104 protein-coding genes and 2 pseudogenes (1 of these 106 running past the window's edge) are annotated in these 115,343 nt (G+C 59.8%); 51 read left to right on the top strand and 55 right to left on the bottom strand.

The genetic code is table 11. The features are described 5' to 3' along the window. Both QPL96_RS11800 and QPL96_RS11795 read right to left on the bottom strand, forming a co-directional pair. On the bottom strand, positions 1-39 hold the 5' portion of the coding sequence (locus QPL96_RS11800; RefSeq protein WP_303287566.1) for an OmpW family protein. The gene continues 609 nt to the left of window position 1, outside the view; 39 of the gene's 648 nt are visible here — the first part of the coding sequence; the start codon lies at positions 37-39; the stop codon falls past the left edge of the window. 163 nt (positions 40-202) lie between these two features. Continuing rightward, positions 203-673, bottom strand: coding sequence for a helix-turn-helix domain-containing protein (locus QPL96_RS11795; RefSeq protein WP_303287565.1), 471 nt, complete (start codon positions 671-673; stop codon positions 203-205). An 89-nt stretch (positions 674-762) separates the two neighbouring features. On the opposite strand from QPL96_RS11795, the gene QPL96_RS11790 reads away from it, so the two are divergent. Further along, entirely contained in the window at positions 763-1,875 is a 1,113-nt protein-coding gene (locus QPL96_RS11790) for an NADH:flavin oxidoreductase (protein ID WP_303287564.1), read from the top strand. A gap of 149 nt (positions 1,876-2,024) precedes the next feature. Continuing rightward, positions 2,025-2,330, top strand: a complete 306-nt coding sequence (gene bamE / locus QPL96_RS11785; protein ID WP_303287604.1) for an outer membrane protein assembly factor BamE — start codon at positions 2,025-2,027, stop codon at positions 2,328-2,330. Between the two features lie 77 nt (positions 2,331-2,407). Here bamE and pntB read toward each other — a convergent pair whose 3' ends face one another. Together pntB and QPL96_RS11775 are read right to left on the bottom strand one after the other, a co-directional pair. Continuing rightward, complete coding sequence (gene pntB, locus QPL96_RS11780) at positions 2,408-3,802, bottom strand: Re/Si-specific NAD(P)(+) transhydrogenase subunit beta (protein ID WP_303287563.1); 1,395 nt, start codon at positions 3,800-3,802, stop codon at positions 2,408-2,410. Between the two features lie 12 nt (positions 3,803-3,814). Then, positions 3,815-5,392, bottom strand: coding sequence for a Re/Si-specific NAD(P)(+) transhydrogenase subunit alpha (locus tag QPL96_RS11775; RefSeq protein WP_303287562.1), 1,578 nt, complete (start codon positions 5,390-5,392; stop codon positions 3,815-3,817). 279 nt (positions 5,393-5,671) lie between these two features. Between QPL96_RS11775 and QPL96_RS11770 the strand changes: the two genes are divergently transcribed. Further along, entirely contained in the window at positions 5,672-6,295 is a 624-nt protein-coding gene (locus tag QPL96_RS11770) for a MarC family protein (RefSeq protein ID WP_303287561.1), read from the top strand. Here QPL96_RS11770 and QPL96_RS11765 read toward each other — a convergent pair. Then, on the bottom strand, positions 6,292-7,239 hold the full coding sequence (locus tag QPL96_RS11765; RefSeq protein ID WP_303287560.1) for a DMT family transporter: 948 nt from the start codon (positions 7,237-7,239) through the stop codon (positions 6,292-6,294). The two genes, QPL96_RS11770 and QPL96_RS11765, sit on opposite strands and share 4 nt — an antisense overlap. Positions 7,240-7,467: 228 nt before the next feature. Between QPL96_RS11765 and QPL96_RS11760 the strand changes: the two genes are divergently transcribed. After that, positions 7,468-8,415, top strand: a complete 948-nt coding sequence (locus QPL96_RS11760; protein WP_303287559.1) for a LysR family transcriptional regulator — start codon at positions 7,468-7,470, stop codon at positions 8,413-8,415. Here the strand turns inward: QPL96_RS11760 and QPL96_RS11755 are convergent. From QPL96_RS11755 to QPL96_RS11700, 12 genes are all read right to left on the bottom strand, one after another. Continuing rightward, the gene (locus tag QPL96_RS11755) at positions 8,412-9,350 is read right to left on the bottom strand and encodes an ornithine cyclodeaminase family protein (RefSeq protein ID WP_303287558.1); all 939 of its coding nucleotides are present in this window, start codon (positions 9,348-9,350) and stop codon (positions 8,412-8,414) included. The two genes, QPL96_RS11760 and QPL96_RS11755, sit on opposite strands and share 4 nt — an antisense overlap. A gap of 5 nt (positions 9,351-9,355) precedes the next feature. Further along, positions 9,356-10,276: a branched-chain amino acid ABC transporter permease gene (locus QPL96_RS11750; RefSeq protein ID WP_303287557.1), complete on the bottom strand. Its 921-nt coding sequence runs from the start codon at positions 10,274-10,276 to the stop codon at positions 9,356-9,358. 5 nt (positions 10,277-10,281) lie between these two features. Next, a complete protein-coding gene (locus QPL96_RS11745) occupies positions 10,282-11,172 on the bottom strand; it encodes a branched-chain amino acid ABC transporter permease (RefSeq protein ID WP_303287603.1) in 891 nt (296 codons plus the stop codon). Positions 11,173-11,206: 34 nt separating this feature from the next. Further along, positions 11,207-12,424 carry an ABC transporter substrate-binding protein gene (locus tag QPL96_RS11740; protein WP_303287556.1) on the bottom strand — a complete coding sequence of 406 codons (1,218 nt, stop codon included), beginning with the start codon at positions 12,422-12,424 and terminating at the stop codon, positions 11,207-11,209. A 64-nt stretch (positions 12,425-12,488) separates the two neighbouring features. Beyond that, on the bottom strand, positions 12,489-13,208 hold the full coding sequence (locus QPL96_RS11735; protein WP_303287555.1) for an ABC transporter ATP-binding protein: 720 nt from the start codon (positions 13,206-13,208) through the stop codon (positions 12,489-12,491). After that, entirely contained in the window at positions 13,198-13,986 is a 789-nt protein-coding gene (locus QPL96_RS11730) for an ABC transporter ATP-binding protein (RefSeq protein WP_303287554.1), read from the bottom strand. Before QPL96_RS11730 ends, QPL96_RS11735 begins: the two co-directional genes overlap by 11 nt. 191 nt (positions 13,987-14,177) lie before the next feature. Next, entirely contained in the window at positions 14,178-14,948 is a 771-nt protein-coding gene (locus QPL96_RS11725; RefSeq protein WP_303287553.1) for an ABC transporter permease, read from the bottom strand. 2 nt (positions 14,949-14,950) lie between these two features. Further along, positions 14,951-15,934 carry an ABC transporter substrate-binding protein gene (locus QPL96_RS11720; RefSeq protein ID WP_303287552.1) on the bottom strand — a complete coding sequence of 328 codons (984 nt, stop codon included), beginning with the start codon at positions 15,932-15,934 and terminating at the stop codon, positions 14,951-14,953. Next, a complete protein-coding gene (locus tag QPL96_RS11715) occupies positions 15,931-16,701 on the bottom strand; it encodes an ABC transporter ATP-binding protein (protein ID WP_303287551.1) in 771 nt (256 codons plus the stop codon). Before QPL96_RS11715 ends, QPL96_RS11720 begins: the two co-directional genes overlap by 4 nt. 199 nt (positions 16,702-16,900) lie before the next feature. Further along, positions 16,901-19,402, bottom strand: coding sequence for an acyl-CoA dehydrogenase (locus QPL96_RS11710; protein WP_303287550.1), 2,502 nt, complete (start codon positions 19,400-19,402; stop codon positions 16,901-16,903). Positions 19,403-19,521: 119 nt separating this feature from the next. After that, on the bottom strand, positions 19,522-20,412 hold the full coding sequence (locus tag QPL96_RS11705) for a prenyltransferase (RefSeq protein WP_303287549.1): 891 nt from the start codon (positions 20,410-20,412) through the stop codon (positions 19,522-19,524). Between the two features lie 42 nt (positions 20,413-20,454). After that, positions 20,455-21,342: an AEC family transporter gene (locus tag QPL96_RS11700; protein ID WP_303287548.1), complete on the bottom strand. Its 888-nt coding sequence runs from the start codon at positions 21,340-21,342 to the stop codon at positions 20,455-20,457. Between the two features lie 202 nt (positions 21,343-21,544). On the opposite strand from QPL96_RS11700, the gene QPL96_RS11695 reads away from it, so the two are divergent. After that, positions 21,545-22,756, top strand: a complete 1,212-nt coding sequence (locus QPL96_RS11695; protein ID WP_303287547.1) for a MalY/PatB family protein — start codon at positions 21,545-21,547, stop codon at positions 22,754-22,756. Positions 22,757-22,827: 71 nt separating this feature from the next. On the opposite strand, the gene QPL96_RS11690 is transcribed toward QPL96_RS11695, so the two are convergent. After that, entirely contained in the window at positions 22,828-23,796 is a 969-nt protein-coding gene (locus QPL96_RS11690; RefSeq protein WP_303287546.1) for a DMT family transporter, read from the bottom strand. A gap of 185 nt (positions 23,797-23,981) precedes the next feature. Here QPL96_RS11690 and QPL96_RS11685 point away from each other — a divergent pair. After that, positions 23,982-24,056: pseudogene (locus QPL96_RS11685) on the top strand (YqaE/Pmp3 family membrane protein); the annotation flags it as partial. A gap of 11 nt (positions 24,057-24,067) precedes the next feature. On the opposite strand, the gene QPL96_RS11680 reads toward QPL96_RS11685, so the two are convergent. Further along, positions 24,068-25,705, bottom strand: coding sequence for an MBL fold metallo-hydrolase (locus tag QPL96_RS11680; RefSeq protein ID WP_303287545.1), 1,638 nt, complete (start codon positions 25,703-25,705; stop codon positions 24,068-24,070). A 293-nt stretch (positions 25,706-25,998) separates the two neighbouring features. Here QPL96_RS11680 and QPL96_RS11675 point away from each other — a divergent pair, with 293 nt between their 5' ends. Continuing rightward, on the top strand, positions 25,999-26,424 hold the full coding sequence (locus tag QPL96_RS11675; protein ID WP_303287544.1) for a thioesterase family protein: 426 nt from the start codon (positions 25,999-26,001) through the stop codon (positions 26,422-26,424). Positions 26,425-26,463: 39 nt separating this feature from the next. Here QPL96_RS11675 and QPL96_RS11670 read toward each other — a convergent pair whose 3' ends face one another. From QPL96_RS11670 to QPL96_RS11660, 3 genes are all read right to left on the bottom strand, one after another. Next, the gene (locus tag QPL96_RS11670; protein ID WP_303287602.1) at positions 26,464-27,756 is read right to left on the bottom strand and encodes an MATE family efflux transporter; all 1,293 of its coding nucleotides are present in this window, start codon (positions 27,754-27,756) and stop codon (positions 26,464-26,466) included. 276 nt (positions 27,757-28,032) lie between these two features. Next, on the bottom strand, positions 28,033-28,530 hold the full coding sequence (gene tpx, locus QPL96_RS11665; RefSeq protein ID WP_303287543.1) for a thiol peroxidase: 498 nt from the start codon (positions 28,528-28,530) through the stop codon (positions 28,033-28,035). A 124-nt stretch (positions 28,531-28,654) separates the two neighbouring features. Next, positions 28,655-28,813 (bottom strand): hypothetical protein, encoded by a 159-nt coding sequence (locus QPL96_RS11660; RefSeq protein WP_303287542.1) that lies wholly within the window; start codon positions 28,811-28,813, stop codon positions 28,655-28,657. Between the two features lie 31 nt (positions 28,814-28,844). On the opposite strand from QPL96_RS11660, the gene QPL96_RS11655 reads away from it, so the two are divergent. Both QPL96_RS11655 and QPL96_RS11650 read left to right on the top strand, forming a co-directional pair. After that, positions 28,845-29,516, top strand: a complete 672-nt coding sequence (locus tag QPL96_RS11655; protein ID WP_303287541.1) for a haloacid dehalogenase type II — start codon at positions 28,845-28,847, stop codon at positions 29,514-29,516. 443 nt (positions 29,517-29,959) lie between these two features. Beyond that, the gene (locus QPL96_RS11650; protein ID WP_303287540.1) at positions 29,960-30,853 is read left to right on the top strand and encodes an acyltransferase; all 894 of its coding nucleotides are present in this window, start codon (positions 29,960-29,962) and stop codon (positions 30,851-30,853) included. Between the two features lie 9 nt (positions 30,854-30,862). Here the strand turns inward: QPL96_RS11650 and QPL96_RS11645 are convergent, their stop codons facing one another. From QPL96_RS11645 to QPL96_RS11635, 3 genes are all read right to left on the bottom strand, one after another. Continuing rightward, positions 30,863-31,066 (bottom strand): hypothetical protein, encoded by a 204-nt coding sequence (locus QPL96_RS11645; RefSeq protein WP_303287539.1) that lies wholly within the window; start codon positions 31,064-31,066, stop codon positions 30,863-30,865. Positions 31,067-31,127: 61 nt separating this feature from the next. Continuing rightward, positions 31,128-33,113 (bottom strand): ribonuclease R family protein, encoded by a 1,986-nt coding sequence (locus QPL96_RS11640; protein ID WP_303287538.1) that lies wholly within the window; start codon positions 33,111-33,113, stop codon positions 31,128-31,130. Between the two features lie 84 nt (positions 33,114-33,197). Beyond that, positions 33,198-33,872, bottom strand: a complete 675-nt coding sequence (locus QPL96_RS11635) for a Fe2+-dependent dioxygenase (protein ID WP_303287537.1) — start codon at positions 33,870-33,872, stop codon at positions 33,198-33,200. A 133-nt stretch (positions 33,873-34,005) separates the two neighbouring features. Here QPL96_RS11635 and QPL96_RS11630 point away from each other — a divergent pair, with 133 nt between their 5' ends. After that, a complete protein-coding gene (locus QPL96_RS11630) occupies positions 34,006-34,863 on the top strand; it encodes a hypothetical protein (RefSeq protein ID WP_303287536.1) in 858 nt (285 codons plus the stop codon). A 63-nt stretch (positions 34,864-34,926) separates the two neighbouring features. Here the strand turns inward: QPL96_RS11630 and QPL96_RS11625 are convergent, their stop codons facing one another. From QPL96_RS11625 to folE, 8 genes are all read right to left on the bottom strand, one after another. Then, a complete protein-coding gene (locus QPL96_RS11625) occupies positions 34,927-35,376 on the bottom strand; it encodes a DUF411 domain-containing protein (RefSeq protein ID WP_303287535.1) in 450 nt (149 codons plus the stop codon). A gap of 158 nt (positions 35,377-35,534) precedes the next feature. After that, a complete protein-coding gene (locus QPL96_RS11620; RefSeq protein ID WP_303287534.1) occupies positions 35,535-35,981 on the bottom strand; it encodes a MerR family DNA-binding protein in 447 nt (148 codons plus the stop codon). 125 nt (positions 35,982-36,106) lie between these two features. Then, positions 36,107-36,421, bottom strand: a complete 315-nt coding sequence (locus QPL96_RS11615) for a hypothetical protein (RefSeq protein ID WP_303287533.1) — start codon at positions 36,419-36,421, stop codon at positions 36,107-36,109. A gap of 51 nt (positions 36,422-36,472) precedes the next feature. Continuing rightward, positions 36,473-38,740, bottom strand: coding sequence for a bifunctional diguanylate cyclase/phosphodiesterase (locus QPL96_RS11610; protein WP_303287532.1), 2,268 nt, complete (start codon positions 38,738-38,740; stop codon positions 36,473-36,475). A 43-nt stretch (positions 38,741-38,783) separates the two neighbouring features. Then, complete coding sequence (locus QPL96_RS11605; protein WP_303287531.1) at positions 38,784-40,100, bottom strand: HD-GYP domain-containing protein; 1,317 nt, start codon at positions 40,098-40,100, stop codon at positions 38,784-38,786. A gap of 105 nt (positions 40,101-40,205) precedes the next feature. Beyond that, on the bottom strand, positions 40,206-40,643 hold the full coding sequence (locus QPL96_RS11600; protein WP_303287530.1) for a CoA-binding protein: 438 nt from the start codon (positions 40,641-40,643) through the stop codon (positions 40,206-40,208). A 23-nt stretch (positions 40,644-40,666) separates the two neighbouring features. Further along, positions 40,667-41,041, bottom strand: a complete 375-nt coding sequence (gene folX / locus QPL96_RS11595) for a dihydroneopterin triphosphate 2'-epimerase (protein WP_303287529.1) — start codon at positions 41,039-41,041, stop codon at positions 40,667-40,669. Between the two features lie 25 nt (positions 41,042-41,066). Continuing rightward, on the bottom strand, positions 41,067-41,636 hold the full coding sequence (gene folE, locus QPL96_RS11590) for a GTP cyclohydrolase I FolE (RefSeq protein WP_303287528.1): 570 nt from the start codon (positions 41,634-41,636) through the stop codon (positions 41,067-41,069). Between the two features lie 201 nt (positions 41,637-41,837). Between folE and QPL96_RS11585 the strand changes: the two genes are divergently transcribed. After that, complete coding sequence (locus tag QPL96_RS11585; RefSeq protein WP_303287527.1) at positions 41,838-42,758, top strand: alpha/beta fold hydrolase; 921 nt, start codon at positions 41,838-41,840, stop codon at positions 42,756-42,758. Between the two features lie 190 nt (positions 42,759-42,948). Continuing rightward, positions 42,949-43,197: a CDGSH iron-sulfur domain-containing protein gene (locus tag QPL96_RS11580; protein ID WP_303287526.1), complete on the top strand. Its 249-nt coding sequence runs from the start codon at positions 42,949-42,951 to the stop codon at positions 43,195-43,197. Positions 43,198-43,216: 19 nt separating this feature from the next. Here QPL96_RS11580 and QPL96_RS11575 read toward each other — a convergent pair whose 3' ends face one another. From QPL96_RS11575 to pilG, 11 genes are all read right to left on the bottom strand, one after another. Further along, positions 43,217-44,029: an iron chelate uptake ABC transporter family permease subunit gene (locus QPL96_RS11575; RefSeq protein ID WP_303287525.1), complete on the bottom strand. Its 813-nt coding sequence runs from the start codon at positions 44,027-44,029 to the stop codon at positions 43,217-43,219. Beyond that, positions 44,016-44,804, bottom strand: a complete 789-nt coding sequence (znuC, locus tag QPL96_RS11570; RefSeq protein WP_303287524.1) for a zinc ABC transporter ATP-binding protein ZnuC — start codon at positions 44,802-44,804, stop codon at positions 44,016-44,018. Before znuC ends, QPL96_RS11575 begins: the two co-directional genes overlap by 14 nt. Beyond that, positions 44,797-45,288, bottom strand: a complete 492-nt coding sequence (locus QPL96_RS11565) for a Fur family transcriptional regulator (RefSeq protein ID WP_303287523.1) — start codon at positions 45,286-45,288, stop codon at positions 44,797-44,799. The genes znuC and QPL96_RS11565 overlap by 8 nt, the downstream gene beginning before the upstream one ends. A gap of 82 nt (positions 45,289-45,370) precedes the next feature. Continuing rightward, a complete protein-coding gene (locus QPL96_RS11560; protein WP_303287522.1) occupies positions 45,371-45,832 on the bottom strand; it encodes a chemotaxis protein CheW in 462 nt (153 codons plus the stop codon). An 11-nt stretch (positions 45,833-45,843) separates the two neighbouring features. Beyond that, entirely contained in the window at positions 45,844-46,896 is a 1,053-nt protein-coding gene (locus tag QPL96_RS11555) for a chemotaxis protein CheB (RefSeq protein WP_303287521.1), read from the bottom strand. After that, on the bottom strand, positions 46,896-54,461 hold the full coding sequence (locus QPL96_RS11550) for an Hpt domain-containing protein (protein WP_303287520.1): 7,566 nt from the start codon (positions 54,459-54,461) through the stop codon (positions 46,896-46,898). The genes QPL96_RS11555 and QPL96_RS11550 overlap by 1 nt, the downstream gene beginning before the upstream one ends. Before the next feature lie 11 nt (positions 54,462-54,472). Beyond that, positions 54,473-55,372 carry a protein-glutamate O-methyltransferase CheR gene (locus QPL96_RS11545; protein WP_303287519.1) on the bottom strand — a complete coding sequence of 300 codons (900 nt, stop codon included), beginning with the start codon at positions 55,370-55,372 and terminating at the stop codon, positions 54,473-54,475. Between the two features lie 27 nt (positions 55,373-55,399). Further along, positions 55,400-57,475 carry a methyl-accepting chemotaxis protein gene (locus tag QPL96_RS11540; protein WP_303287518.1) on the bottom strand — a complete coding sequence of 692 codons (2,076 nt, stop codon included), beginning with the start codon at positions 57,473-57,475 and terminating at the stop codon, positions 55,400-55,402. Positions 57,476-57,566: 91 nt separating this feature from the next. Further along, positions 57,567-58,112, bottom strand: a complete 546-nt coding sequence (locus QPL96_RS11535; protein ID WP_303287517.1) for a chemotaxis protein CheW — start codon at positions 58,110-58,112, stop codon at positions 57,567-57,569. Between the two features lie 20 nt (positions 58,113-58,132). Continuing rightward, positions 58,133-58,495, bottom strand: a complete 363-nt coding sequence (gene pilH, locus QPL96_RS11530) for a twitching motility response regulator PilH (protein WP_011787171.1) — start codon at positions 58,493-58,495, stop codon at positions 58,133-58,135. A gap of 32 nt (positions 58,496-58,527) precedes the next feature. Beyond that, positions 58,528-58,920, bottom strand: a complete 393-nt coding sequence (gene pilG, locus QPL96_RS11525; RefSeq protein ID WP_008175635.1) for a twitching motility response regulator PilG — start codon at positions 58,918-58,920, stop codon at positions 58,528-58,530. 297 nt (positions 58,921-59,217) lie between these two features. Between pilG and gshB the strand changes: the two genes are divergently transcribed. The 8 genes from gshB (at position 59,218) to QPL96_RS11485 (ending at position 66,218) form a co-directional block, all read left to right on the top strand. Then, positions 59,218-60,171 carry a glutathione synthase gene (gene gshB / locus QPL96_RS11520; RefSeq protein WP_303287516.1) on the top strand — a complete coding sequence of 318 codons (954 nt, stop codon included), beginning with the start codon at positions 59,218-59,220 and terminating at the stop codon, positions 60,169-60,171. Between the two features lie 48 nt (positions 60,172-60,219). Further along, positions 60,220-61,086 (top strand): energy transducer TonB, encoded by an 867-nt coding sequence (locus tag QPL96_RS11515; RefSeq protein WP_303287515.1) that lies wholly within the window; start codon positions 60,220-60,222, stop codon positions 61,084-61,086. Next, positions 61,083-61,649, top strand: coding sequence for a YqgE/AlgH family protein (locus tag QPL96_RS11510; protein ID WP_303287514.1), 567 nt, complete (start codon positions 61,083-61,085; stop codon positions 61,647-61,649). The genes QPL96_RS11515 and QPL96_RS11510 overlap by 4 nt, the downstream gene beginning before the upstream one ends. Further along, the gene (gene ruvX / locus QPL96_RS11505; protein ID WP_303287513.1) at positions 61,642-62,085 is read left to right on the top strand and encodes a Holliday junction resolvase RuvX; all 444 of its coding nucleotides are present in this window, start codon (positions 61,642-61,644) and stop codon (positions 62,083-62,085) included. The genes QPL96_RS11510 and ruvX overlap by 8 nt, the downstream gene beginning before the upstream one ends. A 42-nt stretch (positions 62,086-62,127) precedes the next feature. After that, complete coding sequence (gene pyrR / locus QPL96_RS11500; RefSeq protein WP_303287512.1) at positions 62,128-62,637, top strand: bifunctional pyr operon transcriptional regulator/uracil phosphoribosyltransferase PyrR; 510 nt, start codon at positions 62,128-62,130, stop codon at positions 62,635-62,637. Positions 62,638-62,665: 28 nt separating this feature from the next. Continuing rightward, entirely contained in the window at positions 62,666-63,679 is a 1,014-nt protein-coding gene (locus QPL96_RS11495; protein ID WP_303287511.1) for an aspartate carbamoyltransferase catalytic subunit, read from the top strand. Continuing rightward, positions 63,676-64,983 carry a dihydroorotase family protein gene (locus tag QPL96_RS11490; protein WP_303287510.1) on the top strand — a complete coding sequence of 436 codons (1,308 nt, stop codon included), beginning with the start codon at positions 63,676-63,678 and terminating at the stop codon, positions 64,981-64,983. The genes QPL96_RS11495 and QPL96_RS11490 overlap by 4 nt, the downstream gene beginning before the upstream one ends. Before the next feature lie 230 nt (positions 64,984-65,213). Continuing rightward, positions 65,214-66,218, top strand: a complete 1,005-nt coding sequence (locus QPL96_RS11485) for a putative solute-binding protein (RefSeq protein WP_303287601.1) — start codon at positions 65,214-65,216, stop codon at positions 66,216-66,218. Between the two features lie 48 nt (positions 66,219-66,266). Here QPL96_RS11485 and QPL96_RS11480 read toward each other — a convergent pair whose 3' ends face one another. Then, positions 66,267-66,539: an HU family DNA-binding protein gene (locus QPL96_RS11480; RefSeq protein ID WP_303287509.1), complete on the bottom strand. Its 273-nt coding sequence runs from the start codon at positions 66,537-66,539 to the stop codon at positions 66,267-66,269. Between the two features lie 293 nt (positions 66,540-66,832). On the opposite strand from QPL96_RS11480, the gene QPL96_RS11475 reads away from it, so the two are divergent. After that, on the top strand, positions 66,833-67,900 hold the full coding sequence (locus tag QPL96_RS11475; RefSeq protein WP_303287508.1) for a hypothetical protein: 1,068 nt from the start codon (positions 66,833-66,835) through the stop codon (positions 67,898-67,900). 26 nt (positions 67,901-67,926) lie between these two features. Next, positions 67,927-69,993: a TRAP transporter large permease subunit gene (locus QPL96_RS11470; protein WP_303287507.1), complete on the top strand. Its 2,067-nt coding sequence runs from the start codon at positions 67,927-67,929 to the stop codon at positions 69,991-69,993. Positions 69,994-70,106: 113 nt separating this feature from the next. Here the strand turns inward: QPL96_RS11470 and QPL96_RS11465 are convergent, their stop codons facing one another. The 6 genes from QPL96_RS11465 to mutM form a co-directional block, all read right to left on the bottom strand. Next, on the bottom strand, positions 70,107-71,642 hold the full coding sequence (locus tag QPL96_RS11465) for a phosphoenolpyruvate carboxykinase (RefSeq protein ID WP_303287506.1): 1,536 nt from the start codon (positions 71,640-71,642) through the stop codon (positions 70,107-70,109). Between the two features lie 173 nt (positions 71,643-71,815). After that, a complete protein-coding gene (hslO, locus tag QPL96_RS11460) occupies positions 71,816-72,688 on the bottom strand; it encodes an Hsp33 family molecular chaperone HslO (RefSeq protein WP_303287505.1) in 873 nt (290 codons plus the stop codon). Between the two features lie 76 nt (positions 72,689-72,764). Beyond that, a complete protein-coding gene (hslR, locus tag QPL96_RS11455) occupies positions 72,765-73,172 on the bottom strand; it encodes a ribosome-associated heat shock protein Hsp15 (protein WP_303287504.1) in 408 nt (135 codons plus the stop codon). A gap of 41 nt (positions 73,173-73,213) precedes the next feature. After that, positions 73,214-73,903: a GMP/IMP nucleotidase gene (yrfG, locus tag QPL96_RS11450; RefSeq protein WP_303287503.1), complete on the bottom strand. Its 690-nt coding sequence runs from the start codon at positions 73,901-73,903 to the stop codon at positions 73,214-73,216. Positions 73,904-73,999: 96 nt separating this feature from the next. After that, positions 74,000-74,332 (bottom strand): hypothetical protein, encoded by a 333-nt coding sequence (locus QPL96_RS11445; RefSeq protein WP_303287502.1) that lies wholly within the window; start codon positions 74,330-74,332, stop codon positions 74,000-74,002. 186 nt (positions 74,333-74,518) lie between these two features. Continuing rightward, positions 74,519-75,331, bottom strand: a complete 813-nt coding sequence (gene mutM, locus QPL96_RS11440; protein WP_303287501.1) for a bifunctional DNA-formamidopyrimidine glycosylase/DNA-(apurinic or apyrimidinic site) lyase — start codon at positions 75,329-75,331, stop codon at positions 74,519-74,521. A gap of 138 nt (positions 75,332-75,469) precedes the next feature. Between mutM and QPL96_RS11435 the strand changes: the two genes are divergently transcribed. Then, complete coding sequence (locus QPL96_RS11435) at positions 75,470-76,648, top strand: fatty acid desaturase (RefSeq protein WP_303287500.1); 1,179 nt, start codon at positions 75,470-75,472, stop codon at positions 76,646-76,648. A gap of 68 nt (positions 76,649-76,716) precedes the next feature. On the opposite strand, the gene rsmD is transcribed toward QPL96_RS11435, so the two are convergent. Beyond that, positions 76,717-77,367, bottom strand: coding sequence for a 16S rRNA (guanine(966)-N(2))-methyltransferase RsmD (rsmD, locus tag QPL96_RS11430; protein WP_303287499.1), 651 nt, complete (start codon positions 77,365-77,367; stop codon positions 76,717-76,719). A 162-nt stretch (positions 77,368-77,529) separates the two neighbouring features. Between rsmD and ftsY the strand changes: the two genes are divergently transcribed. From ftsY to QPL96_RS11395, 7 genes are all read left to right on the top strand, one after another. After that, positions 77,530-78,657: a signal recognition particle-docking protein FtsY gene (gene ftsY, locus QPL96_RS11425; RefSeq protein WP_303287498.1), complete on the top strand. Its 1,128-nt coding sequence runs from the start codon at positions 77,530-77,532 to the stop codon at positions 78,655-78,657. A 29-nt stretch (positions 78,658-78,686) separates the two neighbouring features. Beyond that, positions 78,687-79,370 (top strand): cell division ATP-binding protein FtsE, encoded by a 684-nt coding sequence (gene ftsE / locus QPL96_RS11420; protein WP_303287497.1) that lies wholly within the window; start codon positions 78,687-78,689, stop codon positions 79,368-79,370. After that, positions 79,367-80,377, top strand: a complete 1,011-nt coding sequence (gene ftsX / locus QPL96_RS11415) for a permease-like cell division protein FtsX (protein WP_303287496.1) — start codon at positions 79,367-79,369, stop codon at positions 80,375-80,377. Before ftsE ends, ftsX begins: the two co-directional genes overlap by 4 nt. Before the next feature lie 195 nt (positions 80,378-80,572). After that, positions 80,573-81,433 (top strand): RNA polymerase sigma factor RpoH, encoded by an 861-nt coding sequence (gene rpoH, locus QPL96_RS11410; RefSeq protein WP_303287495.1) that lies wholly within the window; start codon positions 80,573-80,575, stop codon positions 81,431-81,433. Positions 81,434-81,663: 230 nt separating this feature from the next. Then, positions 81,664-82,575, top strand: a complete 912-nt coding sequence (locus QPL96_RS11405; RefSeq protein ID WP_303287494.1) for an NAD(P)-dependent oxidoreductase — start codon at positions 81,664-81,666, stop codon at positions 82,573-82,575. A gap of 302 nt (positions 82,576-82,877) precedes the next feature. Then, positions 82,878-83,558 carry a response regulator transcription factor gene (locus tag QPL96_RS11400; RefSeq protein WP_117619081.1) on the top strand — a complete coding sequence of 227 codons (681 nt, stop codon included), beginning with the start codon at positions 82,878-82,880 and terminating at the stop codon, positions 83,556-83,558. Continuing rightward, a complete protein-coding gene (locus tag QPL96_RS11395; RefSeq protein WP_303287493.1) occupies positions 83,545-85,035 on the top strand; it encodes a HAMP domain-containing sensor histidine kinase in 1,491 nt (496 codons plus the stop codon). The genes QPL96_RS11400 and QPL96_RS11395 overlap by 14 nt, the downstream gene beginning before the upstream one ends. Here QPL96_RS11395 and QPL96_RS11390 read toward each other — a convergent pair. Continuing rightward, positions 85,029-85,310: a hypothetical protein gene (locus QPL96_RS11390; RefSeq protein WP_303287492.1), complete on the bottom strand. Its 282-nt coding sequence runs from the start codon at positions 85,308-85,310 to the stop codon at positions 85,029-85,031. The two genes, QPL96_RS11395 and QPL96_RS11390, sit on opposite strands and share 7 nt — an antisense overlap. A 298-nt stretch (positions 85,311-85,608) precedes the next feature. Here QPL96_RS11390 and greB point away from each other — a divergent pair, with 298 nt between their 5' ends. Both greB and QPL96_RS11380 read left to right on the top strand, forming a co-directional pair. After that, the gene (greB, locus tag QPL96_RS11385; RefSeq protein WP_303287491.1) at positions 85,609-86,124 is read left to right on the top strand and encodes a transcription elongation factor GreB; all 516 of its coding nucleotides are present in this window, start codon (positions 85,609-85,611) and stop codon (positions 86,122-86,124) included. A 114-nt stretch (positions 86,125-86,238) separates the two neighbouring features. Beyond that, positions 86,239-86,712, top strand: coding sequence for a hypothetical protein (locus tag QPL96_RS11380; RefSeq protein ID WP_339752058.1), 474 nt, complete (start codon positions 86,239-86,241; stop codon positions 86,710-86,712). 8 nt (positions 86,713-86,720) lie between these two features. On the opposite strand, the gene QPL96_RS11375 is transcribed toward QPL96_RS11380, so the two are convergent. Both QPL96_RS11375 and QPL96_RS11370 read right to left on the bottom strand, forming a co-directional pair. Next, the gene (locus QPL96_RS11375; RefSeq protein WP_303287490.1) at positions 86,721-87,038 is read right to left on the bottom strand and encodes a site-specific integrase; all 318 of its coding nucleotides are present in this window, start codon (positions 87,036-87,038) and stop codon (positions 86,721-86,723) included. Positions 87,039-87,171: 133 nt separating this feature from the next. Next, positions 87,172-87,432, bottom strand: coding sequence for an acyl-CoA-binding protein (locus QPL96_RS11370; protein WP_303287489.1), 261 nt, complete (start codon positions 87,430-87,432; stop codon positions 87,172-87,174). A 270-nt stretch (positions 87,433-87,702) separates the two neighbouring features. On the opposite strand from QPL96_RS11370, the gene tssB reads away from it, so the two are divergent. The 19 genes and pseudogenes from tssB to QPL96_RS11275 form a co-directional block, all read left to right on the top strand. Then, positions 87,703-88,200 carry a type VI secretion system contractile sheath small subunit gene (gene tssB, locus QPL96_RS11365; RefSeq protein ID WP_303287488.1) on the top strand — a complete coding sequence of 166 codons (498 nt, stop codon included), beginning with the start codon at positions 87,703-87,705 and terminating at the stop codon, positions 88,198-88,200. Positions 88,201-88,255: 55 nt separating this feature from the next. Next, complete coding sequence (gene tssC, locus QPL96_RS11360) at positions 88,256-89,758, top strand: type VI secretion system contractile sheath large subunit (RefSeq protein WP_303287487.1); 1,503 nt, start codon at positions 88,256-88,258, stop codon at positions 89,756-89,758. Positions 89,759-89,761: 3 nt separating this feature from the next. After that, entirely contained in the window at positions 89,762-90,202 is a 441-nt protein-coding gene (gene tssE / locus QPL96_RS11355; RefSeq protein WP_303287486.1) for a type VI secretion system baseplate subunit TssE, read from the top strand. Between the two features lie 251 nt (positions 90,203-90,453). Further along, a complete protein-coding gene (tssF, locus tag QPL96_RS11350; RefSeq protein WP_303287485.1) occupies positions 90,454-92,226 on the top strand; it encodes a type VI secretion system baseplate subunit TssF in 1,773 nt (590 codons plus the stop codon). Then, a complete protein-coding gene (gene tssG / locus QPL96_RS11345; protein ID WP_303287484.1) occupies positions 92,190-93,206 on the top strand; it encodes a type VI secretion system baseplate subunit TssG in 1,017 nt (338 codons plus the stop codon). The genes tssF and tssG overlap by 37 nt, the downstream gene beginning before the upstream one ends. A gap of 20 nt (positions 93,207-93,226) precedes the next feature. Further along, the gene (gene tagH, locus QPL96_RS11340; RefSeq protein ID WP_303287483.1) at positions 93,227-94,564 is read left to right on the top strand and encodes a type VI secretion system-associated FHA domain protein TagH; all 1,338 of its coding nucleotides are present in this window, start codon (positions 93,227-93,229) and stop codon (positions 94,562-94,564) included. Next, positions 94,561-95,094: a type VI secretion system lipoprotein TssJ gene (gene tssJ, locus QPL96_RS11335; RefSeq protein ID WP_064229634.1), complete on the top strand. Its 534-nt coding sequence runs from the start codon at positions 94,561-94,563 to the stop codon at positions 95,092-95,094. The genes tagH and tssJ overlap by 4 nt, the downstream gene beginning before the upstream one ends. Then, positions 95,094-96,428 carry a type VI secretion system baseplate subunit TssK gene (gene tssK / locus QPL96_RS11330; protein WP_303287482.1) on the top strand — a complete coding sequence of 445 codons (1,335 nt, stop codon included), beginning with the start codon at positions 95,094-95,096 and terminating at the stop codon, positions 96,426-96,428. The genes tssJ and tssK overlap by 1 nt, the downstream gene beginning before the upstream one ends. Before the next feature lie 3 nt (positions 96,429-96,431). Further along, on the top strand, positions 96,432-97,259 hold the full coding sequence (gene icmH / locus QPL96_RS11325; RefSeq protein ID WP_303287481.1) for a type IVB secretion system protein IcmH/DotU: 828 nt from the start codon (positions 96,432-96,434) through the stop codon (positions 97,257-97,259). A 10-nt stretch (positions 97,260-97,269) separates the two neighbouring features. Next, positions 97,270-99,903 (top strand): type VI secretion system ATPase TssH, encoded by a 2,634-nt coding sequence (gene tssH, locus QPL96_RS11320; RefSeq protein ID WP_303287599.1) that lies wholly within the window; start codon positions 97,270-97,272, stop codon positions 99,901-99,903. A gap of 178 nt (positions 99,904-100,081) precedes the next feature. Further along, entirely contained in the window at positions 100,082-101,653 is a 1,572-nt protein-coding gene (locus tag QPL96_RS11315) for a sigma-54-dependent Fis family transcriptional regulator (protein WP_303287598.1), read from the top strand. Next, complete coding sequence (vasI, locus tag QPL96_RS11310) at positions 101,650-102,297, top strand: type VI secretion system-associated protein VasI (RefSeq protein ID WP_303287480.1); 648 nt, start codon at positions 101,650-101,652, stop codon at positions 102,295-102,297. The genes QPL96_RS11315 and vasI overlap by 4 nt, the downstream gene beginning before the upstream one ends. 34 nt (positions 102,298-102,331) lie before the next feature. Next, complete coding sequence (gene tssA, locus QPL96_RS11305) at positions 102,332-103,768, top strand: type VI secretion system protein TssA (protein WP_303287479.1); 1,437 nt, start codon at positions 102,332-102,334, stop codon at positions 103,766-103,768. Between the two features lie 32 nt (positions 103,769-103,800). Then, positions 103,801-107,394, top strand: a complete 3,594-nt coding sequence (tssM, locus tag QPL96_RS11300) for a type VI secretion system membrane subunit TssM (protein WP_303287478.1) — start codon at positions 103,801-103,803, stop codon at positions 107,392-107,394. Between the two features lie 107 nt (positions 107,395-107,501). Next, on the top strand, positions 107,502-109,616 hold the full coding sequence (locus QPL96_RS11295; RefSeq protein WP_303287477.1) for a type VI secretion system Vgr family protein: 2,115 nt from the start codon (positions 107,502-107,504) through the stop codon (positions 109,614-109,616). After that, positions 109,616-110,230, top strand: coding sequence for a DUF4123 domain-containing protein (locus QPL96_RS11290; protein WP_303287476.1), 615 nt, complete (start codon positions 109,616-109,618; stop codon positions 110,228-110,230). Before QPL96_RS11295 ends, QPL96_RS11290 begins: the two co-directional genes overlap by 1 nt. After that, entirely contained in the window at positions 110,227-113,916 is a 3,690-nt protein-coding gene (locus tag QPL96_RS11285; RefSeq protein WP_303287475.1) for a hypothetical protein, read from the top strand. The genes QPL96_RS11290 and QPL96_RS11285 overlap by 4 nt, the downstream gene beginning before the upstream one ends. 6 nt (positions 113,917-113,922) lie before the next feature. Then, on the top strand, positions 113,923-114,891 hold the full coding sequence (locus QPL96_RS11280) for a hypothetical protein (RefSeq protein WP_303287474.1): 969 nt from the start codon (positions 113,923-113,925) through the stop codon (positions 114,889-114,891). Positions 114,892-114,952: 61 nt separating this feature from the next. Continuing rightward, positions 114,953-115,343: pseudogene (locus QPL96_RS11275) on the top strand (DNA ligase); the annotation flags it as partial.

Here is a 115,343-nt window from a genome sequence, read left to right as displayed (position 1 = left end):
CGCTGCAGCCAGAACACCAAGTTTGAATGTGCGGGACATATCCATCTCCTTAACCTGAATCGTTGATGGCTTCAGGTTAGTGGCAGCGGAGAAAGGAAACTTGACTTAGCGCAAGATTGGTCGGGTAGGGGGTCCGGTTTGATCGCCAGATTGACGTAGCTCAAGAAATCGGGCGGCGCTGCGCTGCGACTACTGCGGAGACTCAGGCGGAGTTCTTTTTGCCTTCGGGCAGACTCTCGTCCGGTACGAACACATCACGGATAGTCAGGGGATTGCCATCGGCACTCTGGACTTCAACCGGGTGAATCGGGCGGCCAGTGGCACGGTCGCGCAGGTCCAGGGGTGTCTGGTCCGGGGCGGGATTCCACTTGTCGCCCCACTGGCGCAGGGCAATTACCACCGGGAACAGGTCCCGGCCTTTTTCGGTCAGGCGGTATTCATAGCGGGAGCCGTGTTCGCCGACATCCACCTTGCGCAGTACCTGGTTGTCCACCAGCCGGGCCAGGCGATCACAGAGGATGTTCTTGGCAATGCCCAGTTCCTGCTGAAAGTCCACGAACCGGCGAGTGCCATACATGGCGTGCAGCACAATCAGCAGGGACCACCAGTCACCCACTTCATTGAGGGCACGGGCGACGGAGCAACTGGAGTCATCAAAACGTTTTCTGGCCATGGTGGGAGTGTACTGAATAGGGTTGCATTTTAAAACCAGATTTAATAGGGTTGCTTAACGAAACCAAACTAGTGAGGTTGCACATTACCATGAACATGAATCTTGGCCCGCTGTTCGAACCCTTTGAACTTCACAACCTCAAGCTGCGGAACCGGGTGGCGATGGCACCGATGACCCGCAACTTCTCGCCTGATGGTGTGCCGGGTGAGGATGTTGTGGCCTATTATCAGCGCCGCGCCGAAGCAGGCGTTGGTCTGATCATTACCGAAGGCACTACGGTAAATCACCCCGCCGCCAATGGTTATCCCAATGTGCCGGCATTTCATGGTTCCGATACCCTTCAAGGCTGGAAAAACGTTGTAGATGCCGTACACGAAGCTGGTGGAGCCATTTTCCCGCAACTTTGGCACGTTGGCGCCGTACGCAAGGAAGGCACACCTCCGGATCCTTCGGTGCCTGGCTACAGCCCGTCCGGTCTGTTCGCTCCGGGCAAGCCCAACGGGAAAGTCATGACCAGAGAGGACATTGATGATGTGATCACCGCCTTCGCCGATGCGGCTCAGGATGCGAAAGCCCTTGGTTTTGACGGCGTAGAGATCCACGGCGCCCATGGCTACCTGCTGGATCAGTTCCTCTGGGAAGGCACCAACCAGCGTGACGACGAATACGGCGGCAGCATGGAGAACCGCCTGCGTTTCGTGGTCGAGATTGTTGAGGCGGTTCGTCATCGGGTGGGCCCGGACTTCCCGATCATGCTACGTTTTTCCCAGTGGAAGCAGCAGGATTATGAGGCGAAACTGGTGAACAGCCCGGAGCAACTGGAGCAGTTCCTAAAGCCCCTGGTGGAAGCCGGTGTCGATATTTTCCACGCCTCCACGCGCCGGTTCTGGGAGCCTGAGTTTGAAGGTTCGAGCCTGAATCTCGCGGGCTGGACCCAGAAGCTGTCCGGCAAGCCGACCATGTCCGTGGGCAGCGTGGGGCTGACGGAAGACTTTATCAGCGGCACCTTTGCCAGCGAGCAGGAAGCCGTTGAGAAGGCCGGCATTGATGAGCTGGTGGAGCGTATGAACAACCGCGAGTTCGAGCTGATTGCCGTGGGCCGAGCCCTCCTGCAGGACCCGGAGTGGCTGATCAAAATGAAGGAGGGGCGCCTGAACGAGGTGGAATCCTTTGCCAGGAAGTCCCTCGCCAAGCTTTACTGATCGCCCCTTCGATCAGAACTTGCCGCAGCGCTTTCGGGCCTGCGGCTTTTTTGTGGTTCCCGGCGAACCTGTCGTCTTCGTAATCGCGTCTGGAGTGAGACAGGTTATGATTGATGAAATTAACCCGAAAGTGAGGAGTCCGTATGTCGATGATTGGTTCGGTTAAAACACTGCTTGTGGCATTGATACTGGCGGCGATGGTGGGCTGTGCCACTGTTGGCAAGGATTTCGCCGCCCATAATGTGGACCAGATACAGATTGGTGAAACCACGCGGGCAGACATTCAGGAGATGTTCGGCGAGCCCTGGCGCACCGGGATCGAGGACGGCAAACGTACCTGGACCTATGGCAAGTACAAGTGGTCGGCCTTCGGTGACGCTGAAACCACCGATCTTGTGGTGCGATTCAACCAGGACGGAACCGTGTCGTCCTACGTGTACAACACTACCGAATAAATCCCGGAGAATGCAGGTGCGGGGCTGGAGCCATCAGTCTTACAACAGCCTTCAGCCCCGCAACCCCCCTACAGCCTTCAGCCCCGCAACCCCCCTACCAGTTTATCGATGCTTTCCTTGGCGTCGCCGAACAGCATGCGGGTGTTGTCCCTGAAGAACAGCGGGTTCTCGACACCGGAATAACCAGTGGCCATGCCCCGCTTGAGAACAACCACCTGCCGGGCTTTCCACACTTCCAGCACCGGCATCCCGGCAATCGGGCTGCCCGGGTCTTCGGCGGCGGCCGGGTTCACCGTGTCGTTGGCGCCAATTACCAGCACCACATCGGTTTCCGGAAAATCGGCGTTGATCTCGTCCATTTCCAGCACGATGTCGTAGGGCACGTGGGCTTCAGCCAGCAGCACGTTCATGTGCCCGGGTAGCCGGCCGGCTACCGGGTGGATGCCGAAACGCACGTTCACGCCCCGCGCCCGCAGTATCTTCGTCACCTCGCTGACACCGTTCTGGGCCTGGGCCACCGCCATGCCATAACCGGGCACAATAATTACCGAATCGGCGTTGCGCAGTTCCTCGCAGACATCATCCACGCTGGATTCATGGACTGTCTGATCTGAATCCGCTGCCGCCGAGCTGCTGGTGGTCTGGCCGAAGCCGCCAAGGATTACGCTGATGAACGAGCGGTTCATGGCCTTGCACATGATGTAACTGAGGATGGCGCCGCTGCTGCCCACCAGTGCACCGGTCACGATCAGCAGATCATTGCCCAGCATGAAGCCGATGGACGCGGCTGCCCACCCGGAGTAGCTGTTGAGCATGGACACCACCACGGGCATGTCGGCACCGCCAATGGCCATGATCAGGTGAATACCGAGTACCGACGCAATGGCGGTCATCAGCACCAGGGCAACGATGCCCAGCGCCATGCTGTCGGTGCCCAGGAACCAGGCTCCCAGCAATACGCAGGCGATGATCGCCACCAGGTTCATCAGGTGCCGGCCGGGCAGGGTCAGGGCCTTGCTGTCGATGCGGCCATCGAGCTTGCCGCACGCCACCAGCGACCCGGTGAAGGTCACGGCACCGATAAAGATGCCCACAAACACTTCCACCAGTTTGATGGTGTGCTCGGCTCCGGATGTTGCGACCAGCGGTTCGATATAGCCGGAGAAGCCCACCAGCACCGCCGCCAGGCCCACAAAACTGTGCAGCAGGGCCACCAGCTGCGGCATCTGGGTCATTTCCACCTTGTTGGCGATAGGGATGCCGATGCCGGTGCCCAGCAGTACGGCAATCACAATGGCGATGATGCCGCCGTCACCCACGCTGGCGAGGGTAGCCCCCACCGCGATGATGATACCGGCGACGCCGTAGAGATTACCCCGCCGGGCCGATTCCTGGTGGCTGAGGCCGCCCAGGCTGAGGATAAAGCAGATACTTGCGACCACGTAGGCCACGCTCACCAGTCCTGTGCTCATATCGTGCGTCTCCTACCTGCGGAACATTTTGAGCATGCGATGGGTGACCCGGAAGCCGCCCCCCACGTTGATGCTGGCAATCAGCACCGCAAAAAAGGCCATGATGCCGACGGCAAGGTTCTCCGCCTGGGCCAGATGCAGAATGGCACCGATCACGATGATGCCGCTGATGGCGTTGGTCACGCTCATCAGGGGGGTGTGCAGGGAGGGTGTCACGTTCCAGATCACCTGCCAGCCGATAAAGCAGGCCAGCACAAACACGGTGAAGTGTTGCAGGAAGCTTTCCGGCGCGTAGGCGCCAACCCCATAGAGGGCCAGCACTGTTGCCACCAGGAGCGTGCTCTTGCCAATCAGGCTGCGACGGTCGGCGTCCTTCTTTGCCGCGGCTTTGTCGGCGGCCGACGGTTCCTCTGTTCCCGGCGGCGGTGCGGAGCTGACGGGCGCCTCCGGCTGGGGTGGCGGCCAGGTAATGTTGCCCTCCCGAACCACAGTCAGGCCCCGGATGACATCGTCTTCCATATTGACCGTGGGTTTGCCGTCTTTCTCCGGGGTCAGTTCGGTGAGCAGGTGCATCAGGTTGGTGGCGTAGAGATCGCTGGCCACCTTGGCCATGCGGCTGGGCAGGTCGGTATAGCCGATCAGCGTCACGCCATGATGATGGGCCACCTTGCCGGGTTCGGTGAGTTCGCAGTTGCCGCCGCGCTCGGATGCCAGGTCGACAATCACGGAGCCGGGTTTCATGGATCTGACCATGTCCGCGGTGATCAGTTTCGGTGCCGGCTTGCCGGGAATCAGCGCGGTGGTGATGATGATGTCCACCTCCTCGGCCTGCTCCGCAAACAACGCCATCTCCGCCTTGATGAATTCGTCGCTCATCTGCTTGGCGTAGCCGCCGGAACCGCTGCCGTCCTCATTGTCGAAATCCAGCATCAGGAACTCGGCACCCATGCTCTCGACCTGTTCCTTCACCTCCAGCCGGGTATCAAAGGCCCGCACGATGGCGCCCATGCTGTTGGCGGCACCAATGGCGGCAAGTCCCGCCACGCCGGCACCAATCACCATGACCTTCGCCGGCGGCACTTTGCCAGCCGCCGTCACCTGGCCGGTAAAAAACCGCCCGAAGTTGTTGGCCGCCTCGATCACCGCCCGATAGCCGGCAATGTTCGCCATGGCGCTGAGTGCGTCCATCTTCTGGGCCCGGCTGATGCGGGGCAGGCTGTCAATGGCAAACGCGGTGACCTGCCTGGCCGCCAGCTTCTCCAGCAGTTCCGGATTCTGCGCCGGCCAGATATAGCTGACCAGAAACGCCCCTTCCTTCATCAGGTCCACTTCGTGACTGCCCAGTACCGGGTTCGCCATTGGCGCCCGGACTTTCAGGATAAAATCCGCTTCCTGCCACAGCGACGCGGTATCAGCCGCTATGGCTGCGCCCACTTTCTCGTAGGCCTCATCGGAGTAGTTCGCGGCCTCGCCGGCACCGCCTTCAACGACCACCTCGTAGCCAAGCCCGATAAGTTTGTGAACGGAAGGTGGTGTGGCCGCCACCCGCCGCTCATCCCTGAAGATTTCCCTGGGGATACCGATTTTCATTGTTGGAATGTCCTCCGGATTGTCCGATGACCCAGTAGCCAGAATAGCTACATACTAGTGCAGGTTGCCAGATCTGCCCAAAACTGCCGGTTGATGAAGTGCCCAGCTTCCCGCTGGATGGTCTCGCGCTGTGCCGGTTCTTATCTTGGTTGTTCAGACGAACCGTGGGTTGCGCCATGGAACAGTATCACAAGCGCTTCATACGTTCACTTCCTTACGGCAGAAAACGTTGTCGCAAGCTATGCTTACCGGCTTTCTTTGAACCCTGGAATGCCCCGAATGCTTGAGACGTTTTTCTCCACCTTTATCAGCAGTACGGTTCGCTTTCTGTTCCTGCTGGCGCCCTTTTTTGTAGTGACCATGTTCCTGGCCCTGACCCGGGGATTGCCGGCACCCGGGAAGTCGTCGATCATCCGCCGCGCCTGTGTCTCGGCGTTTGTTCTGGGCGTGATTCTGTTCTTTGCCGGTCCGCTGCTGTTCAGCGCCATTGGCATCACCCTCAACTCCTTCCGGATCGGCGCAGGCAGTTTGCTGTTTCTGACCGCCATCAGTCTGGTCACCAGTGGTACCCGCAATCACGCCACCGGCTTGCCGGATGAAGACCGTGACGACATTGCCGTGGTGCCCCTGGCGATTCCGGTGATGATTGGCCCGGCGACCATTGGTGCGATCCTGGTGTACGGGGCGGAGCTGAAAACCGTCGCCGAAGTGTCCGGCGGACTTCTCGGGCTGGTGTCGGGGTTGCTGATCCTCGGGGTTCTTTTGCACCTTTCCGGCTATCTGGAAAAGGTTCTGGGCAAGACCGGCCTCAACATTCTCTCGAAAATCAGTGGCCTGATTCTCTCCGCCATGGCCGCTGAAATTGTGCTGACGGGCATTGCGGGGTTCATCGCCTCCACTTAGAGTATCGCGGGTTTGTTTTTTCGCTGCGCGGTACGCCAGGGGCGCGGATTGGCCGGATCATTCCCGACACTCACGGGCTGATTGAATCTTCCCGCCGGCTCCTTGCGGCGATGTTGAAGGCCGGTCAGCAGCAGCGGCACCACGATCAGCAGGCTGCCAGCCAGGAACCAGAGGTCCGGCACTTCTCCGAACCAGATCCAGCCAATGCCCACGGCCCAGATCAGCCCGGTGTATTCGGCGCTGGTGACCTGGTTGGCATCCACCTGGCGGTAGGCCAGCAGTACGGTGATGTTGTAGCCCAGGATGAACAGGGCAGACCCCATGGCGCTGATGAGCATGCCGGAATCCCATGGGGCGCCTTCCCACCAGGCCAGGGCACCGGCCGCTGGCAGAATCAGCAGGTAGTTCAGGAACAGTTTGTGGACGGTGCTCTGCTGTTTCGGCAGCTGGCGAACCAATACGGCGTTGATGGCCAGGGCAAAGGCGGCTGCCAGCGCTGCGACGGCGGCCCAGTTGAATTCCACCGGCCGGAGGATCAATACGATGCCGGCAAAACCGCTGAATACGGCGGTGACACTCAGAGGGGTCAGTTTCTCCCGGAACAGGAAAACGGAGAGCGCCATGACGAGTATGGGGGCGGCGTAGAAGACGGCGTTGGCGGTGGCCAGGGGCAGGTTGCCCAGGGCGATGACCATGCACAGGATGCCCGCCAGGTGGATGTGGGCCCGGAAAGCGTGGATTTGCAGGCCAGCGAAGAGATTCTTCCGGTCCAGCTGGCCTGCCAGGGGCAGCAGGAATGCCAGTGTGATCAGACTGCGCAGGAAGGCAAACTGGAACACCGGAGCACCGGGTTCGAGCAGTTTTATGAATACGTCAGAGATCAACGCCATGGCATTGCCGATGATCAGCAGCAAAATGGCACTGTTTACGGTTTTTCCTGACATATCCTTTCTCTTCGCTCTCAAACTCTGGGTGCGTGAGGCCAGGCAGGAAATGGCTTCCGAAAACCGCTGCAAGTACATCCCTGTACGCTTGCTTTCCGCCATCCATGGCTCCAAGCATTTCCGGAAGCCATTTCCTGCCTGGTCTCCCGTAACTCGCAGTGAGAGTCTATTTGGGTTTTAATATCCGATAAAATGATCTTTATTTAACCGGCATTAGAAAAACAGATAATGAAACTGCCACCCCTGAAAGCCCTGCCCGTATTCGAAGCCGTTGCCCGCCTCAACAGCTTTTCACTCGCTGCCGATGAGCTGGCGGTGAGCCAGAGTGCGGTCAGTCACCAGATCAAACAGCTGGAAACCTACCTCGGGGAACAGTTGTTCTGGCGCAGTGGGCGAACGCTTTCGCTGACAGACGAGGGCCGGCAGTATCTGGATGCGGTCAGTTCGGCGCTGTTGCAGATTGAACGGGCCAGTGAGCAGTTGCTGGGGCATGAGGAGTCGCGGTTGCGGTTGTCGGTGTTCAGTTCGTTTGCAGTGCGCTGGCTGGTACCAAGGTTGCCGGATTTGCAGCGGTTGCATCCGCAACTGGATCTGGCGCTGGAGATGAGCAGTGAGAATCCGGTGTTGTCGGACCGGGTGGCGGACTGCTTCATAACCATCCACAAGGACTCGCCGGCCTACAGCTATGAGTCACTTTACGTGGAGCGTCTGTTTCCGGTGTGCAGTCAGGATTACTGGCAGAAAATCCGCCGGGAGCTGGGCCTGGAAGGAGTCGGTGGTGATGATATCTTCCTGGCGCCGGTGGATATTTCCCGTTTCCCGCTGTTATCGACCCACAGCATTTTCGACCGTGCCGCCGGTGACTGGGAGGTCTGGCACAAGGCCGTCGAACAGCCAATTCCTGTGCACGCCCGGGTCCAGCATTTCAGCCACATGTTGCTGGCGCTGGAGGCGGCACGGTTCCATCAGGGTATCGCGCTCACCAACGACTACATGCTGAGCACGCGCAAGGATTCGGAGGATTTTGTCCGCTTGCCCTGCCATCCGGTGATGACTGGGGATCAGTTCTACTTTGCCTGGAAAACCAGCCGGCGCCAGGAGCGGGGTATTCAGTTGTTTCGACGCTGGCTGGTGAGTCAGGCCATCGAGGGTGGGCTTCGGGGTGAGGCGGACTAGCCGCGTTCCAGGGTTTCCCAGACTTCGATGGCGGCGGCCAGGTCTTCCAGCGAGGCGCCCACGGATTTGAACAGGGTGATGGCGTCATCACTCGCGCGCCCCGGTTTGTCGCCCCGCAGCAGTTCCGCCAGTTCGGCCCGCAGGTCGGTCTTGCGGAACGCGCCTTCGTCGATGGCCTGGAGAATGTCGCCGGCCTCGCCCAGGGCACCGGCGTAGGTGTCGACAAAGACCTGGCTGTGGGCCAGGCACTGACTGTCGGTTTCCCGCATGGTCGGCCGGAAGGCGCCCACCAGATCCAGATGGCTGCCGGGCTGCAGCCATTCACCCCGGATCAGCGCTTCGGTGGACAGGGTCGCGGAGCTGATGATGTCCGCCTCGGCGGTGGCGGCTTCCAGGTCCGTCACCGCCTCACAGTCAAACCGGTTGCGGAAATGCTCGGCCAGCGCCGCCGCCTTGTCCGGATTGCGTCCCCAGATCCGCACCTTACGGATAGGCCGTACCGCGGCATGGGCTTCAATCAGCATCGGCGCCAGCTTGCCGGTGCCCACCACCAACAGCGCTGTGGCATCCTCGCGGGCCAGCTCCCGCGCCGCCAGGGCCGAGGCGGCCGCCGTCCGCCGGCTGGTCAGGGCGCTGCCGTCAATACAGGCGAGCGGAGTGCCATGCTCGCCCTCGCACAGGATATACAGACCCGAGATGGCGGGCAGGCCGGCACTGGCGTTCTGGGGAAACACGTTGACCATCTTCATGCCGATATAACCCGCCGGTTCCCAGGCCGGCATCAGCAGCATGGTGGCCTCACCGTCCGGGCGGTGCATGGTGTGATGATGTCGTGGCGGCGCTTCCACGCCCTCGCGAAACGCGGTGGCAAGACGTTCGATCAGTGCCGGCCATGCCAGTGCGCCGGCCACCTCCTGTGCAGAAATAACTCGCATAGGCCTCAACCCTGTTTACGACTGGCCAGCCGCTGGATTTCACCGATGATGCCGCGGCGGAATACCATGACACAGACCACGAATATGGTACCGAGTATGACCTGTACCCAGGAGCCAAAGGCGGACAGCTCGTGGCTGAGGGCTCCCACGGTGATGGCACCAACCACCGGGCCGAAGACTGTGCCCAGCCCGCCGACCAGAGTCATCAGAATGACTTCGCCGGAGGTTTGCCAATGGGCGTTGGTGAGAGCGGCGAACTGGAAAATGATCGCCTTGGTGGCACCGGCCAGCCCGGCCAGGGTGGCGGATATCACGAAGGCCAGCAGTTTGAAGTGATCCACGTCGTAGCCCAGGGACAGGGCCCGGGATTCGTTTTCCCGGATTGCCTGCAGCACTTCGCCGAACGGCGAATGGATGGTGCGGTAGATGATGCCGAAGCCAACGAGGAAGATGGCGAACACGAAGTAATACATGGCGAGGGAGTTGTTCAGGTCAATCAGGCCGAACAGGTGCCCCCGGGGAATGCCCTGCAGACCGTTCTCGCCACCGGTGAAGGGCATCTGCAGGGCCAGGAAGTAAATGATCTGGGCCAGTGCCAGGGTCACCATGGCGAAGTAAATGCCCTGGCGGCGTATGGCCAGGAACCCGAAGGCCGCGCCGAGCACCATGGCAAACCCCGCGCCGGCGAGTATGCCAAGCAGCGGGGTAAAGCCCCATTCCTTGGTGACGTAGCCGGTAATGTAGGCGGCGCCGCCAAAGAACGCGGCGTGGCCGAACGAGAGCAGGCCGGCGTACCCCAGCAACAGGTTGAAGGCACTGGCGAACAGGGCAAAGCACAGCAGGTCCATGACGAACACCGGATAGGCGAACAGGGGCGCTGTCAGGCCGGCCACCAGCATGAGGATAAAGAGGATGCGATTGGTCATGGCGCTTACTTCTCCTTACCAAACAGGCCGGCGGGGCGGAACAGCAGCACCAGCACCATGAGGAAGAAAATCACGGTACTGGCGGCGGGCGGGTAAAACACCTTGGTCAGCCCTTCAATCAGGCCCAGGGCCAGGCCGGAGAGGATGGCGCCCATGATCGAGCCCATGCCGCCGATAACCACCACGGCAAACACCACGATGATCAGGTCGGCCCCCATCAGCGGGCTGACGGAGTAGATGGGCGCGGCCAGAACTCCGGCCAGGCCAGCCAGGCCGGCACCGAAGGCGAAGGTCAGGGTGACCATGAGGGGAACATTCAGGCCGAAGGCCTGGGTCAGGTCGGGGTTTTCCACGCCGGCCCTCAGGCGGGAGCCCAGTTTGGTGTGTTCGATGACCCACCAGGTGGCGAAACAGACCACCAGGGAAAACACGATGGCAAACAGGCGGTAGGTGGGGAAGTACATAAATCCGAGGTTTACCACACCGCTGAGTGCTTCCGGCTGGCCCGGGTAGGGCGTGCCGGAAACATTAAAATAGTTGGCGAACAGGCCCTGAAGGATGAGCGTGATGCCGAAGGTGAGCAGCAATCCGTAGATGTGATCAAGGTCGTACAGCCGTTTGAGCAGCAGGCGTTCAATCAGCACACCGAGAATGCCGACGATTACGGGCGCCACCAGCAGCGACGCCCAGAAACCGACCTGAAGGCTGATTCCGAACCATTGCTCCAGGAGAGAGTAGCCGATCAGGGCAATGAACGCCCCCAGCATGTACATGGCGCCATGGGCAAAGTTGATGATATTCAGCAAGCCGAATATCACCGCCAGCCCCAGGCTCAATATGGCGTAAAACACACCCACATTCAGCCCAAGCAGCGCCTGGGCCAGTATGACCTGCATCGACACCTTGGCTCTCTCCCCTTTAAGTGGTGGTCTAGTTAACCAGCGAACATTTGGTGTCTGCCATCGAGATGTAGGCCTGGTCCGCGGGAATCTTTGAGATCACGTTCAGCAGGTCCCACTCGCTTTTCGATTCCGAGGGCTTTTTCACTTCCACCAGGTACATGTCGTGCAGCATGGAGCCGTTGGGGGCAATTTTTCCACCCTTGACGAACATGTCGTTAAGGGTCATTTCTCCCAGCTTGGCGCGAACCGTATCGCTGTCGTCGGTACCGGTCTCCTCGACCGCTTTCAGGTAGTTGGTCACTGCCGAATAGACACCCGCCTGGACCATCGTTGGCATGGCACCATGGCGCTCATTGAACCGATTGGACCAGGCTTTGGTTTCTTCATTCTGGTTCCAGACAAAGGCGGTGGTAAATTGCAGGCCCTGGGCAATGTCCAGACCCATACTGTGCACATCCGTTAGAAACACCAGCATGCCCGCCAGTTTCTGACCACTCTGGACGATACGGAACTGATTAGCCTGCTTGATGGCATTGACCGTATCCTGGCCGGCATTGGCCAGCCCGATCACGTCTGCGCCGGAGGATTGGGCCTGCAGCAGATAGGATGAGAAGTCATTGGTGGAGAGCGGCGCGTTGACGTTGCCAACTACCTCGCCACCCAGGCTCTTCACCACCGCGCCGGTGTTGTCCCGCAGGGAGTGGCCAAAGGCATAATCGGCGGTGATAAAGAACCAGCTCTTGCCGCCATTCTTGACCATCGCGGTGGCCGTGCCCACGGGCAATGCGTGGGTGTCGTAGACGTAGTGAATGCCATAGGGCGTGCACTGTTCCTCGGTGAGGGCGGTGGTGCCGGCCCCGGTGTTCATGGTGATGATTTTCTTGTCCTTGGCGAGGCCCTGCACCGAGAGCGCGACCGAGGAGTTATCCAGGGCGGTGATCATGTCCACGTCTTTGGCATCGATCCACTCCCGGGCAGTACTGGCGCCAATATCCGGTTTGTTCTGGTGATCCGCAGAGATGATTTCAATGGGTTTGCCCATAACCGAGCCACCGAAGTCTTCGATGGCCATTTGGGCCGCGATAACGGCACCGGGGCCCTCCAGGGACTTGTAGACCCCGGACATGTCACTGAGTACACCGATTTTGATCTTGTCGTCAGACAAAGCTCCGGCAGCGGTTAGCGGCAAAGTAAGTGTCGCTGTAGCCACAGCGCCGACCAGTCCTTGTTTCCAGTTCGTGAACATAGTGGGTTTCCTTTTGTTATTAGGTTCCGGGCCGGACCGGCGAAGGCGGTCCAGGCCCACGGGCTCAGACACTCAGGTGTCTGTTCAACTGCTCCTTTTTGGCCTCGAGATCGGCCGCATCAATCTGCTCTACCACCTGGCCATGCTCGATCACATAGTGGCGATCCGCCAGGGGCGCGGCAAAGCGGAAATTCTGCTCCACCAAAATGATCGTGAAGCCCTTTTCCCTCAGTTTGCGGATCACCTGATCCAGGGATTTCAGGATTACCGGGGCCAGCCCTTCAGTGATTTCGTCCAGCAACAGCAGGTTGGCACCGGTGCGCAGAATGCGGGCAATGGCCAGCATCTGCTGTTCACCGCCGGAGAGTTTGGAACCCTGGCTTTTCCGCCGTTCCCTGAGGTTCGGGAACATGGTGTAAATTTCGTCTGCTGACAGACCACCCTCGGCGACCATCGGGGGCAGTTCCAAGTTTTCATCGACATTGAGGGAGGCAAAGATGCCACGTTCTTCCGGGCAATAGCCGAGCTTGCCGACATGGGCAATCCGGTGTGTGGGCATGTCGATGATTTCGGTGCCGTGGACCCTGATAGAACCGGTGCGCCGGCCCACCAGGCCCAGAATGGCCTTCAGGGTGGTGGTGCGCCCGGAGCCGTTACGGCCCAGCAGTGTAATCACCTCGCCTTCGTGCAGCGCCAGGTTCATGCCATGGAGAATGTGAGACTCGCCGTACCAGGCGTGCAGGTTCTCGATCCGGAGCAACTCCGGGCGTTGATCAGGCGGCATCGGTGGTTCCCATGTAGGCTTCCATCACGGCGGGATTGGTGGATACGGTGTCGTAATCGCCCTCCGCCAGTACCTCGCCCCGGTTGAGCACGGTGATGGTGTCGGCCAGGCTGGCGACCACATTCAGGTTGTGCTCCACCATCACAATGGTCCGGCCCTCAACCACTCGTCTGATCAGATCGGTGACTGTACCCACATCCTCGGAACTCATGCCCTGGGTGGGTTCGTCCAGCAGCATCAGCCGGGGCTTCAGGGCGATGGTGGTGGCGATTTCCAGGGCCCGCTTCTGGCCGTAAGGCAGCTCGACCGCCTTGGTGTCGGCAAAGGCACCAAGCTCCACCAGTTCCAGGGTTGCCTGGGCTTCCTCATTCAGCTGGTCCAGCACCCGCTTGGAGCGCCAGAACTGGTAGGACACCCCCAGTGTGCGCTGCAGGGCAATGCGCACATTTTCCCGGGCGGACAGGTGCGGAAACACCGCCGAGATCTGGAACGAGCGAATCATGCCTTGCTGGGCAATGCCGGCGGGCCGGGAGTGGGTGATGTCTTTACCGTCGTAGATGATCTGGCCGGCGCTGGGCTTGAGAAACTGGGTCAGCAGGTTGAAAAAAGTGGTTTTGCCGGCACCATTGGGGCCAATGAGGGCATGGATGCTCCCCGTCTCCACTTTCACGCTGACGTTGTTAATAGCGGTAAAGCCCTTGAAATCCTTTTGCAGATTCCGGGTTTCGAGGATGATCGGGGGAGGCGTTGTCTGTTCGCCCGCAGCTTGGTCGTTCACGGAAATACACCCCTTTCGGTTCAAGTCGGCGACGGCTGCGCCGCAGGTTCGTTATTATTTGTTATTCAAAATTTTTCTGAAAAGGTTGCAGATACTGCCAATTGAACTGACATTCAGTAATAGTCGGGGAGTGTGGAGTCTGTCAAGAAAAGAGGGGAGGCAGGATGCCTCCCGGAAAGCGGAAACCGGCTTTACAGATACTGGTAACGCAGCAGCCGGTGCTTGATGCGTTCAAGGACCACCTGGTCGATCACCGCAGCCAGCACCGCGATTACCAGAATATTGGTCATTACACCGGTCATGTCGGCGATTTCACCGGAGTAGGCCAGGGATTTGCCCAGACCGGCACTGAAACCTACGATCATTTCGGCGGAAATCAATGCCCGCCAGGCGTTGCCGAAGGCCAGTTGAGCGCCGGTGATCAGTTCCGGCGTCACTGCCGGGAAATAGACCCGCTTGAGCATCTGCAGCTTCGAAGCGCCCATCACCCGGGCGGCGGCGATATGCACTTTTTCCACGCTCTCGGTGGCGTTCATCACGCTCAGGGCGGTGGGGAAAAAGGCACCAATGGCTACCACCACGATGATCGGCAGGTTGCCGAAGCCCATCAGGATCAGGAACAGCGGCACCCAGGCAATGGAGGGAATTGACTGCAGAATGATGATGGCGGCTTTCAGAGGGCTGCGAACCGCGTTCAGGGTGCCGCCCACCAGTCCGATCAGGATGCCGAGCACGATTGCGGAGCCGTAACCGGCACCCAGGCGGGTCATGCTGTTGCCCAGCCCTTCCCAGAAGGTCGGGCTGTTGAACTCTTCCCACAGACGGACAAAGGCGGCGGGAACGTCCGGCATCAGGAAGTCCGGCAGGAACCAGGCCGCCACCTGCCAGAAGAACAGAATGAAGGCGATGGCGACCACATAGGCCCGTTTGCTGGCGACGCCGGCGGTTTGATTAGTACTCATGCCTAGAGCTCACGGGCCTTCTGCCAGGACAGATCGAGCAGTGCGTCCACGTCGAAATCGCTCTCTGCCGAGAGAATACCCTGGGTCTGCATGATGCCGGCCAGTTCCTTCATCCGGTTGATGTCATCGTCCGTCAGTTTCGCGCTGAAATCATTGGTCTGGATGGCCTGGGTAATGACGTCCACCGCGGGAACCCTGCCCTGGTTACGTGATTCGACGAACTCACCCTTGATGAAATACTCGGTGATCAGCGGGGCCGCCTTCGCAGGTTCGCTTTCAAGCATGTCGATGGCCTCACGCTGGGCGTCCAGTGCTGCCCAGAGAACGTCTTTCCGGTTCTTCAGGGTGTCCGCGGAGGTGATGACCACCATGCACGGAAACGGCCAGACTTCGCCGATTTCATAGATCTGTCTGACCGGCGCCACCAGCCGGGCGATACGGTCGTAGGGTTCGAACAGGAAGGCCGCATCCATCCGGCCGCCGACCAGGGACTGAACGGCGACAGCCGGTGCCATACCCATGATGTTCAGATCGCCGGGCTGAAGGCCGGCGTTGTCGAGCATCACGCCTTTGAGCACGATGTCGGCAGTGCTGCCCTGCTTCTGGGAAGCCAGGCTTTTGCCTTTCAGGTCCGCCACCGACTCGATGCCGGAATCGTCACGCACCAGCAGGGAGTGATAACCGCGCTGGGCGCCGCCGACAATTTTCAGGTCCGCCCCGCGGGAGGCCCAGGTAAAGGCGTTGGAGAAGCCAAGCACGCCGATATCGAGCTGGCCGCCCACGATGCCCTTGATCAGGTCGGTGCCGGAGCTGAATTCGATCAGCCTGGCGTCCAGGCCGTATTTTTCATACAGCCCCGCCTCGTAGGCCAGCATGGCCTGGGCGTCGTCCATGACCCGGACGTAACCCACCCGGAATTCTTCTGCCGCGGTCACAGGATTGGTGATCACCAGGGCGAGCACCGCCATCAATATTGAGCGAATCATATAGCTTCTCCTTTCTCAACGCCGGTTGAGAGCGTGTCGGTGTCGATACCGAGCAGGTTCAGAACGTTGCGACGGATGTCAGCGAACGCCGACAGGTCGTGGGTTTTTGGAATATGCTCAAGGGCGATTTCCTTGAGTACAACGGCCGGGCGGTTGCTGAACACCAGCACCCGGTCCGCCAGGTACAGGGCTTCGTCGACATCGTGGGTGACGAGAACCACCGTTGGCCGCTCCTCTTCGATGAGATCTTTCAGAACGCTTTGCAGGGTCATCCGAGTGAGCGCATCCAGGGCGCCAAACGGCTCATCCAGCAACAGCACCTGGGGCCGGGCGATAAAGGCCCGGGCCAGGGCACAACGCTGGCGCATGCCGCCGGACACCTGGTGCGGGTAATACGCCTCAAAACCCGTAAGCTTTACCCGGCCCAGCCATTTGTGGGCTTCCTTGCGGGCGGCCTGCTTTGGCTGGTTCTGGAATTCCAGGGCCAGGGCCACATTCTCGATCAGTGTCATCCAGGGGTAAAGCGCATGCTCCTGAAACACCAGGGTTCGCTTTGGTGAGGGATTCGAGACGCTTTTGCCATCGGCCGTCAGCGTGCCGGAAGAGGCACTCTGCAAGCCAGCGACCATATGCAGCACCGTGGACTTGCCACAGCCGGAGGGGCCGACGAGGGCAACGATTTCTCCGGTTTTAATGGTGGTGTCGAACCGCTTGATGACATCCAGATCACCAAAGCTTTTGGTCACCTGGTTGAATTGGAGTTCCATATAGCCTGCCTGAATATGCTTATATTCTAAAAAAGAATAAACATTTACTATTTTATAACTACGAAGCGCCGTATAAAAGTGGATTATGCACTTGTACCTATTCGGAGACATTGGCGGAGAAGTGCACCAGCTCCACAAGGAGACAGGATCAGAGTGAAGTGGCCGTGCCGTGGGGGCGGCCCGGCCACACGGATTGATATCAGTCCCTGGCTGGCCTCTCAACGACCTTGCGTTTGCCCTTGGCGCAGCGGGACAGCGCCTTGAGGCCATCACCCTCGAAGGCATCCACACGGATAACGTCATAGAGTGCCGTCAACGCCTCCTGCAACTTGTCGCACTCGTCTGCCCTGACGACGCCCTCGGCGCAGGCCCAGTCCACCAGTTCCTTGCGTTCGTGGCCCATCAGCAGGGCAATGCCATCCAGTTCGTCTTCGTCCCGGTTGCGGATTGCTTCATGCAACCGGCTGCGCATTCCGGCCGTCTCGTTTGCCAGTTTGTACGCATTGAGTACCCGCCCCAGGGGATCTTCCGGGTCCATGGTGGTGTAGGCGCCACGGCTGATCCGCTGACGCACCGGGGTGTCCTTTACAATACTTTCAGCCACTCTGGCGCCGAGTTTGTCGTCCGGGCCATTGAGCCCGGTGGCGCCCAACGGGAATACCAGCAGGCGCAGTGGCCAGCGCAGGGCCGGAACCGGGAAGTTGATGATGGCGTCGCGCAGGGAACCCTGAAGGTCCCGCAGACAGGTTTTCAGGCACCATTCCACCAGTGGCCGCTGGTCATCCGGGTAGCCTTCCTCGTGCCACTGCTTGATCACGGCGGTGGCGTAGTACAACTGCACCAGGCAGTCCGCCATGCGGCCGGAGAGCCGCTGCCGGGCTTTGAGGCCACCACCGACCGTCAGCAGGGTCACGTCGGTCATCAGTGCGAACGCGGCCGAGAACCGGGCCAGTTGACGGTAGCAGGGCTTGATATCACCCTGGCGCGGCACCGATTCGATCCAGCCCCGGGTCAGGCCCAGCAGCAGGGCACGCAGGGCGTTGCGGGTGGTGTGAGCCAGATGGCGGTAGAAAATGCCATCGAATTTCTTCGCCGCCCTGTCTTCATCCTCCATGCCGGCCGCTTCGATTTCCTCCACGATAAAGGGGTGGCAGCGGATGGAGCCCTGGCCGAAGATCATCAGGCTGCGGGTGAGGATGTTGGCGCCCTCCACGGTGATGCCGATGGGCACCGCCTGGTAGGCCCGGGCGAGGAAGTTGCGGGGGCCGGTGATCACGCCCCGGCCGGCGACAACGTCCATGGCATGGTTGATCACCTCCCGCATCAGGTCGGTGTTGCGGTATTTCAGCACGGCGGACGGCACCGAAGGTCTTACTCCCCGGTCCAGCATGCCTGAGGTGAGCAACCGGGCCGCGTCCATCATGTAGGTGTAGCCGGCAATGGGTTCCAGGGCTTCCTGCACGCCCTCAAACTGGCTGATGGAATGGCCGAACTGCTCCCGGGTGTAGGCGTAGGAGCCGGTGGCAAGGCTGGCCACCTTGCCGGCGCCAGTACCCAGGGCGGGCAGGGAGATGGAACGGCCGATGGAGAGGCATTCCAGCAGCATGGTCCAGCCCTTGCCAAGCATGTCCTGGCCGCCGATGACCTGGTCCATGGGGATAAACACATCGTTGCCCCAGGTCGGCCCGTTCATGAACACGGTGTTCATGGGCAGGTGGCGGGCGCCGGCATTGACGCCCTCGGTCTCCCGCGGGACCAGGACGCAGGTCACGCCAATCTCGTCGTTATCGCCGAGCAGTTTGTCCGGGTCATAGACCTTGATGGCCAGGCCAATCAGTGTGGCCACCGGTGCCAGGGTGATGTAGCGCTTGTTCCAGGTCACCTTCAGGCCCAGTACTTCCTTGCCGTTCCATTCACCCTTGCCAACGATGCCCTTGTCCGGAATGGCACCGGCATCGGAGCCGGCCACCGGGGAGGTCAGGGCAAAGCACGGAATCTCGTCGCCGCCGGCCAGTCTCGGCAGGTAGTGCTTTTTCTGCTCATCGGTGCCGTAGTGCATCAGCAGCTCGCCGGGGCCGAGGGAGTTGGGCACCATGACGGTGACGGCGGCGGACACACTGCGGGTGGAGATTTTCATCACGATTTCCGAGTGGGCGGTGTTGGAGAACCCCAGGCCACCGTCCTCTTTCGGAATCACCAGGCCGAAAAAGCCCTTTTCCCGAATGAATTTCCAGACCTTGTCCGGCAGGTCGTACTGTTCGTGGGTGATCTTCCAGTCGTCCAGCATGGCGCAGAGTTTTTCCACCGGGCCATCCAGAAAGGCCTGCTCTTCGCTGGTGAGGTGTGCCGGTTTGGCGTCCAGCAGCTTGTTCCATTTGGGGTTGCCGGAGAAGAGTTCGCCGTCCCAGTCCACTGAGCCGGATTTCAGGGCTTCGGCTTCGGTATCCGAGAGCTTCGGCAGGCGGCTTCGAACCCAGCCAAGCAGCGGCCGGCTGAGTTTGTCCAGCCGTAAATCGCCGGGAACCGTCAGAATCAGGGCCAGGGCCAGTAAAACGCCGCCAAACAGAATGCTGACAAAATGCCAGTCGTCCTGAAACAGACCGATAACCGTGGCAATGGACATCACCAAAGCAGCTGTGGTGCCGCCGATACCCAGATAAATCAGTATCAGCGCACTGATCAGCAGGAAAAGAACACTCATGGGGCAGACCTCCGTATCGTGAATGTAATCAGCCGGATTGTGCTTCTAACCATCGGTCAAAGTTCCTGCGGTTGCAAGAGGAGCCGGCGGGTTGCGTGGCCTGGTTCCTAGGATCGGCCCTAAAGGCTGAGGCCAAAGATCAGTAACGCCAGTGTGGCCAGCAGCACCGCCACGTTTATTCCAAGCACAGAGTTAAGCCGCGGAGGGTCCGTCAGGGCTCCCGGCAGCCTGAGGCTGATCCACACAGCCGCCGGCGCCGGAGCAAGCGCGATGGAGGTCCATGCCGGCAACCAGCCTGCCAGTATGCCGGCCCCCAGGACACCGTAACTTCCCAGCAACAGACTGCCAGCGAGCCGGGCTGCCGCGGGTTGGCCCAGAGTTATTACCAGGTGTCGCCGCCCGACTTTCCGGTCTGCTTCGGCATCCGGTATCTGATTGATCAGCAGTAGCTCGCTGACCAGCAGCAGGCTTATTACCGAGACCGCGATAGCTGCAGCATCCAGCCGGGCGCCCAGGGCAATCAGGCTGCCCAGTATCATCACCGGCCCGAAGCCCAGCCCCGGGGCCAGCAGGCAGATGATGGGCGAACGGGTAATCCAGCGGGTGTAAGTCAGTACCAGCACCACGCCCGCCGCCCCGAGCACCAGCATGGGCACCCCACGGAGCCAGATAAAGTACAGGCCGATGGCCACCACCACGGCCAGCGTGCCGAGAGCCGCCAGCAACACGCCTTTTGCGGCAACGGGAACCTCCGGAAGCGCCCCGCTGCCGCCGGAAAAGGGCGTGCGCCGGGTGATCAGATCCAGCCCGGAAACAAAGTCCTCGTATTCATTGAGCAGGTTGACCGCCGCGTGGGCGAGCAGTGCGCCGACCAGAACCAGAAAGGTATCCAGTAACGCCGGTGGCTCCCCCTGTTGCCAGGCCAGTGCCACACCGAGGCCCGCACACAGGGGGGCGAGCACCAGAAAATTGGGGCGGGTGGCGCGCACGACCGCAGCGGTTTCAGACATGGGGTCCTTCCTCAACGAAACAGGGCTGACTTGATCCGGTGGTCAGATGTAACCGGCAGCGAATACCAGCCCGAGCACCACGGGCATCACAACAAGACTACCAAGATTGCTCAATAATACCAGTGAGGCCACCTTATGTGGCTCCTGGCAATACTGTTCAGCCACTATGTAGTTCAGTACCGCCGGCGGCAGGGCGGCGAATACCCACAGCGCCGCAACCTGCATCCCCGGCAGGTCGAGGATGGCGATCATGGGCCAGGCCAGCAGCAGGCCACTGGCCGGGCAGGCGATTGCACCGAGCATGCCCAGTTTCCAGTCGCTGAAGTCCACATCCAGCATGCGGACGCCCAGAGCAAACAGCATCAGCGGAATGCTGACACCACCCAGCATGTTCAGTGTCTCCAGCAGCCACTCCGGTAGAGGAACGCCGCCAAGGTTCACCGAAAGCCCGGCAACACTGGCGAGCACAATCGGCAGTTTCAGGCGTTTCACAATGGAGGCATGGTGGTCCAGTATGTACAGGCCGACAGAGAAGTGCAGCAGCATTTCCACGATAAACAGCACAATCGCCGCTGGCAGGGCCGCGTCACCGAAGGCCAGCACCAGTAGGGGAATACCCATGTTGCCGGAATTGTTGAACATCATGGGCGGCAGGAAGGTTTTCAGGTTCAGCTTCAGAATCCTGGCCAGCGGATACAGCACGATACCCGAACCAAGCACCACCACCGTGGCCGCCAGCGCCAACTGGGCATAGTCCTGCAGGGGGGCCTTCTGGTCCGCCAGCACCGCAAACACCAGCATGGGGACGAACAGTTCCATGTTGAGAACGTTGAGCCCCTGGATATCCGGGGTGCGGTAACGGCCATAAAGGGCACCGCAACCGGCGATCAGGAAAACCGGCAACAGGGTGGACAGAATCTGGCCGATCATTGAACAGGCTCCGACAGGCGTAAGAGAGATAGCGAATGAATAATCCGTTAGGTTCGCAAGTATCGAGCCGGTTGGGCAAGTATTATTCGCAAACGTTCGACCAAAGCCGGAGGCAACTGGGTGTGAACGGACCAGGTTGCGGTGGCCGGCCAGGCCCACCAAAATACTGGCCTGAGGTTTTAAATTGCTGCGGAGAGTCCCTGTGTCCAGTCCCTTTGATCAGCCTGTTTCCCGGGAAAACACCTGTTCGGTCAAGTTTGATGCCCGTAGGGCCGTGTTTGGCCGCGATGACGTTATTCCGGTGTGGGTTGCCGACATGGATTTTGCCGCCCCTGAGGCGGTTACCCGGGCGCTGAGCGAGCGGGCTGCACATCCGGTGTATGGCTACACCCTGTTTCCGGACAGTCTTTACCAGTCCATGATCGACTGGTTCGCCGACCGACATGGCTGGGAGATCCAGCGGCAATGGATCCTGATGGCACCCGGTGTGGTCCCGTCCCTGAACGCGGCCTGCATAGCCTATGCCGGGCCGGGCGAGGGTGTCATCATCCAGCCACCGGTGTATCCGCCGTTTTTCAGTTCGGTCCGGCACAGTGGCCGGAAGGTGATCGAGAACCCCCTGGTGCCGGAAGACCCTGACACCGGCGAGCCCGGCCACTACCGGATGGATCTGGATCACCTTGAGCAGTGCGCCGCTCGGCCGGATGCCCGTATCCTGTTGCTGTGCTCACCCCACAACCCGGTCGGGCGGGTATGGTCTGATGAAGAACTCAGGGCCGTGCTCGCCATTGCCCGCCGGCATCAACTGGTGGTGGTCTCGGATGAGATTCACTGCGACCTGACCTATCGGGACAAACCCCGCCACACCCTGTTGGCCAATCTGGCCGGGCCGGAGGATGCCCTGGTGATGGCCGTGGCACCCAGCAAGACTTTCAATATGCCCGGCCTGGGGCTATCCGCGCTGGTGATCCCCGATTCGGACCGGCGTAGGGCCATAAAAGCCGTGTTCGCGTCCATGCATCTGCCCCAGTGCAACCCGTTCAGCATCGCCGGCTTCGAAGCCGGTTACCGCCACGGCGGTCCCTGGCTGGATGATCTGATGGCCTACCTTCAGGCAAACCGGGATTATGTGGTGGAGGCAGTCAGCCAACGGCTGCCGGGCATTCGGGTATCGGCACCGGAAGGCACCTATCTGATGTGGCTGGATTGCCGCGGGCTGGACCTTGACGATGCCGGCCTGAAGCGGTTTTTTGTCCGGGACGCCGGTGTTGGCATGAATCCCGGGGTATCGTTTGGTGACCAGGGCAGCGGCTTCATGCGGCTGAACATCGGCTGCCCCAGAGCCGTGCTTGGAGAGGTTCTGGGCCGGATAGAAACCGCGCTTGGGAACTTCAGCCCGGATCATAGGGCTTAGCGGCGGCCGGAAGTGAGAGACCAGGTATCAGCAGCACCAGAAAGAGGAAGCTGCGAAAGCGTCGGATGAGTTCAGTCATGGCTGTCTCCCTTTGCTTGCTGTTCTTTGATCCGGTAGTGCGCACGTTTGCCGGTCTGGGTTGCCAGTAACAGTCCGGCGAGAATCAGCAGACCACCGATGATATGAAACACTCCAAGGGACTCCCCCAGAAAGACACCCGCCAGCACGGAGGCGAAGACCGGTGTCAGGTACATGAAGATGGCCGCCCGGGCCGGGCCGATTTTATGCACACCGTGATTCCAGAAAGCGTAGGCCAGAATGCCCGGGAAAATGGCGAAATACAGCAGGGGCAGAGCTGTGCTCCGCGACAGATCAAAACCACCTGCGAAGAAAAGCAGATCGGTGAGGTAAAAAGGCAGTATCACCAGGGTACCCAGAAGTATCTGGGTGGTCAGGAAGGTCAGGGCCGGCAGCGGCACCGCCTGGCGTCGCAGCAGGACCGAAAACAGCCCCCAGCTGAAGACCGCCGCCACCATGATCAGGTCCCCTGGCTGTGTCTGCAGGCCGGTGAGTACCGCAATGTCGCCCCGCGCCACGACGGTGACAATCCCGATGATGGCCAGGGCGATACCGAGGGCCTGGATGGGCCGGGTCCGGTCGCCGAGCAGAATCCAGGCCAGCAGTGCCACGAAGATCGGAATGGTGGCGTTGATCAGGGCGATGTTGGTGGCCGTGGTGGTGGTTGCCGCGAAGTAGAGTAACGAGTTGAAGGCTGCCACGCTGAAGGTCGCCAGGGTCAGCATGGACCGGAAATGCTGGCGAATAACCTGGCGGTGGCGCCAGACACCCGGAAGCCCGAAGGGCAAGAGGATGGCGAGTGCAATGATCCAGCGCCAGAAGGACATGGACAGGGGCGGGATATTCTCAACCGTGCCCCGGGCGACAACGGCATTGCCGGCCCAGAACAGGGGTGTCAGAACCAGGCCAGCGTAGGCCAGCCCGGGAGTTCGGGGCAAGATTCCGGCGTTTTCCGCAGACACGCGCGCTCCTGTTGGTTGGGGGGGTGGCCAATAAAACGCATAGGATACTACTCTCCCGGAACTTCTGCCTCCGTACCAATGTGGTAGGCCGCGAAACCAGCCATTCCGGCAGGTTGACGATGGGAATGCCTACGACCCGGCCAGAGAGTTTTTCCGGGTTCAGGTCATACACGGTCTGGCGAATAATCTCGATCCTGTTGACCCTCCTGGGATATATTCCGGGGATTGTGCATGCCGTGTACATCATTGCGAAAAAGTAGTGGCTTACCGGCTAGTTGTCTGGTCTGAGGTGCCAAAGATCGCCGTCTCTGAAGGCTCTGTGCTCGGCCTCCAGCTTCAGCAGGTGCGCCAGTGCTGACCGTTCGGCCACCCCGTGAATCGCCGCCGGTACATCATCGTATGCCTTTGCTGTCAGCGTTTTAAGATTCACCGGGGTCAGCGCTTTCAGAGTACGAGCGATCTTGTGCTCCCGTGACAGCCGGTGGGTAATCAGGAAATCAATGACCGCTTCCGGTTGCCCCATCAAGAATCCATGGGCCGGGGCAATGTGGCGGATGGACTCGGCCAACAGGTCGTACAGGGACTCAATATAGGCCTTCATGTCCCCGTCCGGCGGATTAATCACCACCGTGGACCCCTGCATGATGTGGTCACCGGAGAACAGCAGCTCCTGATCGGTCAGCAGATAACACAAATGATTCGAGGCATGGCCCGGGGTGTGCAGTACTTTCAGAATCCCGGCTTCGGTAACAATCAGATCACCGTGCCCGGGTTTGTCATCCGCCCGGAACGTCTGGTCCTGACTCGCGCCCTTGGGCGCCGGCCAGCCGTAAACACGGCAACCGGTTCGCTCCTTGAGAGCCGCAACCGCCGGCGAGTGATCCTTATGGGTGTGGGTAACCAACACCTGATCAATCACCCCACCGGTCACCTCCAGAATCCGCTCAATATGGTTGTCGCTCGCGGGGCCGGGGTCAATCACGGTAAACCGCTCATGACCCAGCAAATAGGTGTTGGTGCCCGGCCCGGTCATCATCCCGGGGTTGGGTGCCGTCAGCCGGATCACCCCGGCCGCCACTTCCACCGGCTCACCGGGAATAATCTCTGCCCGGGTTGATCCCTCCCCTTCCGGATCCAGCTTGACCGCCTCGTCATAGGCCGGCGCCCCCGGTTCCAGCGTCACCGGCTTGCCCTTCTTCAGTCCCGGCCAGGGTTGACTTGGGTGAGGCCCAGGTGGATTGGCGTGGGCATAGCGCATGAGCGCATCGGTGGTTTCGAAATCACTGAGCACCCGCAGCGTCCGGATTGTGGGAAGCCCTAGCAACCGCTGGCCATTCCGATGATCCTCAAGCGCCTGCTCCGGGCGAATCCAGACATGATCAATGGTCTCCACCCCATCATGGCTGGCCAGTTGCCCCTCTGGAGCGGTAGCCACAAAAAACCGCGTATCGAACCGCCGTGGCGGCCCCGGCGGCGTAACCCAGCGGCCCAGGTAGGCCAGCCTGTCCAGCGGAATCGACAACCCATGGTTATCGCACAGGCTGGCCAACGACAAGTCGCCCCTGAACAAAGCTTCCCGGTCGCCATGGGCCGGATGGTCCCCGGAAACCGGATGCCCCTGCGCATCCACCGCAACCAGAATCCCGGCTTCCTCAAAACACTCCCGAACCGCCGCCAGCATGTAATCCGCGCCACCCTCGTCGACACTCATGGTCTGACTGACCTCGGCATCTCCGGGACCGAGAGCGTGTTCCCGCCCGCCGGGCTCGTGCTCTTCGACTCTTCCTCCCGGGAACACAAAATACCCGGGCATGAACACCGCATCCCAGGTACGTTGCAGCAGCAGGACTTCAAGGCCTTCGGCAGTGTCGCGAATTAAAACCAATGTGGCGGCAGGGCGGATATCCATAAAACTCCAAATGCGATCTTTATTATTCGGTGCGCGAAGAGAGTACGAACGACATCAGGAAAGAGCCTTCCAAAACTGTGTGGAGCCAGGGATGGCGGAACTCAAGCGTCACAGGGACGTGCCGCAAGGAGCGTGTTTTGGAAGGCTCTTTCCTGATGTCGCTGCACCAAAGCTTACAGCGCAAAGGTCCAATAGCAAGATAACCGATTTAAAGCAGAACGTCTTGAGATGAACACTAAAGTCGAACAGCGTATGATTCGCCCCCAGAGACCCAGCGAGAACAGGAACCCCCCGTGGCCCGAATCAAACTCTCCTTCCCGGACGACGCCTTCCGCTTCGAAACCAGGATGCCCGTCAGGATCACCGACATCAACGGCGCCAACCACCTGGGCAATGACGCCCTCATCTCCATGCTCTCCGAGGCCAGGGCCCAGTTCCTGGTCAGTTATGGCCTCCAGGAAGCGGGTAAGGATAGCACCGGCATCATCGTCACCGACCTGGCCACCATGTACCAGTCCGAGTCCTTCTTCCCGGAAATGCTGCGCTTCGAAGTCGGCCTGATGGACTTCAACAAGTACGGTGGGGATTTTGTCTTCCGGGTCACCAAAGCCGAGAGTGGCCAGCCTGTGGCCCTGGCCAAGTACGGATTCGTGTTCTTCAACTACCAGCGCAAGGAAGTGGTGCCGGTACCGGAAAGCTTCCGCTCACGCTTTGCCTGACCCATCACTGGACATGAAGGCGGGGTCAGATGAACGCTTTCATCTGACCCCATTCTGGCTCGTGCTGCTCTGGAGCGGTTTCATGCCGGAGCGATAAAAACTGTAAGCCACAACGCCAGCAAAGAGATTGCCCACCAGCGCGCCACTCATGAGGCCAAAGATGCCATTGATCTGGCTGCCCAGCCAGAGTAACGGCAAGTAGCAAAGAAACAGTCGCAAAGTGGATACCAGCAACGCCCGCATGGCCAGTCCCAGGGCGTTGCATACCGACACCATCAGCATACACACGCCCAGACCGCTGTAACTGAGCGGGACCCGCACCAGATATGCAGCCAGTACCTCCTGGACATCGCTGTCGTTTGAGAACAATTCAGACACCAGCCCGGAGGCCACCACCCAGGTCAGACCAATGGCCAGCTGCCAGACCACCACGAACCGGACCGCGATGCGCACCAGTTTTCGGATCTGTTCAATATCCCCGGCACCCAGCAACTGGCCAATCATCGGTGGCATCGACATGGTCAGTGCCAGCACGACGATAAGGGAGAAAAACTCCAGGCGCGTGCCGAGGCCCCAGGCGGCCACGGCCCCGGAGCCGAAGCCGGCGACAAGGGCCGTTGCCAGCATCGCCGAGACGGCGGGCATCAGCTGGCTGACCATGGCCGGGGCCATGATGCCGTTGAGCTGCTTAAGGGCCTGCCAAAGGGCAAGCTGGCGCAGATCAAACCGGACCCAGTGACGCTTCAGAAGTTTCGGGTAGATCACCAGGCAACCGATACCGAACGAGGTGACGGTGGCCCAGGCGGCGCCGGGTAACCCCCAGCCAAAGGTGAAAATATAGAGCGGATCCAGGGCGATGTTGGTCAGGCTGGTGGCCACCATCATGTACCCTGGCAGTTTGGTGTCGCCATGGGAGCGGCACACACTGTAGCCGAAATACAGAACCGCGCCGGTCCAGGCGGCAATCAGCCAGGGAATCCAGTAGCGCCTGATCAGCGGCAGCAGTGTCTCTTCCGCGCCGAGTGCGGTCATGATGTGGCCCTGGAGAAGCCACAGGGCCGCGCAGATCAGGAAAACCAGTGTTCCACCTACGGTAATGATCAGGCCGCCAAGACGATTGGCACGGAGTTCGTCACCCGCACCCAGTGTGCGGGCAACGATGGCGGTGGTGGCAATGCCCAGGCCCACCTGAAGACCGATGATCAGTTGCTGCATTGGCAGGGTGAAGCCGAGCGCTGCCAGCGGATCTTTCCCCAGTTCCCCGATAAAGGCACTGTCGGCCAGTTGGAAGGTCATCAGGGAGAGTACCCCGAACAGCATGGGCCAGGTCATGCTGTAGAGCTGGCGGGCCAGGCCTGGGGTTTGGGCGGTGGTCTGCACGGGGCGTTGTGGGCCTTCGGTTGGGGTTCGGGCTTTGGGCGGGGATTCTAACAGGTTCTGTTTTTGGGGCACGCAGTCGGCTGGGGGCGGATTTCTGAAACACGCTGTGAATACTTCCCTGTACGCTCGGCTCCGCCATCCATGGCTCCGCACGGTTTCAGAAATCCGCCCCCATCCAACTGCCCCGGCAACCGGAGATATGTCCGGCGGCGAGGGCGATAAGAAGCTTTACAGCACCTTCAGCGCCGCATCGTAATCCGGCTCGCTCTTGATCTCGTCAACCAGCTCGCTGTGCAGAACCTTGTTGTTTTCGTCCAGCACCACCACCGCGCGAGCACAGAGGCCGGCCAGAGGGCCGTCCTGGATGGCGACGCCGTAGTCCTGCTGGAAGCTGTAGTTCCGGAAGGTGGAAAGGGTTTCGACGTTTTTCAGGCCTTCGGCACCGCAGAATCGGGCGGCGGCGAAGGGCAGGTCTGCGGAGATAACGAGTACCACGGTGTTGTCGAGGTTGCCGGCTTTTTCGTTGAATTTCCGGGTGGAGGCGGCGCAGACGCCGGTGTCGATGCTGGGGATGATGTTCAGGATTTTGCGCTTGCCGGCCCAGTTATCGAGCTTGACTTCTTCCAGGCCACTGTTGGTCAGGGTGAAGGGCGGTGCGTTGTCGCCTGTCTCGGGGAATTTGCCGCTCAGTTCAATGGGGTTGCCGTCCAGGGTAACGTTGTTCATGGGGATTGCTCCTTGTCGCTTGGTTTAGAGTCTTACGTACTCTGTGTAGACCACTTTGGATGATTTTGCCCGTCGGCTCGTGGGAGGACAGTGTGGGAGTGGCTTCGAACGCCAGAGCAAATATTCAGTTGCCTGTTGCCCCTTGTGGCTCGAAACCTTCGGCAGGATAACGCTGAACCATCAGCAGATAACAGCCCATGGCAATGGCGGTGCTCCGGCGCTCCTGTCTGTTGGCGTTGAGTGATTGTTCAAATTCCGATACCGTGGCTTCGGTACACGACACCAACACCCTTTCCGGACGAGGAGTGCCTTCGATGACCATGACTCTCGCTTTCGACGTTTACGGAACCCTGGTCGACCCCATGGGCATGTCCCGCCTGCTGGCGGAGGATGCGGGTAACAAAGCCGAAACCGTGGCCGCGCTCTGGCGCGAGAAACAGCTGGAGTTCTCGTTCCGCAAGGGCCTGATGAAAGTCTACGAAGACTTCGGTGTGTGTACCCGGCAAGCCCTGCGCTACGCTATGGCCGCCCACAAACTGACCCTGTCTGAAGAGCGCGAAAATGTCCTGATGGCGGCCTATTTGTCCCTGCCTGCGTTCGACGATGCGTTGCCGGCGTTAAAGAGCCTGAGAGGCGAGTATCCGGTTTTCGCATTCTCCAATGGCGGCTACCCGGCACTGGAGAAAGTGCTCGGGCACAACGACTTGCTTGACCAATTTGAAGGTCTGGTATCGGTAGACGATATCAAGAGCTTCAAACCGGACCCGGCTGTCTATGCCTACGCCCGACGTGCTACGGGTTCTTGGGAAAAGCCCTTGTGCCTTGTTTCCAGCAACGCCTGGGATGTCATTGGTGCAAGGGCAGCCGGGTTGTTGGCAGTCTGGGTCAAAAGAGATCCGGATAAAGTGTTCGAAGACTGGGGAATAGAACCCTCGGCAGTTATCAGCAGCCTTTCGGAGTTGCCTGAGATTTTGAAGGGCCTCTGACTCTGTGGAGGCGACCATCGGGGCGGCGCCTGGCCTTACCATGGTGTCTTCTCTGCCGGCAATAGTCAGTAAGTTGGCACTTGCATTTTCAAGTCTGGCGATATCTTCGCCGATCTGGATCTCGCCTCTGGACAGCTGGTTGTCGATCCAGACTCTCGCCACCGTGTCCTGAATAATGCCCCCGGGGTAAGCCACCATACGATCCAGAAACGCCGACGTGGTAGCGTGATTGGTGACAAATTCCCGGTCCCCCAGGCGGATGATCAACTCCCAATAGTTCATCACGCTTCTGATCGGATTGGTCAGAAGCGTGATGAACAAAGCACCATGGCATAACTGTCACATCCGGTGGGCAAACCGGTCACTTCGGGCCACTGCCCAATCCCGCCTGTGGTTGATATGATTGCACCCCACTGGACACAAAAACCAAAAACAGGACCGCCATGCTTAGCTTCCTCCCTGCTCCCGTTATCGGCATACTCAACTCCATCCTGCTGGGAATCAACACCCTGTTCTGGTGCATCCTGCTTTACATTCCGGCCATCCTGAAACTGATTATCCCCATCAAGGGTTTCCGGGTCCTGTGCACCAAAGCCATTATCTGGGTCGCCGAAGCCTGGGTCGCCTGCAACACGGGCTGGATGAAGCTGACCCACAAAACCAAATGGGAAGTGAAAGGCGCCGAAAACCTCAAACGGGAAAGCTGGTACCTGGTGCTGGCCAATCACCAGAGCTGGGTTGATATCTTCGCCATGCAGCGGGTCTTCAATCACCGGGCGCCGTTCCTGAAGTTTTTCCTCAAGCAGCAACTGATCTGGGTGCCGGTTATCGGTCTGGCCTGGTGGGGGCTCGACTTCCCGTTCATGAAGCGATACACCCGCGAGTATCTGATCAAACACCCTGAAAAACGGGGCGAAGATCTCAAGGCAACCCGCCGGGCCTGTGAGCAGTTCCGATATACCCCGGTCAGCGTCATGAACTTCGTGGAAGGCACCCGGTTTACCCAGGCCAAGCACGACAAGCAGAAGTCCCCCTACAGCCACCTGCTTACCCCCAAGGCCGGCGGCGCCGCCTTCGTGCTCGACGCCATGGGCGACTCGATCCAGACCCTGGTGGATGTCACTATCGCCTACCCGGGTGGCGCACCGACCTTCTGGGAGTTTATCTGCGGCCGGGTGAGCGAAGTTAAAATGGAAATTCACACCGTTGATATCCCGGAACACCTGAAAGGCCGGGACTATTCAACGGATGCCGAGCACCGCCGGAATGTCAAAAACTGGCTGGGGGATCAGTGGCGGGCGAAAGACGAACGGCTGGAGAGGATGCTGGCCCGATAAGTATCGGGATCAGCTCTCGGGATCGTCCTCCACGTCACCCGGATGCTCCCGCTTGTAGCGCTCCCACTCTGCCCAGTCGTGGGGCGTTCCGGCGCGGGGCCTGCGCAGGTGCCTGGCATGCTCCAGGGCATTGTGGCGAAGGCTGTGGTCCCGCTCGTCGTCTTCCCTGTCAAAGCCATATTTCTTCAGAAACTCGTCAGGGCGGATGGCCATGGCGCACCTCCATCAATAGCTCATGTTCCCAGTAATACGATGCGCCTGCCGCTGTGGTTTTTCAACCGCTGTCAGCTTTGTTCACGGCCGGGATCTCGTCGGCTTCCACCAGTTTGAAATTGATCTGCCTGCGTTCTTCGTCTACCCCGGCAAAGCTCACCGTTACCGGCTGTTCCAGTTGGAAGATACCGCCATTCTTGTTGTGGATCAGGCGCAGGGTGACTGGATCAAAGCTGAACTTGCCGTCAAGATCCTTGCAGCTGACAAAGCCTTCCAGCCCGTTGGCGTCCAGACGCACGAAGAAACCGGCCGGTACTGTGCGGCTGATCACGCCGGCCATGGGCGCTTCGCCGAGGGTTTTGGCAAAGTCGCTCTTGAGCCAGGCCTCCAGGCTGTTCGCCGCCTGACGGGCGCGGATCTGGGCAGCCTGCAGGGCCTCCAGTTGATCCCCTGTCAGGGCGTTCATGGGGGTGTCCCACAGGGCGGCCTTGATCAGCCGGTGTACGTAGAAATCGGAGAACTTGCGCAGCGGTGAGGTAAACGTGGTGTAGGCATCCAGGCCCATGCCCTGATGCGGGGCGGGTTTGAAGCTCAGCTCGGCACGAGCCAGCTGGCGGGAGAGGATGGCCTTGACAGGCACCTCTGCGTCCAGCGCTTCGGTTTCGTTCATCAGTTTCCTGAACCCGACGGCCTGGTGGGCATCTATTCCCGAAAGGTGCGGCGCATGGCTGTCGATCAGTGCCCGGATGTTGTCGGCACGATCATCCCGCAGCCCGGGATGCCGAATAAACAGGCCGGCGGTCTGGCTGGTGAGGAAGTCGGCGGCGCAGCGGTTGGCGGCGACCATGCATTCCTCCACCAGGCGATGGGCTTCATTCTGAAGCGACGGCTCAATCAGACGGATGCGTTTATTCTCGTCCAGCCGCAGCCGGAATTCCGGCCGGTCACCACTGAGCAGCGCATGTTCGCTGCGCCATTTTCTCAGGGCTGTGGCTGCCTGGTGCAACTGGTCCAGGCTGTTACCCACGGCGTCCGGCAGGGCCTTGATGTCGTCGTCTTCCCGGCCTTCGATCAGGTTGGAGACCAGCTCGTAACTGAGTTTGCCCTTGGACCGGATCACCGCCTGGTGAAAGCTGTAGTCGCCGAGGCTGCCGTCGTTGTTGACCTGCAGATCGCACACCAGTGCCAGCCGCTTTAGCTCTGGCATGAGCGAGCAAAGACGGGTGCTGATGCTGTCAGGCAGCATCGGCAGTGGCTCGCCGGGGAAGTAGATAGCGGTAGCCCGGTTGAACGCTTCCTGTTCCGCCGGGCTGTTGGTGTCGATCACGGCGGTCGGGTCGGCAATGGCGATCGAGAGCGTCCAGCCGGTGGCATTGGGTTCGGCCAGCAGGGCGTCATCCATGTCCTGGGTGCCCGGGCTGTCGATGGTGACATAGGGGCGGTCGGTGCGGTCTTCCCGGCCGGGTTCCCGGGATTCGATGTCGCTCTCACTCAGACTGTCGGCCTGTCTCTGCACCGTTTCCGGCCAGGTGTCCGCCAGGTCAAAGGTTGCCAGGGTGAAGGCGCGTTCGATGCCGGGTTCCCCGGCCTTGCCGATAACCCGCAGCACCCTGGCCTGGCCCTTGCCATCCTTGATCGGATGTTTGTGAATCTGGCAATAGATGTAGTCATCCGGCTGGGCATTCATCCGTTCTTTGGGCGGAATGAAGATCCAGCGGTTGATGCCCGGGGTCTCGGGTACCACAAAGTGACCCTTGCCCTTGACCAGGTAACGGCCAACAAAGGTGTTCAGGCGGGTTTCCAGCAGTTCGTCCACCACACCCTGGGTCTTGCCTTTCTCCACTTCCTGCTCGGTGACATTCACCCGGTCTCCCGGCAGGACTTTCTGCATTTCTTCCGGAGGCAGAAAAACATCGCGGCCCTCGTCAAGCGCAACGAACCCGAAGCGGCCATTGGTGGCTTTGACGATACCGGGGAAGACTACCTTGTTTTCCTCGATATCGGATTTCAGCTGGCGCAACTGGCTGAGAGCGTCGGCATTAAGCATGAAGTAACCTGGCTGGTAAATAATGAATGATGGGGCGGAGTATAACGGTTATGGCTTCATGCGTCAGATAGCAGAATACCCGAATCAGATCTCGGCCCAGAATCGCTGGAGATTGGCCAGGGACTTGGTGAGCAGATCGAACTCGGTCGTCTTGCCCTCACGTTCGAAAAGTTGCCGCCGGGCTGTGTCGAGGTCAAACAGCACTTCTCTGTGAGCCGGGTCCCGGATGGTACTCTGAATCCAGCCAATGGCGACACGGCGCTGGCCAAGGGTCACTGGCTCAACCCGGTGCAGGGTCGAGGAGGGATAGACCACGGCGGCGCCGGCGGGCAGTTTGTAGGACTGTTCACCGGCCGTGGTATCGGTTACCAGCTCACCGCCCTCGTAGCTGTCGGGGTCATCCAGGAACAGGGTAAAGGAAATGTCGGTCCGCAACCGGCCAGGCCCGCGGCCCATTACCGGGTCGTCCACGTGGTTACCGTAGGTCATGCCAGCCCGGTAGCGACTGAACAGGATCGGCGCCATTTTCGCGGGCCTGGCCGCCATCTGGAAGAGCGGGTGTCCGGTCAGTGCCTTCTCCACCTCGGTGCGAAGCGCGTTCGCGGTTTTGCCGGCCATCTGCAGCTGCTCATTGTTCTTGACCAGTCTGGCGTGCCAACCGGCGGTGTTGCGGCCATCTTCAAAGCTACCAGCGTCCATTGTGGTGCGTATACGGCTCAGTTGCCCGGTGGTCAGGATCTCGCTGATGCACAGAATCATGGTGTCTCCAATCCGCAATAGGAATAATTTGCAATTAAGCCCAGCATTAAAGCATCATGCCCGACCATGGCACAGCCATCAATCTTCCCGCCGTTGAGGGCGCTCAGCCTGCGGCCTGCTTGAGGAGAGCACGATGACAAATCAGAAACTGAAACTGTGGACCTGTGTCGGTGTGGCGACATTACTGACAGGCTCCGGCGCCCTGGCCGATGAGCAAAAAGACCGGCATAACGCAGATAGGATCACCTCTGGAGCCCATGGTGGAGAGGGCGGCGAAGGTGGTGCTGCGCTCAGCTATTTTGCTGCCGGTGGCGAAGGTGGCGAAGGTGGCGAAGCTGGAGGTTCCGTATCTGCCGTTGAGTCCGACGGAGCCTATGTTGCCATGCTCCGTATGATGCAGGGGCACCTGATGGCCGCCCGGGAGCTGATCAAATCGGGGAAAGTCGCCGACGGCCGGCCCCATCTGACCCATCCCTGGGTTGAGGTATATCCGGTGGCCGAGGCAGGCCTTGAGAGCCGGGGTCAGAAAGAGCTGCGCAACCATCTGAAGGCACTGGCTGAAAAGGCCGGACAGGTGGAAAACTGGGGGGATGTCAGCCAGGAATTCCAGGCGGCCTGGGGGGTTATCCAGAAGGCGGAAAAATCCGTTGAGGGCCAGAGTGCCGCCAGCGTGTCCGCAGTTGTGCTGTCGCTGACCAAGCAAGCGGTACTGGAGTACGATGACGCGTTGGAGAACGGGCGTTTCGTGGCAGAGCATGAATACCAGGACGGCCGTGGCTTCGTGATGTCGGCCCGCGATTATCTGGACAGCCACCAATCAATGCTGAAGCAACAGAACACGGAAGCCTGGCGGGATGCCGGCAAGGCTCTGGATGACATGCGGAAGGCCTGGCCAACGGCCGTGCCGCCGGAACAGCCTGTCATGCCCGTTGCCAATCTTTATGCCGCCCAGGCGCGTCTGGAGCTGGCACTGGCACCTTACCTGTATTGAGCCCGGCATCTTTCCGGGGCCGCAGTGGCCCCGGTTTTGGTGTCCCGGGCCTTAATGTCCGGGTTAATTGTACTGGGTAAATACCCGGGTCTGGCCGGCCTCGTTAAACAGGATGATCTTGTAATGGTCTTTCCGGCCACCCATTTCCATGCCTGGCGAGCCGATCGGCATGCCCGGAGCGCTCAGGCCGGTTGCCTGGGGTGCTTCGCTGAGCAGGCGTTTGATGTCATCCGCCGGAACATGGCCTTCAATCACATAGTCACCCACAAAGGCGGTGTGGCAGCTGCCAAGACCCGGAATCAGGCCGGCATCGGCCTTGATCTTGCCCATGTCATTGGAGTTGGTTGTCTCAACCTCAAAGCCGTTCTCTTTCAGGTGGTCGACCCAGTCGGTGCAGCAGCCGCAGGTCGGTGATTTGTAGACATGGATACTCTGGGCGGCACCCGCCGCCAGCGCGGTGGTGCTGAAGCCCAGGGTGGCCATCAGGCCGAGAGCCAGGGTGTGTTTTTTCATGGTGTTTTCCTCAGTGGTGAATGTTGGTGTTCGGTTGAGCCCTTTTCGCCGGTGCATGCCGGTGCGGGGCTCATCAGGATTCCCCAGACAGCATAGAGCAGGCTGGCGGTCACCGGAATACCCAGTGTGTTGTAGACGAAAGCGCCAACACTCCTTTGCTATTGTTCCTCAACACGATGATTTTGCCCCCAGGCGGGTACAGGGTCTTCCCAGTGTTCGATCAACCGGCAGATGGTATGGCCATCCGGCGTGCCATCCGGCATGGCCTGCCAGGCAGACATGGCCGCGGTCATCCGCTCGCGCAGCTGCTGCAACTCACGAATGTCCCGCTCGACCTCCGCAAGCCGCTGCTGAAACACATCCCGTACCATCGGGCATGGCGAGTGGTGACCGTCCGCCTGATCCAGAATCTGCCGGATCTCCGGCAATGAAAACCCCAGCTGCCGGGCCTTCCGGGCAAACCGGAGGCGCCGCAGATCGTCGGCATCAAACTGCTGGTAGTTGTTGTCCGGATTGCGAGCTGGCTTCAGCAGATTTTCCCGGGTGTAAAAGCGCACGGTATCCGGGTTCACCCCGGCGGCCACTGCAATGTCTTTGACTTTCATGACGGATCTTCCGATAAAGTTATTGATAATGCACCGGACCCGGCAACCACCGAAAACCGGAACTCACGGCAGTGTAAAACCTGTGAGTTACTCCCAGGTCAAAGGTTTTTGGGGGGGGAGGAAAACTACTGGCCCCTGGTGCGAAGAAACGTGCCGCAGGCCTTGCACTGGTCCGGTGCCATCAGTTTTGCCTGCCAGCCAATCCTGTGGCCACAGGCGGGGCACATCAGCCGCAACTGAAGCACAATGATCGGCGTGATCAGGGCTGCGATCAGAACCCCAAGGGGCCCCCAGCTCTCATCACTGGACAACCCAAGCTGACTGCTGAACACCAGAATGATGGTCAGCGCCACAAAGGCAAAAATAAAATAGTTCCGGTTCCAGCGCTCCCACCGGCGGATTTTCTTGTCCTGTTCCGGGGTCAGGTATTTTGCTGCCATAAAATCTCACCTGAAGTATCTGAGGGGTATCATGGCGATGGCCAGGGGCAATTACAAACCGGAATCGGCGGTAACGCCCGCCACCAGGATGCCGGAAGCCAGCGCCTGCTCAAGATCAGACACCGGAATCGGCCGGCTGATCAGATACCCCTGGGCAAAGTTGCACCGGTGATTCTTCAGGAAACTCAGTTGCTCCTCGGTTTCGACACCTTCCGCGACCACCTGGATGCCCAGATTGTGGGCCAGATTGATCACCGCCCGTGTGATTACCGCATCATCATGGCGCTCGGTGACATCCGTGATGAAGGAACGGTCAATTTTCAGCAGATCCACCGGGAAGTCGCGCAGATAGCCCAGAGAAGAATAGCCAACTCCGAAGTCATCAATGGCCAGGTGCACCCCGAGCTGATGCAGGCGGGAGAGCTGGTTCAGGTTGTGCTCGATGTTCTGGATGAAGATCTCCTCGGTGAGCTCCACCTCCAGGCGACCAGCGGGTACATTTTCCCTGGCCAGAGCGTCCCGGATATGATCCACCAGGTCTTCATCGTCCAGCTCCCGGCCGGAGAGATTCACCGCAATGCGGAGCTCCTCTTGCGGGGTTCCCTTCCACCTTGCCAACTGGCGACACGCCGCCATCACCACCCAGCGACCGATATCGCTAATCCGGCCGCTTTCCTCGGCCAGAGGAATGAACTCCACCGGCGGCAACAGCCCCCGCCGTGGGTGCTGCCAGCGAATCAGCGCTTCAACACTCAGGATTTCACCGTTGTCCAGGTTCAGTTGGGGCTGGTAATAGAGCACGAATTCATTGTTGGCCAGGGCCTGGTTCAGATCCTTGTCCAGTTCCAGCCTCATCACCTCGCGTTCCTGCATGCCTTCGGTGTAGAACTGATAGGTGTTCCGGCCCTGCTCCTTGGCCCGGTAAAGGGCGATGTCGGCATTGCGCAGCAGGGTGTCCGCATCCAGGCCACTCTGGGGATACACCGCCACGCCCAGGGTGGCGGTGATGCAGTGGGATTGTCCCTGGACGTCGAAGGGCTGGTCAAAGCACTGTTTGATCTGGCCCAGCAGGTGGATGATGTCGTCGATGTCGTCCACCTGTTGCTGGCAGAGCATGAACTCATCGCCACCGGAGTAGGCCACCAGAATCCGTTCGTCGCTGAGCCGGTTCAGTCGCTCGGACACCTTGATCAGCAGTTCATCACCGAACTGGTGGCCAAGGGAGTCGTTGAGGGTCTGGAAGCGGTCCAGGTCGAGCATGACCAGGGCGACCTGGCGCATCTGGCGATCAGCGATATTCAGTGTATGGGACAGATCTTCCATGAAGAAACGGCGATTTGCCAGGCCGGTGAGGGTATCCGTGGATTCCAGCCGGGCCAGGTCCTTCTGAATGGCGGCTCGTTGTTCGATTTCCTGGTCCAGCTCCCTGCGGGTCTTCAGCAGGGTCCGGTTCCGTTTCAGGATCAGTTGCACCAGCAATGCGGTCAGGCTGGTGAGCAGGCCCATCAGCAGGAGCGTTGTGAAGGTCATGGCCGGCCAGGAGCTGTAGCGGTTTTCCACCCATTCCTGGGAAGGGTAGAGGGTCAGCGTCCAGTCCAGTGTTGGCAGGTTAACCGGGTGGCTATGGGCGAAGTCAGGATTAACGGATTGCGAGTCGTTCAGCATGTAGCGCACGGTGCCGGCCTGGCGAATCTCGATCCGGACAAACTCCAGCACCCGGCTGGTCAGGAGCTGGCGGGCCAGCACGTCCATCCGGAACACGCCGGCAATGAAGCCGTTGTTGTCGGCGCCGGCGCCCACCGGCGCATAGATCACCATGCCCTTGCCGCCCTGGCGCAGATCAATGATGCCGGACAGGTCCCAGTTGCCGGTTTGCCTTGCCAGCTCAAGGGCCTGCCGGCGTTCATCGTTGAACGCCACGTTGTAGCCGATAACTCCTTCGTTGTCGGTTACCGGCTCCAGCCAGCGGATAACAAAGTTCCGGTCGATCCACTCGATAGCCTGGTAAACACCAAAGTCGTCCAGGTAATTGCGGGCATCTTGCCGCCACTCACGTTCGGTCATGGAGGGATCTGCCTGCAGGCGTTTCGCCATGCGCCGGATGGCCTCGGAATGGACCAGGAATTCCCGTTCCAGATGGTTGGCCAGGGCCCGGGCTTCGTTGGCCAGATTGGCTTCAATCAGGTTTCTGTCTTGTTGTACCAGTCCGTAACGCAGGCCTTCGGCCAGGCCCAGAAAAACCAGAAAGATCGCTACCGGAAACAACGGACTCAAAAGGCCCGATATGATAGCTCCAGGAGACGATGCAGGTTTTTCCACAGGTTACTCCGTAACTTTGAACGGGTTGGCAGAGTGAAATCGTTTATGAGGCATTTTGGTCGGGTGCCGCCATCAGTCGCTGGATTCGGTCGTGCAACGAGACCCCGAAGGCACCATCAGACAGGGGTCTTGCAATTTCCGGTGAGGTCTGGCCCTGGAAAGCGGTGTTGGCTGCAAGGTCAATCACCCTGGGCTCTACCGGCCTCTTGTCGGCATCCAGCATGATTTCCACCCTCGGCTTCAGCTTGCGCCCCGGGTGTGTTGCCACCACGATGGCAACCTCTCCGGTAGACAGTTCTACCAGACTGCCGGGCGGATATACACCAATCATCCGAATGAAGGCCTCCACCATACTGGCATCGAACTGCTGGCCCCGGTTCCGGTAGAGAATGCGAATGGCATCGGAAGTGGGGAGACCGTCCCGGTAGCAGCGGTCGCTGGTGATGGCATCAAAGGCATCAACGATGGAGACCAGCCGGGCAAACCGGCTGATCTGCCATTCCGCCAGTTGTTGCGGGTATCCCCGGCCATCCATTCTCTCATGATGGTGGCAGGTAACATCGCTGATGATGGGGTCAAGGCCTGAGTCGGCCCGGAGCAGTTCGTACCCCAGCGTGGTGTGCTGACGCATGATGCTGAACTCGTCCGGAGTCAGCGCTCCGGGCTTGTTGAGGATCTCATCAGGCACCTTGAGCTTGCCGAGATCGTGCAGAAGCCCACACATTCCCACTGTCTCCAGATCATCGTCCGGCAATCCCAGAAAGCGGGCAAAGGCCACGGAAAAAATGGCAACCCGAAGGCAGTGCTCAGCGGTGTAGGCGTCCCGGGATTTGATTCGGCTCATCCAGAACATGGCGCTGGCATTGGCTTTCACACTCTCAACACACTCCCGGATGACCGGGCGGGCACTCTGGAGGTTGAGGTCGTTGCCGGCCTCAATCCTTCGGGTAACCTCCTCCACAAACGCCTGAGTGCGGCTCCAGGCCTCTTGTGCGCGGGGGATTTCCTGGGCCAGGGTGCGGGTTTCCGATAACGGCTCAGTCGTGCGCCGCCTGAGCAGCGATACCTGGTCAAGCACCGGATTCAGCCGGTCTTCCTCATCTTCCACGAGGACCCATTCGCAGTACTGGCGGAGAATCCGCGCCTCGTTATCACGGGTGAGGGTAAAACCCTGGAACAGAACCGGAACCTGGGTCCAGGGCCGGTCCAGGCTGACAATTCGCATACCCGGTTTTAACAGATCGACAGGCAGCCTTGCCCGTCGAAGGTCCGAAACGGGAGAGCGGGCACTGTGAGGAATCGTGCCTGCTGAACCCGGTGATTTTACGGCCGGTTTGCTGGATTTACGTCGGAACCACATGGCTCTGCCAGACTTCTGATTATTTGTGCTGATTATGTCAGACCTGGCAGGTCTGTTACAGCGGGGTGCCAGAAGTGTGACGTGGTTCCTGATTCGGGTCGGGTTTCAGGGCCGTGAAGAAACCCTGGGAATACCCAGGCGGGGAATCTCCTGCTTCGGGCATCGATCCATTACCACTGTCAGTCCCGCGGCCTCGGCCCGGGCAGCGCCCTCGTGGTTAATGACACCGATCTGCAGCCAGACCACCGGAATCTTCAGTTCGATGGCCTGATCAATGATCGCGCCGGTGCGCTCCGGCGCCAGGAACAGGTCAACCATGTCTACCGGTTCCGGAAGGCTATCAATGTCGGCGTAAACGGTTTCGCCAAGCACTTTCCGCCCGGCCAGCCGGGGATTCACCGGAATGATCCGGTAGCCATGGGCCTGCAGGTATTCCATGACCTCGTGAGAGGGCCGGCTGGTCTTTTCACTGGCGCCCACAAGTGCAATGGTTGTTACGGTTTCCAGAATATGGCGCAACTGGTCGGGATGGTTGCTTGGCATAAAGAATGGGCGCCTTCGCTGATTTAACGGTGTGCCTCAAGGCAGACTGACACAGATTCGGCATAGCGTAGCGCGTGTGGCTTGTCGATTTCCACCTGGGCCCATTGGACCGCCTCGTGCTCCATCACGATGGTCAGCACTTCATGGCTCAGCCGTTCCAGCAGGGCAAAGCGGTTACCATCCACATGGTGAATGATCTGCTTGGTGATCGTGCGGTAGTTCAGGGCCGCCGAAATCTCATTGCAGTTGACCGCCTCGGTGGCATCGTAAGTCAGGCTTACGTTAATCAGCACGTCCTGTTGATTGCTGATCTCTTCGTCCTTGATGCCAATATAGGCTCTCAGTAAAAGGTCCTTGATACGGATCCTGGCCTGGTGATTCCCGATAACCCCTGTCATACCGTCGCCCTCCGGGTCACTGTTCTCAGCGGTTGGTGCCGATCAGGTTGAGAAACTCGGTACGTGTCGCCTGGGATTTTCGGAACTGCCCCAGCATCATGGAGGTTTTCATGCGGGAATTCTGTTTCTCCACGCCCCGCATCATCATGCACATGTGCTGAGCCTCGATCACTACCGCGACGCCCTTGGCGTTGGTGACGCTTTCAATGGCCTCGGCAATCTGCCGGGTCAGGTTTTCCTGGATCTGCAGGCGGCGGGCGTACATATCGACAATGCGGGCAAACTTTGACAGGCCAAGCACCTTGCCCTGGGGCAGGTAGGCGATGTGGCACTTGCCAATGAATGGCAGCAGATGATGCTCGCACATGCTGTAGAGCTCGATGTCCTGAACCACTACCATCTCATCCATGGCGGATTCGAACACGGCATTGTTGACCATGTCACCGAGTTCCTGTTGGTAGCCTCGGGTCAGGAACTGCATGGCTTTGGCGGCACGTATGGGGGTGTCCTGCAGACCTTCGCGGTTGGTGTCTTCGCCCAGCCCGTCAATAATGGCCCGGTAGTAGCCTGCGAGGTCGTCAAGAAGTTTGGTCATAGTCTCTTCCGGTTAGCTGTGTCTTACGAGCACAGAAGCTTAAGTCAAATTGCCGGTCAGCTCCATGGTTTACGGGAACACTCCGGAAAAAGACCACTACACTTCGCCAGAAACGCCGCCTGGCCTGTTGGGCAAGGCTATGGCAGCCTGCACAGGTTTGTTCTAAAGTTTGAGGCTGTAAACGTTCGCCGGGGACAGGGCATGGAACAGGTGTTAGCCAACGTCGGTGGTGCAACCGCCGCAAGGCTTGATTTAGCCACTCTTGAAGGCTGGCAACAGGGAGGTAAATGGTTCAGTTACGAGGGCCATGCCATTTTCAGCCGGATGGCGGGCTCGGGAGAACCGCTGGTTCTGATTCACGGATTCCCCACCGCCAGCTGGGACTGGAACCGTCTTTGGCCCATGCTGGTGCAGCAGCACAATGTTCTGACCCTGGACATGCTGGGTTTCGGTTTTTCCGACAAGCCTCTGAACTACGATTACAGTATTGAGGACCAGGCTGACCTGTTCCAGGGCTGGATCGAGGGCCTGGGGCTGCCTTCGGTACATCTGCTTGTCCATGATTACGGATGCAGCGTGGCACAGGAGCTGCTGGCCCGTGAGCAGGAAGGTGGTGTGCCGTTCCGGATTGCCAGTGTGTGCTTTCTGAATGGTGCCCTTTTTCCGGAAGTGCACAATCCCCTGCTGATCCAGAAGCTGTTGCGAAGCCCTTTTGGCGGGCTGATCAGCCGGGGCCTGACCCGGCGCACTTTCGAGCGCAATTTCCGCCGGCTGTTCGGCAGTCAGAACCCGCCGGACCGGCAGGATATGGAAGACTTCTGGCACCTGCTGATCTACAACAACGGCCGGGGCATACTGCACCGCCTGATCCAGTTCATGGAGGAGCGCCGGTGTCATCGAAACCGGTGGGTCGGCGCTTTGCAGAAGGCAAAACAGCCCATGCGACTGATTTCCGGCACCGCCGATCCGGTGTCCGGTGCCGCGATGGCCAGACGTTACCGGGAACTGATTCCAGATGCCGATGTGGTCTGCCTGAGGAATACCGGCCATTACCCCCATTTCGAGTGCCCGTGGGACGTCTTCAGCGCCTACCGGGATTTACGCAAACAGTGCGATCAGTGAGCAGGTTCAGGGCACGCCATATGACCGTCATGCACACCCGCGAACCGGCGCTGACGCGGGAAGATCTGGTGCCAGTGCTGCTGGCCTCGGCGTCCATTCCGCTGGTGATGTCCGCGGTTGCCAGACCCTTCTGAGTAGCAGAGGGTCTATACTGGTACGGAGTACAGACCGAACAGCCTGGGAGAGCACCATGTCAGATGAGAAACCGGTAGTGGCCAGTAAGACACCCTTTTCCGTGCTGGTGGAGGCCGGCAAGAACTACTTCTGGTGTGCCTGTGGCCGCAGTGGGAGCCAGCCATTCTGCGACGGGTCCCACAAGGGGACCGGCATAACGCCGGTCAAATACGAGTCGGAGAAGAAGGAGTGGCTCTGGTTTTGCGGCTGCAAGCAGACCGGTAATCCCCCGCTTTGCGACGGTACCCACAAGAATCTTGCCTGAACAGGATAGAGGGAAATACTCAGGCCCGGGCCTTGCCGGCTGCCCCGTACACCAGCAGAAACGTAGCAAAGGCCGTCACCACAACCGAAGGCCCCGCGGGCGTGTCCAGGTGCCAGGACAGGCTCAGGCCTCCGGTCACCGCAACAAATCCGAACACCACTGCCATGGCCACCATGATTTCCGGGTTATGGGCGAGTCGCCTGGCCGTCGCGGCGGGAATAATTAGCAAGGCGGTGATCAGCAGCACACCGACGATTTTCATGGCCACCGCGATCACCAGGGAGAACATCAACATCAGTACCAGCCGGAGACGTTCCACGGCAATGCCTTCTACCCGCGCCAGCTCCTCGTGGATGGTACTCATCAACAGCCCGCGCCAGAGCATGGCCAGAAGGATCAGGATGAGTGCGGCGCCCCCGTAGATCCATAACAGGTCGTTCCGGCTCATGGCGAGCAGGTCGCCGAACAGCAGGCCGGTGAGATCCATCCGGACATCCGGCATGAAGCTCAGGGTAACCAGGCCGATGGCCAGGGCGCTGTGGGCGAGAATGCCCAGCAGGGTATCGGTGGCCAGGGCCTGGGTGCGGGAAAACATCACCAGTGCCATGGCCAGAACCACACAGATGATGATCACACCGACGTTCAGTGGCACGCTGATCAGGAAACTCAGGGCAATGCCGAGCAGGGCAGAGTGTGCCAGGGTGTCGCCAAAATAGGCCATGCGACGCCAGACCACAAAGCAGCCCAGCGGTCCCGCCACCAGCGCCACGCCCAGGCCGCCGATCAGGGCACGCCAGAAGAAATCGTCCAGAACGGCATCAATGGTGGGCATGGTCGCACCCCTCATGGCCGGTATGGGCGCGCTGCGGTCCAGCGGCAACCACATCGCCGTGCAGATCATGGCGATGATTGTGGTGGTGGTGGTAAACCGCGAGGGATTCCGCCACCGGCTGGCCAAAGGTTTCGATAAAGGCCGGGTCGTGGGAAATGTCCGCCGGCGAGCCGCTGCAGCACACATGCTGATTCAGGCAGATGACCTTGTCGGTGGCGGCCATTACCAGGTGCAGATCGTGGGAGATCATGATCACGCCGCAGTTCAGGTCGTCCCGGAGCTGGCGAATCAGGTCATACAGCGATGCCTGGCCGTTGATATCCACGCCCTGGGCCGGTTCATCGAGGACCAGAAGGTCCGGCTTCCGGGCCAGGGCCCGTGCCAGCAGCAGCCGCTGTTTCTCGCCGCCGGACAGGTGGTGGACGGAAGCGTCCAGCAGCTGTCCCACCCCGGTGCGGGCCAGGGCTGACTCGCATTCCGTCGGTGGCATACCACTGAGCAACATGAACCGCTTCACGCTCAGGGGAAGCGTTGCTTCGAGTGTGAGATGTTGCGGAACGTAGCCGATCACCAGGTTCTTCCGGAGCGACACCTTGCCATCCGACACCTTCTGAATACCAAGAATAGCCTTGATCAGGGTGGTCTTGCCCGCCCCGTTGGGGCCGATAACGGTGATGATATCCCCGCGGTGTACGCTCAGATTGACCCGGTCCACCACCGGCCGTTCGTCAAACCGGACGGTGAGATTGTCGAGGGTTACCAATGGGTCAGTCATGGCCGGGCTCGGCCTGGCAAAGGGGGCATAGCCCGGCGATCTCGAGGGTGGTGTTTTCGGTTCTGAAACCCTCGTCCGCAGCCGCTTTACGTACCTCGGAAGATACATCCGGCGCAGTCAGCTCCAGGACGTTGCCACAGGCGCGGCAGATCAGAAACATACCGGCGTGGCTTTCCCCGGGGTAGGTACAGCCGATAAAGGCATTGAGGGAGGCAATGCGATGCACCAGGCCGTTTTGCTGCAGGAAATCCAGGGCCCGGTAAACCGTGGGAGGGGCCGCGTTATGACCATCAGAGGCCAGCTCGGCGAGCACATCGTAGGCCCCCAGGGGCTTGTGGGACCGCCAGATAAGTTCCAGAACGCGCTCCCGGATGGGCGTCAGGCGGGCATTTTGCTGCTGACAGATGATCCTGGCATCAGCAAGGGCCTGGCTGACACAGGCATCGTGATTGTGGGGCCGATAGGGAGTGGGTCGGGCGAGCATGACGGGCATCCTGCAAAATTTGCAACATTATAACATTCACAGGAATTCCTGCCATCCCGGTGCGGCGGTCCGGGAGAACAGCTCAGTGACGGGTCTGCCGGGCGAGGGACTCCAGGAACTCAAGGTTGGGAATCCAGGCGTTTTCCCCATCCACTTCCACCTGCATAAGGTCAGCGGGGCCAGGTTCGCCATCCAGCTTCCTGACCTGTTCCCCGGTCAGGCGGGCCTGGCTGGGAATACCCTGGGTAACCAGGGCCATGAACGGAACTTCCTTGTGGTGGTCTCCGATGCTGTTGAGAACCACAATCCGGCCACGGTTGTCGCCGGGCACGGTCAGGGCGCCGCCGTTGGCCGCGTCGTAGGAAATCACCGGAAGCTGCAGGCCACGCCAGTCCAGGTAGCCCACAAGCCACTGTGGCGTGTTGGCTACCGCTTCGGTGCTGGCGTAATCCACGACTTCCGCAATCGAGACGTTGGGCAGCAACAGTTGCCGACCGCTCATGGGAATCATGACGCAGGAGAGGGTTTGGCTGTTGTCATTCATTGCTTGTTTCCTCAGGCGGAATCCCGTTTCTGCCGGTTCTTGAGCAGGCAGGATTGTTCAATGATGTTTACCAGTTCCCGGGCCAGTTGTTCCGGGGAGCCGCAGAATCCGGTGCAGCCGGTGGCTGCCACGGAGTCCGGCATTGAGCTGTTACCGCAACTGGTGCCTTCCTGCACCCAGATCCGGCTGCCGTAGGCTTTCAGCAAAGGTGCTGCAATCGCGCCGTCGTTGCCCATGCCGGAAAAAAGAATCGCATGGCAGCGCTGGCCATAATGATCCGCAACATTCAGCAGCACCTGGTCGATGGAAGGGCCGTAGGGCCCCGGCCAGGTGTTGCTGGTTTCCGTCAGCGCACCCTGCTCATTCAGCGTCCATTCGTGTTCAACCGGCATCAGTACCACATCGCCGTTTTTCACCCGATAGCCTTCGTCTGCCCGTTTGAGCTGGTAATGGGCATGGCGCCCCAGCACCCGGATCAGCACATCGGTGAAATTGCCATCAATGTGCTGGGCGTAGATAAAACCCACAGGAAGGCCGGCTGGAAGGTGATCGAGGAATGTCTTGACCGCCGCCGGACCACCCAGCGAGGCGCCCAGAATCCAGACTTCCTCGGCCACCGATCCGGGAATTGCCGGCGGAATCCAATGTGGCAGGTCCGGCAAGGGGCGCGCGTCCGGCGCGTCCTCCTCCAGTTGCTCCAGCGCCGCCTCGGAATCCAGTTCCTCCAGATGCCCAAGCTGTTGCTCCAGCTTGCCCAGCAGTCGCCGTTCCCAGCGAAAATACTCGGTGCTGCCGGGCTTGGGCGCTTCGTCCAGACCGAACAGCACCGGCGCTTCGGTGCTCTCCAGAAGGTGATCGAACAGCACCGGGTGATCCGCCTCGTCTTTCAGGGTCACCAGCCAGAGGCTGGCATCCGGAAACTCCGGATAGCCCCTAAGCCGGTCCGGGTCCCCGGAAAAGCAGATGTCGAGACCGAACCTGGCCGTGGCGGCCTGCAAGCGATGACGCTGCAGGACCACATCCGAGACAATCCCGACCCTCGGCCTGGCAGACTGGCCGGCCATCACTGCCTTCCGGTCAGCCGCTCAATCGTCTTAAGCAGCTCGGTTTCCTGGAAGGGCTTACCGAGATACTCATTCACGCCGATGGCGAGCGCCCGCTCGCGGTGTTTCTCACCGGTACGGGAGGTGATCATGCAGATCGGAGTTTCCCGCAGGTTATCGTCGTGGCGCACGAAGCTGGCAACCTCGAAGCCATCCATACGCGGCATCTCGATATCCAGCAGAATAATGTCCGGTTTGTGGTCCTGAAGCTGGGCCACGGCATCCAGGCCGTCTTTCGCGGTGATGACTTCCATGCCGTTGCGCTCCAGCAGTCGCGAGGTCACCTTCCGTACCGTAACCGAATCGTCCACCACCATCACCACGGTGGCCTGTTCTTCATACCGCGCCGACTCGCGGGCTTTCTCGAGATTGGCCAGGCGCTGGCGTTCGGACAGGATGTCGGAACGGATCATCGCCGGCAGGTCGAGAATCACCACCACGTTGCCATCCCCCAGGATGGTGGCACCGGACACGCCCCGGACCGTGCTGAACTGCGGGCCAAGGGATTTAACAACAATTTCCCGGCTGCCCATCAGGTTATCCACTTGCAGGGCCATGGGCTGTTCGGCACCGCGAACCAGAATCACCGGTAGTGGCAGGGCCTGACCCTGCAGCTTGGGGTGGTGGTCGCTGTTCAGCAGGCTGCCGAGGTACTGGAGCCGGTATTGCTGGCCGGCATACTCGTACATCGGCGCGTCCGGCTTGTAGTACTCCTCGAGTTCGTAGGTGCTGACCCGGACAATCCCTTCAATGGTGTTCAGCGGAATGGCGTAGAAGTCTTCACCGGTGGAAACCATCAGGGCCCGGTTCACGGATACGGTAAACGGCAGGCGCACCGTGAAGGTCGTGCCACGACCGACCGCTGAGTCGATATCCAGGCTGCCACCGAGCTGCTTGATTTCACTGGCAACCACGTCCATGCCCACACCACGACCGGAAATCTGGGTTACCTGCTGGGCGGTCGAGAAGCCCGGCTGCAGGATGAACTGCAGGATTTCCCGTTCGGAGAGATCCTCATCTTCCCTCAGCAGGCCCTGGCGGATGGCCTTGTCGCGGATGACCGGGGAGGAAATGCCGGCGCCGTCGTCAATCATGCGCAACACCACATCACCACCTTCACGGGTCAGTGACAGGGTGACTTCGCCGGTTTCCGGCTTGCCGGATTTCCTGCGCTCGGCGGGGCTCTCGATACCATGGTCAAGCGCGTTCCGGAGCATGTGCTCCAGCGGCGCAATCATGCGCTCGAGGATGTTCCTGTCCATCTCGCCTTCGGCGTTGCGGACATCGAAGTCCACTTTCTTACCCAATTCGCCGCTGATCTGGCGGACGATCCGCCGCAGGCGCGGCACCATGGAGGCGAACGGAATCATCCGGGTCTTCATCAGACCTTCCTGGAGTTCCGTGTTGATCCGCGACTGCTGTACCAGCAGGGTTTCTGTGTCCCGAACCCGGTCAGACAGGGTTTCACGAAGGTCTGCCAGGTCAGAGGAGGACTCGGTCAGTGCCCGTGACAGCTGCTGAATGGATGAGTAACGGTCCATCTCCAGGGGATCGAAATCGTCGCCGTAGTCCGGCCCGTGTTCCTTTTCGGCACTGAACAGGATCTGGGCTTCGGTTTCGATTTCCATCCGGCGCAACTGCTCCCGCAGGCGCTCGATGGTGGCGGCCATTTCGTCCAGGGTGTGGCTGAAATCGCTGGTCTGTTGCTCCAGCCGGCCACGGGTGATACTGGTTTCACCCGCCAGGTTGACCAGCTCGTCCAGCAGCGGCGCGGATACCCGGATGGTTTCCTGGGCAGTGCGCTGTGCTTCCGCCGCCTGTTTGCGAACCTTGGCGGGAGCTTTCGCAGGTTTCGGTGCCGGTGCTGCCGGTTGTTCAGCGCTGCCTGGGTCTTCCGGTTTTTTCGGTTCCGGCGCGACGGGGGCCGGCCTGGGCTCTTCGGCCTGGACCCGTTCCGGCGCAGACGCACCGGATTCAAACCGTTTCCGGATATCGGAGACCAGGGCAATAATGGCGTCGTGGTCTTCGGCAATGGCCTGCCACTGTTGCTCGTCGGGGGCATTGCCGCCCAGATCAATCAGCCGGGTTTCAAAGGCGTGGGCCTTGTCGCCGAGCTGGGTAAGCTGGGACAGCCGGGCGCCACCCTTGAGGGTATGCACGGCCCGTTGGGCTTCCTGGTTGAGGTTGTGGTTTGCGGGCTCCTTGCGCCAGTCATCGAGCAGATGTTCCAGCTGATCCATGATGTCACCGGCTTCCTCGAGGAAGATTTCCAGAACTTCCGGATCAATGGCTTGCTGTCCCGTTTTTTCGGATTCTTCACGAGGTGAGGCAGTCTCTCCGGCAGCGATGTCGTGGGCTGACCGGAAGTCAGCGATGAGTCTGTCATCGGGTTCCGGCTTTTTGCCTTCTTCCAGGCTGTTGAGCATGGCCTTGAGGCTGGCCAGCGCGCGGTCACTGAGGCCCAGCAGGGTATTCTGGTTGTTGGCACCCGAAATCAGGGGGTCCAGGGCGTCGGACCAGGCTTCCGCCAGATCGGCAATCGGGTCAATGTCAGAGAGTCTTGCTCCGCCTTTGAGGGTATGCAGTTCCTGCTGCAACTGGGTCACGCCGGTCAGTTCTTCCGGTTCGTCGCGCCACTGGTGCAGACACTCACGGATGGCGCCGAGGATTTCCAGACCTTCGTCCAGGAAAATACCAATGAGGTCGTCATCACTGGCCTGTGCCAGGGTAGTGCCGAGACTGGCTGTTTCCGGCATTGCCTCGGCAGGCCCGGCTTCTGTCGGCTCACCGGACTCTTCCACGCCGGCCAGAGGCGGCATGGGTTCGCCATGAAGAAGAACCTGAATCTTCGCGACCAGTTCGTGCGCTGGCGGGCAGGGTTTCTGGGTGGCGACCTGTTCGACCATCTGGGCCAGCCGGTCATGGCAGGCGAACAGCAGGTCGTTCATGGTATCGCTGACGTCCAGCCGACCTTCGGCAACCTTTTCGAAAAGGTCTTCAAGAACGTGAGCCAGGTCGCCGATGGCTTCGACGCCGGCCATTCTGGCGCCACCCTTGAGGGTATGCACGTCCCTCTGGAGTTCCGCGGCAACCAGGCGATTCGAGGGATCCTCGGTCCAGCTGTGCAGGGCGCTGGCGGTGGAGTTGATCAGGTCATAGGCCTCTTCCAGAAAGATGCCCAGCAGTTCCGGATCCAGGTGGGAGAGGTCGGTTACGCCGTCCCCGGCATCAGGCTCCTGTCCGGAGGCACCCCCGGCCGGCCTGAACCTCTCCGGCTGGCCAAGCTCCGGAAGTGGAGCCTGCTCCCCGGAGCTGTCCTCCAGACCCGTGTGATCGTCCTGGTCTTTGACGTTAGTCACCGGTCGTGTCCCGGTGACGCTGTCCGTGTAAGCCTGGATCTCACCGATCAGGTCCGGTGCCGGGCGCGGTGTCTCCCCGGCTGCCAGGTTTGCTACCATGCCGGCCAGGCGATCATGGCAGCGGAACAGCAGATCTGACAGCTCATCGTTGACCGACAGCCGTTGTTCAGTCAGTCCTTCGAACAGGTTCTCCAGTTCGTGGGAGAGATCGCCAACGGCAGGAATATCCGCCAGGCGTGCACCGCCCTTGAGGGTATGCAGGTCCCGTTGCAGCAGGCGGAGGATATCGAGGTTGCCGATGTTTTCGCTCCAGCTCTGGAGGGCTTCCGCGGTACTGTCGATGAGGTCCCGGGCTTCTTCCAGGAAGATTTCCGCCAGCTCCTCGTCCATATCGTCGGCGGATTCTGACATGTCCGGCAGGGGCAGCTGTTCTTCGGCCGGGGATGTTTCTTCCGAAGGGGCCCCGGTATCATCCACGCCGAAGCTGAGATCGATCTCTTCCAGGTCGTCGGTGAACTCCCGTTCGAAGATATCCGGCTCGGCGTGTTCTTCCGTTGGGGCCTGTTTTAGGGCTTCGAGACTGGCAACCAGCTCGTCACTGGGCTCGGTGGCGAGTCCGGCGGCGACCTGATCCATCATGTTGATCAATTGTTCGTGGGCGGACCGAACGGTCTCAAAGAAATGGTGATCGGGCGCTTCATGGCTTCCGGCGGCGAAATCGTAGGTGTCTTTCAGGGCACCTGAAAGCGCAGCCACGTCGGTAAGACCGGCACCGGAGGACCCCTGGGCGAGCTGCCCAAGTCCGGAGCGAAGCTGGTCCAGTGAGCCAGTCTCCTGGGGGTTAGCGGCCCAGTGATCAAGAATCCGGTCGGCATCCAGAACGATATCCAGACCTTGGTTCAGGAACAGTTGAACCAGCAGAGAGGGGGCTTCCTGCTGATGCTGGTCGGTCTTGTCTTCGCTACGAGCGCGCAGGATCTCATCCGTGAGGTGATCCAGCTTTTCAAGGAAGGCTTCAGTGCCTGGCAGGGAGGTCTGCGGGTTTTCTCGAATCTGGGCCAGTCCCTGGGTCAGGAAATCGCAGGCAGACCCGATCAGCGAGAGAACCTCGCGGTTGGCCCGTTTGTTCTGGGCGCGGGATTCCTTGACGAACCGTTCCAGCGGCGTGATGACTGCCGCAATCGGTGCAATGCCGGCCGTATGGGCGCTGCCCTTGAGTGTGTGAAGGGCCCGGGAAAGATCGTCGGTATAGGTAACGGTCGTTTTGTCACCGGCTGTGGCCAGGAAGTCCTTCAGCGTTTGCAGGTGAGTCTCGGTTTCGCTCTCAAAGATATCGAGTAAAACTGGATCAACGGCGTCTTCCTCCGCTTCTCCAGCGTCAGTTCCAGTCTCTGTTTCCACCTCGTCCATGGATTCCGCGGCAGGCATTATGCTGGCGTCCGGAATTTCACCATTGGCCAGGGCGCTGGCCCGGGCTTCAAGATTGGAAATATCCAGTGAGGGCGGCCGGCGCTTTTCAAAATCCTCAACCAGTGCCGGCAGATTGGCGGTGACATCGTCCAGCAGGCTGGCAATGTCGTCATTCATGAAGATGCTGCCGTCGATGACCCGGTTCAGCATGTTTTCCACGGACCAGGCCAGTTCCCCGACAACCAGCGCGCCAACCATACGGCCACTGCCCTTCAGGGTATGGAACGCCCGGCGGACTTCCGATAGCGCGCTGCGGTCATCGTGCTGACGCAGGAGCATGGGCAGGTACTCGCGGATGGTCTCGAGGACCTCGCCGGCTTCCTCGATAAAGATTTCAAGGATCTCGTCGTCGATCAGGTTGTCGTCATCGGCGGGCTCTTCAACGGCGGCGGAGGTGTCCGCGGGCGTGAGTTCAGGTTCCTCGACAGGGGGCGCCTGCTCCATTGGCGCTCCAGCGGCTTTTCGAGTACCCGCTTCGGCCCGGGCCTCGCCGTCGGTTCGGCGTGTGGTAGCCATGGCTTCGGCGCGCTGAATCAGCTCACCGACATCACCGGCTATCTGGCCGGCCTTGAATTCCCGAATCAGAGATTGAATGCGGGCATTGACCTCATCCAGCAGAGTAAACATGCCGTCGGTCGGGCGGATGGTCTGGTCGATGACACGGTTGAGCAGATTTTCCGCCGACCAGGCCAATTCACCAATACTGGTTGCGCCGACGAGGCGACCACTGCCCTTGAGCGTATGGAAAGCGCGACGAACTTCGGTCAGGGCTTCACGATCATCATGATTCTGGTGCAGGCGCGGGTAGAACTCATGGATGGTTTCGAGAACTTCCTCGGCTTCCTCGACAAAAATACCGAGGATTTCATCGTCCAGAAGTTCCGAATCCGAGCCTTTGGATTCTTCGGCAGTGGCTGCATCGGATTCCGGAGGCTCTTCAGCCGGCTCAACCACGGGAATTTCTTCCGCATCGGATTCGGACCAGGTGGGCTCGGCACCAACCGGGAAGCCGAGGGAGGCCAGGCTGTCCTCGGCCACTCTGAGGATGGAGTCGTTCTCGCCGATCCCTTCGGCAAGGCGCTCCAGGTAATATTCGATACTGGTTACCGCATCGGCCAGGATGTCGAGCTGTTGCCAGTCCGGTACCTGCTTGCTGCCCAGCAGCACGTCGGTAATGTAGCGCTCGGCTGAGGCCAGCATGGTGGCGACGCGATCCAGCGGGATCAGGCTGAGACCACCGCGGATGCTGTGCAGCAGGCCGGGCACGTGCTCAATTTCCCGGGTATCCCACTGTGATGCAATGAAGTTCACAATGGCGGACTTGACCTGTTCCAGCGTGTTCCGGGATTCTCTCAGCAGGGCGCCACTGGCCTCTCCAAGCTCACGAGAGCCCAGGTTGACCGGAGTATCGGTAGCGTCATCGCCGGAGGTTCCCTGGCGGCCTTCTGCGTCCAGGCCGGCCAGGCTGGCTTCGATATAGAGCAGCGCACCGGCAATGTCCATCAGGGTGCCGTCATCCACCTGTTCGGTCTGGACGCTGAGTTTTTCGACCAGATCAATCTGCTCGGTAATGACTTTTCGTGGTATGCCAAGACCGAGTACCGCCAGGGTGTTGGCCACCTGGCGCAGTCCGGGCAGCAGGTCGTCAAGCTCGCTGTTCTGGCGCAGCTCTGAACGCACATACAGGTCGAGCTGATCTTTTAGCTTGGCCAGCTCTTCGTTAAGTGCGCCGACAACCGAGTGGATAGCATCCCGGCCAGGGCCGGAGACCCGGCTTCGGGCGGCATCCACGTCGTCTTCCGAGGGTAGGGCCTGACTGAGCTGGTACGCATCCCGAAGGGCACGGACCTGGGGTGAATCCAGGTCCCGCGCGAGGGCCACGTAATAAAGCAGGTGTTTGAGCAGCGCGTCCGGCGCCGGTTGCTGAAGAATATCCGCGTGCTCATCGGTCAGCCGGCGTACTTCGCTGTCCAGCTCCCGCAGCAGGGACTTCACCGCTGCGTTCACCGGATTGACGTTTGCCTGCAGCGTTTCAACGAAGGCGCTTGCGGCTTTCCAGAGTTCGCCCCTGGGGGTTTTCTGGCATAACCGGATGAGTCGTTGAATGACCTTCTGCATGTAATCGAAGTGGGCGCCGAGATCCGCCTCCCGGATGACGCCGGCCAGAGCGAACTGGTACATTTGCCGCAGTTTGCGGATGTGGCCGAGAACTGTCGGGTCCTGCAGGCGCTGTGAAACCTTCCCGGTGACCCGGATCTTCGAGGGGCTCAGGTCAGGTTTGAACAGTGACGTATCAGACAGCAGGGGTTCGCCCCGGGCAGCGCGGAGGTCATTGAGCAGCGGCAGCAGCACCATTGGAAAATCGTCCTGGCTGCTGGCCAGGTGCTCAAGGTACTGGGGCAACTGCAGGATCGCCTGCATCAGTACTTCGACCGCTTCATCCGTATGGGCAACGGTCTCGTTGAGTACCGCCTGGGTGAGCTTTTCCATTTCTTCGGTGAGCAGTGCCGCACCGTAGAGCTCGACCATTTGCAGGGTGCCGTGTACCTGATGGAGATAATTCAGGCAGAAGCGCAGGCGCGCAGTGTCGTCACGATTCTCGACATACGCTTCCAGTGCATGCTGACCCTGGGTCAGCGTGTCCTGTATTTCGCCCCGAACCCAGTCGAGGGCGATGCTGTCATGGTGATTGCCCATAACCACTCCGGTTATTCTTCGTCAGTCTGGCGTTTGATCCACGCCAGCACATGTTCCGAGGGAACCCTCTGTAACCCTGGAGGCTGCCAATCGGTCAGTTCCCCCTGGCCCAGAACCAGCAGCCCCCCGGGCGCCAGCCGCTCTGCAAGTCGCTTGACAATTTCCCGCCGGCGCCAGCGGCGAAAATAAATCAGCAGATTCTGGCAGAAGATAATGTTCATCCCGTGCATGGGTGCCTTGTCGAGATCCAGAACGTTCAGTCTGGTAAAGCACACCCTGTCGCGGATGCTTTTCACAATTTCTACGGTATTCCGCTCGGCCGGGCGGAAATACCGGGATTTCATGTCCTCGTCCACTCCCAGCAATTTGCGGGGGTTGAACTGGCCGTTCCTGGCCTTGTCGATCACAGGCTTGCTGATATCAGAGCCGGTGACACCAAACAGTGGCTGCAACGCCAGTTGGCTCATGCATTCGTTCAGCACCATGGCCAGTGTGTACGGCTCCTCTCCGGTGGAGCACCCGACACTCCAGGCTTCCAGGGAACGCTTCTTCAACGGTTCCCGGGGCCGTGTCAGAACATAGTCGGAAACCAGCCGGAAGGCGTCGGGATCCCGGAAGAACCGGGTTTCCTGAACCGTCAGCCTGTCTACCAGCGTTGACCATTCCCTGATCGCATCCGGTCCGGAGACGATTTTTTCGTAATAGGCCTGGTAGCTGCTGCAGCCGATTTCCCGCATCCGGATGCCAAGGTTGGTCTCCAGAAATGAACGGCGCCCGGCCGACAGGGTTATACCGGTGCGATGTTCCAGCAGGGTTTGCCACTGGCTGAACTGCGCCTCGTCCATATCGGGGAGTCGGCGCAGTGACCAGATGCCCTCGGCAGGTGACAGGTTGTTATGCATTTGCGCCATAAACTGTCAACAGCCCTGGATCCGAAATCAGCCCACCACCGGAACGTTGCTGTCTTCCTCTTCTTCCTGACCGGCCTCGTCTTCTTCTGGCAAGGTGAAGCCGGCAACGGAGGACCGCAGCTCGGACGCCATTTCCGCGAGGTTACCGATAGACTTCGCAGTGGCGTTGGTGCCGGAGGACGTCTGTGACGTGATTTCCTGGATAACGTTCATGGTGTTGGAAATGTGCGCCGCAGACGACGACTGCTGTCGTGCCGCGTTGGAGATGTTCTGGATCAGTTCCGCCAGAGACATGGATACGTTCTCGATTTCCTCGAGGGCGATACCCGCGTCCTGGGCGAGACGGGCACCACGGACCACTTCGGCGGTGGTGTGTTCCATGGAGATAACCGCTTCGTTGGTATCGGACTGGATCGTCTTGACCAGCGCTTCGATCTGCTTGGTTGCCGCAGAGGAACGCTCCGCCAGCCGCTGAACTTCGTCCGCAACCACCGCGAAGCCCCGGCCCGCGTCACCGGCCATGGAAGCCTGGATTGCGGCGTTCAGGGACAGAATGTTGGTCTGGTCGGCAATGTCGTTGATCAGGGATACGATGTCACCGATTTCCTGGGAAGATTCACCCAGGCGCTTGATCCGCTTGGAGGTTTCCTGAATCTGCTCACGGATGTTGTCCATGCCGCGGATGGTGTTCTGCACCACTTCCGCGCCTTTCTTGGCGATCGCAACCGACCGCTCCGCAACCGCAGAGGATTCCGCCGCGTTCGAGGATACCTGGTCGATGGATACCGCCATCTCGTTCACCGCGGCGGAGGCGCCGGCAATTTCCTGAGCCTGGTGCTCGGAGGCGTCGGCCAGGTGCATGGCCGTGGCCTGGGTTTCCTGGGCGGCCGACGCTACCCGCACGGCAGTACCACGAATCGCCTGCACCAGTCCGCGCATCTGGTCAATCGCGTAGTTGATGGAGTCCGCGATGGCACCGGTGAAGTCTTCGGTGACCGTGGCCTCGGTGGTCAGGTCACCATCGGCCAGGTCGGCCAGTTCGTCCAGCAGTCGCAGGATCGCGTTCTGGTTCTGTTCGTTCTGTTCCTGGGTGGCCGCCAGCCGGGCCTGGGCATCGCGGTACAGGGCGAGGCCGATGAACACAACAATCGCGACCATGGCGGCCAGGATGGCAAAGGCCAGGGTCGGGCTGATCAGTCGCGAGCCGGACTGATTACGGAAACTCTCCGCCAGTACAGAGAGTTCGGAAAGCAGGATTTCGGAATTCTGGAAGATGTCGCTGGCGGCGTTGCGCACCTTGAAGAGGTCGGGAGAGGCTTCAAGGATGGCGTCTACATTCTGGAAAACGAACTGGAACAACTCATCAACGGCCTCGAGGCCGTAAATGGCATCTTCATCGTTTACCCGGGAGATGCCCATGGCTTCGTTGCCATTGAGCTGGCCTTCAAGGACCCGGCCAAACAGGCTGGCGTCCCGGCCGAAACGGTCGGCGGCGATAACCGCATCCTCGTCACCGGAAAGTACGTTGTTCACCGAGCGGACAATCCGCTCCGCCAGCAGGGACTGGCGCTGCGCCAGTGCGATCTGTTCGGCGGGCGCGTTGTTGTCCAGCAGGATCTGCACGATGTCGTCGTACTCGACCTGAAGCTGTGGGATGGTTTCGTTGAGGGTCCGGGCTACTTCGTGCAGGCCAAGTACCGCATGCTGGGTCGAGAGGATGCTGTCGGCGTTTTCCCGGACGGTACTCCAGTGCTCCTGTACACCGCTTTGCCGGGCCAGCTCACTCGGTGGCAGGCCGGTTGCCGGATTGCCCTCGGTCACGTTGGTCCAGAGCTGCTGGAAATCATCACGGGAGCGGCGCAACTGGTTGAATGCTTCGGCGGTACCACCGGCCGCCTCAGTCGCATTCTTCGCGATCTGCTGCGAGAGCACTCTCAGCTCGGCGGTGTTGGCGATGTATTCCTGGTCGTTCTGGCTGTCTTTATTGATAATGAACAGCACCACAACGAGCAGGACGGTGAGTGCGATCAGTGCGGCGATCAGGCCGGCAACCAGCTTGTTGCCTCCCTGTCCCATACCGAGTCTTCCGGCTCTGTTCTTCATTTTCTGGCTCCCGGCCTCTTCAAGAAATTGGCAAGTTTGTTTTATCGGGTTTCAGGCGGTCAGGGTGATGTTCCTGCCATTGTCACCACCCTTACCACTGTGCGACGTCCAGGAAGCGTTCGTCTTCGAGCAGGTCGACGGCCGAAAACACTTTCCAGACTTCTTCGTTGCGCTCGTAACCGCCTGAGACAAACGGCCGAACGTTTTCAGGTACGCCTTCGGGCGCATCCTTGAAACTGTCTGTTGCGAAGTACTGCATGCCCAGTACGCTGTCGACCACGAGCCCGCTGAAAATGTCCCCCTGTTCAACCACCAGTACCCGGCGCTCACGCTGGCTTCGGGACGAGCGGGGGATATCAAAAAAGCCGGCGAGATCGACAAGAGGCAGGAGTCGGCCACGAACATTGGCAGCTCCGAGCAGAAACGGGCGAACCCCGGGAATGTGGGTGAACCGGGGGACGTGCAGGATTTCAGTGACTTCGCCCATTGGGGCAACGTAGCGTTCACCCGCAAGAACGAAACCAATGCCGTTCCACAGTTCAACGGCTTCCTGCTGCTCCGGCAGACCGGCGGCCAGGGACCGGCTGCGTTGGGCGATATCCGTCAGAACGGCAAAAGGGGCGGCCTGGGCGGACATGCATACTCCACGGTTGGGGATCAGGCAATCAGACTGTTGATTGTTTTGATCAGATCGTCTTCGTTAACCGGTTTGACCAGATAACCCTTGGCGCCCTGGCGCGTGCCCCATACACGATCAGTTTCCTGATCCTTGGTGGTCACGATAACCACGGGGATGGATGCGGTCTCCGGCGCGCGGGTCAGTTGACGGGTTGCCTGGAAGCCGTTCAGACCCGGCATAACCACGTCCATCAGAACCAGATCCGGGGTTTCGGCACGGGCCTTGGCAACGCCGTCCGCGCCATTATCGGCCGTCAGGACTTCGTGCTTGTGCTTTTCCAGAATGGTGGAAATTTTCTTAACCTCGGTAGGGGAATCGTCAACAATCAGAATGCGGGCCATGGTTTCCTCGATGGTTCTTGGGGTCAGCAGGTTTACTGTTCCGCCTGCGGAACGTACTGGCGGATGGTATTAAGAAGCTCATCCTTGCTGAACGGTTTGGTCAGGTACTGGTCCGAGCCGACGATCCGGCCTTTGGCTTTGTCGAACAGCCCGTCCTTGCTGGAGAGCATGATAACCGGCGTCTTTTTGAAGGAGGAATTGTTCTTGATGAGTGCGCAGGTCTGATAGCCGTCCAGGCGGGGCATCATGATATCGACAAAAATGATGTCCGGCTGGGAATCGGCAATCTTGGCGAGAGCGTCAAAGCCGTCCGTTGCGGTGATGACCTCGCAGCCGACCTTTTTCAGAAGGGTTTCCGCGGTGCGACGTATGGTTTTGCTGTCGTCGATCACCATGATCTTCAAGTTCTCGAAGTTGTCATCCATTGTCCAACTGCCTTGCGCTCAGCGACTGTCATTATTTTAGAACGGAGTTTTTAACACAAACCCCGGGGTTCTTCTATAAACCCCGCTCATTTATAGATTATCAATGGCCGGATAAAAAGTATTAGTTTGTGTCCAAATGTACTTCTGCCCGCAACGTCACGTAACTGACTGAGGATTTCTCCGGATGCATTCGCAGCTCGGGTACAATACCATCTGGTTTCACAGCATAGCACTGTTTGCCCGGTGCACTCTGCAGACCGGTTCGTGTTTTTAACCTTCAGGAGCGCAAGAGAGCCTATGACCGTCCGCCTCGGGATCGTGATGGATCCGATTGAAGATATCCACTTCCGGAAAGACAGTTCACTGGCCATGTTGCTGGCCGCCCAGAAACGGGGCTGGCAGATCGAGTACATGGAGTTGCCGGACCTGTATCTGGATGGCGGCAGGGCCATGGCCCGCACCCGGGATCTGACCGTGCACATGGATCCCGAGAACTGGTACAGCTTCGGCCCGGGCCAGGACCGGGCTCTGGGCGATCTGGATGTGATCCTGATGCGCAAGGACCCTCCGGTGGACCGGGAGTTCCTGATGGCCACCTATATTCTGGAGTCGGCCGAGCAACAGGGCGCGCTGGTGGTCAATCCTGCTTCGACACTGCGCGATTGCAATGAAAAGCTGTTTGCCACCCAGTTCGAGGATCTGACACCACCGCTGTTGGTCAGCCGGTCGGCGGCCCGTTTCCGGAAGTTCTATGCCGAGCACGGCGATGTCATCATGAAGCCGGTGGATGGCATGGGTGGTCACTCCATCTTCCGTATCCGGGAAAATGACTTTAATCTCGGGGTAATCATTGAAACCCTGACCAACTATGGCAGCCATCAGGCCATGGCCCAGAAATACATCCCGGAAATCAGTGAGGGCGACAAGCGCATTCTGCTGATTGACGGTGAGCCGGTGCCCTATGCCCTTGCGCGAATTCCATCCCAGGGAGAGAATCGCGGCAACCTGGCCGCTGGCGGGCGGGGCGAGGGCCGTGAGCTGACCCCCAGGGACCGTGAAATCTGTGATCGTGTGGCGCCGGTGATCCGGGAGAAAGGCCTGATTTTTGTAGGGCTGGACGTGATCGGTGATTATCTTACCGAGATCAACGTTACCAGCCCGACCTGCATCCGGGAGCTTGATACGGCCTTCGGGATCGATATTGGGGGCATGCTGATGGACGCCATTGCAAAGCGTCTGGGACAGGCGTAACCCGGCAACACGGGCGGGGCAGGTTTAACGACGGGACCAAGATCAGCAATGGCAGCTCAGGTAAGCGACTTTGACCGGTTTTCCTTCACCCTTTTTATGGCATTGGCGGTGCACGCCATTGTTGTACTGGGGGTCAGCTTTGCGCCTGAACCGCCCCGGTCGTCCGCTCAGGCCATGGAGATTACCCTCGCCCGGTCTGATGACGGGAAAGCACCGGAGAAAGCGGACTTTCTGGCCCAGGTCAGCCAGCAGGGCAGTGGTACTGAAGAAGAGGTCCGGGAAATGACCACGCCCCAGCCGGCCGATGCCAGCCAGCCGGAAGTGGCGCGGGTCCGGCCGGAGCCACCGGCACAGACCGAGCCGCAGCCGCGCCGGGAAAAAACGGTGGTGCAGACCGAAAGCCGGTCCAGTCAGAAAGTGCGGCAGCCGGAGGAGCGGGCGACACCGGAAGAAGAGCCACTGCCGGTGCGCAAGAAAAAGAGCCTGATGGAGCGCAGTCTTGAGATCGCCAGCCTGGAGGCCCGCTTCGACGCCCAGCAAAGGGCCTACGCCCGGAAGCCGAGGGTGATGCGCGTAACCGCAGCCTCCACACTCAAATCCACCAACGCCTGGTACGTACAGAATTGGGTGACCAAGGTGACCCGGGTTGGCAATATCAACTACCCCACCGAGGCGCGTCGTGCCGGAATCTATGGCACACTAAGGATGCTGGTGTCCCTGAAGAAAGACGGCACCCTCAAAGAAGTGGCGATTCTGCAGTCCTCCGGCAGCACCGTCCTGGACGATGCCGCCATCCGGATTGTCAGAATGTCCGCACCTTTTGCCCCCTTCCCCGAGGAAATGCGGCAAGAGGTGGACGAACTTGAAATCATACGTACCTGGTCGTTCCAGCGTCGGGGGCTGACATCCGGATGACAGCGTCAAAACATTCTCCCCACAGCCTGCGGCACCACTTTCTGGTGGCTTCGCCTTACCTGGCCGACCCGCGTTTCCATGGCGGCGTCATCTATCTCTGTGAGCATTCCGATGATGGTGCCCTGGGATTGATGATCAATCACCCGTTGGATATCCATCTGGGTGAGATTCTGGAGCAGTTGGACCTGCCTGGAGGTGAGCTGGACTTACCGGTATTCAGTGGTGGCCCGGTGCAGCCGGAGCGGGGCTTTGTCCTGCATCCTCCCGGGACCAACTGGCAGGGCACTGCAAAGGTGACCGAAGACGTTTTGCTGACCACGTCCCGTGATGTCCTGGCAGGCATTGGCCGCGGGGAAGGGCCGGAGGAATACCTGGTGGCGCTCGGGTACTCGGGCTGGGGCGAGGGCCAGCTGGAGGACGAGCTGGGCAGCAACGCCTGGCTCACGTGTCCAGCTACCACGGATATCCTGTTCCGGACTCCCTGGGCAGATCGTTACAGGGCCGTGCTTGAAGTCATTGGCATTGATCTTAACCAGCTCAGTGAATCGGTTGGCCATGCCTGAGACCGGTAACCGGCGCGTGATGGCGTTTGATTTCGGGACCCGCCGGATCGGGGTTGCCAGCGGTCAGGAAATGCTGGGAACCGGCCAGCCCGTGGCGCTGATAGCCGCCCGGGACGGCATTCCGGACTGGCAAAGGATTGAAATGCTGCTGCAGGAGTGGCGTCCGGATCTGGTGGTGGTTGGTCTGCCGCTGAATATGGACGACACCGAGAACGACATGTGTGCCCGGGCTCGCAAGTTCGGCAAGCGCCTCCACGGCCGTTACCATGTGCCGGTTGAAATGGTGGACGAGCGCCTGACCAGTTTTGAGGCCAAGGGCGATGTAATGGCAGCCGGTGGCAGTCGCGACTTTGGCCGCCATGGGGTGGATGACCGGGCGGCGGTTCTGATTCTGGAAACCTGGTTTGGCCTGCAGGGCGACCTTGCCGGTGAATGATTGTGTGGATAGCCACCGGCTTTTAATAACAGTGAGGCATGAATGACCGCATTGCTTGATATCGACCAGTTACTGGATCAAATGGAAACCGGATTGCGCCAGGTTCTTGAGCAACGGGGCGCTGAATCCCCGGTGCTCATTGGTATTCGTACCGGTGGGGTCTGGCTGGCCGATGTGCTTCGCAAGCGTCTTGGTATCGAGGAGCCGTTCGGGGAACTGGATATCTCCTTTTATCGTGATGATTTCAGCCGCATCGGGCTTAACCCCAGGGTTAAGCCTTCCAGTCTGCCCTTTGATACCGAAGGACGGGACATCATCCTGATTGACGATGTCATCATGAGTGGTCGCACCATTCGCGCGGCAATGAATGAAATTTTCGATTATGGCCGTCCAGCCAGTATCATACTGGCCACCCTGATCGACCTAGGAGCCCGGGAACTGCCGATCCAACCGGACGTGACTGGCAGGACAATGGCACTGGATTCCCATCAGCGCGTCAAGCTCCGTGGCCCCGACCCGCTTCGCATCGAGTTCCAGGAAGCCGGACAGTAAACCTCCGAATACAGATAACAGGCGACCCATGACCGCAAACGACGCTTCCCCGCACCCCTTGCAACTGACCCGGGATGGTCAGTTGCGGCACTTTCTCACGCTCGATGGCCTTGACTGCGCCTTGCTGACCGACATTCTCGATACCGCCGATTCGTTTATTGAAGTCGGCGAACGCACCATCAAGAAAGTGCCCCTGCTGCGCGGCCGGACTGTGGTGAACCTGTTCTTCGAATCCAGCACCCGGACCCGCAGCACCTTTGAGCTGGCCGCCAAGCGTCTGTCTGCCGATGTGCTTAACCTTGATATCAGCACCTCGGCTACCTCCAAGGGCGAATCCCTGTCCGACACGCTTCTGAACCTGGAGGCCATGGCCAGCGACATGTTCGTGGTGCGGCATTCCCAGAGTGGCGCACCGCACTTTATTGCCGAAAGCGTCACCCCGGGCGTGGCCATTATTAACGCCGGTGATGGCCGCCACGCGCATCCGACCCAGGCCATGCTCGACATGCTCACCATTCGCCAGCACAAGGGGCGTTTTGATGGCCTGAAGGTGGCCATTGTGGGTGACGTGCTTCATTCCCGGGTGGCCCGCTCCCAGATTCGTGCCCTGAATGTGCTTGGGGCGGAAGAGGTTCGGGTGATTGCCCCGGGGACCTTGCTGCCCAGGGAGGTGGAAAGTCTGGGGTGTACCGTTGAGTACGATATGACCCGAGGCATGAAGGATCTGGATGTGGTGATCATGTTGCGTCTCCAGAAAGAACGGATGGAAGGCGCCCTGCTGCCGAGCGAGCGTGAGTTTTATCGGCTCTATGGCCTGAACCAGGAAAAGCTGGCGCTGGCTCATCCGGAGTGTATTGTGATGCACCCGGGCCCGATCAACCGGGGCGTCGAAATTGAATCCGCGGTGGCGGATGGCCCGCAATCCGTGATTCTCAATCAGGTGACCAACGGTATCGCCATCCGGATGGCGGTCATGTCCATGGCCATGGGTGGCCAGGTGGCCGAGCGGCAGCAGAAACTGAGTGGTAGGGGGCAGACATGAGCAGTGTTGAAACATCCACCGGCAACAGCCTGAAAATCACTGGCGGACGTCTGCACGATGGCGAAGGAAATGAGTCTGAAAACATCGCCTTGCTGATTCGGGATGGCCGGATCGCCGCCATGGGTGAGGCGGCCACCAGGGCGCGGGCGGACGAAACCATCAGCGCTGAAGGCTGTGTGATTGCCCCGGGTTTTGTTGATCTTTGCTGCAACCTCCGTGAACCGGGCAATGGCCAGAAAGGCAATATTGCCTCGGAAACCCGGGCAGCGGCCCACGGTGGCTTTACCACCGTCTGTGCTTCTCCGGAAACTTCCCCGGTGAACGATTCCAGTGCGGTTACCCACTTGATTCGTGACGGTGCCGCCAGCCGCTCGCCTATCCGGGTACTGCCCGTAGGTGCGATTACCCGGGGCCTTGAAGGCGATCTGCTCAGCGACATGGCCGGGCTGGCCGCTGCCGGTTGCGTGGCGGTGGGTAATGGCTCCCGGGGTGTACGCAATGCCCGGATATTGCGCCGGTGCATGGCCTACGCCCAGACCTTCGGTCTGACGGTGATGTTCAGCCCCGAGAACCAGGCTCTGGCGGCGGACGGCTATGCCCACGACGGCCTGGTAACCTCCCGTCTGGGCTTGCTTGGTATTCCGGAAGTGGCGGAAACAGCGGCGGTGATGGAAATGCTGTTGCTGGCAGAGGAAACCGGTGTGCGGTTGCACCTGAGCCAGTTGTCCTGTGCCCGCAGTGTCGAGATGCTCGCGGATGCCCGCCGCCGGGGCATTGCCGTAACGGCGGACGTGGCCATGCACCAACTGGTGTTCACCGAAGACGCCCTGGCAGGATTCGACAGCCGGTTCCACGTGCGGCCTCCGTTGCGGGGTGAGAGTGACCGACAGGCTCTGACCGCCGGTGTCCGTGAGGGCGTGATCGACGCCATCGTAAGCCAGCATCAGCCCCATGACACGGCTGCCAAACAGGCGCCCATGGCGGCCACCGAGCACGGGCTGTCCAGCATCGAGAGTGTTTTGTCGCTGGGGCTGGAACTGGTGGAAATGAACGAGCTGGCTTTGACGGACCTGATCCGGGCGCTGACTACCGGCCCGGCCTCGGTGCTTGGACGAACGGCCCGTCTTGCGGAGGGTGAGCCTGCCGATCTGTGTCTGTTTGATCGGCAAGCCTTCTGGGTGCCGGGGGCTCAGACCCTCGTCTCGGCCGGTCGCCATGCACCGGTGACCGACCGGAAATTGCCGGGCGTGGTCCGGCTCACTCTCGCCGAGGGCCGAAAAGCCTGGCAACAGCCGGCGGCCTGATCCGCGCTCGCCGGCTTAAAGTGCGGCAGAGGTTACGGTACCTCTGTCGACACCATCACAGAATCTCCCCTTCTTGCTGAAAAGCCTTGATGGCAGGCACCTGTGCCAACGTATTCTTGTGGCTGTCGGCCCATGGCCGACCAAGGAACGTTCGGCCTGGCCGCCGGTGCCCGACAATAAAAATCAGGAGTCATCCCGTGACATCAGCAAATCTTGCCCACAGGGTAGCCATGGCGGCTGCCCTCTATGCCTTTCTGGTATTTCCGTCCCTGGGTCATGCCCAGGCTCAGAGTGAAATCCTTGAACGCAGTTTCTGCGTGTTCGACCCGGTCGGCGCCAATGGCCCGCTGTTCGCCATCATCAAAACCTTCCAGCCGGCGGCCCTGCAAAGTGGCATCAAGCTGGATCTCCGGGCCTACACCGATGAGAAGGTTGCCGCCGAGGACTTCAAGGCGGGGCAGTGTGATGCCGTCCTGCTGACCGGCACCCGCGCCCGTGAGTTCAACAAGTTTACCGGAAGCCTGGAGGCCATGGGCGCCGTGCCCGGTGAAGAGGAAATGCGGCTGCTGTATAACACCCTGAGCCAGCCCAAGGCCCGGCCGTTCCTGATCGACGGCCCCTACGAGGTGGCCGGTGTGTTTCCGGGCGGCGCTATTTACCTGCACACCCGTGACCGCAGTATCGATTCGGTCGAGAAGCTGCAGGGCAAGCGGATCGCTACCCTGGATTATGATCAGGCCGCCGTTCGGATGGTTCGCCATGTCGGCGCGTCGGTGGTGGGTTCCAATTCCGCCAACTTTGCCGGCAAGTTCAATAATGGCAGCGTCGATCTGGCCTATGCACCGGCGGTCGCCTACACCCCCCTGGAGCTTTACAAGGGCGTTCAGCCAAACGGTGCGGTGGTCAGGTACGCCTTGGGCTACATGAACTTCCAGGTAATCATCCACCGTGACCGGTTCCCGGATTCGGCTGGCCAGATGGTGCGCGATCAGGTCATCAAGCGCATTGATGAGGCTTACGAAATCATCGCCCAGGCAGAAGCGGAGATCCCTGAGGATATCTGGATGACGCTGCCACAGCAAGACACCGCAGAGTACGACAAGATGCTGCGCAAGGTGCGCCTGTCGTTGCTGGAGGATGGTGTTTACGACGAGCGCGCCATCAAGCTGATGAAAGCGATCCGCTGCCGGGTTGATGCCACCCGTTCCGAGTGCGCGTCCGTCGCCGGAACCTGAGATTTGGTCGGCAGGTAGACAGGCCCGCGTTGGCGGGCCCCTGACTGCTTATCGAATCTCGTCTTTCAGTGCTTTTCCGGCCTTGAATCCGACCGTTTTGCTGGCGGGGATGCGAATGGTCTCGCCGGTTTGCGGGTTTCGCCCTTCCCGCGCCTCGCGGCTACGGATATTGAACGTGCCAAAGCCGGTCAGGGTGGTGTCTTCGCCCCGGGAAGCGGCGGCTGAGACCTGGTCGGTAAACGCTGTGATCACTTCACCGGCCTTGTCTCGGGTCAGGCCCGTGCGGTCGGCAATGGCCGCGGCGAGTTCAGGTTTGCGCATCGGATACTCCTTTTTTGCAGTTCTGCTTTTCAGTCTGGTACTGGCCGGAATCACACCGACTCGGGTTGCTCCAATCTTCTATAGTGGCTCGCGGCCTGTTGTGCAAATGATCGGGCGGTGGAGGAGTGTGTAATTTGGCGTCATTTGCGGCATCGGTCGCATAAAAACAGGATCTCGTACGCCATAATGCGTGCCTTGTTACAGTCTGTAACAAACCTGCGCGCTAGCGGGTGTCTGGCCGTTTGGTTGGCATAAGAGTGCATCAGAACAAAAACGCAAAAGGTGAAGAAAGTATGAGCCATTTCCGGAATACATCCCGCAAGGCGCTTTTTACGGCACGCCGTTTCCGTAACCTGGTGGCAGCCGGCACAGCCAGTGCGATCCTGAGCGGCTGCGGCGCGGTCAATCACATGATGTACAAGACCACCGGGGATGTCATGCAAGGCTTCTCCCGTGATCACACCGTACCCTTTCTCATGGAGAGCGATGATCTGGCCATGGGTTGCGCCATGAGCGAGGCGACAGCGCCGTTGCTGATGTCTTTCGGCCGGGTGACCCGTGAGCCGGATCAACTGGCGGTTATGCTCTATCTCTCTGCTGGCGGCTGTGCCGATGAACAGGCGCGGGAGTATGAGCTGGAGGCCCTTGCCGCCATGCACGCCATGAACGGGAATGCCGCGGAAGATGCGATGATCCGTCAGAAGCGGGCCCATACCGTCGCTGCGCGGCGCTATTACAAGGCATGGCAGCACCACAACGCCCAATACGGGAACCCCGCTGATGGTGAATGCCCTGACTTTGACGACGACATGGACGAGTTTATCTACATGGCCGGCCTGCTATCCGGTCTTCAGGCCCTCAACGCCCAGATTCAGTCCACCTCGTCCATTGGTGTTCCGGCCAACATCGGTTCAATTGCCGCCCGGGCCACAAGCTGCCTGGAAAATGACAAGTGGTGGGGCGCACCCATGGCTTTGCGGGCAACCGTATGGGCCATGATCCCCGGCGCCCAGCCCGAAGGCGAAGATGCCTTCGAGCGACTGGAAATTGCGGATGCCCAGGGGGAAGAAGCCGGTGTTCGACTGGCCCATGTATTTCATGCCATCGCAGCCCTGAACAGGGGTGATGAGGCCATGGTCCGCGAGGTGATCCGGGACCATGCCGAGTCTCTGGAGAGGACGCCAGCCAGCGAGGACTGGCGGTTTGTGGATGCCATGGCAACCAATATGATCGTGGCAGTCTCTGACCGCCTCTGGGTTGAGAACACAGGCCACCGTACACCGCTTGGCCAGCTTGGTACTTTCTGGGATGACAACAAGCAGGAAGACATTGAAACCATGGATCTGGACGATCTGCTGTAACCATTCCATACCCAGGGTAATCAGTTATGTCGAAGGGCGGTTTTCACCGTAGCGGGCTGGAGTGGTTTTCGTCGCTGCCTGCCTTTGTGCTGTTGCTGGCGGTGGTCATCTTCTCCACCAGCAGTGATATCCATAACCAGATGTTGCGTGGGGGCGAACAGCTCTGGAATGGCTATTACAAGCTGCGCTTCGATCCGGTCCAGCCCACCTGTGACCCGGACCGGGACATTGAGGCTGCGGTGGCTGCCGAACTGGCCGCGGATGCCCCTGTCGATGACCCCATGGCCGCCTTGCTGGGCGCCGGGGAAAAGGATCCGGCAGATATCCGCCTGGCCATCGAGCGGTCTGTCGCCGACTGCCGGCAGGCCCATCGAAGCTTTCAGGACCTCCAGGACAAGCTGACGCCGGGAGTCAAAGCCTACCGGGCAGTGGAACTGTTCATTGCCGATCTGATCGCCTTTGGTCTGGAATCCCAGCGTTTTATTCTGGTGCTTCTGGTCATGTTGTGTGCGGTGACCGCCACGTTGACCCGCCATCACATCGCTATGCGTGCGATGGAGACCCGGCTGGACTACACGGTATCCCATACGCTGCAAACCATTGCTAACGCCATGTTGCTGGGTTCCAGTGTCATCTTCCGGCAATCCAGCCTGGGCTCGGATACCGCGGTTTCATCGCAAGAGCTGTTGCTGCACAATTTCTGGATTGTTGGTTTCGCCTGCCTGACGCTGGCCAGTCTGTACCGGCTGTTCCGGGTGCCGGATGACCTGTGGGAGGGTGGCAGCCTGAACAAGGCCCTTCTGGCCGTCCCGCTCTATACCGTTATGTGCCTGATATCCGGTACCTATTTCGCCTTGATTGGACACGCATCGGGGATCGGCATTTATCTCGGCAAGATGATGGAGCTGTCCGATATGTTCCTGAATGTCGGTCTGTATGTCTGGGTGGGTATGATGCTCAAGCAGACCCGCCTTGCCACCCTGGTGTTCAATGTCTTCCGACCCTGGCGCATGCCGCCGGAGATGCTGGCCGTGGTAGCCGTTCTGGTTGCGGCGGTGCCGACCGCCTACACCGGTGCCTCCGGCATCTTCGTGATTGCAGCTGGCGCGGTGATCTACAGTGAGTTGCGAGCCGCCGGCGCCCGCCGCCATCTGGCACTGGCCGCGACCGCCATGTCCGGTTCCCTGGGGGTGGTCTTGCGACCCTCTCTGCTGGTGGTTGTGATTGCCTATCTGAACCGGGAAGTGACCACCGACGAGCTGTTCGGCTGGGGCATTTGGGTGTTTGTACTGACCGCCACCCTGTTTGCGTTGGTGGCCCTGAGTGTGAACCGCCAGAGCCAGTTCAACCTGGCATCTTCCGCCGAAGCCTTCCCGGCCATGACTCAGGCGCTCAAGGCGCTGATTCCCTATGTCCTGGTGATCGCCGTCGTGGCGCTGTTCTACTGGCTGGCTCTGGACGTGAGCATGGACGAGTTCTCCGCACCCCGGCTGTTGCCGGTGATCATGCTGGCAATCCTGCTGTATGAGCATATCAGCCTGAAAAACCGCAGGGGCAGGGCATCTGGGGAGATTAATCATCAGGGCCTGGAGCGAAGCCTGCGTGGCGCCACCAACGACACAACGGCCGAGATCGGCGCACTGCTCCTGTTGCTGGGGCTGTCAGTCAGCATTGGCGGGGTGATCGAGCGCTCCCATATCATGGCGACCTTCCCGCAGTCCTTTGATAGTGCCTGGTCGGCGATGCTGCTGATGGTGGTCATCCTGGTGATCCTGGGCATGATCATGGACGCCTTCGGTGCCGTGATCCTGGTGACCGCCACGGTTGCGACCATTGCCTACGCCAGCGGTATTCATCCGATTCATTTCTGGATGGTCACTCTGGTGGCGTTTGAACTGGGTTACCTGAGCCCACCGGTGGCCCTGAATCACCTGCTGACCCGGCAGGTGGTCGGCGAAGCCGAGGTGCTGGCCGCACAGATGGAGCCCGGGACTTTCTACCAGCGCCACGAGCGCATTATCATGCCGCTGATTGTCATGGGCATCTCGTTGTTGCTTGTGGCCTTCGTACCTTTGATGTTCTACGCGGGGTAACTGCAAAAAGGCACCGACAAAAAAGCGCCGTGCTTTGGCAGGGCGCTTTTGGGATCGGAGTTAATTCGGGGTCAGATGAACTTTTCATCTGACCCCTTTTTCAGTATTTGGCCTCAGCTCAGCTTGGGGCCAGCTTCGATGACCGCATCCGCCACATCAAACTTCCTGAAGTTCTCCACGAACTGGCCGATCAGCTCCTGGGCTTTGCCGTCGTAGTAGTCCGGGCTTACCCAGGTATTGCGCGGGTTCAGCAGCCTGGTATCCACGCCGGGTACGCGTTTTGGAACGTCCAGATTCAGGGTGGGCAGGTGCTCGGTTGCCACATCGTCAAGATCGCCGTTCTGGATCGCGGCGATGATGGCGCGGGTCGTCGGGATGCTGAAACGCTCGCCTTCCCCGTAGGGACCACCGGTCCAGCCGGTATTGACCAGGAAGACCTTGCTGCCAAACTCGTCCATGCGCTTCATCAGCAGTTCTGCGTAAACGCCGGCCGGGCGCGGGAAGAATGGTGCGCCGAAGCAGGTGGAGAAGGTGGACTTCAGCTTGGAGGAAGATCCCATCTCGGTGGAGCCGACCAGCGCGGTATAGCCACTCAGGAAGTGGTAGGCAGCACCTTCGCGGCTAAGAATGGATACGGGCGGCAAAACACCGGTCATGTCACAGGTCAGGAATACAATGTGAGACGGCTCGCCGGCGCGGTTTTCGATAACGCGTTTTTCGACGTGCTCCAGCGGGTAGGCGCAACGGGAGTTTTCGGTCAGAGAAACGTCGGTATAATCCGGCTCCCGGGTCTCCGGGTCGACCATCACGTTTTCGACGATGGCGCCGAAACGGATGGCGTTCCAGATGATCGGTTCGTTCTTCTGGGAGAGGTCGATGCACTTGGCGTAGCAGCCGCCCTCAAGATTGAATACCGTGCCCGGGCCCCAGCCATGCTCGTCATCACCGATCAGGAAACGGTGCGGGTCTGCAGACAGGGTGGTCTTGCCAGTACCGGACAGGCCGAAGAACAGGCAGGTTTCGCCATCTTCGCCCACGTTGGCGGAGCAGTGCATCGGCAGCACGTCTTTTTCCGGCAGCAGGAAGTTCTGCACGGAGAACATGGCTTTCTTCATTTCGCCAGCGTAGTGCATGCCTGCCAGCAGAACCTTGCGCCTGGCAAAGTTGATCATGACGCAGCCGTCACTGTTGGTGCCGTCCCGCTCGGGCACACACTCGAAGTTGGCGGCGTTCAGAATCTGCCATTCCTGCTTGTCGGCCGGATTGTAACTGTCCGGGCGGATAAACAGGTTGCGGCCGAACAGGTTCTGCCAGGCGGTTTCGGTGGTCATTTTCACCGGCAGGTAGTGCTCGGGGTCGGAGCCGACGTGAACGTGGGATACAAAACGGTCTTTTTCGGCAATGTAGGCTTCAACACGGTCCCAGAGGGCGTCGAATTTTTCGGCGTCAAACGGACGGTTGATCGGACCCCAGTGGATGTCGTCAGAGGTGCTTGGCTCTTCGACAATGTAGCGGTCCATGGGGGACCGGCCCGTGCGATCACCGGTTCTTACCACCAGTGAACCGTTGGATGCCAGCTGGCCTTCGTCACGTGCCAGTGCCACCTCGACCAGTCGTGCTGTACTCAGATCATTATAAGTGTTGCTCACTTCGACCTCGCCCTCGGGATGTCTTAGTGATTGCTCAGGTCGCCCCAAAAATTGATGGAAATCTGAACAATCGGGTCAATTCAGGCGCGCTATTATGCCAGAGACGCCGGTAAAAAACGACTCTGCCCGGGAAGCCTTGCTATCAGTGGCTTCCCGGCGAATCAGAAGAGCTGTTAGTGTAGCGTATGGCCTGTGAAAAGGTGATCAATATCGTTTCTGTCGAAGCGATAGTGAGCATGACAGAACTGGCAGTCCATCTCGATGGAGCCCTGTTCCTCCAGGATGCTGTAGCACTCGCCACTGCCAATGGCCTCCAGGGCACCGAGGGTGCGCTCCCGGGAGCAACTGCACCGGAAGGCGACCGGTTCGGCATCGAACAGGCGCACGGTTTCCTCGTGGAACAGGCGGTGCAGGAGCGTTTCACTGTCGAGCTCCAGTAGCTCGGAGGCCTCTACTGTCCGGGCGAGATGGTTGACCCTGTCCCAGAGGTCGTCGTCCTCTTCACTGGCGCCCGGCAGGTCAGTAGCGCCCGGCAGGCGCTGAAGCATCAGGCCGGCAGCGGCATGTTCATCGGCAAACAGGAGCAGGCTGGTGGGAATCTGTTCCGAGCGGTCGAAATAGTCTTCCAGGCAGCCACCGAGAGTGTCCTGTTCCCGTGGCACCACACCCTGATAACGGCTGCCCTTGTTCGGAGTAATGGTGATGGCCATACGGCCATCGCCTAACAGGTTGTGGAAGCTGTCCTCGCTGACGGCGTGCTCGTCAAAGCGGGCCAGCCCCCGGATGTAGCGGTCATGGCTGCATTCCGCCATCAGTGTGCGCAGCGGCCCTTCTCCTTGGGCCTGGATCGACAGGGTGCCCTCGAACTTCAGGGTGCTGCTCATCAGAATGCTGGCAGCCAGGGCTTCGCCCATCAGGCCTCTTACCGTGTCTGGGTAGGGCGCCTGGCTGCCGATTTCGCGAAAGCTTTCTCCCAGTTGTACCCAGGCTCCCCGCACCTGGCTGTGCTCGAAGATAAAACGCTGGAACTGGTCGCGGGATGCCATTGTGTGTCTCCTGGAAACGGACTGCCGGTCTTGGCAGTGATGATCCCGACTTACGTGCGGGGGTGCATGAATGGGTTCAGATGCGGTTTTGCTCGCGGAAGCGCTGAATATCCCGGCGGTCCTTTTTGGAGGGACGCCTGGCCGGAGGAAGCTGCGCCGCCTGCATGGTTTTTCGCTGCCAGGCCATTTCCTCGCGTTTTTTAACGCTGTCTTCGGCTTCGTGGTAAAGCTTCTGGGCTTCCGGTGCGCCGCGACGCCGGTCGCTTATATCATCAACAACGACGACCTTTTCCTGCCAGCCCAGGCGCAGGGTCAGTTTGGCACCGGTCTCCACCAGCCTTCCGGGTTTGCAGCGCTGGCTGTTGTAGTGAACCTTGCCGCCCTCAATCGCTTCCTTGGCCAGGGAGCGGGTCTTGTAGAAGCGCGCCGCCCAGAGCCATTTGTCGAGTCTTACGTGTTGGTCGTCAGGGGTTGATGCCGTCATATCTCCTCACCTGATGGGCTTACGATCCGATTATAACCCTGTCATCGGCCGGATGGCAGTGGTGAGCGCTTTCTCAGGGCCGGGAGGACTTCGTCAAAGTGGTGAATGCCGGGTATCTCCCGGTGCCGGGTCCGGGCCTGTTGCTGGCTGTCTGGTGCCAGCACCGCAAGACATTGTGCAATGCCCGCACTTCGGGCGCTCTCCAGTACCGGAAAGCTATCGTCCACCATCAGGGTGGTTTCGGCCCGGTAAGGCGCCAGACCCTGAAGATCCTGCCAGAATTCAGGGTTTTCCTTGGGTTTGCCAAGCCGGTGGCTGGAAACAATGTCATCGACCCGCGCTTCAAGACCGGTCCGCCGGAGCTTCAGGGCCAGAGGATCCGGGTGACAGTTGGTGACGATGACCGAGCGCAGGCCGGATGCCCGAAGGGCGTCAAGAAAATCGGTTACGTGGGGCCGGTAACCGATCCGGTCCCCGACTTCCGCTTTCAGGCTGGTGATGTCGAGGGAAAGCCGTTCACTCCAGTAGTCGGTGCAATACCAGTTCAGGGAGCCGCGTTCGGCCATGATCATCGGGATCAGCCAGTCCCTGGTATCCTGGGGATGAAGGTCATGTTGCTCGGCATAGCGTGCCGGCAGATGCTCAAGCCAGAAGTGGTTATCAAAATGCAGATCCAGCAGTGTTCCGTCCATATCAAGGAACACCGTTTCCAGGGAAGACCAATCAACCATACACAAAAACAGCCTGAAAATTTTCCTTCAGGCTGCCGGAGATTTTGCGCAGGGGCAAGCCGTGATAGTACGGAGGCTGCCCCGCCGGGTCTGGAATCAGTTGTTGGCCGGTTCAATCGTTTCCGGCTTGCGGCCGGTGCGGGTGCAGCCGAGACAGCGTACAAAAGTGGCGCGCGCCGGGCCCATTACCAGCACTTCACCGGCTTCATCCGCGTTACCGCCCAACAGGGAGAACGGCAGTGACACGAGGTATACGGCGCTGCCAACGATGGTGGTTGCCAGCAGGGCCGGTCGAATAAAAACGGCGTCGCTGGCCATTGCCAACGCTGACGGGGATTCATCCACAGCCTGAGCGTATCCGAGGGATGAAAATGCCAACAGGCAGGCCGCCACAGTGGCCACCAGGGTGCGGGAAATCTTGCGGGTCATCGTACTGTCTCCTGAGCTTTTTTGGCCCTTTTATAGGTGCTGTCTCCAAAGAAAATGGCACCGGAATCGCATCGAGAGGATACAGTTCCATTGTAAACCGTGGGCGTTAATCCTCTGTTAACTATGAATCATATTTGCGTATTTTCAAACGATTTTCCGTTGCGGAATGTGCATTTTCGTTAGTGTTCAGCGTTGGCAGCGGGGGCAGTAAACCGTGGCACGGCTGTTCATGCGAATTTCTTTCAGCGGGGTTTCGCATTCCTTGCAGTTTTCTCCGCCACGGCCATACACCAGAAGGGACTGGGCGAAGTAGCCGGGTTTGCCGTCGCTGTTGACGAAATCTCTCAGGGTGGTGCCGCCCATCAGGATGGCTGCGCTGAGGGTCTCCCGAATGGCCTCAGCCAGCCGGTGATAGCGGTCCAGGCTGATGCGACCCGCCTTGCGCCGGGGGTGTATGCCCGATTTGAACAGGGCTTCATTGGCGTAGATGTTGCCAACACCCACCACCACGTGATTGTCCATGATAAAAGACTTTGCCGGGGCGTTCTTGCCTCGGGAACGCTGGAAAAGCATCGCACCGTTGAATTCCGGCGCCAGAGGTTCAGGCCCAAGGTGGCTGATCAGCGGGTGATCTGTGACGGAGTCAGCCCAGAGCCAGCAGCCAAAGCGCCGGGGATCGTTGAACCGCAGGACGACACCGGATTGCAGTGCCAGGTCAATATGGTCATGGGCCATGGGTGGTGTGTCATCGGTAATGATCCGGAGGCTGCCGGACATGCCCAGGTGAACAATCACCGTTCCCTGGTCCACATTGAGGAACAAATATTTCGCACGCCGGCCTATACTTCTTATCACCTGTCCCCTGAGCCTTTCGCCCAGATCCGCCGGTACAGGCCATCGCAGGCCACCGTTTCGCACCGTAACACCTGCAATGGCCTGGCCTTCGCAATAGGGCGCAATACCGCGGCGGGTGGTTTCGACTTCAGGCAGTTCGGGCAAAGGGGAGCCTCCGCAGGAAAAGGAATAAGTGTAATCAGTAACAATTTCGCAGCCAAATGCGGTTGTTGTGGCTTACAGCTGTACGCTAAAGTGTCCGGGTTGGCCCTACGCCAAAGTTTAGGATTTTGAGGATTTGCTATGTGGTTTAATGGTCTTTTTGACCTGTCGGTGGTGCAGCTCATTCTGGTTACGCTCGGGATGACCCACATCACGATTGTCAGCGTAACGCTCTACCTGCATCGCCATTCGGCGCATAATTCGCTGGATCTGCATCCGGCCCTGAAACACTTTTTCCGATTCTGGTTGTGGCTGACCACCGCCCAGAATACCAAGGAGTGGACCGCTATTCACCGCAAGCACCACGCCAAATGCGAAACCGAGGAAGACCCTCACAGCCCGGTGGTGTTGGGTATCCGCAAGGTTCTGTTCCAGGGCGCCGAGCTTTATGCCGAATCGGCAACGGCAGAGACCCTTGAGAGATACGGCCAGCGTACCCCGGAAGACTGGGTGGAGCGCAATGTCTACAGCCGGTACCGGGTGCTGGGCATCACCCTGATGGCGGTCACCAATCTGGCGCTGTTCGGTGTTCATGGCATCTGGATCTGGGCGGTGCAAATGATGTGGATCCCGGTATGGGCCGCTGGCGTGGTGAACGGTATCGGCCACTGGATGGGTTACCGCAACTATGAATGTGCCGATAACGCCCGCAACATCAGCCCGCTGGGCCTTTTGATTGGCGGCGAAGAGCTGCATAACAACCACCACACCTACCCGAATTCCTCCAAGCTGTCCCGTCGCTGGTTCGAGGTGGATATCGGCTGGGGTTACATCCGGCTGTTCCAGTTGTTCGGACTGGCGAAGCCGAAAGGGTTCCGCCCGATTGCCCATCGTGTGCCCGGCAAGATGAATGTTGACGTGGAAACCGTTCAGGCTATTGCCAATAACCGGTTTGATATCATGCGCCAGTACCGCAAGCGGGTGATGGAGCCCGTGCTGCGCCAGCAGAAGGTGCTTATGGACGATGAAGTTCGTCCCAGGTATCGGAAGCTCAAACGGCTGCTGTCGCGTGAAGTCACACAGATTCAGCCGACAGAAAAGGAGACCCTGGAGTCCGCATTGGAGCGAAATCCGGTGCTGCGCCAGATCTATGAGAAAAGTCATGAGTTGCAGTCTCTCTGGCGTCAGCGTGGTCTCAGGCCCCAGGACAAACTCAACGCTCTGATGGAGTGGTGTCGGGAAGCGGAAGCCAGTGGCATTCGCTACCTGGAAGAGTTTGCCGGACACCTCAGGGCCTATTCTCTGCGGCCCTCGGGCTGAGTGCCGCAAAGCCGAACGCGGGGTCAGATGAAAATGGGGTCAGATGAAAATTTCATCTGACCCCATTTTCATCTGACCCCATCTTTTACCCGAAACAGGGAATAGGTCACCTGGCCAGCGCTTTTCTGGCGATGCAACTGCCAGGTGCCTGGTGCGGCAGGGGTTGGGATCTCGCTTTCGTGTTCCACGTAAATCCAGCTCCCGGGCCTGATCCATTCCTGTTGGGCAAGGAGCGGGAACAGCCTTTCCAGCCAGCCCTGGCGGAAAGGTGGATCCATGAACACAATGTCAAACGGTGGGCGGTTTCTCTGTTTCAGGTAGCTTTCAACCTCGGTACAGACCACTTCACCGCCGCTGGATTTAAGCAGTCTGAGATTGTCTCTCAAGGCTGTGGCCAATGCCGGGGTGTGGTCCACGAGGGTAGCCGTGGCAGCGCCCCGGGAAAGTGCCTCCAGCCCCAGTGCGCCAGATCCGGCAAACAGATCCAGGCAGTCACTGCCGACAATTTGAAAGGCAAGCCAGCTGAAGAGGGTCTCCCGGGTGCGGGCGGGCGTGGGCCGAACGCCACCGGCATCCGGAAAGCGCAGTTTCCGGCTGCGCCAGTCGCCACCTATGATCCGCAGTTCACCGGTGCCACCGTCTTTGCGTGCCGACGCCGGGCCGCGATTGGGCGGGTTTCTTTTTGAAGGGCTCTGGCTTGCGGTTTTTCTGCGCGCCATGTTCGCGGCTCCACGGGTGCGTGTTTGCATTGGGGTACAAGCGCGCATCTTACCGGAAACCGGGACCGGCGCGATAATCGGGGCGGCCCTCACTTCAACGGGACAGTCTGCTAGAATGTCGGCTTTGATTGTCCCGCCCATTCAGACTGATGGATTGACTTTATGACGGCAGAGTGGATTTCAATCGGCCTTCTGGCCCTTCTTGTGCTCGTATTTGTCCTTGATATCGCTGGTAACCGTAGCCGGGCACCGCGCCCGAAACCGGTGCCACAGCGCAAGCCGGAGGTTGCCAAAGGGCCGGCACCGGAGCCGGACAAGGGCGAGAGCGAACCGCCTGCCGCTGTTGAGCCGGAACCGGAACCCGAGCCTCAGGCCCGCGTTTTCGAGCGTATCCGGAAGGGGTTGGGCAAGACCCGGGCGAGCCTGGCCGGCGGGCTGTCGGACCTGTTCTCGCTGAGCAAAAAAATTGACGAAGACCTGCTGGAGGAAATCGAAACCACGCTGCTGATGGCAGACGTTGGTGTTACCGCTACCTCTGAAATCATTGACTCGCTCACCGACAAGCTTGAGCGCAATCAGCTCAAGGATGGGGAAGCCCTGCGCAAGGCATTGAGGGATGAACTGCATGGTTTGCTGAAAGACGTGACCAAGCCGCTGCAGATTGACTCCGCCAGGAACCCCTACGTCATTCTCATGGTGGGTGTAAACGGCGTGGGTAAGACCACCACCATCGGCAAGCTCACCAAGAAATTTCAGAACGAAGGCAAATCGGTGATGCTGGCCGCTGGCGATACCTTCCGTGCCGCGGCGGTCGAGCAGTTGCAGGTCTGGGGTGAGCGCAACAACGTACCGGTGGTGGCGCAACATACCGGCGCTGACAGTGCATCGGTCATCTTTGATGCGATCCAGTCTGCCAAGTCTCGGGGCGTGGACGTGGTGATTGCGGATACCGCAGGGCGATTGCAGAACAAGGACAACCTCATGAACGAGCTTGAGAAAGTTGTCCGGGTGATGAAAAAGCTGGACGAATCCGCGCCCCATGAGGTGATGCTGGTGCTGGATGCAGGCACCGGCCAGAATGCCCTGAGCCAGGCCCAGGTGTTCCAGCGGGCGGTCGGCGTGAGCGGCATTACCTTAACGAAACTGGACGGCACCGCCAAGGGCGGTATCGTGTTTGCCATTGCCCGCCAGTTGCAGTTGCCCATCCGCTTTATCGGTGTTGGTGAGCAGGTGGATGATCTGCGCAGTTTCGATGCCGAGACCTTTGTGGGTGCCCTGTTTGACGAATAGCCTGGAGTTAAGCCCAGCGGTAGCCGCCCATGATTGAGTTTTGTCAGGTCACCAAGCGATACGACAGCGATCACACCGCCCTGCGCCAGGTCAATTTTGGCTTGGAGCGCGGTGAGCTGGCGTTTCTTACCGGCCACTCCGGTGCCGGTAAAAGTACCCTGCTGAAACTCATCATGGTGATGGAGCGCCCCAGTGCCGGCGAGGTTATCGTTGGCGGGCAGCTACTTAACCGCTTGCCGCGCCGCCAGATACCCTACGTTCGCCGCCACATCGGAGTGGTATTTCAGAACCACCAGCTGCTTTTCGACCGTACAGTCTTTGATAATGTGGCCATGCCTCTGGAAGTCATGGGGGCATCCCCCAGGGATACCGGGCGCCGGGTTCGGGCCGCCCTGGACAAGGTGGGGTTGCTGGACAAGGAAAAGATGAACCCGATGCAGCTTTCCGGTGGTGAGCAACAGCGGGTGGGTATTGCCCGGGCTGTGGTGAACAAACCCCCGGTCCTGCTGGCGGATGAGCCGACCGGTAACCTTGATCCGGCGTTGTCTGCCGATATCATGAACCTCTTTGGTCAGTTCAGCCAGGTGGGTGTTACCGTACTGATCGCGACCCACGACATTGCCCTGATCAACAAAATGGAGCGGCGGACCCTGACGCTTGACCACGGTCGCCTGACAGCGGGTGGCGCACCAGTGGCGGGGGGGTGTGAGTGACCGCTGACCCCCGACTACGACGAAAGCCGGAGCAGGCCCGTGGCGCAAACAGGGCACGCCCGGCATGGCGCGAGCAGGTGGGAAGCTACCTGACCCACCACCGCAAGGTGGCCCGGGACAGCGCCCGGCGTCTGGGGCGCACCCCGGTTGCCAGTCTGATGACCTGGACAGTGATGGGGGTAGCGCTGGCGCTGCCGGTCGCGCTGCTATTATTGCTGACCAGTCTTCAGGGTGTGAGTGCTGGCTGGGAGAGCAGTGCGCGGGTGACCGCCTATATCGACCTGGAGGTGCCCCTGGAACAGGCCCGCGAGCTCCGTGATGAGATGGCCGCAGATGGACGGATCGCCCGTGTCGACCTGGTGGATCGCGACCAGGCGCTGAAGGAGTTCCGGGCATCGTCCGGGCTTGAAGATGCCCTGGATTACCTGCAAGAAAATCCCTTGCCGCACACCCTGTTGGTGACGCCCGAGGAGGGTGCCCGTTCTGCGGAAGGTGTAGAAGCTCTGGTCCGGTTTATGGAGGGGATGGAGGGCGTCGATCGGGTTCAGGTGGACCTGGGCTGGTTGCAGCGCCTGAACGCCATGACCGATCTGTTGGCCCGGGCCGTCTGGGCGCTGGCTGTCGTGCTGGCGACTGCGGTGGTGCTGGTGATCGGCAATACTGTGCGACTGTCGATCGAGAGCCGGCGGGATGAAATTCTCGTTGCCAAACTGGTGGGCGGCACCGACAGCTTCGTTCGCAGGCCCTTTCTCTATACCGGCGCCTGGTTCGGTCTGGGTGGTGGGGTAGTGGCACTGATATTGTTGCAGCTCTCCTTATGGTGGCTCAGCGGGCCCATAGAGCGGCTGGCAGGCCTGTACCGCAGTGATTTCTCGCTCAACGGTCTGAACTTTGATGGTGCGCTGGCGTTGATTATTGTAGCGATGCTGCTAGGCTGGCTTGGCGCCTGGGTCGCGGTGAAGCGTCATCTGGATGACATGGAGCCGGGCGATATTGCCGGAGGCTAATGATCCGGATAACGGGAAAACCGTATTGTGGAAACAGCATCCGCTGAGGTACTGTTGACAACCACAAAGTCACGGTGAATTTTCCAGATAGCTGATTCATAAGGTTTTACTGGGAAGTTTGGGAACTTTTGAGGTTCTTGGCGGCCTTACGCGTAATTGGTATATTTAAGGACCGTCGGGTTCGGAGGTTAAAGCATGGGTACGAGTTTACAGCTGGTTGACAGACTGGTTCCGGGCGCAAATCTCGAGTCGTACATTCAGGCTGCGAGTCGCATTCCGGTGCTCACCGCGGAGGAAGAACGGAAACTGGCCGAGCGGCTCCATTATGAAGGCGACGTGGACGCAGCCCGTTACCTGGTCATGTCACACCTGCGTTTCGTGATCCACATTGCCCGGAGCTATTCCGGTTACGGCCTGTCACAGGCAGACCTGATCCAGGAAGGCAACGTTGGCCTGATGAAGGCAGTCAAGCGCTTTAACCCTGAGTACGGGGTTCGACTGGTGTCCTTTGCCGTGCACTGGATCAAGGCCGAGATTCACGAGTTCATCCTGCGTAACTGGCGTATTGTGAAAGTGGCCACCACCAAGGCCCAGCGCAAGCTGTTCTTCAATCTGCGCAGCCAGAAGAAAAAGCTGGCCTGGCTCAGTCACGATGAGCTGAACGCAGTGGCGGAAGATCTGGGTGTCGCGCCCAGGGTCGTCCGGGAAATGGAAGGCCGGCTGGCCTCCCATGACACGGCGTTCGATGGTCCGATGGACGATGACGAGGATAATGCCTATCAGGCGCCGGCGTATTATCTGGAAGACACCCGTAGCAATCCGGCCACCCAACTGGAGAATTCCGACTGGTCAGAGGACTCCAATGGCCGCCTGATGGAGGCTCTGGAGCAGCTGGACGAGCGTAGCCAGGACATCCTGAGGGAGCGCTGGCTGTCTGAAAGCAAATCGACATTGCATGAGTTGGCGGATAAGTATGGCGTGTCTGCGGAGCGGATTCGGCAGCTTGAGAAGAATGCAATGAAGAAGATCCGCGTGCAGATGTCTGAGGCGGCTTGATTTATCGGCCAGGCTTTCTGGGCTGCGCAATTAAGAACGCCACCACCGGTTCCGGTTGGTGGCGTTTTTGTTTGTATAATCGGAAACTTTACCTGGGGGCAGAAGCGATTGGGTGGGCCTTTCCAAAACACGCTGTGAATACGTCCCTGTACGCTCGGCTCCGCCCTCCGCGCGGTTTTGGAAAGGCCCACCCAATCCCTTCTCGAACTTCTGGTGTTAAGGCCTGAAAAATGACTACAAATCGTCCTCATATTGCCTTTCTGGGTATCGGCCTGATGGGCGCGCCGATGACCCGAAATCTTCTGAACGCGGGTTTCCCGATGACTTTGTGGAACCGGACTGCCAGCAAGTGTGCGCTGTTTGCCTCGGAGGCATTGATTGCCGGGTCTCCGGCAGAGGCGGTTGCCGCTGCCGATGTGGTGATCACCATGCTGGAGAACAGCGATGTGGTGGAGCAGGTTTTGGTGGCGCAGGGGGTGCTTGGGGCCCTGAAGCCGGGTGCGCTGGTGATTGATATGAGCTCTGTTCAACCCTCCGTGGCCCGGCACCATGGCGAGCTGGTTGCAGAGCGGGGTGCTGGCTATGTGGATGCGCCGGTTTCCGGGGGCACGGTGGGCGCGGCTGAGGCCCGTCTAAGCATCATGGCCGGGGGTTCGGAGGCGGATGTGGACCGGGCGCGGCCGGTGTTTGAGGTGCTGGGCAAGTGCACGAGGATTGGCCCTGTGGGATCTGGCCAGTTGGCGAAGCTGGCCAACCAGGCGATTGTGGGGATTACTATCGGCGCCGTGTCCGAGGCATTATTGCTGGCGGCCAGGGGCGGAGCGGATCCGGCGGCGGTTCGGGAAGCCTTGTTGGGTGGCTTTGCCGGCAGCCGGATTCTGGAATTGCACGGCCAGAGGATGATTGACCGCGATTTCGCGCCCGGTGCTCCGGCCCGTATTCAGCTTAAGGATATGCGCATGATTCTGGATGAGGCTCGCGCAGAAGGTTTAACTCTGCCGCTGGCTCAGCAGACCCATAATGAATATCTGTCGCTGGTCGCCAATGGCCACAGTGAGGTCGACCACAGCGGCCTGCTGCTGGAGTTGGAGCAACTGAACGGCGCACTCCTTGGCTCCCTTGGCCGCGGCCCCAAGGAGTAACCACACCTACTCTGTTTTGCTGCCAGCCTGTCCATGCTGTTCAATCGGGTGCCGGGAAGATTAACATTTTTGAATGTTTTTTGCGGCCATCGACAGCGTGGGTTATGAAGGTTAGGTAAGTGCCGAGTATCGGCCCCCAGGCGCCACGGGCGGCAGTCTGGGCTGGATGGCGGGTAAGGGTTGACCGTCGCCATAGGCGACACCCTCTTACAAGATGGTAACTGGCCGGCTTGCCAAGTTCTTCGTACCCTTGTGGTCAATGAAATCGTGGTCAATGTAATCCGCTATCGGGAGGAGAGCCGGTGAAAGCGCTGGTAATCGAAGACGATCAGGACGTAGCAAATTATCTTGTCAAAGGGCTGAAGGAATCCGACTTCGTGGTGGACCATGCGGCCGACGGCAAGGAAGGCATGATGATGGCGGCCAGTGAGGACTACGACATCATGATTGTGGACCGCATGCTGCCGGGGATGGATGGGCTGTCTATTATCAAGACTGTCCGGGCTACCGGAAACCAGGTGCCGGTTCTGATTCTGAGCGCCCTGGGTGATGTGGATGACCGTGTTGAGGGCCTGCGGGGCGGTGGTGATGACTACCTGACCAAGCCGTTTTCCTTCACCGAGTTGTTGGCCCGCATCGAATCCCTGATCCGACGCAATCGGCAGACGGCGGAAACCGAAACCGTATTGCGGGTGGCGGATCTGGAAATGGATCTGCTGGCCCGGACCGTCAAGCGAGCGGGCCAGAACATTGATGTTCAGCCCCGCGAATTCCGGTTGCTGGAATATCTGATGCGCAACGCCGGCCAGGTGGTCACCCGGACCATGCTGCTGGAGAAAGTCTGGGACTACCACTTCGATCCCCAGACCAATGTCATAGACGTGCATATCAGCCGGCTGCGAGCCAAGATCGACAAGGAATTCGATACCCCCTTACTGCAAACCATCCGGGGTGCAGGGTACATGTTACGTGAAACTGCTTAGCCAGCTCAGGACCTCGTCTTTTCAGTTGGCCCTGTTGTACATGGTGGTGTTTGCCACCTCGGTGTTTCTGCTGCTGGCCTTTATTTACTGGCGTACAGCGGGCTTCATGACCGCCCAGACCGACGAAACCATTGAAGCGGAAATCGCCGGTCTGGCGGAGCAGTACCGTGGCCGTGGTGTCAACGGCCTGATCACTATCATTCGCGAGCGCGTTGCCCGCGATCCCAATGCCAAATCCATTTATCTGCTGACCACCGACGACTTCCTCAAGCTCGCCGGTAACATCGAGACCTGGCCCGAAGGAAGCCGGTCCGAAAGCGGCTGGATCAATTTTACCCTGGATAAGTCCGTTGGCTGGACAGGCCCTGAGCGCCTGGCCCGTGCCCGTATTTTTGAAGTTCAGGGTGGCCTGCGTTTGCTGGTGGGCAGGGATGTGGATGAGCTCACCAACCTGAAACGGGTGATTGAAACCGCCATCAACTGGGGGATGGGAATCACCCTGGGGCTCGCCCTGCTGGGTGGCTTTTTGATGAGCCGGAGCACGACCCGGCGGATTGAGGTCATCAACAATACCTCCCGCCGAATCATGAATGGCCATCTGTCCCTGAGAATTCCTACCCGCGGAACGGACGACGATTTTGACCAGCTGGCGGAAAACCTTAACCAGATGCTGGACCGCATTGTTTATCTGATGGAAGGCATCCGGCACGTTTCCGACAGCATTGCCCATGACCTTCGCACCCCCCTGACCCGCCTGCGGAACCAACTTGAAAATACCCTGATGTCGGTCGATAACGATGAAGCGAGGGAACAGGCTGGCCGCGCCGTGGCCGAGGCCGATCAGTTGCTGGCAACCTTCAACGCCTTGCTGCGGATTGCCCGGCTTGAAACCCGGGGCAACGCGGCTGACATGAAACCGGTATCGCTGGATGAACTGGTTACCGACGCCTGTGAACTCTATGAGGCGCTGTCGGAGGATAAAGACCAGTCCTTTGAGCAGTCCCTGGAAAGCGGCGTGATGATCGAAGGTGACCGGGACCTGCTGTTCCAGATGGTCAGCAACCTGATCGATAACGCGATCAAATACACGCCGGAACACGGAGTTATTGGTGTTGCCGTGCGAAAGGAAGGTGCCGAGGCGATCTTCGAGGTTCGGGACAGTGGTATCGGTATTCCCGATGCCGAGAAAGATCAGGTGTTCCAGCGTTTCTATCGCGTTGGCAAGAGCCGCTCATTGCCAGGTAACGGCCTGGGGTTGAGCCTGGTGAGTGCGGTTGCGGAAATTCATCAGGGCCGGATTGTTCTGAGCGATACCTACCCGGGGGACGCGTTGCCCGGACTGACTGTGACCGTCCGGATGCCTGCCTTTACCGAGGCCCGCAGACGGACCCGGGCAGCGCAGGCAGAACAGCCATCGGACTCAGCGGGAGCGGAAGCCCCAGCCGCAACAGAATCCACTGGCGCAGAAACTCACTGACTGGCACGGAACCGGTTAATCCTCGACAGTACCGGGCTTACCAGGGCATCTGTGCGGCATTCAATCTGGTGGGTAATCTTTTCAACCTGTGAGCGGCGGCGATTCACCCGCACCTGAATACTGTCCCACTCCCCCTCCAGATGCTTTTGCTCGGCCATCACAAAGGCTGCAATGTTATGGCGGTTCACCTTGCCGGTGATGCCGAGCTGGTCCAGCCTGTAACCCACGGCGTCTACGCCATTAAGTGCCATATTCAACAATTTTTGAGTATTCATGTCGGTATCTCCGTCACTGGAACCTGTAAAAAGTTACTTTGCCAAAGCTATGCCTTACCCCTAGAGTGTGCAACCTAATTCCCGGGGGAGAGGGCCGGCCATTTCCCTGACCAAAAGGTAATTCCTCGGCCACGCCGGTGTAATGCTCGCTGTGCATAATGGATACTGTAGCTTTGGAAGCCTGCACGCATTGTTGCTTGCTTCTCCCTCCAGCACAGCGCTAGCCTTACCCCGTTTTTACGGGGTTTTTTTGTACCCTGGTTTTTTTATTCATACAGGCACAGGACGTTGTGAACCGATGACCGAGGCCCCCGGAAATGGTGCTCCGCGCCCAAGATACATCACCCCGGACGGTGAGCGGGCGCTGCGTGACGAATTGCAGTACCTGTGGAAGGTGAAGCGGCCGGAAGTGACCCAGGCAGTGAGAGAAGCCGCTGCCCTTGGTGATCGTTCCGAGAATGCTGAGTACATTTACGGCAAGAAGCAGTTACGGGAAATCGACCGCCGGGTTCGCTTTTTGGGCAAGCGGCTGGAAGAGCTGACCGTTGTGGACCGGTTGCCGGATGATCGCAACAAGGTATTTTTCGGCGCCTGGGTGACGGTGGAAGATGAGAATGGTGACGAGCAAACCTATCGACTGGTAGGGGCGGATGAATTTGATCTGGATAAAGGCTATCTGAGCATCAACTCGCCTCTGGCCCGGGCCCTGATCGGCAAGCGCCTCGACGATGAGGTGAATGTTTGCACTCCGGAGGGCTGGAAATCCCTGTTTGTGGTTGGCATCCGCTATCCGGAGCCCTCGGGCGACAAGTGAAAAGCGTCACAGAATCGTCGACTGACCGGGAAATCGGTGTGCATTGACGATAGACTGACCAAAAATTGTCACGCGATGTGTGCAGGCAAGGATCTGTCAGCCGGGAATGTCATCATGGGTATGCGCTCAGAATGCGAAAAAACGGAAAGGAACGCCAGTCATTCGCTGGCTTTGGCCGGATTGGCGGCAGCGCTGATGTCTCCGGCTTTCGCCCTGGCGGAAGAAGCGACATCCGCAGAGAGCGAGGTTCGCGCCTTCCAGTTTGAAGAGCGGTCGACCATTCACACCATTCCGCTTCGCTCCATTGAGGAAGAAGTCTTGGCGAATACCGTGATTGAGGGCGGCCTTGCGGCTCCGGCAGTCGATGTGCCGGTACCGCCTCGCACTGAAGAAGATTTCTATCTGTACCCTCTGGCGCTTCAGCCTGGCGACAGCCGTACCGACCTGGGCCGCTCCGAGATTCCGGCGGAGTTCCGGTTCAGTAATCCCAAGTCCATTCCCGGGCAGACCCATGGCAACAACTACCTGATCCGCCCGGCCGAGAACCGCACCTACGACGCCCTGAACATCAACATGACCGGGCGCTGAAGCTGGTTTCAGGCAGCGGCACAGCCGGAACTGTCCATCGACGCCTTGCCAAGCACGTCCTCGTAAAAGAATGCCAGAGCCTGACTGGCCTGGTTGAATCGCGCCCGGGATACCCGCAGGCGATCACTCAGATAATCCAGAAACAGCTGGCGGTCCTCGTTGGCCAGGGCTTCCGGGTCCTTCGGATCGTGGAACAGCACGAACCGGGTGATCCAGTGAAGGTATGTCTGTTCGGAACGCTGATTGAGCTGATGTTTGCGGATGGCGTCCTTGACCCGGCCCACAAGGCCCGGCTGGCTTTGTTCCAGCGCCTCGGTGATGTCCATGGGAAACTCTTCCTGATGAATTGGTATTGTTATAGTGCGTGCATCTTATGACAGTCTTTTGACCGTCGCAAAACTTTTGGGAGGGGATTGATCCCGATCAGGCTCCTGACCGGGACCCGGGGTGCGGTGCGGCTTACTTCAGTGATTCGAGCCTGTCGATGTACTTCTGCATGGCATCGTCGCCGGACATGCCCTTGAGTTTTTCCCAGGCATCAAACTTGGCCCGCCCGACAAAATCCATCATGCCCGGGCGCTTGCCAGACACATCACCTGCGGTGGCCTGTTTGTAGAGCGCGTAGAACTCCAGTTTCATCTCATTGGACGGTTTGAAGTCGCCCTCAGCGGTCTGGATGTGGTTGACGGCTTCGTCAAAGCGGGTTTTCAGGTCACTCATGTTGATCTCCTAATAGTTACACTTTGTTCCTGTCAGTTGGGCGAGTATAGCCCCAGCCAGATGCTCCGTCATTGGCTCTGTACCCCTGCACGGGCGGTGAAACAGAGGTATTCTGGCAAAAGCTTGCCCGGGCGCACATTCCGGAAGAATACTGGCCAGCTTTTGCTTGAGAAAGGCAAATGATCTGTGTAGAGTCTTGTTCGTTGCGCGCCGGGAGGGTGCGTACAAGGGATTGAACAATTGCAAAAGACTTGCACAGGGAGCAATCACATGTCTTCTAGAGACGGTTCCGTCGCGCCGAAAGAGCGCATTAATATCAAGTACGTCCCCGCCACCGGCGATCAGCAGGCTGAAGCCGAGCTACCGCTGAAAATGTTCGTGGTTGGCGATTTCAAGGGACACGCCGAAGAAACCCCCATCGAAGATCGCAAGGCCATTTCCATTGACAAGGACAACTTTCGTTCGGTCATGAAAGAAGCCGGCCTGACCCTTTCCACTACCGTTGCCAACAAGCTGGATGAGGGCGCCGGCGAGCTGCCGGTGAACCTGGAATTCCAGACCCTTGATGATTTCTCCCCAGACAGCGTTGCCCGTCAGGTGCCTGAGCTGAACAGGCTGATTGAACTGCGGGAGGCCCTGGTGGCCCTCAAGGGCCCGCTGGGTAACGTGCCGTTGTTCCGGTCCAAACTACAGGAACTGCTGGACAACGATGGCGCTAGGGACAAACTGCTGGCTGAACTGGAACTGGCCACGGACAGCGGCGAGTAAGCGGACGCCCGTCAAAAACTCCGACTCAATTCAAAACGTACTGAAGGGATGTGGTATGTCTGATACTGCCGTGCAGCAATCTGCTGCCTCCGAATCCGCCGCAGATGCTATTCAATCAGGGGCTGAAGGCTCTCTGTTGGACCAGATCATGGCCAACAGCCGCATGGCACCGGCGGATGAGGGTTACGATGTCGCCCGCAAAGGGGTGGCAACGTTTATTGCCAACCTGCTGAAAAGCGATGGAAAAGGCCAGCCAGTCAACAAGGCGCTGGTGGACCAGATGGTGGTTGAGCTGGACCGAAAAATCAGCGCCCAGATGGATGAAATCCTGCATGCGCCTAAGTTGCAGGAACTGGAATCCTCCTGGCGTGGCCTGAAGCTGCTGGTGGATCGCACGGACTTTCGTGAAAACATCAAGGTGGACATTCTCCACGCCACCAAGACCGAATTGCTGGAAGACTTTGAGTTCGCCCCCGACGTTACCCAGACCGGTTTCTACAAGCACATTTACTCCACAGAGTATGGTCAGTTCGGCGGTGAGCCGGTCGGCGCGGTGGTGGGAAACTACGGGTTCACCCCGTCCACACCGGATATAAAGCTACTGCAGTATGTCTCGTCCGTCGGCGCCATGGCCCATGCGCCATTCCTGTCCTCCGTTGCGCCTTCGTTCTTCGGCGTCGACAGCTACCAGGAACTGCCGGCTATCAAGGAACTGAAAGCGGTTTTCGAAGGTCCGAAATACGCCAAGTGGCGTTCCCTGCGAGAGTCCGAAGACGCCCGCTACCTGGGCCTGACCTCACCCCGCTTCCTGCTGCGGGTGCCTTACGACCCCACCGAAAATCCGGTGCGCAGTTTCAACTACAAGGAAGACGTGTCCGCCGACCACGAGCATTACCTGTGGGGCAACACTGCCTACCTGCTGGCCACCCGCCTGACCGAAAGCTTCGCCAGGTATCGCTGGTGCCCGAACATCATCGGCCCGCAAAGCGGTGGTGCGGTGGAAGACCTGCCGGTTCATCTGTTCGAATCCTTTGGCCAGCTCGAAGCCAAGATTCCGACCGAAGTGCTGATCACCGACCGCCGCGAATACGAAATGGCCGACGAAGGCTTCATCGCCCTGACCATGCGCAAGGGCAGTGACAACGCCGCGTTCTTCTCCGCCAACTCGGTGCAGAAACCCAGGCAGTTCCCGAACACCAAGGAAGGCAAGGAGGCGGAAACCAACTACAAGCTGGGGACCCAACTGCCTTACATGATGATCGTCAACCGCCTGGCCCACTACATCAAAGTGCTGCAGCGGGAACAGATTGGCTCCTGGAAGGAACGCCAGGACCTGGAGCGGGAACTGAACACCTGGATCCGCCAATACGTGGCCGACCAGGAAAACCCGCCGGCGGATGTCCGCAGCCGTCGCCCGTTGCGTGCCGCTCAGGTCACGGTATCCGACGTGGAAGGCGATCCAGGCTGGTACCAGGTCTCCCTGGCCGTGCGTCCGCATTTCAAGTACATGGGCGCCAACTTCGAACTGTCACTGGTTGGCCGGCTGGACAAGGATTAATCGGTGTTCAATCACCCGGCCAGCGACGGATCGCAGGCCAACAGCGGCAGCCTGTTCGAGAGACTGGAGCAGGCCGCCGCACCGGCCGGCCAGAGCATGGGAGAAGTCACCCATGTGGTTGAATCCATCAAGCGCCACCTGGTCCGCCTGCTGAACGCCCACCCAGGCAACAGCGCGAGCGTACCGGACCTGGGGTTGCTGGATTTCAACGACGCCACACTCGGCACCCACGATCTGAGCGTCCAGATCCGCAGCGCGATCCGACAGTGCATCGAGAAGTTTGAACCGAGGGTGAAGCGGGTAGACGTCGTCAATCTTCCCCAGGGGCCTGATCCGCTGCAACTGAGGTTTCAGGTGACGGTGTATCTGAACACTGCAGGAAGCGATGACAGAACCACGATTGACCTGGTACTGGACGACAAGCGCTACTATCGAGTGATGTGAGTAGTAACAGGCAAGGATGAGAGCATGGCCAGGGGTACTTCCCAAAAGTGTGCGAAGCCATGGATGGCGGAGCCCAAGCGTCCCATGGACGGGCTTGAAGCGTCTTCTGGGAAGTACCCCTGGCCATGCTCGGAGTTAGAGGGGGCGGAGGTACTCTTCTTCTGGGAAAAAGCAACTCACTGCGCTCAGACATCTTTTCCCCGCCAGAAAAGCACCTCCACCCCCTCTGGCCTGGCAATGGTGTAATACCGATGAAGTTGAACCGATTCTACAGGGACGAGCTAAGTTTTCTCAGGCTTCAGGGCCGGGAATTCGCGGATGCCTATCCACAGCTGACAAGGTTTCTTTCGGAGCAGAGCACCGATCCGGATGTTGAACGGCTGTTGGAAGGCTTCGCCTTTCTGACCGGCAAGCTCCGTGAAAAAGTTGAGGACGAATTCCCGGAAATCACCCACTCGCTGCTGAACATGCTGTGGCCGAACTACCTGCGCCCGATGCCCAGCTGCACCATCATGCGCTTTGACCCGCAACTGCATGCCATCAGCGAACACCAGCGGGTGGACCGCCATACCGAGATCAAGAGCCGGCCCCTGGGCGACGCCACCCGCCAGACCCAGTGCCGGTTCCGGACCTGCCGGGCTGTGGACGTGTTTCCCGTGAGCGTGGCCGCGGCTCATGCTGAGCATTCACAGGAAGTGTCCTCGGTGACCGTGGACCTGGCGCTGCATACCGATCAACCACTCTCATCCCTGGGCATGGACAGCCTGCGTTTTTACCTGGGCGGCGAGAGCCACATTGCGGAAACCCTGTTTCTCTGGCTGAACCACTATCTGGAGCGGATCGAACTGGTGGTGGGTGAATCGATCTACCGCCTGCCTGCCTCGCTGCTGCAGCCGGTCGGCTTCGGCAATGACGAAGGGTTGCTGCCGTACCCCAAGAATGCCTACCCCGGGTACCGCATTTTGCAGGAATATCTCAGCTTCCCCGAGGCCTTCTGCTTTGTGGATATTCAGGGTCTCGGAGGTCGGCTGCCGGCCGTGCAGGCGGACGAAATCAGCCTGCGTTTCCATTTCAGCCGGAGACTGCCACCCGATGCCAGGGTGCAGGAAGACCATTTTCAGTTGTACTGCACGCCGGCCGTGAACCTCTTTACCCACGAGGCCGAACCGGTGGACCTTAACGGCCGGCAGACCGAATACCGGATTTCACCGTCCAGCCGCTCGCCAGACCATTTTGAGGTATTCAGCATCGAGCAGGTGGAAGGCTGGCTCGAGGGTCGGTCCGGGCGCGGCGAGCCGCGCATCTACACCGCCTTCGAGAGTTTCCAGCATGAGGTGGAGCGGGATCGGGGCCGTACGGCGTTGTATTACCGGGTTCGGGCGAGGAACAGTGTTCGCGGCGACGGCTTTGATCATTACATGTCGTTCGTCCGGGGTGACGAGTCCGAGTGTCTGAGCCGGCAGGAAGCGATTTCCCTGACGCTGACCTGCACCAACCGCCAGTTGCCGAGCCAGCTGGCAGTGGGCGAAATCTGCATGGCGACCGAGAGTACGCCGGCGTTTGCCACATTCGGTAATATTACCCGGCCCACTGCGACCCTGCGGCCAACCCTCGACGGCAGCCTGTTGTGGACGCTGATATCCAATCTGTCCCTCAACTATCTGTCCATGCTGGATGTGGATGCCCTGCGCACGGTGTTACGGGTCTACGACTTCCGGGCATTGGTGGACCGCCAGGCGGAGCGGGTCTCCCGGAAGCGTCTGGCCGGTATCGCGGGCATCGAGACAAGCCCGGTGGACCGGATGGTGAAAGGGCTGCCCGTGCGGGGCATCCGCTCGGTGCTGAAGCTGGACCAGCAGGCCTTTGCTTCTGAGGGTGATCTTTACCTGTTCGGCACGGTTCTTAGCCAGTTCTTTGCCCTGTATGCCAGCATTAATGCATTCCACCAACTGGAAGTGGTGAACACCGACAATCAGGAACGGTACACATGGACGTTACAGCAAGGTCAGCAGCCGCTGATGTAGCCGGGCTGCAACCCGTTCTCGGCAATGCGCGGCGATACAGCTTTTTCCAGCTGGTGGACCTGATTCACCGGCATCATGGGGATGATCTGGAGCGAACCAGCGACGATCAGCCCCACCAGCAGCGGATCCGGTTTTCCGCCTCCGCGGGACTGGGCTTTCCCGGCAGCGATGTGGTCTCGGCGCTGTCGCCGGAGCATGAGCATGCGCCCTATCAGATGGAAGTCAGCTTTCTGGGGCTGCACGGTTCCCAGTCGCCGTTGCCGGGCTATTATCTGGAGGATCTGGCCTGGGAGGCGGGCCAGAATCTGGGCATTCGCCGCCATTTTCTCGATTTCTTCAACCATCGCCTGGTCACCCTGTTTCATCGGGCGTGGCGCAAGTACCGCTACTACGTTCGGTTTCAGCCGGGCGCCTCGGACGGTTTTTCGGAACTGATCTTTGCCCTGGTGGGCCTCGGCGATAGCCGGTTGCGGGAGGCTACGCCGGTGAACTGGTCCAGGATGCTGGCTTATTCCGGGCTGATGGCGGGCCGCAGCCGGTCGCCAGAGGTGGTGAGTGGCATCGTGGCCCACTGTTTTGATCTGGATGATGTCAGCATTGAGCAGTGGGTCTTGCGCAAGGTGGCCATCGCCAGCGATCAGCAGACCCGGCTGGGGCAGGTTAACGCCTGTCTGGGCAACGACATTCTGGTGGGATCGGCCATTCGGGATCGCAGTGGCAAGTTCGTGCTCAGGTTGCGGAACCTCAGCCGGCAACGATTCGCAGACTTCCTGCCCAATGGCCAGGATCACCAGCGCCTGGTCAAACTGGTGGAGTTCGCCACTCGGGAGCAGTTGGCCTACGACCTGGAACTCCAGATGCGCCCAAAGGACATCCGCCCCATGCAACTGGGTGAGGATGTGCGGCTGGGCTGGAATTCCTTTGTCACCCCGGACAAGGCCCGGCGCCGGCCGGCGGTCCGGATTCAGATACGCCGGTAGATCCGGCAGGGAAGGCACTCATGGAAGAACAACAGGCCGCGGGCCTGAAACTGACCGTTGCCAATCCGACCGTTGCCGGCGGTGGTGCAACCATCGAACACTGTTTCAGCGTTTGCGGCGGCTCCATCGGCACGGCAGCCAGTGATACCTGGCGATTGTCGTCCCAGCGAACAGGCGCGGTTCCCGGCCACGCGGAAATCCGGTTTCTGGATGGTGGCTTCTGCCTGATTGATCGCAGTGGCCGGACCTACATCAACAGCGCCAGTCAGCCCGTGGGACGGGGCCGCCGGGCACGACTGAAGCATGGCGATACCGTCAGTATCGGACGCTACCGACTTCGTGCCGAGCTGGCCGAGGCCGTCTCGGAGCCATTCATTGGGAGCAGTAAGACAGTCATTGAGAGCGGTGAGGCAGAGCAGGCCAGTCGCCTGGTTGATGTGGGCGAGGGGCAACTGGTCCGGGGTTCGGACCCCATGGGTCCGAGCGAGGATCCGGAGCCGTTACAGAAACTGGCTCCGGTTGCCGGGGCGGCATTGAGTGACGATCCATTGGCGCCCTGGACCGGACAGCCCGGGGAAGAAGAGCCGGATACCGACGCCCTGATGGCCAGTGACGCCTCCTGGTATGCCGCTGAAAGGAATGTGTCGGATGAATACCGTGAAAACCGCGACGTGGCGCTCGGCTTACCTGTTCGCAAAGGAGAGAGAGACAGGATGTCTGAGACCACAAAGACCAATGATCGCCGGGATGCGCCAGATCAGAGCAGCAAACACATCAGTGGTGCCCCTCTGCTGCGGGGCATGGAAGCCGGGTTGGACTTTGCCGACAGTGACGAGATGAGACTGTTCCTGGAGGAGGCCGGGCAAACCCTTAAGGCCACCATGGAAGGTCTGCTGGCCCTGCACCTGGGAGAAGACAGCCGGCATCGGGCGCTGAGGACCCGTCTGCAACCCCTTGAAGACAATCCACTGCGTCTGGGTGAGTCTTATGAAGACACAGTGCAGACCCTGTTCGCCGGTCACCGCAGCCCGGTTCACCTGTCGGCACCGGCGGCGGTGCGGGAGAGCCTGCAGAGTCTGAATCATCATCAGCAGGCAACCCACGCTGCTATCAGCGAGGCGCTGGAGGCCATCCTGCATGCCTTTTCACCCGAGGCGTTGCTACGCCGTTTTCACGGATACCGGCGTGGCCTGCGCCCGAATGAAGATGAGGGACGCTGGGCCTGGGAGATGTACCAGCACTATTACCGTGAACTGAAATCCAGTCGTCAGCAGGGATTCGAGCGCCTGTTCCAGGAGGTGTTCGAACAGGCTTACGACCAAAACCTGCGTCAACTACAGAGGGAGAACCCGTTGTGAAGACCTGCAAATGGAGTTTGCTGGCCATCGTATTCGTGCTTGCAGGATGCAGCACACCCTATAACGCCGTCACCAAAACCGCAAAAGTGCTCTGGGATCCGGATATCCCGGTGGGATACCCGGAAGATCTCCCCAGCCGGGTAGGGCTGACCATGGTGGCCGAACCGGATGTAAACCCGAACGAATCCCTGGCGCCCACCCCCATCGCGTTTCAGATCATCGAAATGCGCGACAGCTCTCTGCTTATGGCCGGGGATTTTGACCAGCTTCTGAGTGACCTGGAGTCGTCCCTGGGCCAGAACTATGTGGACCACAGCGACTATTCCCTGGTGCCGGGCCAGTTCAAGTTCATTGAGCCCTTTGAGATCGGCCAGGACACGCGTTTTATCGGTGTGATCGCCTTCTACGCCTATCCGAACCTGTCCCAGTGGAAGAAGGTGGTTAAGGTGGACCCGATCGGAGGCCGCTACAACCTGCTGGTGAACCTGCGGGAGCGGGAAGTTCAACTCAAGCATTCGGATGACACCTGATGGCAGTAACCAATCGAGTCGTGTGGAGTGATGGCCTGTTTATCAAGCCACAACACTTCCAGCAACAGCAGCGATATCTGGAACACCAGATCAATGAACGGGCGTTCGCGATCTCCGATTATCTGTACGGCTTCAGCGACCTGGAACTGAATGCGGAGTACCTGAGTTTCGGCCGGGTTGGCCTGGTGCGGGCATCCGGGCTGTTCCCGGATGGCACCCGCTTTAGCCTGCCCCAGGACGATGTGATGCCCGAGCCGATGGAAATCACCGATGCCTCCGTGGCCAATCAGATCGTGTACCTGGCCCTGCCACTGGGCAGTGACAGCCTCGCCGAAGTGGAATGGCCGGACGCCCCCGTGGCGGGCCGGTTTCGTGCCGACTCCCGGGAAATCCGGGATCTGCATTCGATTGACGGCGATGCCCACGCCATTGATGTGGGCCGAGTGGCGCCCCGCCTGATGCTGGAGAGGGAAGATCGCAGCGCCTATGCGGCCCTGGCCATCGGCCGGATTCTTGAGAAGCGCCCGGACGGAAGCCTGGTGATGGACCCGAACTTCCTCCCGACCATGCTGAGTGTGCGAGCGGCACCAAGGCTGCAGCGATTTGTCGGGGAAATGGCGGGCCTGATGCGGGAGCGGGCACGCAATATCGCCGAGCGTGTCGGTGCCCCTGGCCAGGGCGGTGTTGCGGATGTGGCGGATTTCATGCTGCTGCAGATGCTGAACCGGGCCCATCCCAGGTTCATGCATCTGGCTCGCCTGCGCCAGTTGCATCCTGAACGGCTGTTCGAAGCCCTGCTCGAGCTGTGTGGAGAGTTGGTGACCTTCACCGATGAAGGACGCCTGCCCAGAGAGTACCCGGCCTATGATCACGATTTGCCGGAAGACTGTTTCACGCCACTGATGCAGGTTCTGCGACAGTCCCTGAGTACCGTGCTGGAACCACGGGCTCTGGCTATCCAGCTTCAGCAGCGCCAGTACGGCCTGACGGTGGCGCCGGTTCAGGACGCCCAGTTGGTCCGGGATGCGGAATTCATTCTTGCGGTCAAAGCCGACATGCCGCTGGACGATCTGCGCAAGCAGTTCACCCAGCAGTGCAAGGTGGCCTCGGTGGAGAAGATACGGGACCTCATCAGCCTTCAACTCCCAGGGATTCCGCTCTCTGCGCTGCCGGTTGCACCCCGGCAATTGCCGTATCACGCCGGATTCGTGTACTTCCGCCTGGACGACCAGAGCCAGGCCTGGCAGATGCTCGACAACGCCAGCGGCTTCGCGTTCCACGTGGCCGGCAGTTTCCCGGGCATGGAAATGCAGTTCTGGGCAATCAGGAGCTAAATCATGGCAGATGCACAGGTAATGGATTTACCCAGTGGCAGCAGGCAGTCCGGCAGCGGTGCGTTCAGTGACCTGATGTTTGCCAACAGCCAGGGAGCTGCTGAGGGCAGCAGGGAGGGCCAGGTTGATGAGCAGTTCCAGCTCAGAGGGCTGGAACACAACCGCCTGATCGATGCCGCGACGCCATTGCTTGGTCTGGTTATCAGGATACGCAGGCTGGCAGAGTATCGCGCGGTGGACACCCTCTATCAGCAGGTGGTGGATGAGATCGCTGCCATTGACCGGGAACTGGTTGAGCAGGGGTATGACCGGCCGGTCGTTGTGGCCTACCGGTACGTTCTCTGCGCCTTCATTGACGAGGCAGTTCTGGGGACTGACTGGGGCGCCCACAGTGTCTGGTCACAGCATTCCCTGCTATCGCGTTTCCACAACGAAACCTGGGGTGGGGAAAAGGTCTTTGCCATTCTCGCCCGGATGGAGCAGGAACCGGCCCGCTACCGCGACATGCTGTCGTTTATCTACCTTTGCCTCTGTCTCGGTTTCGAGGGCCGGTACAAGGTTATGGAAAACGGCCGGGATGAATACGACCAGATTGTCCGTGGCCTGCATGAGCAGTTGAACGCGTTGAAAGAGCTGCAGGACCATGCCCCCCTGGCGGATGCCCGAACCAACGTAACACCAGCCCGCAATAGGCTGCGTAGCGGCATGCCCGTGTGGGGGATTGCAGGTCTGTTTGTGGCCGCCATGGCCGGAATCTACGCCCTGTATAACATGGCACTGAACGAGCGCATCACGGACGTATTGCGCGTACTTGACCAACTACCGAAATAAGGACATCAACGTGATTCGGGTAGAACTGCCGGCGCTGATCGGGCGCCTCAACGACATGTCACGCCAGGCGCTGGAAGCCTCCGCCGCTCTATGCATCAGCCGCCAGGGTGCCGAGATTACCCCGGCGCACCTGCTGTTCAAACTGCTGGAAACCCCGTTTTCCGATGTGCGCCAGATTCTGGAGCACACCGGCATTGATCATCAGCAACTTCGGCCAAGGGTGGGCGACAGCCTGAACGGCGAAGCGCAAACCGCTGAGGCCTATCCGTCATTCTCACCGCTGCTGGTGGAACTGGTGCAGGATGCCTGGCTGCTGGCCTCCGCCGAACTGGGCCACACAGAACTGCGCTCCGGCGCCGTATTCCTGGCCCTGTTGATGAACGCCGACCGCTACCTGATGCCCCGGGTGACACAGGCACTGGCGGACATTAACCGCGAGCAGCTGCGCAAGCGATTTGACCAGTTCACCGAGGGCTCCGCAGAGCGGCCGGAACTGAACGGGCAGGAACCCGGACAATCGGTGGCAGGCGCGGATCTGGACCCGCTCAAACGCTACGCCACCGACTTCACAAAACTGGCCCGGGAAGAAAAACTGGACCCGGTGGTGTGTCGGGACGCCGAGATCGACCAGATGATCGACATCCTTTGCCGCCGCCGCAAAAACAATCCCATCGTTGTGGGGGACGCTGGTGTGGGTAAAAGCGCCGTGGTAGAAGGCCTTGCTCTGCGCATCGTTACCGGCGATGTACCAGAACGTCTGAAACAGGTAGAGCTCTGGACCCTGGATATGGGAGCGTTGCAGGCCGGTGCTTCGGTGAAAGGCGAGTTCGAAAAGCGGCTCAAAGGTGTGATCGAAGCCGTCAAAGGCTCCGCCACACCGGTCATCCTGTTTATCGACGAAGCCCATACCCTCATCGGTGCCGGCAACAGCGAAGGCGGCTTCGACGCCGCCAACCTGCTGAAACCGGCCCTGGCCCGGGGCGAGCTGCGGACCATCGCTGCCACCACCTGGCGCGAGTACAAGAAATACTTCGAAAAAGATCCGGCCCTGAGCCGCCGCTTCCAGCCGGTGGCCCTGGACGAGCCAACCCCCGGTGAAGCCGTCCATATCCTCCGTGGCCTGCGTAGTGTCTACGAGAAAGCCCACAGGGTTCTGGTCGCTGACAGTGCCCTGAAAGCCGCGGCCGAAATGTCTGCCCGCTACCTGGCCGGCCGCCAACTGCCGGATAAAGCCATTGACGTCCTGGATACCGCCTGCGCCCGGGTCAGCCTGAACCTGAGCACCCCGCCCCGGCGCCTGAGTCACGTGCGCAGCGAACTGCAGCAACTGGCCATGGAACAGGAACTGCTTAACCGCGAGCGCGCCCTCGGCCAGAGTGTCGACAGCGAGCGTGAACCGGCACTGGACCAGCACATCGCCGAGCTGACAGCCGAATCGCACATTCTGGAACAGCGCTGGAACGACCAGCGCGAGCTGGTGGCCCGCCTGGTGGAGATTCGTGAACAACTGCTTGCCGGTGAAGAGTCTGAACTACTGAATAGTGACGATCAGCCGGCAATGGACGATGAGCAATGTCCGGACCTGAAAAGCGAGGCCGCCGCCATCGAGCAGGAACTGACCGAACTCCAGGCCGACGAACCTCTGGTGCATGCCCGCGTTGATGCCCGCCAGGTGGCCGAGGTCATTGCTGACTGGACCGGCATCCCGGTCAATCGCATGACCACCGACGAACTGGAAAAGATCACTCACCTGCCGGCGTACCTCCAGGCCCACATCAAAGGTCAGGATACCGCCATCGACTGTCTGCACCAGCACCTGCTCACCGCCCGCGCCGACCTGCGCCGGCCCGGCCGCCCCATGGGCGCCTTCCTGCTGGTGGGTCCCAGCGGCGTTGGCAAAACCGAAACCGTGGTGCAACTGGCCGAACTGCTTTACGGTGGCCGCCAGTTCCTCACCACCATCAACATGTCCGAATACCAGGAAAAACACACCGTCTCCCGCCTGATCGGCTCACCTCCCGGTTACGTGGGCTTTGGCGAAGGCGGCATCCTCACCGAAGCCATCCGCCAGAAACCCTACTCCGTGGTCTTGCTCGACGAAGTCGAAAAAGCCCATCCGGAGGTCCTCAACCTGTTCTACCAGGCGTTCGACAAAGGCGAACTGGCCGACGGCGAAGGTCGGTTGATCGACTGCAAAAACGTCGTCTTCTTCCTCACCTCCAACCTCGGCTACCAGACCATCATCAATTACGCCGGGTCTCAGGCCAGCCTGGAAGAAGCCCTGTACCCGGAACTGGCCAGCTTCTTCAAGCCGGCCTTGCTGGCAAGAATGGAAGTGGTGCCCTACCTGCCTCTTGGCGAGGAAACCCTCAACCGAATCGTTGGCGACAAACTCCAGCGCCTGGCAGACCAGATCAAGGTCCGCTACCACACCGAGGTGGAACTGGAAGGAGGGCTTATCGAGGCAATTCGAAACCGTGCGACAAGAAGTGAAAATGGCGCAAGGATGCTTGAGTCGATCATAGAGGGTGAGTTGTTGCCGCCTGTTTCACTTGCGTTGCTGGAGAAACTGGCGGCGAGGGAGCCGGTTACAAAGGTGACGTTGGGTGTTGAAGATGCCAGATTCACGGGAATGGTGGTTTAGGGCCACTCCAAAGTAGCGCAGCGTGGGGTTCTGCTTTCCAAAACCCTGCGGAGCCATGGATGGCGGAGCGGAGCCTACAGGGACGTATTCACGGCGTGTTTTGGAAAGCAGAACCCCACGATGTGCGGTCGGCGAACACAAAAGCATAAAAATCTTAGGGAAGAGAACCATGGGACGGATGCAGATGGAACTGCACACCGGCATTGACCTGGCGGTGGCCCTGATCCAGCAGGACAACCTGCCGGATCTGCTGAAAACCGCCACAACACAGCTCGAAAACGCCTTTGGCCTGACCCGCTGCTGGGCACTCGAACTCGACCTCAGCGGCCGAACCCTGCACTGCAGCGATTTGGCAGAACACGGCGAATTCGACTGCGGCGACTTCAGCCACCCCTTTGCCCACGTGCTGCAAACCGGCAAAGCCCGTGAACTTACCCGTGCTGCCAGTTACCGCCTGGACCACGTCGGCTTCCAGGCCCTGTTCGAGGCCAGCGACCGCCCCCGCTCCCTGTGGATCGAGCCCCTCACCGGTGAAGATGGCCGAACCCTCGGCCTGCTCGTTCTCTGCCGGGACGAACCCGACTGGGAAGGCATTACCGGCCAGCCCCTGTATTGTGGCCTCCGGCAACTGCTTGTTCATCAATGGATTACCCGGTTACAGAGCCGTGACCAGGTCTGGCAGCGTCGCCTGCTCAAGCGCTCACTGGACCACCTGCACGACGCTGAAACGGTGCGCACCCGCTGCGAACAACTGGCCCGAACCCTGGTGGGTAACTCTGAAGCCATGACCAGGCTCCGGGCCCAGATTGTCCGGGCCGCTGGCAGCCAGCTGTCCGTGCTGGTGCAGGGGGAAACCGGGTGCGGCAAGGATGTGGTCGCCCGCGGTATCCATGAACTGTCCGACCGGGCCGCAGGCCCCATGGTGGTGGTCAACTGTGCCGCCATCCCGGACACCCTTCTGGAAAGCGAACTCTTTGGTCATAGCAAAGGCGCGTTTTCCGGTGCCGATCAGGACAAACAGGGTCTTCTGGCTCAGGCCAATGGCGGCACCCTGTTCCTTGATGAAATCGGTGACATGCCCGTGGGTTTGCAGTCGAAGCTGCTCCGGGTGCTGGAGAGCCGTCAGTTCCGCCCGCTGGGCGCCCGTGAGGAACAGCATTCGGATTTTCGCCTGGTAGCGGCCACCCACCAGCCGCTCCAGGCGGGTATCGAAGACGGAAGCTTCCGTCGAGACCTGTTTTACCGTCTGAGCCAGTTTCCGTTGCGCGTGACGCCTTTGCGGGAGCGCCCGGACGACCTCGAAGCCCTGAGCCGTCACTTCATCCGGCTCTATACCGAGCGTGAGGGTAGCGGGCCCATGGGCATTTCCAGTCATGCCCTGCATCTGCTGGCCGGATACGAATTCCCCGGCAACGTTCGGGAGCTGCGCAACATCATTGAACTGGCCTGCCTGCAGACCCCGGGCGGGGATGATATCCAGCCGGAAGTCCTCCGGCTCAATGACCTGTTTGAAGAGCCTCATGGCTGGAATGCGGCAACATCGGATGCCGGAGACTGCGGCTCGATGGATTTGCCCGCCATGCAAGAGATCCGCGACTTGAAAGCAGCGACACAGGCCTTTGAAGCGGCGATTATTCGCGAGCGTCTGCGCCAGTACAGTGGCAACCGCGCCCAGGCGGCGGAAAGCCTTGGGCTGCCAAAGCGGACCCTGGCCCACAAATGCCTCAAGTACCAGGTGACAGAGTCATGAATCCCCGAAAAGTGCGATTCACCGGTCGCGTTGCTGCGGCACTGGCGCTGGTTTTCGTGATCTCCAATGCCTGCGCTGACCCGCTTGAGGATGCCCGACTCTGTGCTGGCGAGCCCCGGCGACTTGAGCGGCTGGCCTGCTTTGACGAGGTTTTTGGCACGCCCCTGTCGGCATCTCGAGAGGTGCTCACGGCCCCGGATGCACGGCGATCCGAGCGGTGGCGACAGGCCTATGCCGGCCTTGCCGAGGAAAACACTGGCGCCGGCGCGGTTTACCGGGATACCGGGCGGGCGGCTGGCCAGTTGGTGACGGTCCCTGCTCTGGGCGTGCAGCCTCCCAGGCCTCTGCTGGCCCTGCAGTGCCACAACAACATCACCGAACTCACGCTGATGCTGCCAGAGGCGATGGACGAGGAGCGGGTTCGGCTGGGGTTTGGCCGGGGGCAGACCGTCTGGCGGGTGCGGGACAACGGTTTTGTGCTCAGCGGCGGCCGGGGACTGCCGGCCATTCGCACCGTGAAGGCCATGATCGACGGCACAGAGGCCCGCATCGAATCGCCCAACAGCCGCATCCATGGCCTGTTGTTTGATCTGACGGGATATCGCCGGGCGATCAAACCGCTACGCGAGACCTGTGGCTGGTAAACCAAGGCTGAATAAAGAAAGTCAGGACAGAAACATGCAGATCATTGAGCAACATCCCTATGTTGAACAGGTTGTCTCACCATTGCCCGGCGATTCGGGCGTGGGCGAGGCACTCGGAGACGATGCCACGCTCGAATATCTGGAAAACGAGATCATGAAGGTGGGTTCGCTGGCCCATACCGACATTGACTGGAGCAAGGTCGAAAGCGCTGCCCTGACGATTCTCTCGGACCGCAGCAAGGACCTGAAAGTGCTTGGCTTTCTGCTGATCGCCCTGCAGCGTGGTGGCGACGGTGAACGGTTCGCCTTGTCGCTGTACCTGCTGCATCGGGTTCTGGACGGATGGTGGCAGCAGGCCTGGCCCTACCCCGGGGACAAGGGCAAGCGGGCCCGCAAGATGATGTTTACCCAGATGCTCCAGCGCGCCGGCAGGGGTGTGGATAGCCTGGCGTTCGATGGCAGTGTTGGCGACGGCCGCGAGTTCTGCCTGGATCTTCTGTCCCGGCTGATGGACCAGGCGGCTGGCCGGGAATTGCCGGAGGAGTCATTGCGGGATCTCAGGCGGGCGGTGGAAAAGCTGCCCAGGGTCAATGATGCCACGGCAGCGCCTGAGACCCGTCCGGCGGCAGCGCGGGCCAGCAAGGATTCAGAGACTAAGGCACCGGACCAGAAGCCCGCCCAGTCAAGGCCATCCCTGGGTTCGCTCACCCTGGACCCGGGCGACGAGCGGGCAACCCGCCAGAGCTTCCTGAAAGTCGCGGACATGCTCACGGAAACGGGGCCGGATCAGCCACTGGGGTACCAGATTCGCCGGTACGCTATCTGGCAGAACATCACCACGGTACCACCGACGCGGGACGGAAAGCGCACTGATCTTGCCGCCGTCAGCGCTGATCGCGTGGCTGACTATCGGGAAGCCCTGGAAAAGTCGGCGGACCTGGCATTGTGGCAGAAGATCGAGCAGAGCCTGTCGGTCAGCCCGTTCTGGCTTGATGGGCACTGGTTGAGTGCCCGGGTCGCTGCAGCACTGGGCCACCATGCCTGCTCTGAAGCTATCCGGATTTCGGTAAAGCAGTTTGTCGAGCGGCTTGACCAATTGCCGGAGCTCACCTTCAACGATGGCACCCCGTTCCTCTCACGGGACGCTGAAGAGTGGCTCTGGTCCGCACCGGTCACCGGCAGTTCTTCCGGCAGCGCCAACGCCTGGGAGCAGGCTTATGACAAGGCCCGGGATCTGATTGCGCAAAAGGGGCTGGCTGCCGCGATGCAACTTCTGGAAGATGGGTTGGCGGAAGCCAGGGAGCCAAGAGACCGTTTTTACTGGCGTCTTGCCAGCGCTCGTTTGATGAAAGACGCGGGCCTGAAATCACTGGCAATTCAGCAAATCCAGGACCTGCAAACGCAGGTCCGGGGGCTGGCTCTTGAGGACTGGGAGCCAGCCCTGATCAGGCAGCTTGAGAAGCTGGGCTGATCCCCGGAAAACACCAAGGAATCACTGCAGGAATGGACACCATGTGGAGAAAAGCTTTACTCATCGGTCGCTGGCTTCTGCCATACCTCAAAAACGCAGCCCCGGTCACCCTGACACTGGGCGTTATTGCCTTGCTGGTGGCCACCTGGTGGCTGGGACCGCGCTGGGAACTGAATGGTGAGTTTCCATTGGCGGCCTGGCAGATGCGGGCACTGGTAACCCTGGGCGTTGTGCTGGTCGTCGCCATGGTGTGGGGCATGATGCTGGCGCGCAGCCTGCGTAAGGTGAACGTTAAGCAGGCCGAAGAACAGAAGGAGCAGGAAGATCCGATTCTGCCCATGGAGCGCAAGCAACAGCGCCTGCTGGATCGGCAGTTGGCAGCCCTGAAAAGCAACCTTCCCGGCCGCAAAGGCATTTACCGGTTGCCATGGTATCTGGTGATGGGGCTTGAGGATGCTGGCAAGACCAGCCTGATTCAGCGTTCAGGGCAGACGTACACGCTCACCAACGTAACCCGCAACAACCGGGTTGATCGCAACCCCTTCGGCTTTGACTGGTGGATCGGAGATGAAGGCGTGCTTATCGATCCGGATGGTGAACTGCTTAGTCAGAGCAACGGCGAGGGTGCCGGCGCGCAGATCCAGCAGCGCCTGTGGAATCATTTCATCGCCTGGCTTGAACGGAATCGCCCACAGCGCCCACTGAACGGGGTGGTGCTGGCCATTGATCTGGCCAGTCTCAGCGTGGCAGGCCCCGGCCAGAGGCGGGACCGGGCCATGCTATTGCGCACGCGCCTGCGGGAACTGATGGAGCAGATTGGCTCGCGTCTGCCCGTTTATGTCACCTTCACGAAGATGGACCTGCTCTACGGTTTTGGCCCGCTGGTGCGAACCCTGAGCAAGCAGGACAAGGAACAGGTCCTGGGCTTTACCTTCAGTCTCGAAGGCCAGCCGGATAACGACGACTGGCTGAACCAGTTCGCCGACCGATACACAGCCATGGTTGAGCGCCTCACTGATCGTCTGCCAGATGTCCTGGCCAATACCCGGGGCGCCGAGGAACGGGCGGCGGCCTACTCGTTCACCCGTCAACTGGCCGGCCTGAAGCCTGTGCTGGAATATTTCCTGACTGACCTGCTGTCTGCGGATGCGTTCTCGACGCCAGCGATGGTTCGCGGCACCTACTTCACGTCGGTGTTGCAGGAGGGCGTGCCGGAGGATGCGTTTGTCTCGGCCGCTGCCGCCAACTACCAGATCACTGGCCCCATTCAGCCTGCTCAAAGGGCGGGGCAGTCAGCCAGCCTGTTCACCCGGGCACTGTTCCCGGAAATCATCTATCCGGAGGCCGGCCTTGCCGGTGATAACCGAAGGGTGGTTCAGACCCGGCAGCGCCGGCTGGCCGTGGCCGCCGTGGTGGCCGTGTGCGCTGGTGTGGGCATGACCGTCGGCTGGCAGCATTTTTTTATCAAGAATGCCGAGGCGGCTGCCGCTGTTGAAGCCCGCGTCCAGGGGTTCCTCGACGACTGGCAACCGGTGGGATTCGAACCGGACACCACCGGCCGGAACCTGCTCGGCCCCCTGGACGAGCTTCGCGAGGCGACTCTGGCCTTTGGTGATCATCGCCGGAAGTGGCCGCTTCTCAGCGACATGGGGCTTTACCGTGGCCACAAGGTCGGGCCCGAAGTGGAGGAATCCTATCTGGATATGCTGGCTTACCAGTATTTGCCGGCGCTGATGTTTGGTGTGATGGCCGAGATGGGGCGGGCACCGGACAATAGCACTGAGCGCCTGGAGCACCTGCGGGTGTTGCGAATGCTCTATGATGCCAGTGGTCGTCGGGACGACATAGTGACCCGCTATATGCAGGAATACTGGCAGCAGGCGTTTCCCGGCCAGAGTGAATTGCAGCAAAGGTTACTGGGTCACCTGGACTATGCCATGGCCCATACCGACCTGGCACAGCTGACCCGTCAGGGCGATGCCGTCGCCGACATGACCCTGGCGCCATTTCGCAGCAGCGTTCAGTGGGCGCAGCACGAACTTGGCCGGATTGCCACGCCAGACCGGGTTTACCGGGATCTGGAAGCCGAAGCGGAACGGGAATTCCGGGCTCCACTGGAACTGGCCCGGGCATCCGGGCCAGCATTCAGTGCGGTGTTCACCCGGGTGGATGAGTATGGCGAGCCGGCAGAATCCGGGTCCGTGGTGGATGAGGGCCCCTTGATCATTCCTGCGTTGCTGACCCGGGCCGGTCTGGAAAAATGGTTCCTGCGCAAGTCTGGTTCGGTAACGGATCTGGCCCTGGTGGATGCTTGGGTGCTGGGCCGCAGGGACAATGTCGAATTCAGCAAGGCGGACGAAGCCGAACTGCTGGCCAGTTTGCAGACACTCTATGCAGAGCACTATGCAGAGGCCTGGCGCACCGCACTCAGCCGCATAGATATTCAGCGGTTTGAGGACCTGAACCACGGCGTACGTATTCTTGAGAGCCTGACCAGCGGGCACGAACCCCTGGCAAACCTGCTTGGACAGGTTCGCCTTAACACGCGCCTTGTTCCCTCGGCGGAAGGGGAGAATGCCGCGGCCCGGGAGCTTCTTGAGCAGTCGCCCCATTTTCGCATGCTGCAGGACATTGAGCGGCAGTTTGCGGACCTCAACCAGTTGACCCGGAAAAATGGCGATCAGCCAACCGGGCTCGAACAGGTCATGATGGTGGTCGGTGAGCTTCACGAATACATGCGCAACATCCAGGAAGCGCCAGATAAAGGCAAGGCCGCCCTGGCTGCCGCCCGGGCCCGAATGGGCTTACAGGGTGCCGATCCAATCTTTACCCTGCAGCGCATGGCCGGCAGCCAGCCGGAGCCCCTGAACCGGCTCCTGACCCGGTTGGCGACGGAAAGCTGGAGGGTGGTTCTGGATCAGGCCGTGGCACAGCTGGAGCGTGAGTGGTACCGGGAGGTATACCAGCCCTTCCAGCAGAATCTGGCACGCCATTATCCGTTCAATCCTGATTCCGGGCGCGATGTCGCGTTGCAGGACTTTGAACAGTTCTTCGCCCCTGGTGGCGCACTGGACACCTTCTATCAGGACAACCTGAAACTGTTCCTCGAGGATCACCCCGAACAGGTGGGCGATGCCCGGCGTGCCGGACTGGTGCGCCGTGATGTCCTGGCCTCCCTGGAAAACGCAGACCGAATTCGCAGGGCGTACTTCACCCGCGGAGGCTCCCTGGATGTGGAGTTCGCGTTGGAGCCGCTCAATCTCTCATCCAACAAGCGCCGTAGTGTGGTCAACGTGGATGGGCAACTGGTGGAGTTCAGCCACGGCCCGCGCCAGAGTATTCCGCTGGTCTGGCCCAATACCCTCCGGGACTCTGTGGAGAGCCGCATTACTCTGGTTCCGGTCCAGGTCAACCGGTCACCCCGCAGCCTCTCGGAAAGCGGTCCCTGGGCCCTGTTCCGCTTGCTTGATCGAGCCGATATTACCGGCGTGAGCAGCAGCGCGGTGGATGTCCGGTTCCGGGTTGACGACGGCGAGATGCGCTATCGTCTTCATGCGGCCAGCAACACCAACCCGTTCACAAAGCAGCTGCTGGCGGGGTACCGCATACCCCGCAGCTTGTATTAAACTAGCGCTTTCTGGTGAAAGCAGGACGTTTTTATCAGGACTGAGCCTTCGCACAGGATGGTGCGAAGGCCCGGATTTTCTTTCTTTTTTCTTCAGGGACCGAAGACATGCCCCAGGCAAGCGGATTGCAGTTTACCGCCACCATTGGCGAACTCCCCTCTGATCACTTTTCCGTTGTCGGCTTTGCACTGACTGAACGGCTATCGGAGCTGTTCCAGGGGCGTCTTAATCTGGCCAGCACCGATCCTTCCGTTGGCGCTCCCGATGTACTGGAGCAACCGGTGGATCTGGTGATCTGGCGAGACGGGGCACCGCTGCGGCGCTTTACCGGTGTGGTCAGCGAATTTGCCCGCAGTGATTCCGGCCATCGGCGCACCCGCTACGAACTGGTTATCCGGCCGCCGCTCTGGCGCCTGGAGCTGATGCACAACAGCCGGATTTTCCAGAACCAGAGTACGGACGCGATTGTGCGCACCCTGCTTGAGGAGCGGGGGATTGTCGATTCTGTCTTTGATCTCAAGCGCAGCCCCCAGGAGCGCGAATACTGCGTCCAGCATCGGGAAAGCGATCTGGCCTTTGTCGAACGGCTGGCGGCCGAGGAAGGGTGGCATTACCGCTACCAGCACGGCAGCCTGGATGGTCAGAATCCACCGGCGCTGATGTTTGCCGATCACCATGGCGACGCGCCACGGCTGGAGCCTGCGACCTATAACGGCAAAGCAGGGGCCCATACCCGGACACCTTGTGTTTTTCGCTTCGCGTACCGAGAGCGGGTGCGTCCCGCTTCGGTCGTCATGAAAGATTACACCTTCACCAACCCAGCCTATGCTCTGATGCATGAACAGTCCGGCAATCAGCTGGTGCACCGGGAGGATTACCAGCATTTCGACTACCCTGGTCGATTCAAACAGGACGCAAGCGGCCGACCTTTCACCGAAGCCAGGCTGGAGGCCCTGCGCAGCGACGCCAGCACCGCCAATGGCGAAAGCAATCGCCCGGATTTTGCGCCTGGCGCCAGAGTGCCGCTGACTGACCATGACGACGAAACCATGAACCGGGACTGGCTGCTCACGGCGATCACCCATACCGGCTCCCAACCCCAGGCCCTTGAAGAAGAGGGTGGCAGTGAACCGACTCGCTACGGCAACCACTTTAACGCCGTCCCGGCAGACCACGTCTGGCGGCCTCTGTGCGAACACAAACCCCTGATGGATGGCCCCCAGATGGCCGTGGTTACCGGCCCGGAAGGCGAAGAAATCCACTGCGACCAGTACGGCCGGGTGAAAGTGCGATTCCCCTGGGATAGGTACGCAAAAAACGACGAACACAGCAGTGCCTGGCTCAGAGTCAGTCAGGGCTGGGCCGGCGGCCAGTATGGTTTCACCGCACTGCCGAGGATCGGCCACGAAGTGATTGTTTCTTTCCTGGACGGCGACCCGGACCAGCCCATCATCACGGGGCGCACCTACCACGCCACCAATACGCCGCCTTGTGCGCTGCCAGAACACAAAACCCGCACCACCCTGAAGACCAAAACCCACAAGGGCGAGGGCAGCAACGAGCTGCGGTTTGAAGACGAGGCAGACCAGGAGCAGATCTACATCCACGCCCAGAAAGACCTGGATCTGCTCACCGAAAACAACCGCACCGAAGTCATCAAAAATGACAGCCACCTCACCGTGAACAACCACCGCAAGACCCACATCAAGGGCAATGCCCACACCACGGTGGACGGTGACAGGCGCGTGCAAACCGGTCAGGACCACAGCTTCCACGTCACCGGCACCCTGCACCTGAAGGCGGGCACCGCCTGGCTCAGCGATGCCGGCACCGAACTGCACATCAAGGCGGGCCAGAAAGCCGTGATCGAAGCGGGTGCTGAGATCACCCTCAAGGCCGGTGGTAGCTTTGTCAAGATTGATCCCAGCGGCGTGGCCATGGGCGGTGCCGCCATCAAACTGAACGCCGGCGGTTCACCAGGGAAAGGGAGTGGGCAGAAAGTTCAGATGCCGGAGATGCCGGGGTTGGTGGATGAGCATGGTGGGGCTGTGGCGCCGGCACTGTTGGCGGAAGCTCCATTCCGGCCCATCGGAAAGGCCGATGAAACCATAGAGCTGTTGGCGTTGGCAGCAACCGATGATATGGCTCTGGTCGACAAGTGCATGGAGCAGCCAGATGGCAGTTGTGCCTTTGAAAATTGCCACTGCAGGGGGCGCTCCTGATGCAAACGCCAAGGCGGCGAGAGGCCGCATCAGAGGTTGACTTCAGCGACGACCTGAACTGGTATGCCATTCTTGAGGGCGCTGACCCTTACTACAAAACGCTTGAGCTGATATACGCCTACATTCCCGTACCGGCGTGGTTGTCTATTTACCAGTTGGGTCCCTACACGGCCTTGGCAGAGGTGGGGCCGGTGTTGCTGACGCTCGACCAGCCCGGCAACTGGATCAGCCATTGGCGGGATTCTTTTCCCGGCCTGGCAGGCTCGCTGATCGGGTCGAGGCAGGAGTTGTCCGGAGTCGCCAGCCACCTGCGCACTCTGATATCGGTCCGAGTTCAGGGAGGTGGCGAGGCGTTTTTCCGCTTTTACGACTCATGGATCATGAGCGCCATGTACGACACCCTTGAGGACGCCGAACGCGCCATGATTCATGGGCCTATCGAACGTTGGCTATGGTTGACAGGGAACGAGATCAAAGTCGGGAAGCGACCAGGTGACTATTCGCCCGACTGCCAACCGCCAGAGGATGGCTGGCTGACACTGGATAGCACCAAGCAAGGAGCCATCCAAAAGGGCCTCGCGGCCAAAAGGACTTGGAAGGAGACCCACCGGTGACAGATTTAGGCATTTCGGCAGGTGCTCCATGCACTGAACCCGGCAAGCTCTATGTTGAAGTGGCGGGAACGGATATTCACCCCGGCTACGGGCTGGTTCTGGAGAAAAACGGCGAAGCTGCCTGTACACTTTCCATGACCCAGCGGCGATGGCATCAGCGATATGAGTGCGACTACGACGTGGATGATGCCGAACGCTTTGATAACACTCTGACGCTGACTGTTGAAAGAGAGCAGGGCGGGCACTTGCGATTGCCCCTGCTCGATGAGCCTCGCCCAACCCGGCTTTCCCCGCGTACCCAGCCAAACCTTTTGCTCCCAATATACCCGCTGGCACGCATGCCTCGAATGCAAGGGGGTTCCGGCCACGCGCTACTTCGCGCCGGTTACCTGTATGTATTCTGGAAGGGCATTCTATGGCGTGAGCTCCACTCTGACGAAAATGGCAAGCTGCGGGATGTGGATCTTGCCCACTGGCGCCAGCTTGCCAAAGATAAGGGGCCCTCTGCGGTGGACGAACGAGAGCCTGCTGGCGTGGTACTGGACACCCTCTGGGTACCGGCACGCTTTCAAGCGGTGGGAAAGGCAGAGTGGACGGTCGGCGACGTGGAGCTGGCCTGGTCCGAGCAGCAATGGAGCTGGGAATACATTGAGTCACTGGAGTCCGGTCAGGACATTATCAATCTTCCCTCCAGCTACAGAGAGCTGACAGGCATCCCCGCCTACGGCAAGCGCGATGCTTACGCTATTAACGATCGTCGCCAGTCACGCTGTGAAAACCTGAAGATGCTGGACGGGTATGAGTATCGGCGTCGGTTCGGGCCTGAAAAAGACCCTGGCGCAGGTTGGCTATCCTTGAGCCAGGTTTCTCCGTGCCGCCGCAGAGACCCTAACCGTGAAAAAGACGCCGCTGACCCCGCTCTTGTAGCGCAGGATCTGGAGGGTTCGGGCCTGGAGCATGACAATACCGTACTGCACTATATCCGGCAAGAGCTGGAGCGGATGGACGGCTTCGCCTGCAAAGCCTCAGAAACGGCTGAGTTTGCCAGTGGTCTGACGCGCTGGGTAGATGAACTGATTGGTGACGACTGGCGAATCCAGACCGGTGGCCCGCAGAAAGCTCAGGAGGCAGGTGAGTCTACGGATACATCCCAGGCCGCCCGCAAGGCATTGTTGGATGAGGTTCGCAACCGCCTGAAGGCAGCTGGCGAGGAGGAAGACCGGCTCGCAGATCTCAGGGAACGGCACATACCCGCCGTTACGCTGCCCGATATACTGTTCGATCTGGAGTGGCTCACCCACCAGGCCAGTCTGCACCTCACCCATCTTTCGGTCGTTGCGGAGGCCGCTCAGGAACACCCCCACTTCAAAAGTGCCATGTTGGTGCACTCGGCCATTTTCGATCACAAAGGCTATGAACGTGGCCCTTTCGACGACTATCGACAGGCCGTTGACACCAACAAGCTCGACGCAGCGCTGCGGAAAGAGGATCGCGAGGCCTGCCGGGCTACCTGCTATGAGCTGATCCAGCGGCGGATCGAATTGCTGGACAACCGCGCAACGCCCGTGTTCAACGACCTATTTGCACTTAATGGCTTGCGTTACCCCATCGCCTTACAGACCTTGAACCCGTTGCTCGCCCACCTGGAAACCTCGGTGTTCCACTTTGACCCACTGACGGATAAGGTTGCCAGAGATCGGGAGGCCGATCGCGATCAGGCGGGGGCTGAATACATCAAGAAACTGGCCAAAGGACAAACCGGTTTATCCGTTTTCCTGGCGACGGAGGCCGAACCTGAATCAGAACGGACGGAAGGCCCGGAACCGAACGACGGCTCCGGCAAACCCCGGCCGGGGCTTCTGCAATGGCTGCAAGCTCAACGGCCTGAGGCCAGTGACCTGCCAGAAGCTCTCCGGGGGCAGTACGAATTGAGCGAACAGGAACGGAAAAACATTTACGAAAATATCCGTACCATGGCGGACCCTGAACTGCTCCAGTGGGCGACGTACTCCTACACCACCATGGGCCAGTTGATGGCTGATCTTAGCAGTGAGTTCTACCTGTACACCCAGCGGGCGATGCTGCGGGGAGCCGGCAATGGTCCGATATACCAGGTAGCGGATACCTTGCAGGTTCCAGTGGGGTACATGAAACTGGGGAACCCCTTCCTTGGAGGCCTCATTCTCGGTCATGCCAACCCCACGATGCCAAACCCTAACCCGGAGATGGTTCCGCTCGGTATCCGCTTTGGGAACCAGGCAGCCGGTATTGGCAGGCTGTCGGACGACGCGATCAACGATGCGCTGCAAAGGGTCAACGGTGCGCAAATCGTCCGCCCCAAGGGGGGCGTCGTCAACCGGGTGGGGCCAGGTATGAAGGGCAACTACGCCATTATTCGTAACGGCAACGGTCGAATGCTCGCCAACGCGACCTCGGTGGCGGGCATCCAGGGCAGTGCCGCGACCGCTTCCGTGCAGGTGGAGATGTTCCTGGCCCATAAGGACAGCGTGGCCGCGAGAATGTCGCGGGAGTTTACAAATCGCTCCAGTAGCGCGCTGATGCGTTGGGCGCCGCCGGGGATGTTGGGGTTGTTTGGGTTCAACATTATCAATAGTACGCAAGCAATGATCACTTCCTTTGATAGTAGTGTTCCGATCAAAGAAATGACCACGGTTACCTACGGGGTTGCTAACTTCATGTATTGGCTGGGCCACCTCACGGAAGCCGAGAACCTAGCCAGGGAATCTCGCCTAGCCTGGCTGACTAGGGTCCGGGTGGATGTCGACAAGATTAGTGACCGCACCCTCAGGTCGGTGGCCCAGCGCCTGTTCGCGGACCGTTTGATGTCAATCGCCAAGTTCGCAGGTGTCTTTGGCGCAGCCCTGGAAGTAGTACTGTCCCTCTGGGAAGGTGCGCACAGGTTGCAAGCCAATGATTCTGACGCCGCTGCTGGGTACTTCGTTTCAGCAGCCAGCTTTGGCATTTTTATGTTTTCCCATTGGGCAGGGACCGCAGTGGTTCCTATTCTGGGTATCACCTTCACGGCGGCCCTGGCCGCCGTTGCCTTGATCGTTGCATTGGCCGCCCTGGCATGGGCTATCTTTCGTACCGATGATGCTCTGGAAACCTGGCTCAAGAACGGGCCTTTCGGCACGGTGGTGCCAGCCAGCCAGTTCGAGCACCTACACCATCAGCCGGAGGATGCCTTCCAGTTCCTGGTAAGCGCCCTGTTCCCACTCATCGGTAACAGCGGCAGCCTGTCCGAGTTCAATGACCGGGGCCAGTTGTCTGAGGAGGAAAAAGTCTGGCTGCTGGAGAACCAGCGCACTGAGGGGCACGTTATCACCGTCCGCTCTGCTGCTTTTGCATTGGCGGACAGGCCCGAAAAACAGTTCAAGGCCCATTTCTGGAAAACCTGGAATCATGGCAGCAAGGTGAAGCCACTAAACCCGGAGTTTATCTACTACGATGCCGAGCGACAAATGCTGAGGTTTCATGTGCCCAAACCCAGTTGGCGCGGAATGGGACGCTTTCGTTCCCTCGAAACGCTAAGGGCCAAGGTCCAGATCGCAATCGGCAACGGCGGCCTGCTGCCCGCCAGTGGCATGAGCCAGTCATTGACCCCTTCAGTGGATGACCCAGACCCCGCCGGGGATACGCCTCGCTGGCTTACGATTACGAGTTAATAGGGTATGAACGAGATCTATCAAGACACCGCCTACCGTTCTGATGACATTCCGACCCAGCCGGCAGGGGGGCATCCGGACATGGACAAGGCGTTTCAGCGCCTGCCATGGGGAGGCGGCCAGAACCCGGTGATGCCGAACACCATGGAAGTGCAGTTGGCCTATGCCGGCCTGTTCAAGGGTGAGAGCGATGCGGAGGATGGCTTTCCCTGGGGTGAGAGGGTGTATTCGATCAGTAAAGGCTTTCTGAGTGGTCTGCAGGGCTTTTTGTATATTCTGTACATGACTGTAGCGGTAGGTTTTTTTGCATCCCTGTTTCCCTTAGTTGTTTTAATTCTTACCGCCCTATTTACAGATCCAACCATTGAAGGGGCCCAAAGGCTATACAACACATTTAAAATTCCCTATTTACTTGTGGCTATAGGCTACTTCGGCGGCAAATACGGCCGCCTCCTTCTAGCCCACCTCACCGATAAACGCCAGCGGGCCAACCCCACGGGCCTCTACCGCCGGGAAGGACTGGTGCGGATCAAGCAGGGCAAGTCGGTGTTCGAGGCGCCCTTCGTGGAGTTCGACGCCTACCTGGTCCACACGCCCTCGGGTCGTGGTGGCCGCTACTTCAACCTGGTCCTCCAGCACCGCTACAGCAAGCACCAGTTGTGGATGAAGGGCCTGCTCACCGACGCCACAGACCCGAAGGAAGTGTATGCTTACTGGGACATGATTCAGCAATTCATGGATGTAACCGGGCCCTTACCGGATGTGCCCATCTTCGAGCCTTTCCGACCACGGGACCCGGTCACCCGGGCGTGGGACCAGCGCAACGATCGAGACCCCTTCAAATGGCGCAAGATGAGCCCGGAATCCTGGCGGAAGAACCACGAGCAAACCCATCGGGATCGACTACGGAACACAAATACCCGCATTCGTGAGGATTTCCCGGAGAAGGTGAGGAGCACCTGCGGAAACGAATAACGCCCTGTTGATCATCATGGCCGGAACGAACTATCTGGCCCAGTAGAGCAAAGGAGTTGCCATGCTTTCCCGATTCTTTTGCACCGTGCTTCTGGTGCTGCCTTCCCTCTTGCCTTCCCCCGTGGCTTGGGCGGAACCACCAAAGCTCACACTCGCCAACGTTTACCAAAAAGGTATGCCGCTGGAGGGCTACTGGGTCAGTGAAAAGCTCGACGGGGTGCGGGCCTACTGGACCGGAGAGCGATTCCTTTCCCGTGGCGGTCACGAGTACCGGGCGCCCGAGTGGTTCACCAAAGGGTTTCCAGCGCACCCCTTAGACGGCGAGCTCTGGATGGGGCGTGGCCGTTTTGCGGAATTATCGGGGGCGGTGCGTCAGGTGGTTCCGGAGGATAACAAGTGGCGGAAGATTCGCTTCATGGTATTTGATCTTCCGGACAAGGAGGCCACTTTTG

The organism is Marinobacter sp. SS8-8 (assembly GCF_030540945.1).
Lineage (GTDB): Bacteria > Pseudomonadota > Gammaproteobacteria > Pseudomonadales > Oleiphilaceae > Marinobacter.
The sequence above is the reverse complement of the archived record's forward strand: the minus strand, read 5'-3'. Positions and strand labels throughout refer to the sequence as shown.

What these genes read in the sequence shown, in the direction of transcription:
- gshB (WP_303287516.1), top strand. Translation starts at nt 59,218, where the DNA reads ATGACCGTCCGCCTCGGGATCGTGATGGATCCGATTGAAGATATCCAC.
- QPL96_RS11495 (WP_303287511.1), top strand. Translation starts at nt 62,666, where the DNA reads ATGACCGCAAACGACGCTTCCCCGCACCCCTTGCAACTGACCCGGGAT.
- tssF (WP_303287485.1), top strand. Translation starts at nt 90,454, where the DNA reads ATGAAGTTGAACCGATTCTACAGGGACGAGCTAAGTTTTCTCAGGCTT.
- QPL96_RS11670 (WP_303287602.1), bottom strand. Translation starts at nt 27,756, where the DNA reads ATGACCTGGCCCATGCTGTTCGGGGTACTCTCCCTGATGACCTTCCAA.
- QPL96_RS11635 (WP_303287537.1), bottom strand. Translation starts at nt 33,872, where the DNA reads ATGATTCTGTGCATCAGCGAGATCCTGACCACCGGGCAACTGAGCCGT.
- QPL96_RS11680 (WP_303287545.1), bottom strand. Translation starts at nt 25,705, where the DNA reads ATGGATATCCGCCCTGCCGCCACATTGGTTTTAATTCGCGACACTGCC.
- QPL96_RS11640 (WP_303287538.1), bottom strand. Translation starts at nt 33,113, where the DNA reads ATGCTTAATGCCGACGCTCTCAGCCAGTTGCGCCAGCTGAAATCCGAT.
- QPL96_RS11735 (WP_303287555.1), bottom strand. Translation starts at nt 13,208, where the DNA reads ATGCCGCCTGATCAACGCCCGGAGTTGCTCCGGATCGAGAACCTGCAC.
- tssB (WP_303287488.1), top strand. Translation starts at nt 87,703, where the DNA reads ATGTCTTCTAGAGACGGTTCCGTCGCGCCGAAAGAGCGCATTAATATC.
- znuC (WP_303287524.1), bottom strand. Translation starts at nt 44,804, where the DNA reads ATGACTGACCCATTGGTAACCCTCGACAATCTCACCGTCCGGTTTGAC.
- folX (WP_303287529.1), bottom strand. Translation starts at nt 41,041, where the DNA reads ATGACAGGGGTTATCGGGAATCACCAGGCCAGGATCCGTATCAAGGAC.
- tssC (WP_303287487.1), top strand. Translation starts at nt 88,256, where the DNA reads ATGTCTGATACTGCCGTGCAGCAATCTGCTGCCTCCGAATCCGCCGCA.
- QPL96_RS11580 (WP_303287526.1), top strand. Translation starts at nt 42,949, where the DNA reads ATGTCAGATGAGAAACCGGTAGTGGCCAGTAAGACACCCTTTTCCGTG.
- bamE (WP_303287604.1), top strand. Translation starts at nt 2,025, where the DNA reads ATGATTGGTTCGGTTAAAACACTGCTTGTGGCATTGATACTGGCGGCG.
- QPL96_RS11555 (WP_303287521.1), bottom strand. Translation starts at nt 46,896, where the DNA reads ATGGCCGGCCAGTCTGCCAGGCCGAGGGTCGGGATTGTCTCGGATGTG.
- QPL96_RS11625 (WP_303287535.1), bottom strand. Translation starts at nt 35,376, where the DNA reads ATGAAAAAACACACCCTGGCTCTCGGCCTGATGGCCACCCTGGGCTTC.
- yrfG (WP_303287503.1), bottom strand. Translation starts at nt 73,903, where the DNA reads ATGGTTGATTGGTCTTCCCTGGAAACGGTGTTCCTTGATATGGACGGA.
- QPL96_RS11315 (WP_303287598.1), top strand. Translation starts at nt 100,082, where the DNA reads ATGCAGATGGAACTGCACACCGGCATTGACCTGGCGGTGGCCCTGATC.
- QPL96_RS11575 (WP_303287525.1), bottom strand. Translation starts at nt 44,029, where the DNA reads ATGCCCACCATTGATGCCGTTCTGGACGATTTCTTCTGGCGTGCCCTG.
- tssM (WP_303287478.1), top strand. Translation starts at nt 103,801, where the DNA reads ATGGACACCATGTGGAGAAAAGCTTTACTCATCGGTCGCTGGCTTCTG.
- QPL96_RS11390 (WP_303287492.1), bottom strand. Translation starts at nt 85,310, where the DNA reads ATGAATACTCAAAAATTGTTGAATATGGCACTTAATGGCGTAGACGCC.
- QPL96_RS11600 (WP_303287530.1), bottom strand. Translation starts at nt 40,643, where the DNA reads ATGCCAAGCAACCATCCCGACCAGTTGCGCCATATTCTGGAAACCGTA.
- QPL96_RS11700 (WP_303287548.1), bottom strand. Translation starts at nt 21,342, where the DNA reads ATGATCGGCCAGATTCTGTCCACCCTGTTGCCGGTTTTCCTGATCGCC.
- QPL96_RS11655 (WP_303287541.1), top strand. Translation starts at nt 28,845, where the DNA reads ATGACCATGACTCTCGCTTTCGACGTTTACGGAACCCTGGTCGACCCC.
- greB (WP_303287491.1), top strand. Translation starts at nt 85,609, where the DNA reads ATGACCGAGGCCCCCGGAAATGGTGCTCCGCGCCCAAGATACATCACC.
- QPL96_RS11280 (WP_303287474.1), top strand. Translation starts at nt 113,923, where the DNA reads ATGAACGAGATCTATCAAGACACCGCCTACCGTTCTGATGACATTCCG.
- QPL96_RS11375 (WP_303287490.1), bottom strand. Translation starts at nt 87,038, where the DNA reads ATGGACATCACCGAGGCGCTGGAACAAAGCCAGCCGGGCCTTGTGGGC.
- QPL96_RS11295 (WP_303287477.1), top strand. Translation starts at nt 107,502, where the DNA reads ATGCCCCAGGCAAGCGGATTGCAGTTTACCGCCACCATTGGCGAACTC.
- tagH (WP_303287483.1), top strand. Translation starts at nt 93,227, where the DNA reads ATGGAAGAACAACAGGCCGCGGGCCTGAAACTGACCGTTGCCAATCCG.
- QPL96_RS11775 (WP_303287562.1), bottom strand. Translation starts at nt 5,392, where the DNA reads ATGAAAATCGGTATCCCCAGGGAAATCTTCAGGGATGAGCGGCGGGTG.
- pilH (WP_011787171.1), bottom strand. Translation starts at nt 58,495, where the DNA reads ATGGCCCGCATTCTGATTGTTGACGATTCCCCTACCGAGGTTAAGAAA.
- tssG (WP_303287484.1), top strand. Translation starts at nt 92,190, where the DNA reads ATGGACGTTACAGCAAGGTCAGCAGCCGCTGATGTAGCCGGGCTGCAA.
- hslO (WP_303287505.1), bottom strand. Translation starts at nt 72,688, where the DNA reads ATGGCATCCCGCGACCAGTTCCAGCGTTTTATCTTCGAGCACAGCCAG.
- vasI (WP_303287480.1), top strand. Translation starts at nt 101,650, where the DNA reads ATGAATCCCCGAAAAGTGCGATTCACCGGTCGCGTTGCTGCGGCACTG.
- ftsY (WP_303287498.1), top strand. Translation starts at nt 77,530, where the DNA reads ATGACGGCAGAGTGGATTTCAATCGGCCTTCTGGCCCTTCTTGTGCTC.
- QPL96_RS11710 (WP_303287550.1), bottom strand. Translation starts at nt 19,402, where the DNA reads ATGAGTGTTCTTTTCCTGCTGATCAGTGCGCTGATACTGATTTATCTG.
- QPL96_RS11705 (WP_303287549.1), bottom strand. Translation starts at nt 20,412, where the DNA reads ATGTCTGAAACCGCTGCGGTCGTGCGCGCCACCCGCCCCAATTTTCTG.
- QPL96_RS11790 (WP_303287564.1), top strand. Translation starts at nt 763, where the DNA reads ATGAACATGAATCTTGGCCCGCTGTTCGAACCCTTTGAACTTCACAAC.
- QPL96_RS11445 (WP_303287502.1), bottom strand. Translation starts at nt 74,332, where the DNA reads ATGACCCGCAAGATTTCCCGCACCCTGGTGGCCACTGTGGCGGCCTGC.
- QPL96_RS11380 (WP_339752058.1), top strand. Translation starts at nt 86,239, where the DNA reads ATGGGTATGCGCTCAGAATGCGAAAAAACGGAAAGGAACGCCAGTCAT.
- QPL96_RS11515 (WP_303287515.1), top strand. Translation starts at nt 60,220, where the DNA reads ATGGCAGCTCAGGTAAGCGACTTTGACCGGTTTTCCTTCACCCTTTTT.
- ruvX (WP_303287513.1), top strand. Translation starts at nt 61,642, where the DNA reads ATGCCTGAGACCGGTAACCGGCGCGTGATGGCGTTTGATTTCGGGACC.
- QPL96_RS11715 (WP_303287551.1), bottom strand. Translation starts at nt 16,701, where the DNA reads ATGGAACTCCAATTCAACCAGGTGACCAAAAGCTTTGGTGATCTGGAT.
- icmH (WP_303287481.1), top strand. Translation starts at nt 96,432, where the DNA reads ATGGCAGATGCACAGGTAATGGATTTACCCAGTGGCAGCAGGCAGTCC.
- QPL96_RS11760 (WP_303287559.1), top strand. Translation starts at nt 7,468, where the DNA reads ATGAAACTGCCACCCCTGAAAGCCCTGCCCGTATTCGAAGCCGTTGCC.
- QPL96_RS11290 (WP_303287476.1), top strand. Translation starts at nt 109,616, where the DNA reads ATGCAAACGCCAAGGCGGCGAGAGGCCGCATCAGAGGTTGACTTCAGC.
- rpoH (WP_303287495.1), top strand. Translation starts at nt 80,573, where the DNA reads ATGGGTACGAGTTTACAGCTGGTTGACAGACTGGTTCCGGGCGCAAAT.
- QPL96_RS11490 (WP_303287510.1), top strand. Translation starts at nt 63,676, where the DNA reads ATGAGCAGTGTTGAAACATCCACCGGCAACAGCCTGAAAATCACTGGC.
- QPL96_RS11745 (WP_303287603.1), bottom strand. Translation starts at nt 11,172, where the DNA reads ATGCAGGTCATACTGGCCCAGGCGCTGCTTGGGCTGAATGTGGGTGTG.
- QPL96_RS11550 (WP_303287520.1), bottom strand. Translation starts at nt 54,461, where the DNA reads ATGGGCAATCACCATGACAGCATCGCCCTCGACTGGGTTCGGGGCGAA.
- QPL96_RS11485 (WP_303287601.1), top strand. Translation starts at nt 65,214, where the DNA reads ATGGCGGCTGCCCTCTATGCCTTTCTGGTATTTCCGTCCCTGGGTCAT.
- QPL96_RS11630 (WP_303287536.1), top strand. Translation starts at nt 34,006, where the DNA reads ATGACAAATCAGAAACTGAAACTGTGGACCTGTGTCGGTGTGGCGACA.
- QPL96_RS11535 (WP_303287517.1), bottom strand. Translation starts at nt 58,112, where the DNA reads ATGTCCGCCCAGGCCGCCCCTTTTGCCGTTCTGACGGATATCGCCCAA.
- QPL96_RS11510 (WP_303287514.1), top strand. Translation starts at nt 61,083, where the DNA reads ATGACAGCGTCAAAACATTCTCCCCACAGCCTGCGGCACCACTTTCTG.
- tssA (WP_303287479.1), top strand. Translation starts at nt 102,332, where the DNA reads ATGCAGATCATTGAGCAACATCCCTATGTTGAACAGGTTGTCTCACCA.
- rsmD (WP_303287499.1), bottom strand. Translation starts at nt 77,367, where the DNA reads ATGGCGCGCAGAAAAACCGCAAGCCAGAGCCCTTCAAAAAGAAACCCG.
- QPL96_RS11540 (WP_303287518.1), bottom strand. Translation starts at nt 57,475, where the DNA reads ATGAAGAACAGAGCCGGAAGACTCGGTATGGGACAGGGAGGCAACAAG.
- QPL96_RS11435 (WP_303287500.1), top strand. Translation starts at nt 75,470, where the DNA reads ATGTGGTTTAATGGTCTTTTTGACCTGTCGGTGGTGCAGCTCATTCTG.
- QPL96_RS11475 (WP_303287508.1), top strand. Translation starts at nt 66,833, where the DNA reads ATGAGCCATTTCCGGAATACATCCCGCAAGGCGCTTTTTACGGCACGC.
- QPL96_RS11650 (WP_303287540.1), top strand. Translation starts at nt 29,960, where the DNA reads ATGCTTAGCTTCCTCCCTGCTCCCGTTATCGGCATACTCAACTCCATC.
- QPL96_RS11545 (WP_303287519.1), bottom strand. Translation starts at nt 55,372, where the DNA reads ATGGCGCAAATGCATAACAACCTGTCACCTGCCGAGGGCATCTGGTCA.
- tpx (WP_303287543.1), bottom strand. Translation starts at nt 28,530, where the DNA reads ATGAACAACGTTACCCTGGACGGCAACCCCATTGAACTGAGCGGCAAA.
- QPL96_RS11770 (WP_303287561.1), top strand. Translation starts at nt 5,672, where the DNA reads ATGCTTGAGACGTTTTTCTCCACCTTTATCAGCAGTACGGTTCGCTTT.
- QPL96_RS11755 (WP_303287558.1), bottom strand. Translation starts at nt 9,350, where the DNA reads ATGCGAGTTATTTCTGCACAGGAGGTGGCCGGCGCACTGGCATGGCCG.
- QPL96_RS11405 (WP_303287494.1), top strand. Translation starts at nt 81,664, where the DNA reads ATGACTACAAATCGTCCTCATATTGCCTTTCTGGGTATCGGCCTGATG.
- pilG (WP_008175635.1), bottom strand. Translation starts at nt 58,920, where the DNA reads ATGGATGACAACTTCGAGAACTTGAAGATCATGGTGATCGACGACAGC.
- pyrR (WP_303287512.1), top strand. Translation starts at nt 62,128, where the DNA reads ATGACCGCATTGCTTGATATCGACCAGTTACTGGATCAAATGGAAACC.
- QPL96_RS11605 (WP_303287531.1), bottom strand. Translation starts at nt 40,100, where the DNA reads ATGTGGTTCCGACGTAAATCCAGCAAACCGGCCGTAAAATCACCGGGT.
- QPL96_RS11480 (WP_303287509.1), bottom strand. Translation starts at nt 66,539, where the DNA reads ATGCGCAAACCTGAACTCGCCGCGGCCATTGCCGACCGCACGGGCCTG.
- tssK (WP_303287482.1), top strand. Translation starts at nt 95,094, where the DNA reads ATGGCAGTAACCAATCGAGTCGTGTGGAGTGATGGCCTGTTTATCAAG.
- QPL96_RS11765 (WP_303287560.1), bottom strand. Translation starts at nt 7,239, where the DNA reads ATGTCAGGAAAAACCGTAAACAGTGCCATTTTGCTGCTGATCATCGGC.
- QPL96_RS11615 (WP_303287533.1), bottom strand. Translation starts at nt 36,421, where the DNA reads ATGGCAGCAAAATACCTGACCCCGGAACAGGACAAGAAAATCCGCCGG.
- QPL96_RS11795 (WP_303287565.1), bottom strand. Translation starts at nt 673, where the DNA reads ATGGCCAGAAAACGTTTTGATGACTCCAGTTGCTCCGTCGCCCGTGCC.
- QPL96_RS11725 (WP_303287553.1), bottom strand. Translation starts at nt 14,948, where the DNA reads ATGAGTACTAATCAAACCGCCGGCGTCGCCAGCAAACGGGCCTATGTG.
- folE (WP_303287528.1), bottom strand. Translation starts at nt 41,636, where the DNA reads ATGACCAAACTTCTTGACGACCTCGCAGGCTACTACCGGGCCATTATT.
- QPL96_RS11370 (WP_303287489.1), bottom strand. Translation starts at nt 87,432, where the DNA reads ATGAGTGACCTGAAAACCCGCTTTGACGAAGCCGTCAACCACATCCAG.
- QPL96_RS11560 (WP_303287522.1), bottom strand. Translation starts at nt 45,832, where the DNA reads ATGAATGACAACAGCCAAACCCTCTCCTGCGTCATGATTCCCATGAGC.
- QPL96_RS11720 (WP_303287552.1), bottom strand. Translation starts at nt 15,934, where the DNA reads ATGATTCGCTCAATATTGATGGCGGTGCTCGCCCTGGTGATCACCAAT.
- QPL96_RS11620 (WP_303287534.1), bottom strand. Translation starts at nt 35,981, where the DNA reads ATGAAAGTCAAAGACATTGCAGTGGCCGCCGGGGTGAACCCGGATACC.
- QPL96_RS11565 (WP_303287523.1), bottom strand. Translation starts at nt 45,288, where the DNA reads ATGCTCGCCCGACCCACTCCCTATCGGCCCCACAATCACGATGCCTGT.
- QPL96_RS11750 (WP_303287557.1), bottom strand. Translation starts at nt 10,276, where the DNA reads ATGACCAATCGCATCCTCTTTATCCTCATGCTGGTGGCCGGCCTGACA.
- QPL96_RS11585 (WP_303287527.1), top strand. Translation starts at nt 41,838, where the DNA reads ATGGAACAGGTGTTAGCCAACGTCGGTGGTGCAACCGCCGCAAGGCTT.
- QPL96_RS11470 (WP_303287507.1), top strand. Translation starts at nt 67,927, where the DNA reads ATGTCGAAGGGCGGTTTTCACCGTAGCGGGCTGGAGTGGTTTTCGTCG.
- pntB (WP_303287563.1), bottom strand. Translation starts at nt 3,802, where the DNA reads ATGAGCACAGGACTGGTGAGCGTGGCCTACGTGGTCGCAAGTATCTGC.
- ftsE (WP_303287497.1), top strand. Translation starts at nt 78,687, where the DNA reads ATGATTGAGTTTTGTCAGGTCACCAAGCGATACGACAGCGATCACACC.
- QPL96_RS11740 (WP_303287556.1), bottom strand. Translation starts at nt 12,424, where the DNA reads ATGTTCACGAACTGGAAACAAGGACTGGTCGGCGCTGTGGCTACAGCG.
- QPL96_RS11645 (WP_303287539.1), bottom strand. Translation starts at nt 31,066, where the DNA reads ATGGCCATCCGCCCTGACGAGTTTCTGAAGAAATATGGCTTTGACAGG.
- hslR (WP_303287504.1), bottom strand. Translation starts at nt 73,172, where the DNA reads ATGACGGCATCAACCCCTGACGACCAACACGTAAGACTCGACAAATGG.